Annotated in this window: 104 protein-coding genes, 1 tRNA gene and 2 pseudogenes (2 of these 107 running past the window's edge); 45 read left to right on the top strand and 62 right to left on the bottom strand. The window is 65.2% G+C overall.

The features are described 5' to 3' along the window. From ACVIYL_RS14555 to ACVIYL_RS14530, 6 genes are all read right to left on the bottom strand, one after another. Positions 1-115: the beginning of a Tautomerase enzyme gene (locus tag ACVIYL_RS14555; RefSeq protein WP_456778923.1), read on the bottom strand. 413 nt of this gene lie to the left of the window's left edge; the window shows 115 of its 528 coding nt (coding positions 1-115); its start codon is at positions 113-115; its stop codon lies beyond the left edge, outside the window. A gap of 103 nt (positions 116-218) precedes the next feature. Then, positions 219-1,226, bottom strand: a complete 1,008-nt coding sequence (locus ACVIYL_RS14550) for a GlxA family transcriptional regulator (RefSeq protein ID WP_456778922.1) — start codon at positions 1,224-1,226, stop codon at positions 219-221. 225 nt (positions 1,227-1,451) lie between these two features. Continuing rightward, positions 1,452-2,384, bottom strand: a complete 933-nt coding sequence (locus tag ACVIYL_RS14545) for an IS110 family transposase (protein WP_456778921.1) — start codon at positions 2,382-2,384, stop codon at positions 1,452-1,454. 294 nt (positions 2,385-2,678) lie between these two features. Next, a complete protein-coding gene (locus ACVIYL_RS14540; protein WP_456778920.1) occupies positions 2,679-3,323 on the bottom strand; it encodes a GNAT family N-acetyltransferase in 645 nt (214 codons plus the stop codon). Position 3,324: 1 nt separating this feature from the next. Then, entirely contained in the window at positions 3,325-3,975 is a 651-nt protein-coding gene (locus ACVIYL_RS14535) for a 3-oxoacid CoA-transferase subunit B (RefSeq protein ID WP_018268725.1), read from the bottom strand. Between the two features lie 24 nt (positions 3,976-3,999). Then, a complete protein-coding gene (locus ACVIYL_RS14530) occupies positions 4,000-4,707 on the bottom strand; it encodes a CoA transferase subunit A (protein WP_028336014.1) in 708 nt (235 codons plus the stop codon). A gap of 244 nt (positions 4,708-4,951) precedes the next feature. Between ACVIYL_RS14530 and ACVIYL_RS14525 the strand changes: the two genes are divergently transcribed. The 4 genes from ACVIYL_RS14525 (at position 4,952) to ACVIYL_RS14510 (ending at position 10,383) form a co-directional block, all read left to right on the top strand. Then, positions 4,952-6,919 carry an AsmA family protein gene (locus ACVIYL_RS14525; RefSeq protein WP_076829623.1) on the top strand — a complete coding sequence of 656 codons (1,968 nt, stop codon included), beginning with the start codon at positions 4,952-4,954 and terminating at the stop codon, positions 6,917-6,919. Between the two features lie 156 nt (positions 6,920-7,075). After that, a complete protein-coding gene (locus ACVIYL_RS14520; RefSeq protein WP_092085237.1) occupies positions 7,076-8,461 on the top strand; it encodes an ABC transporter substrate-binding protein in 1,386 nt (461 codons plus the stop codon). Between the two features lie 204 nt (positions 8,462-8,665). After that, positions 8,666-9,535 carry a carbohydrate ABC transporter permease gene (locus tag ACVIYL_RS14515; protein ID WP_026191797.1) on the top strand — a complete coding sequence of 290 codons (870 nt, stop codon included), beginning with the start codon at positions 8,666-8,668 and terminating at the stop codon, positions 9,533-9,535. Then, on the top strand, positions 9,532-10,383 hold the full coding sequence (locus ACVIYL_RS14510) for a carbohydrate ABC transporter permease (protein WP_016843362.1): 852 nt from the start codon (positions 9,532-9,534) through the stop codon (positions 10,381-10,383). Before ACVIYL_RS14515 ends, ACVIYL_RS14510 begins: the two co-directional genes overlap by 4 nt. Positions 10,384-10,533: 150 nt before the next feature. On the opposite strand, the gene ACVIYL_RS14505 is transcribed toward ACVIYL_RS14510, so the two are convergent. The 3 genes from ACVIYL_RS14505 to ACVIYL_RS14495 are packed head-to-tail and all read right to left on the bottom strand — an operon-like array spanning position 10,534 to position 13,360. Further along, on the bottom strand, positions 10,534-11,349 hold the full coding sequence (locus ACVIYL_RS14505) for an ABC transporter permease (protein WP_456778919.1): 816 nt from the start codon (positions 11,347-11,349) through the stop codon (positions 10,534-10,536). Next, the gene (locus tag ACVIYL_RS14500; protein WP_456778918.1) at positions 11,349-12,263 is read right to left on the bottom strand and encodes an ABC transporter permease; all 915 of its coding nucleotides are present in this window, start codon (positions 12,261-12,263) and stop codon (positions 11,349-11,351) included. Before ACVIYL_RS14500 ends, ACVIYL_RS14505 begins: the two co-directional genes overlap by 1 nt. Continuing rightward, positions 12,260-13,360, bottom strand: coding sequence for an ABC transporter ATP-binding protein (locus ACVIYL_RS14495; protein WP_456781825.1), 1,101 nt, complete (start codon positions 13,358-13,360; stop codon positions 12,260-12,262). The genes ACVIYL_RS14500 and ACVIYL_RS14495 overlap by 4 nt, the downstream gene beginning before the upstream one ends. A 213-nt stretch (positions 13,361-13,573) precedes the next feature. On the opposite strand from ACVIYL_RS14495, the gene ACVIYL_RS14490 reads away from it, so the two are divergent. Both ACVIYL_RS14490 and ACVIYL_RS14485 read left to right on the top strand, forming a co-directional pair. Beyond that, positions 13,574-14,140 (top strand): hypothetical protein, encoded by a 567-nt coding sequence (locus ACVIYL_RS14490; protein WP_456778917.1) that lies wholly within the window; start codon positions 13,574-13,576, stop codon positions 14,138-14,140. Beyond that, complete coding sequence (locus ACVIYL_RS14485) at positions 14,101-14,883, top strand: hypothetical protein (protein WP_456778916.1); 783 nt, start codon at positions 14,101-14,103, stop codon at positions 14,881-14,883. The genes ACVIYL_RS14490 and ACVIYL_RS14485 overlap by 40 nt, the downstream gene beginning before the upstream one ends. 10 nt (positions 14,884-14,893) lie before the next feature. Here ACVIYL_RS14485 and ACVIYL_RS14480 read toward each other — a convergent pair whose 3' ends face one another. The 3 genes from ACVIYL_RS14480 to ACVIYL_RS14470 all read right to left on the bottom strand — a co-directional run bounded on the left by ACVIYL_RS14480 (position 14,894) and on the right by ACVIYL_RS14470 (position 21,262). After that, positions 14,894-16,360 carry a glycerol-3-phosphate dehydrogenase gene (locus ACVIYL_RS14480; protein ID WP_456778915.1) on the bottom strand — a complete coding sequence of 489 codons (1,467 nt, stop codon included), beginning with the start codon at positions 16,358-16,360 and terminating at the stop codon, positions 14,894-14,896. 338 nt (positions 16,361-16,698) lie between these two features. After that, the gene (locus tag ACVIYL_RS14475; protein WP_456778914.1) at positions 16,699-18,222 is read right to left on the bottom strand and encodes an ABC-F family ATP-binding cassette domain-containing protein; all 1,524 of its coding nucleotides are present in this window, start codon (positions 18,220-18,222) and stop codon (positions 16,699-16,701) included. A gap of 352 nt (positions 18,223-18,574) precedes the next feature. Continuing rightward, on the bottom strand, positions 18,575-21,262 hold the full coding sequence (locus ACVIYL_RS14470; protein WP_456778913.1) for a sensor domain-containing protein: 2,688 nt from the start codon (positions 21,260-21,262) through the stop codon (positions 18,575-18,577). A gap of 275 nt (positions 21,263-21,537) precedes the next feature. On the opposite strand from ACVIYL_RS14470, the gene ACVIYL_RS14465 reads away from it, so the two are divergent. Then, positions 21,538-22,641, top strand: a complete 1,104-nt coding sequence (locus ACVIYL_RS14465; RefSeq protein WP_253606828.1) for an NAD(P)/FAD-dependent oxidoreductase — start codon at positions 21,538-21,540, stop codon at positions 22,639-22,641. 96 nt (positions 22,642-22,737) lie between these two features. Here ACVIYL_RS14465 and ACVIYL_RS14460 read toward each other — a convergent pair whose 3' ends face one another. Then, positions 22,738-22,923: a YdcH family protein gene (locus tag ACVIYL_RS14460; protein WP_016847370.1), complete on the bottom strand. Its 186-nt coding sequence runs from the start codon at positions 22,921-22,923 to the stop codon at positions 22,738-22,740. Between the two features lie 240 nt (positions 22,924-23,163). Here ACVIYL_RS14460 and ACVIYL_RS14455 point away from each other — a divergent pair, with 240 nt between their 5' ends. The 3 genes from ACVIYL_RS14455 (at position 23,164) to ACVIYL_RS14445 (ending at position 24,146) form a co-directional block, all read left to right on the top strand. Then, complete coding sequence (locus tag ACVIYL_RS14455; protein ID WP_016847372.1) at positions 23,164-23,370, top strand: YdcH family protein; 207 nt, start codon at positions 23,164-23,166, stop codon at positions 23,368-23,370. A gap of 196 nt (positions 23,371-23,566) precedes the next feature. Next, complete coding sequence (locus ACVIYL_RS14450) at positions 23,567-23,776, top strand: hypothetical protein (protein ID WP_028336001.1); 210 nt, start codon at positions 23,567-23,569, stop codon at positions 23,774-23,776. 118 nt (positions 23,777-23,894) lie between these two features. Then, on the top strand, positions 23,895-24,146 hold the full coding sequence (locus ACVIYL_RS14445; RefSeq protein WP_283067990.1) for a hypothetical protein: 252 nt from the start codon (positions 23,895-23,897) through the stop codon (positions 24,144-24,146). On the opposite strand, the gene ACVIYL_RS14440 is transcribed toward ACVIYL_RS14445, so the two are convergent. Further along, on the bottom strand, positions 24,141-24,866 hold the full coding sequence (locus tag ACVIYL_RS14440; protein ID WP_456778912.1) for a GGDEF domain-containing protein: 726 nt from the start codon (positions 24,864-24,866) through the stop codon (positions 24,141-24,143). The two genes, ACVIYL_RS14445 and ACVIYL_RS14440, sit on opposite strands and share 6 nt — an antisense overlap. A gap of 145 nt (positions 24,867-25,011) precedes the next feature. On the opposite strand from ACVIYL_RS14440, the gene purE reads away from it, so the two are divergent. Beyond that, positions 25,012-25,500, top strand: a complete 489-nt coding sequence (purE, locus tag ACVIYL_RS14435; RefSeq protein ID WP_310882568.1) for a 5-(carboxyamino)imidazole ribonucleotide mutase — start codon at positions 25,012-25,014, stop codon at positions 25,498-25,500. Continuing rightward, entirely contained in the window at positions 25,497-26,603 is a 1,107-nt protein-coding gene (locus ACVIYL_RS14430; protein WP_456778911.1) for a 5-(carboxyamino)imidazole ribonucleotide synthase, read from the top strand. Before purE ends, ACVIYL_RS14430 begins: the two co-directional genes overlap by 4 nt. Positions 26,604-26,717: 114 nt before the next feature. On the opposite strand, the gene ACVIYL_RS14425 is transcribed toward ACVIYL_RS14430, so the two are convergent. Together ACVIYL_RS14425 and aqpZ are read right to left on the bottom strand one after the other, a co-directional pair. After that, positions 26,718-28,085: an IS1182 family transposase gene (locus ACVIYL_RS14425; RefSeq protein WP_310883540.1), complete on the bottom strand. Its 1,368-nt coding sequence runs from the start codon at positions 28,083-28,085 to the stop codon at positions 26,718-26,720. Positions 28,086-28,329: 244 nt separating this feature from the next. Then, positions 28,330-29,052 carry an aquaporin Z gene (aqpZ, locus tag ACVIYL_RS14420; protein ID WP_057019013.1) on the bottom strand — a complete coding sequence of 241 codons (723 nt, stop codon included), beginning with the start codon at positions 29,050-29,052 and terminating at the stop codon, positions 28,330-28,332. 264 nt (positions 29,053-29,316) lie between these two features. Here aqpZ and rpsU point away from each other — a divergent pair, with 264 nt between their 5' ends. Together rpsU and ACVIYL_RS14410 are read left to right on the top strand one after the other, a co-directional pair. Further along, positions 29,317-29,613, top strand: a complete 297-nt coding sequence (gene rpsU / locus ACVIYL_RS14415; protein WP_021078544.1) for a 30S ribosomal protein S21 — start codon at positions 29,317-29,319, stop codon at positions 29,611-29,613. Positions 29,614-29,726: 113 nt separating this feature from the next. Beyond that, positions 29,727-30,389: a tetratricopeptide repeat protein gene (locus tag ACVIYL_RS14410; RefSeq protein ID WP_253606822.1), complete on the top strand. Its 663-nt coding sequence runs from the start codon at positions 29,727-29,729 to the stop codon at positions 30,387-30,389. Between the two features lie 48 nt (positions 30,390-30,437). Here the strand turns inward: ACVIYL_RS14410 and ACVIYL_RS14405 are convergent, their stop codons facing one another. The 10 genes and pseudogenes from ACVIYL_RS14405 to ACVIYL_RS14360 form a co-directional block, all read right to left on the bottom strand. Then, positions 30,438-31,331: a hypothetical protein gene (locus ACVIYL_RS14405; protein WP_438074873.1), complete on the bottom strand. Its 894-nt coding sequence runs from the start codon at positions 31,329-31,331 to the stop codon at positions 30,438-30,440. 264 nt (positions 31,332-31,595) lie between these two features. Beyond that, a complete protein-coding gene (locus tag ACVIYL_RS14400) occupies positions 31,596-31,880 on the bottom strand; it encodes a cupin domain-containing protein (protein ID WP_028340624.1) in 285 nt (94 codons plus the stop codon). Positions 31,881-31,916: 36 nt separating this feature from the next. After that, a complete protein-coding gene (locus ACVIYL_RS14395; protein ID WP_456778910.1) occupies positions 31,917-33,014 on the bottom strand; it encodes a calcium:proton antiporter in 1,098 nt (365 codons plus the stop codon). 53 nt (positions 33,015-33,067) lie between these two features. Then, positions 33,068-33,886 (bottom strand): alpha/beta hydrolase, encoded by an 819-nt coding sequence (locus ACVIYL_RS14390; RefSeq protein WP_456778909.1) that lies wholly within the window; start codon positions 33,884-33,886, stop codon positions 33,068-33,070. 15 nt (positions 33,887-33,901) lie between these two features. Continuing rightward, entirely contained in the window at positions 33,902-34,072 is a 171-nt protein-coding gene (locus ACVIYL_RS14385; RefSeq protein ID WP_456778908.1) for a hypothetical protein, read from the bottom strand. Between the two features lie 10 nt (positions 34,073-34,082). Next, positions 34,083-35,480 (bottom strand): NAD(P)(+) transhydrogenase (Re/Si-specific) subunit beta, encoded by a 1,398-nt coding sequence (locus ACVIYL_RS14380; protein WP_076828040.1) that lies wholly within the window; start codon positions 35,478-35,480, stop codon positions 34,083-34,085. Positions 35,481-35,523: 43 nt separating this feature from the next. Then, positions 35,524-35,841 (bottom strand): proton-translocating transhydrogenase family protein, encoded by a 318-nt coding sequence (locus tag ACVIYL_RS14375; protein ID WP_016841609.1) that lies wholly within the window; start codon positions 35,839-35,841, stop codon positions 35,524-35,526. An 11-nt stretch (positions 35,842-35,852) separates the two neighbouring features. After that, a complete protein-coding gene (locus tag ACVIYL_RS14370; RefSeq protein WP_283067964.1) occupies positions 35,853-36,977 on the bottom strand; it encodes a Re/Si-specific NAD(P)(+) transhydrogenase subunit alpha in 1,125 nt (374 codons plus the stop codon). Positions 36,978-37,121: 144 nt separating this feature from the next. Then, positions 37,122-37,275 (bottom strand): annotated as a pseudogene (locus tag ACVIYL_RS14365) (aa3-type cytochrome c oxidase subunit IV). Between the two features lie 268 nt (positions 37,276-37,543). Further along, a complete protein-coding gene (locus ACVIYL_RS14360; protein WP_456778907.1) occupies positions 37,544-39,460 on the bottom strand; it encodes a M3 family oligoendopeptidase in 1,917 nt (638 codons plus the stop codon). Between the two features lie 142 nt (positions 39,461-39,602). Between ACVIYL_RS14360 and ACVIYL_RS14355 the strand changes: the two are divergent. The 3 genes and pseudogenes from ACVIYL_RS14355 to ACVIYL_RS14345 all read left to right on the top strand — a co-directional run bounded on the left by ACVIYL_RS14355 (position 39,603) and on the right by ACVIYL_RS14345 (position 45,561). Further along, positions 39,603-41,094: pseudogene (locus ACVIYL_RS14355) on the top strand (sigma-54-dependent transcriptional regulator). Positions 41,095-41,402: 308 nt separating this feature from the next. Beyond that, entirely contained in the window at positions 41,403-43,700 is a 2,298-nt protein-coding gene (locus tag ACVIYL_RS14350; protein WP_456778906.1) for a L,D-transpeptidase scaffold domain-containing protein, read from the top strand. Between the two features lie 265 nt (positions 43,701-43,965). Beyond that, the gene (locus ACVIYL_RS14345) at positions 43,966-45,561 is read left to right on the top strand and encodes a DUF882 domain-containing protein (RefSeq protein WP_456778905.1); all 1,596 of its coding nucleotides are present in this window, start codon (positions 43,966-43,968) and stop codon (positions 45,559-45,561) included. Positions 45,562-45,597: 36 nt separating this feature from the next. On the opposite strand, the gene ACVIYL_RS14340 is transcribed toward ACVIYL_RS14345, so the two are convergent. The 3 genes from ACVIYL_RS14340 to ACVIYL_RS14330 form a co-directional block, all read right to left on the bottom strand. After that, a complete protein-coding gene (locus ACVIYL_RS14340) occupies positions 45,598-47,361 on the bottom strand; it encodes an adenylate/guanylate cyclase domain-containing protein (RefSeq protein ID WP_076828030.1) in 1,764 nt (587 codons plus the stop codon). Between the two features lie 160 nt (positions 47,362-47,521). After that, positions 47,522-47,794 carry a DUF2312 domain-containing protein gene (locus ACVIYL_RS14335; RefSeq protein WP_016841616.1) on the bottom strand — a complete coding sequence of 91 codons (273 nt, stop codon included), beginning with the start codon at positions 47,792-47,794 and terminating at the stop codon, positions 47,522-47,524. Between the two features lie 248 nt (positions 47,795-48,042). Further along, positions 48,043-48,345 (bottom strand): DUF1244 domain-containing protein, encoded by a 303-nt coding sequence (locus ACVIYL_RS14330; protein ID WP_456778904.1) that lies wholly within the window; start codon positions 48,343-48,345, stop codon positions 48,043-48,045. Positions 48,346-48,541: 196 nt separating this feature from the next. Between ACVIYL_RS14330 and ACVIYL_RS14325 the strand changes: the two genes are divergently transcribed. Together ACVIYL_RS14325 and pyk are read left to right on the top strand one after the other, a co-directional pair. Then, positions 48,542-49,150 (top strand): DUF1036 domain-containing protein, encoded by a 609-nt coding sequence (locus ACVIYL_RS14325; RefSeq protein WP_038377731.1) that lies wholly within the window; start codon positions 48,542-48,544, stop codon positions 49,148-49,150. Beyond that, entirely contained in the window at positions 49,147-50,583 is a 1,437-nt protein-coding gene (gene pyk / locus ACVIYL_RS14320; RefSeq protein ID WP_225162447.1) for a pyruvate kinase, read from the top strand. The genes ACVIYL_RS14325 and pyk overlap by 4 nt, the downstream gene beginning before the upstream one ends. A 77-nt stretch (positions 50,584-50,660) precedes the next feature. Here the strand turns inward: pyk and ACVIYL_RS14315 are convergent, their stop codons facing one another. Further along, positions 50,661-51,089: an OsmC family protein gene (locus ACVIYL_RS14315; protein WP_456778903.1), complete on the bottom strand. Its 429-nt coding sequence runs from the start codon at positions 51,087-51,089 to the stop codon at positions 50,661-50,663. Between the two features lie 94 nt (positions 51,090-51,183). Next, positions 51,184-51,858, bottom strand: a complete 675-nt coding sequence (locus ACVIYL_RS14310; protein WP_026191806.1) for a TetR/AcrR family transcriptional regulator — start codon at positions 51,856-51,858, stop codon at positions 51,184-51,186. 396 nt (positions 51,859-52,254) lie between these two features. Here ACVIYL_RS14310 and ACVIYL_RS14305 point away from each other — a divergent pair, with 396 nt between their 5' ends. Next, positions 52,255-53,757, top strand: coding sequence for a hypothetical protein (locus ACVIYL_RS14305; RefSeq protein WP_456778902.1), 1,503 nt, complete (start codon positions 52,255-52,257; stop codon positions 53,755-53,757). Positions 53,758-53,963: 206 nt separating this feature from the next. Here ACVIYL_RS14305 and ACVIYL_RS14300 read toward each other — a convergent pair whose 3' ends face one another. From ACVIYL_RS14300 to ACVIYL_RS14235, 14 genes are all read right to left on the bottom strand, one after another. After that, entirely contained in the window at positions 53,964-55,163 is a 1,200-nt protein-coding gene (locus ACVIYL_RS14300; protein WP_456778901.1) for an ABC transporter substrate-binding protein, read from the bottom strand. A gap of 120 nt (positions 55,164-55,283) precedes the next feature. Then, a complete protein-coding gene (locus tag ACVIYL_RS14295; RefSeq protein ID WP_456778900.1) occupies positions 55,284-55,670 on the bottom strand; it encodes a DUF3052 domain-containing protein in 387 nt (128 codons plus the stop codon). Between the two features lie 39 nt (positions 55,671-55,709). Then, on the bottom strand, positions 55,710-57,632 hold the full coding sequence (gene ftsH, locus ACVIYL_RS14290) for an ATP-dependent zinc metalloprotease FtsH (protein WP_057018122.1): 1,923 nt from the start codon (positions 57,630-57,632) through the stop codon (positions 55,710-55,712). Between the two features lie 258 nt (positions 57,633-57,890). After that, the gene (gene tilS / locus ACVIYL_RS14285) at positions 57,891-58,925 is read right to left on the bottom strand and encodes a tRNA lysidine(34) synthetase TilS (RefSeq protein ID WP_456778899.1); all 1,035 of its coding nucleotides are present in this window, start codon (positions 58,923-58,925) and stop codon (positions 57,891-57,893) included. Positions 58,926-58,972: 47 nt separating this feature from the next. Beyond that, positions 58,973-60,013 carry a tol-pal system protein YbgF gene (ybgF, locus tag ACVIYL_RS14280; protein ID WP_456778898.1) on the bottom strand — a complete coding sequence of 347 codons (1,041 nt, stop codon included), beginning with the start codon at positions 60,011-60,013 and terminating at the stop codon, positions 58,973-58,975. A gap of 250 nt (positions 60,014-60,263) precedes the next feature. After that, positions 60,264-60,746: a peptidoglycan-associated lipoprotein Pal gene (gene pal, locus ACVIYL_RS14275; RefSeq protein WP_016846948.1), complete on the bottom strand. Its 483-nt coding sequence runs from the start codon at positions 60,744-60,746 to the stop codon at positions 60,264-60,266. 272 nt (positions 60,747-61,018) lie between these two features. Continuing rightward, a complete protein-coding gene (locus tag ACVIYL_RS14270; protein WP_057018120.1) occupies positions 61,019-61,753 on the bottom strand; it encodes an N-acyl amino acid synthase FeeM domain-containing protein in 735 nt (244 codons plus the stop codon). 173 nt (positions 61,754-61,926) lie between these two features. Then, positions 61,927-64,251 carry a putative bifunctional diguanylate cyclase/phosphodiesterase gene (locus tag ACVIYL_RS14265; protein WP_076828017.1) on the bottom strand — a complete coding sequence of 775 codons (2,325 nt, stop codon included), beginning with the start codon at positions 64,249-64,251 and terminating at the stop codon, positions 61,927-61,929. A gap of 184 nt (positions 64,252-64,435) precedes the next feature. Further along, positions 64,436-65,794: a Tol-Pal system beta propeller repeat protein TolB gene (tolB, locus tag ACVIYL_RS14260; RefSeq protein ID WP_092080739.1), complete on the bottom strand. Its 1,359-nt coding sequence runs from the start codon at positions 65,792-65,794 to the stop codon at positions 64,436-64,438. 37 nt (positions 65,795-65,831) lie between these two features. Beyond that, positions 65,832-66,764, bottom strand: coding sequence for a cell envelope integrity protein TolA (locus ACVIYL_RS14255; protein ID WP_092080736.1), 933 nt, complete (start codon positions 66,762-66,764; stop codon positions 65,832-65,834). 30 nt (positions 66,765-66,794) lie between these two features. Beyond that, complete coding sequence (locus ACVIYL_RS14250; protein WP_016846953.1) at positions 66,795-67,262, bottom strand: biopolymer transporter ExbD; 468 nt, start codon at positions 67,260-67,262, stop codon at positions 66,795-66,797. A 34-nt stretch (positions 67,263-67,296) separates the two neighbouring features. Continuing rightward, positions 67,297-68,010, bottom strand: a complete 714-nt coding sequence (gene tolQ / locus ACVIYL_RS14245; RefSeq protein WP_016846954.1) for a protein TolQ — start codon at positions 68,008-68,010, stop codon at positions 67,297-67,299. A gap of 674 nt (positions 68,011-68,684) precedes the next feature. Beyond that, positions 68,685-69,071: a fluoride efflux transporter CrcB gene (crcB, locus tag ACVIYL_RS14240; RefSeq protein ID WP_456778897.1), complete on the bottom strand. Its 387-nt coding sequence runs from the start codon at positions 69,069-69,071 to the stop codon at positions 68,685-68,687. Positions 69,072-69,316: 245 nt separating this feature from the next. Further along, positions 69,317-69,916, bottom strand: a complete 600-nt coding sequence (locus ACVIYL_RS14235) for a superoxide dismutase (protein ID WP_456778896.1) — start codon at positions 69,914-69,916, stop codon at positions 69,317-69,319. Positions 69,917-70,055: 139 nt separating this feature from the next. Between ACVIYL_RS14235 and ACVIYL_RS14230 the strand changes: the two genes are divergently transcribed. The 3 genes from ACVIYL_RS14230 (at position 70,056) to ACVIYL_RS14220 (ending at position 72,813) form a co-directional block, all read left to right on the top strand. Then, a complete protein-coding gene (locus ACVIYL_RS14230) occupies positions 70,056-70,586 on the top strand; it encodes a GNAT family N-acetyltransferase (RefSeq protein ID WP_456778895.1) in 531 nt (176 codons plus the stop codon). A 136-nt stretch (positions 70,587-70,722) separates the two neighbouring features. Further along, positions 70,723-72,108 carry an MATE family efflux transporter gene (locus ACVIYL_RS14225; RefSeq protein WP_456778894.1) on the top strand — a complete coding sequence of 462 codons (1,386 nt, stop codon included), beginning with the start codon at positions 70,723-70,725 and terminating at the stop codon, positions 72,106-72,108. Positions 72,109-72,369: 261 nt separating this feature from the next. After that, entirely contained in the window at positions 72,370-72,813 is a 444-nt protein-coding gene (locus ACVIYL_RS14220) for a DUF2147 domain-containing protein (RefSeq protein WP_456778893.1), read from the top strand. A gap of 244 nt (positions 72,814-73,057) precedes the next feature. Here ACVIYL_RS14220 and ACVIYL_RS14215 read toward each other — a convergent pair whose 3' ends face one another. From ACVIYL_RS14215 to ACVIYL_RS14195, 5 genes are all read right to left on the bottom strand, one after another. Then, positions 73,058-74,206 (bottom strand): DUF3095 domain-containing protein, encoded by a 1,149-nt coding sequence (locus ACVIYL_RS14215; RefSeq protein WP_456778892.1) that lies wholly within the window; start codon positions 74,204-74,206, stop codon positions 73,058-73,060. A 171-nt stretch (positions 74,207-74,377) separates the two neighbouring features. Continuing rightward, entirely contained in the window at positions 74,378-75,583 is a 1,206-nt protein-coding gene (gene zigA / locus ACVIYL_RS14210) for a zinc metallochaperone GTPase ZigA (RefSeq protein WP_456778891.1), read from the bottom strand. Positions 75,584-75,844: 261 nt separating this feature from the next. Continuing rightward, positions 75,845-77,707 carry a molecular chaperone HtpG gene (gene htpG, locus ACVIYL_RS14205; protein ID WP_456778890.1) on the bottom strand — a complete coding sequence of 621 codons (1,863 nt, stop codon included), beginning with the start codon at positions 77,705-77,707 and terminating at the stop codon, positions 75,845-75,847. 91 nt (positions 77,708-77,798) lie between these two features. Beyond that, positions 77,799-78,605: an MBL fold metallo-hydrolase gene (locus ACVIYL_RS14200; protein ID WP_456778889.1), complete on the bottom strand. Its 807-nt coding sequence runs from the start codon at positions 78,603-78,605 to the stop codon at positions 77,799-77,801. A 60-nt stretch (positions 78,606-78,665) separates the two neighbouring features. Beyond that, positions 78,666-79,646: an AraC family transcriptional regulator gene (locus ACVIYL_RS14195; protein WP_456778888.1), complete on the bottom strand. Its 981-nt coding sequence runs from the start codon at positions 79,644-79,646 to the stop codon at positions 78,666-78,668. Between the two features lie 184 nt (positions 79,647-79,830). Here ACVIYL_RS14195 and ACVIYL_RS14190 point away from each other — a divergent pair, with 184 nt between their 5' ends. Beyond that, on the top strand, positions 79,831-80,364 hold the full coding sequence (locus tag ACVIYL_RS14190) for a sigma factor-like helix-turn-helix DNA-binding protein (protein ID WP_456778887.1): 534 nt from the start codon (positions 79,831-79,833) through the stop codon (positions 80,362-80,364). Here ACVIYL_RS14190 and ACVIYL_RS14185 read toward each other — a convergent pair. Together ACVIYL_RS14185 and ACVIYL_RS14180 are read right to left on the bottom strand one after the other, a co-directional pair. Further along, positions 80,343-81,437 carry an asparaginase gene (locus ACVIYL_RS14185; protein WP_456778886.1) on the bottom strand — a complete coding sequence of 365 codons (1,095 nt, stop codon included), beginning with the start codon at positions 81,435-81,437 and terminating at the stop codon, positions 80,343-80,345. The genes ACVIYL_RS14190 and ACVIYL_RS14185 overlap by 22 nt on opposite strands. A gap of 112 nt (positions 81,438-81,549) precedes the next feature. Beyond that, positions 81,550-81,966, bottom strand: a complete 417-nt coding sequence (locus tag ACVIYL_RS14180) for an AMP-binding protein (protein WP_456778885.1) — start codon at positions 81,964-81,966, stop codon at positions 81,550-81,552. 89 nt (positions 81,967-82,055) lie between these two features. On the opposite strand from ACVIYL_RS14180, the gene ACVIYL_RS14175 reads away from it, so the two are divergent. From ACVIYL_RS14175 to ACVIYL_RS14165, 3 genes are all read left to right on the top strand, one after another. Beyond that, positions 82,056-83,228, top strand: coding sequence for an acyl-CoA dehydrogenase family protein (locus ACVIYL_RS14175; RefSeq protein ID WP_456778884.1), 1,173 nt, complete (start codon positions 82,056-82,058; stop codon positions 83,226-83,228). A 152-nt stretch (positions 83,229-83,380) separates the two neighbouring features. After that, positions 83,381-83,995 carry a TetR/AcrR family transcriptional regulator gene (locus tag ACVIYL_RS14170; RefSeq protein WP_456778883.1) on the top strand — a complete coding sequence of 205 codons (615 nt, stop codon included), beginning with the start codon at positions 83,381-83,383 and terminating at the stop codon, positions 83,993-83,995. A gap of 283 nt (positions 83,996-84,278) precedes the next feature. After that, positions 84,279-85,451, top strand: a complete 1,173-nt coding sequence (locus tag ACVIYL_RS14165) for an OpgC domain-containing protein (RefSeq protein ID WP_456778882.1) — start codon at positions 84,279-84,281, stop codon at positions 85,449-85,451. Positions 85,452-85,510: 59 nt separating this feature from the next. Here the strand turns inward: ACVIYL_RS14165 and ACVIYL_RS14160 are convergent, their stop codons facing one another. After that, the gene (locus ACVIYL_RS14160; protein ID WP_456778881.1) at positions 85,511-86,800 is read right to left on the bottom strand and encodes an MFS transporter; all 1,290 of its coding nucleotides are present in this window, start codon (positions 86,798-86,800) and stop codon (positions 85,511-85,513) included. Positions 86,801-86,907: 107 nt separating this feature from the next. Then, entirely contained in the window at positions 86,908-87,126 is a 219-nt protein-coding gene (locus ACVIYL_RS14155; protein WP_456778880.1) for a hypothetical protein, read from the bottom strand. Between the two features lie 437 nt (positions 87,127-87,563). Here ACVIYL_RS14155 and ACVIYL_RS14150 point away from each other — a divergent pair, with 437 nt between their 5' ends. After that, positions 87,564-89,078, top strand: coding sequence for a helicase HerA domain-containing protein (locus ACVIYL_RS14150; protein WP_456778879.1), 1,515 nt, complete (start codon positions 87,564-87,566; stop codon positions 89,076-89,078). Between the two features lie 164 nt (positions 89,079-89,242). On the opposite strand, the gene ACVIYL_RS14145 is transcribed toward ACVIYL_RS14150, so the two are convergent. Beyond that, positions 89,243-89,824 (bottom strand): hypothetical protein, encoded by a 582-nt coding sequence (locus tag ACVIYL_RS14145; protein WP_456778878.1) that lies wholly within the window; start codon positions 89,822-89,824, stop codon positions 89,243-89,245. A 48-nt stretch (positions 89,825-89,872) separates the two neighbouring features. Between ACVIYL_RS14145 and ACVIYL_RS14140 the strand changes: the two genes are divergently transcribed. After that, positions 89,873-90,400, top strand: a complete 528-nt coding sequence (locus tag ACVIYL_RS14140) for a hypothetical protein (protein WP_456778877.1) — start codon at positions 89,873-89,875, stop codon at positions 90,398-90,400. A 133-nt stretch (positions 90,401-90,533) separates the two neighbouring features. Here ACVIYL_RS14140 and ACVIYL_RS14135 read toward each other — a convergent pair. After that, positions 90,534-90,610, bottom strand: a tRNA-Met gene (locus ACVIYL_RS14135). A gap of 317 nt (positions 90,611-90,927) precedes the next feature. Between ACVIYL_RS14135 and ACVIYL_RS14130 the strand changes: the two genes are divergently transcribed. Together ACVIYL_RS14130 and ACVIYL_RS14125 are read left to right on the top strand one after the other, a co-directional pair. Next, positions 90,928-92,361 carry a coniferyl aldehyde dehydrogenase gene (locus tag ACVIYL_RS14130; protein ID WP_456778876.1) on the top strand — a complete coding sequence of 478 codons (1,434 nt, stop codon included), beginning with the start codon at positions 90,928-90,930 and terminating at the stop codon, positions 92,359-92,361. A 124-nt stretch (positions 92,362-92,485) separates the two neighbouring features. Next, positions 92,486-94,093, top strand: a complete 1,608-nt coding sequence (locus tag ACVIYL_RS14125; RefSeq protein WP_456778875.1) for a GMC family oxidoreductase — start codon at positions 92,486-92,488, stop codon at positions 94,091-94,093. A gap of 360 nt (positions 94,094-94,453) precedes the next feature. On the opposite strand, the gene ACVIYL_RS14120 is transcribed toward ACVIYL_RS14125, so the two are convergent. Continuing rightward, the gene (locus ACVIYL_RS14120; RefSeq protein ID WP_456778874.1) at positions 94,454-95,215 is read right to left on the bottom strand and encodes an SDR family NAD(P)-dependent oxidoreductase; all 762 of its coding nucleotides are present in this window, start codon (positions 95,213-95,215) and stop codon (positions 94,454-94,456) included. Positions 95,216-95,326: 111 nt separating this feature from the next. Between ACVIYL_RS14120 and ACVIYL_RS14115 the strand changes: the two genes are divergently transcribed. The 3 genes from ACVIYL_RS14115 to ACVIYL_RS14105 all read left to right on the top strand — a co-directional run bounded on the left by ACVIYL_RS14115 (position 95,327) and on the right by ACVIYL_RS14105 (position 97,744). Next, complete coding sequence (locus ACVIYL_RS14115) at positions 95,327-95,842, top strand: CvpA family protein (RefSeq protein WP_456778873.1); 516 nt, start codon at positions 95,327-95,329, stop codon at positions 95,840-95,842. 133 nt (positions 95,843-95,975) lie between these two features. Beyond that, the gene (locus ACVIYL_RS14110) at positions 95,976-96,758 is read left to right on the top strand and encodes an SDR family oxidoreductase (protein ID WP_057017840.1); all 783 of its coding nucleotides are present in this window, start codon (positions 95,976-95,978) and stop codon (positions 96,756-96,758) included. Between the two features lie 38 nt (positions 96,759-96,796). Beyond that, positions 96,797-97,744 (top strand): NADPH:quinone reductase, encoded by a 948-nt coding sequence (locus ACVIYL_RS14105; RefSeq protein WP_229162370.1) that lies wholly within the window; start codon positions 96,797-96,799, stop codon positions 97,742-97,744. 239 nt (positions 97,745-97,983) lie between these two features. On the opposite strand, the gene ACVIYL_RS14100 is transcribed toward ACVIYL_RS14105, so the two are convergent. Next, positions 97,984-98,397, bottom strand: coding sequence for a DUF3775 domain-containing protein (locus tag ACVIYL_RS14100; protein WP_225645345.1), 414 nt, complete (start codon positions 98,395-98,397; stop codon positions 97,984-97,986). Between the two features lie 119 nt (positions 98,398-98,516). Here ACVIYL_RS14100 and ACVIYL_RS14095 point away from each other — a divergent pair, with 119 nt between their 5' ends. The 3 genes from ACVIYL_RS14095 (at position 98,517) to ACVIYL_RS14085 (ending at position 101,105) form a co-directional block, all read left to right on the top strand. Beyond that, a complete protein-coding gene (locus tag ACVIYL_RS14095) occupies positions 98,517-99,365 on the top strand; it encodes an MBL fold metallo-hydrolase (protein ID WP_456778872.1) in 849 nt (282 codons plus the stop codon). Positions 99,366-99,505: 140 nt separating this feature from the next. Next, positions 99,506-100,348 carry a fumarylacetoacetate hydrolase family protein gene (locus tag ACVIYL_RS14090; RefSeq protein WP_050385678.1) on the top strand — a complete coding sequence of 281 codons (843 nt, stop codon included), beginning with the start codon at positions 99,506-99,508 and terminating at the stop codon, positions 100,346-100,348. 142 nt (positions 100,349-100,490) lie between these two features. Further along, positions 100,491-101,105 (top strand): glutathione S-transferase family protein, encoded by a 615-nt coding sequence (locus tag ACVIYL_RS14085; RefSeq protein ID WP_038385276.1) that lies wholly within the window; start codon positions 100,491-100,493, stop codon positions 101,103-101,105. Positions 101,106-101,206: 101 nt separating this feature from the next. On the opposite strand, the gene ACVIYL_RS14080 is transcribed toward ACVIYL_RS14085, so the two are convergent. Further along, a complete protein-coding gene (locus ACVIYL_RS14080; RefSeq protein ID WP_310881290.1) occupies positions 101,207-101,458 on the bottom strand; it encodes a hypothetical protein in 252 nt (83 codons plus the stop codon). Here ACVIYL_RS14080 and ACVIYL_RS14075 point away from each other — a divergent pair. Further along, positions 101,420-102,289: an MBL fold metallo-hydrolase gene (locus ACVIYL_RS14075; RefSeq protein ID WP_310881289.1), complete on the top strand. Its 870-nt coding sequence runs from the start codon at positions 101,420-101,422 to the stop codon at positions 102,287-102,289. The genes ACVIYL_RS14080 and ACVIYL_RS14075 overlap by 39 nt on opposite strands. A 182-nt stretch (positions 102,290-102,471) precedes the next feature. Here the strand turns inward: ACVIYL_RS14075 and ACVIYL_RS14070 are convergent, their stop codons facing one another. Then, positions 102,472-103,014: a methylated-DNA--[protein]-cysteine S-methyltransferase gene (locus ACVIYL_RS14070; protein WP_456778871.1), complete on the bottom strand. Its 543-nt coding sequence runs from the start codon at positions 103,012-103,014 to the stop codon at positions 102,472-102,474. 144 nt (positions 103,015-103,158) lie between these two features. Between ACVIYL_RS14070 and ACVIYL_RS14065 the strand changes: the two genes are divergently transcribed. After that, a complete protein-coding gene (locus ACVIYL_RS14065) occupies positions 103,159-103,968 on the top strand; it encodes an alpha/beta fold hydrolase (RefSeq protein WP_456778870.1) in 810 nt (269 codons plus the stop codon). A gap of 169 nt (positions 103,969-104,137) precedes the next feature. Here the strand turns inward: ACVIYL_RS14065 and ACVIYL_RS14060 are convergent, their stop codons facing one another. Then, a complete protein-coding gene (locus ACVIYL_RS14060; RefSeq protein ID WP_456781824.1) occupies positions 104,138-104,593 on the bottom strand; it encodes a carboxymuconolactone decarboxylase family protein in 456 nt (151 codons plus the stop codon). 110 nt (positions 104,594-104,703) lie between these two features. On the opposite strand from ACVIYL_RS14060, the gene ACVIYL_RS14055 reads away from it, so the two are divergent. From ACVIYL_RS14055 to ACVIYL_RS14035, 5 genes are all read left to right on the top strand, one after another. Next, positions 104,704-105,570 (top strand): sigma-70 family RNA polymerase sigma factor, encoded by an 867-nt coding sequence (locus ACVIYL_RS14055; RefSeq protein WP_456778869.1) that lies wholly within the window; start codon positions 104,704-104,706, stop codon positions 105,568-105,570. A 64-nt stretch (positions 105,571-105,634) separates the two neighbouring features. Continuing rightward, complete coding sequence (locus ACVIYL_RS14050; protein WP_456778868.1) at positions 105,635-106,885, top strand: M20/M25/M40 family metallo-hydrolase; 1,251 nt, start codon at positions 105,635-105,637, stop codon at positions 106,883-106,885. A gap of 258 nt (positions 106,886-107,143) precedes the next feature. Then, entirely contained in the window at positions 107,144-107,818 is a 675-nt protein-coding gene (locus ACVIYL_RS14045) for a GntR family transcriptional regulator (protein WP_092080653.1), read from the top strand. Positions 107,819-107,954: 136 nt separating this feature from the next. Next, positions 107,955-108,755, top strand: coding sequence for a phytanoyl-CoA dioxygenase family protein (locus tag ACVIYL_RS14040; RefSeq protein WP_456778867.1), 801 nt, complete (start codon positions 107,955-107,957; stop codon positions 108,753-108,755). Positions 108,756-108,888: 133 nt separating this feature from the next. Further along, positions 108,889-110,196: an NAD(P)H-dependent oxidoreductase gene (locus tag ACVIYL_RS14035; RefSeq protein ID WP_456778866.1), complete on the top strand. Its 1,308-nt coding sequence runs from the start codon at positions 108,889-108,891 to the stop codon at positions 110,194-110,196. Between the two features lie 234 nt (positions 110,197-110,430). Here the strand turns inward: ACVIYL_RS14035 and ACVIYL_RS14030 are convergent, their stop codons facing one another. Next, positions 110,431-111,516 carry an NAD-dependent epimerase/dehydratase family protein gene (locus ACVIYL_RS14030; RefSeq protein WP_456778865.1) on the bottom strand — a complete coding sequence of 362 codons (1,086 nt, stop codon included), beginning with the start codon at positions 111,514-111,516 and terminating at the stop codon, positions 110,431-110,433. Between the two features lie 308 nt (positions 111,517-111,824). Here ACVIYL_RS14030 and ACVIYL_RS14025 point away from each other — a divergent pair, with 308 nt between their 5' ends. Beyond that, on the top strand, positions 111,825-112,544 hold the 5' portion of the coding sequence (locus ACVIYL_RS14025; RefSeq protein WP_456778864.1) for a TRAP transporter substrate-binding protein. It continues 369 nt past the right edge of the window; only the first 720 of its 1,089 coding nucleotides appear in the window; the start codon lies at positions 111,825-111,827; its stop codon lies beyond the right edge, outside the window.

The following is a 112,544-nucleotide window of genomic DNA, read 5'->3' as shown; positions in this document are numbered from 1 at the left end:
TCGCCGGATCGAACCCCTCGTGGCCGATCAGGATATCGCCGAGCTCCTTGATGAGCCGCGCTTCCGCTTCCACCTTCAGGGCTCCTTCGGGAATTGTCACGTCGATCATCGGCATTGAGGCGACCTCCTGTTGTTGACAGCAGGAGGTCTATGCGCGGCGCACTCCCGGCAGCAGTGGCAGTATCGCCATTTTCAGGGCAAATTCGGACACGGCCTTCTCAGGCGGCGGGAGCCCTGCGCACGAACCGGCGCTGGTATTCGCGGGGCGAGAGCCCGGTTTCACGCTTGAACAGCCGACGGAAGGTCGACAGATCGTCGTAGCCGACGCGCGCGCTGACCGCGTCGAGCTTCAGCCGCGTGGTTTCGATCAGGCGCTTGGCGACGTCCACCCGCAGCGCTTGCAGATATTGCAAGGGCGCCTCGCCGACCGCCAGCTTGAAGCGGCGGTTCAACGTCCGCTCGCTGACCGAAAGGTCGCGGGCCAGCCTGGCCAGACTGAAGCCCTGTTGCAGCGACTTCTCCATCATGCTCTGCGCCCGCGCCACCAGCGCGTCGGAGTGCTGCGTGTCGCGCGCGCGGCTGGCATAGGGTGCCTGCGAGACGCGATTGCTGTCGATCAGCATCAGCTTGCCGGTCTCGGCGGCTACGTCGGCACCGGCGAATTTCTCGACCAGCCGAAGCGCGAGATTGAGCGAGGTGGTCACCGCGCCCGAGCAGACAATGCGGTTCTGCTCGGTGAGGATCTCGGCGACGCGCAGATCCACTGCCGGGTAGCGCATCGCGAATGTCCGTCCCTTCGCCCAATGGGTGGTCGCAACCCTGCCGTCGAGCAGGCCGGCCTCGGCGAGGATGAAGCTGCCGGTGCAATAGGACGCGAGCAGGGTACCGCGCTCATGCTGCCGACGCAGCGCCGCGAGTAGCGGCTCGACGGTATCGAGCCGCGCGAAGAAGCGTTCGATATCGCCGACGAACGGTCCCGGGATCACCACCGCGTCTGCCGAAGACCGCGCACCGATCGGCCCATCGACGCCGATGACCTGGCCGGACGCAGTCTGGACCGGCCGGCCATTCAATGATTCGACGCGCCACCGCAGTTGTGACGGCTTGCCGCTGTGACGTCGCGGCCGCCGCGCCGTCACCGAATTGGCGGCGGTGAACACGTCGACAATCCCCGCCACGCCCGAAGCGAGGATGCCGTCATAGACCCAGATCCGGATGAGTGGCATGGCCGTGTCCGATTTTGCACAATATGGCGCAATTCTGCCATTGCGCGGACGACCGGACAAGCCGGCGAGGGCGACGGGCGCCGAATGCGCCGCGCCGTGTGGCTGCCCGACGGGAAACTCAGCAAAAAACTGTCAACTCGGACAAACCATGTCGCGAAAATGCGGGCGTATGACTCACAAGCCGTGCCGCACACTCACCGTCGTCCCGGCGAAGGCCGGCAACTGTTATGTTGGATTGGTCTGCAGGTACGGCTTTCGGTCTCGCATCATGGCATTGAGGACCGTCAACAGCTTCCTTGCGAGGGCGAGTTTGGCTGGTTTTCCGGCCTGTCGCAGTCGTGCATAGAAGGCCTTGAACGGATCGGCCCTGCGAACTGCGTTGAGGGCCGCCATATAAAGGGCGTCACGAACGCGCTTTCGGCCGCCCGCAATCTTGCGCTTGCCGCGGAAGGCGCCGCTGTCGACGTTGAAGGGAGCAAGGCCTGCGAGCGCTGCGAGTTGTTTCGGTCCGACCCGCCCGAGTTCCGGCATCTGGGCGATGAGCTGCATGCAGGCCACCGGACCCACGCCGGGCAGCGAACGCATTAACTTCGCATCGTCCGCGATCTCCGCTTCGGCTTTAATCAAGGCGCCGATGTCGGCCTCGATCTCGGCGAGCTCGCTGTCGAGGACCTCGATGAGGCGGCCAATGCGTTCGGCCATTGCACGATCGTCGGCCTCGCTGCGCCGGTTCTTCTCCTGGGCGCGCATGAGGACCAGCTGATCCCGCCGTTTTGCAAGCCTCGCCAAGGCGCCCCGTGCAAGATCGGCGACCTGCTCGGGGGCGGGCTGCATGGCCCGCGCAAAGGCCGCCAGCATCCGCGCATCGATTGGATCGATCTTGGCCAGCAGGCCGCTAGCCCGTGCAAAGTCGCGGGCACGGGCCGGGTTGATCCGTGCGAACTGGATCCCGGCCTGACGCAGCGCCTCGCGCAGCGCGAGGTCATAGATACCCGTCGCCTCGAAGACCACCAGCGCATCGCATTGCCAACGCGCCACCTGCTGTGTGATGGCCTGTGTCGCGTTGGCAATGCGCCTCGGCACGCCGTCAGCCTCATCAAGGATATCGAGGTGCTTCTTGGAGATGTCGATTCCGACGTAACAAAGAGCTATGGTCACGGTGCCTGTCCCTGTGATGCGAGGTCTGTTGGCGCAGCCTCGTGCAACTGTTCAGGTTGATAGATGGAACGGGCGGGAGACCGAGCCGGCTCACGGCGTCAAGCGCCAAGGACCCAACGGCTTCCCGCCCACCCACATCGTGACAGACTTCCAAGACACAGGGACCCATAACCACCGATGGTGATCATTGCGCGACGCTGAAACGACGAGTCCCGTTCACAACACAAGCTGCGGCGTATGGGTCCCTGCTTTCGCAGGGACGACAGCGGAGTATGTGGCCGCGTACCGCCCTATTCACATCGCCCGCGCAAATCTGCGAAAGCCGGGCGCGCCGGTCATCGCTTCGAAGGCGGCGTCGCGCTTCTCTTCGGCGAAGGTGAAGCCGGCCCTGGCGTAGCAGCGTTCGGCGGCATCGTTGCCGATCAGGAACGAGATCGATGCCTGCGTGTAACCGGCCGCCTTGCCGTCGGCGAGTGCGCGGCGGATCAAGTCCTGCACCAGGCCGCCGCTGCGATGGGACGCTTGTCGGGCGACATGCTCGATCAGCCAGTCGCCCTCGCCGCCTTGTACCCAGCAGTTACGGGCATAGCCGCCGCGCGCGACGATGGCATCGGCGTCCATGCCGGTCTCTGCTGCGACTTCCTCGATCGCCGCACGTGCGGCGACGACGGTTCCGGATGCCGGCATCGCGCACAGCGCGGCGGCCGGCACGCCATCGACTTCAGCAATCAGGAAATGGGCGACGTGATACCATGACCGCACCCGCGCCACGGCGAGCCGTGTCATGAACGCCAGGCATTCCGCCTCGCCCCGGTCGAGCGCGATGTCGAACCAGCCGCGCGGCAACGGGCCGCGCTGCGCGGCCAGAACGGTGCGGGCGATGAAGCCGGCGTCGTCGGATCGTGCGGGACGGATCGAGGATCGTCCCGCACCGATCATCTCAGGTGTTCTTCAGCGCGACGCGGAATTCGGCCTCGGTCTTGGCCTTGACCTCGTCTAGCGTGACGCCGTCGGCGAGCTCGATCAGCGCCATGCCGTCCTTGCCGTGCTTGTCGATGGTGAACACCGCCAAATCCGTGACGACCATGTCGACCACGCGCTCGCCGGTCAGCGGCAGGTTGCACTGCTTGAGCAGCTTCGGGCCGTCCTTGGCGGAATGCTCCATCACGACCACGACGCGCTTGACGCCGGCGACGAGGTCCATGGCGCCGCCCATGCCCTTCACCATCTTGCCGGGGATCATCCAGTTGGCGAGGTCGCCGTTCTGCGCCACCTGCATGGCGCCGAGGATCGACAGATCGATATGGCCGCCGCGCACCATGCCGAAGGAATCGGCCGAGGAGAAATAGCTGGTCGAGGGCAGCTCGCTCACGGTCTGCTTGCCGGCGTTGATCAGGTCGGCGTCGACCTCGTCCTCATAGGGGAACGGGCCCATGCCGAGCATGCCGTTCTCGCTCTGCAGGCTGACGTCGATACCGTCGGGAATGTAGTTCGAAACCAGCGTCGGAATGCCGATGCCGAGATTGACGTAATAGCCGTCGCGCAACTCCTTGGCGGCGCGGGCGGCCATCTGTTCACGGGTCCAGGCCATGAGGCTCTCCTGAAGAAATGGGTTTTAGGCAGCGGGGCGCGGACGGGTGTTGCGGAACTCGATCCGCTTCTTGCCGGTCCCGACCTCGATGATGCGCTTGACGAAGATGCCGGGGGTGTGGATGTGGTCCGGATCGATCTCGCCGGCCGGCACCAGGTGCTCGACCTCGGCGACGGTGACCTTCGCGGCGGTGGCCATCATCGGATTAAAGTTGCGCGCGGTCTTGCGGTAGACCAGGTTGCCGGCGGTATCGCCCTTCCAGGCATGGACGATGGCGACGTCGGCGAACAGGCCGCGCTCCATGATGTACTTCTCGCCGTCGAATTCCTTCACTTCCTTGCCCTCGGCGATCAGCGTGCCGACGCCGGTCTTGGTGTAGAAGGCCGGGATTCCGGCGCCGCCGGCGCGGATGCGCTCGGCCAGCGTGCCCTGCGGGTTGAACTCGAGCTCGAGCTCGCCGGCGAGATACTGTTGGGCGAACAGCTTGTTCTCGCCGACATAGGACGAAATCATCTTCTTGATCTGGCGGGTCTCCAGCAGCCGGCTGAGGCCGATGCCGTCGACGCCGGCATTGTTGGAGACGACGGTGAGGCCCTTGACGCCGGACTCGCGGATCGCGTCCGACAGGGTCTCGGCGATGCCGCAGAGGCCGAAGCCGCCCGACATGATCATCATGCCGTCCTTGAGGAGACCATCGAGTGCCGATTTGGCGTCGGGATAAACTTTGTTCATGCAGCGAATACCTGATGGAGGGCGCGGAACGGCTGTGGCAAAGCGGATTATTAGGCGAAATCTTCGCAATGCGTCAATCACGGCCCGGTGCGGCGACGGGCGGCGGCCCGCGGCAGCAACATGGCCTTGAAAGCGACAAGAAAACCCTTCAAGTTGCGTGGGTTGGCAGGGGCCTCCGGCGAGAGCCCGCTGTGTTCGACGACGACCCGACAAAATTCAACCCGACCCGGATATGTCATTGACGATGGCCCAAGGAATTAAGCGCCTGGGGATGCCGATCGCGGCGCTTTTCGGCCTGGCGCTGGTCGGGCTGGTCGGAACGTCGTGGTTCCTCAACCGGGACGCGCTGCAGCGCGCGGTGGAAGCGCAGATCCGCGCCGTGACCGGGCTCGAACTCGTCGTCAACGGCCCGATCGACGTCTCGGTTTTTCCGGGCAGCTACGTCTCCTTTCATAATGTCGGGCTGAAGGGCGCCGATACCATCGGTCCCGCCCTCCAAGTCGACGTGCTGACCGCCAATCTGCGCCTGCTGCCGCTGTTGCTGCGGCGGTTCGAGATTGCCGACGTCATGATGCTCCGTCCGCATATCCATGTGGTCCGCGACGGCGCTGGCGAGAGCAATTGGACGCCGTTCGTCGAGACCATCGCCAAGGCGATGACGCCCGGCGCCGAGAACCAGGTGTCGTTCTCCGAAATCCGGATCCAGGACGGCGAGCTGAACTACCAGGACGGCACCAACAACATCTCCGAGCAGCTCGGCGATATCGACCTCTCGCTGGCCTGGCCCTCGATCTCGCGCTCCTTCGCCGCAACCGGCCAGTTCGACTGGCGCGGCGAACGCGTCGACGGCTCGATCAGCGCCAGCGACTTCGTCGCGCTGTTATCGGGCGACCGCTCCGGCCTGAAGGCACGGCTCGCCAGCGCGCCGCTGAAGGTTGCTTTCGACGGAACCGTCGCCAACCGCACCAGCCTGATGATGGAAGGCGTCGCCACCATGGACTCACCGTCGCTGCGCAACGCGTTGCGCTGGATGGGCCAGGCCCCGCCCGGCGGCGGTGGCGGCTTCGGCCGCTTCGCGCTGAAGGCCCGCGCCAACGTGGTCGGCGGCTCGGTTGCGCTCACCAATGTCAATGTCGAGCTCGACGGCAACGTCGCCGAGGGCGTGATGACCTACGCCAATAACGGCCGGCAGACGCTGCAGGCGACACTTGCCGCCGGCAATCTCGATTTCACACCTTACATCTCGACGTTCCGCCTGCTGGCCAGCGGCCAGCGCGACTGGAACAGGCAGCTGTTCGACCTGTCCTCGCTGTCGTCGACCGATCTCGACATGCGCCTGTCGGCGGCCAAGGTGACGGTCGGCCCGTCCAAGCTCGGCCGCACCGCATTCGGCGCCAATCTGCGCGGCGGCGCGCTGGCGCTCAGCGTCGGCGAGGCGCAGATGTATGGCGGCATCGCCAAAGGCTCGTTCGCGATCGCGCGCTCGGATGCGGTCGCCGACGTCAGGGCGCAATTCCAGTTCACCGATGTCGATCTGCAGGCCTGCGCCAGCGAATTGTTCGGCATCAACAAGCTGTCCGGCCGCGGCAACCTGAACGTCTCGCTGACCGCCTCGGGCTCGAGCCCGTTCGGGCTCGCGTCGTCGCTCGACGGCACCGCGACGCTGAATGGACATGACGGCGCGATCGCGGGCTTCAATGTCGAGCAGCTGTTGAAGCGGCTGGAGAAGCGGCCGCTGTCCGGCGGCGGCAATTTCCGCTCCGGCTCGACGCCCTACGACAATCTCAGCATCTCGGTGAAATTCGCCGACGGCGTCGCGACCGCTGACGACATTCATGTCGAAAGCCCCACCGCGAAGATCACGCTGACCGGCACGGCCTCGGTGCCGTCGCGCGAATACGATCTCAAGGGCGTCGCCAGCCTGACCTCGGCATCGGCCGGCGGCAACGGTTTCGATCTGCCCTTCGTGATCCAGGGGCCGTGGGACGATCCGCTGATCTTCCCCGATCCGGAAAGCCTGATCCGCCGCTCGCCGGCCTCCGCTCCGCTGCTCGATGCGGTGAAGGATCGCAAGACCCGCGACGCGGTGCGCTCGGTGATCGAGCGCTTCACCGGCGGAGGAGCCGCACGGCCCGCGGCGGCGCCCGATGCTGCGGCAGGCGCGCCCGGCGGCGCACCGGCGGCGTCGGCCGAGAATGCGAAGTCGAACTGAATCCATTCACTTTGCGCATCGATGCACCGGGACCGATCCACGCGCTCGCCGCAAACCCCTACACAAGTCGGCGGCGCGACATCTTTATCGGGTCACGGGCATGCGCTAGTGTTTTCTCCAACCGGTTAAAAAGCCGGCCTCATGAGGGAGAACAACGTGAGATCCAAGGTTATCGGTGCGCTATCAATTGCGGTCGCCGCGGTCGGCCTGTTCGCCGCAACTGCACCCGCTCTCGCCCAGGGCAAGACGATCACTGTCTGGTGGGGCAAGGGATTTTACAAATCCGAAGACGACGCGCTGCTCGAGACGATCAAGAAATTCGAAGCCAAGACCGGCATCAAGGTCGAACTGTCGCAATACGCGATCCAGGACATGATTCCGAAGACGGTCGCCGCGCTCGATTCCGGCACCGTGCCCGACGTCGCCTATTCCGACTCCTACGACGTGCAGGCGCAGGGCAAATGGGCCTATGAGGGCAAGCTCGAGGATCTCTCCGACATCCTGCTGCCGATGAAGGACGCGTTCGCGCCGAACACGCTGGAGACGGCGCTGCTCTACAACGACGTCGCCAAGAAGAAGGCCTATTACGGCTTCCCTCTGAAGCAGCAGAGCATGCACGTCCAGATCTGGGGCGACATGCTGGAGAAGGCGGGCTTCAAGGCCGCCGACATCCCGACCAAGTGGGAGGATTACTGGTCGTTCTGGTGCGACAAGGTGCAGCCGGCGATCCGCAAGGCGACCGGCCAGCGCATCTACGGCGTCGGCCAGCCGATGGGCGTGGAATCCACCGACTCGTTCCAGTCGTTCTACACCTTCATGGACGCCTATCACGTCAAGCTGGTCGACGACGACGGCAAGCTCCTGGTCGACGATCCCAAAGTGCGCGACGGCCTGATCCACGCGCTGAAGGACTACACCGACACCTACATCAAGGCCTGCTCGCCGCCCTCCTCCACGACCTGGAAGGACCCGGACAACAACGTCGCGTTCCACAACAAGACAATCGTGATGACCCACAACTTCACGATCTCGATCGCAGCGAAGTGGTTCGAGGATTCCACCAACCCGGCACTGACCGACGCGCAGCGCGCCGCCGGCAAGCAGGCCTATGAGCAGGACATCATCACCGCGTCCTTCCCGAAGGCGCCGGACGGATCGACGATCCGCTACCGCTCCGACGTCAAGACCGGGCTGATCTTCGCCAACGCCAAGAACAAGGCGGAAGGCAAGCAGTTCATTGCCTTCCTGATGCAGGAAGACAATTTGCGGCCCTATGTCGAGGGCGCGCTCGGCCGCTGGTTCCCGGTGACCAAGGCCAGCCAGGCGAGCCCGTTCTGGCAGGCTGACCGGCATCGCAAGGCGGTCTACAATCAGTTCACCGGCGGCACTGCGCCGTTCGACTTTACCAAGAACTGGAAGTTCACCATCCTGAACAACGAGAACGTCTGGGCCAAGGCCATGAACCGCGTCGTCAGCGAGAAGGTGCCGGTGGACAAGGCCGTCGACGAACTGATCGCCCGCATCAAGCAGGTCGCGGGGTAACATCAACGATGACCGGCACTGCCGACACTTGCTCCGCGTCGTCCCGGCGAAAGCCGGGACCCATACGCCGAGGCAATAATTTGGGAGCAGGCTGGTCGACGGCTTTCGGGCAACGGCCGGGTCCTGTGGTTATGGGTCCCGGCCTTCGCCGGGACGACGACGTAGGCGACATCGACGACGTAAGCGACATCTTAGAGTAACCGAATGGCGATCACACTCTCCGCATCCGATGTCCCCTCGCCGCCGTTGTCGGCGCGGCTGTCGCCGCCGCAGGTCTGGGGCATCGTGCTGCTCGCGCCCTATCTGCTCGTCTTCCTCGCCTTCGTGGTCTATCCGGTCGGCTACGGCCTGTGGCTGGCGCGCCATCCGGCGAGCTATGTCGCGCTCTATCACGACCCGATTTTCGCGCGCGCGGCGATCAACACGCTGATCTTCCTGGTCATCGGCATCAACATCAAGATGCTGATCGCATTGTTCCTGTCCGGCTTCTTCGCCCAGCAGCGGCCCTGGATCAGGTGGCTGTCTGTCATCTTCATCCTGCCCTGGGCGGTACCCTCGATCCCGACCATCCTGTCGGTGCGCTTCATGCTCAATCCGGAATGGGGCGTGGTCAACCAGCTGATCTTCAAGTTCACTGGCGACGACGGCCCGAACTGGCTGAACGATCCCTCGGTCGCATTGGCGATGGCGATCGGCGTGCACATCTGGAAGTCGCTACCGTTCTGGACGCTGATCCTGCTGACCGGGCGGCTCGCGATCTCGCACGATCTGTACGAGGCCTCCGACGTCGACGGCGCCAATTGGTGGCAGAAATTCCGCTACATCACCTGGCCGTCGATGCAGACGCTCTACGTCACCTGCACGCTGCTCTCGATGATCTGGACGCTCGGCGACTTCAACAGCGTCTACTTGCTCACCGGCGGCGGGCCCGCCGACCTCACCCACGTGCTGTCGACCCTCGGCATCCGCTATCTGCGCCTCGACCAGCTCTCGCTGGCGATGGCCTCGATCGTCTGCGCGATGCCGTTCGTGCTGCCGCTGGTCTATTTCATGATGAAACGGTTGTCGCGATGAAGCTGCCCACCCTCCGCGAAGTCGGCACCGAAGCCAAGCTGCTGCTGATCGGCATCCCGGTCTTCATCTGGACCATGATCCCGATCTACCACATGTTCGTGTTCGCGATCTCGCCGAAGGAGGACGCGTTCTCCGGCAAGCTGTGGCCGACGCATCCGACGCTGCACAATTTCGAGATCGTGTTCAACCAGCAGCACTACTTCCTGCGCGACTTCTGGATCCAGTTCTGGAATTCGACCGTGATTGCGCTCGCGGTCGGCGCGCTGACGCTGTTCGTCGCTACCGCCGCCGCGTTCTCGATCTCGCGGCTGCGCGTGCCGGGCGGCCGCGCCGTCATGAACATGGCGCTGTTCACCTATTTCATCCCGGCCGCGTTCCTCGCCGTGCCGATGTACCGCACCATGGGCAATTACGGCCTGCTCAACAATCACTGGTCGCTGATCCTCGCAATGGTGACGATCGCCGCGCCCTACGCGATCTGGGTCCTGAAGCAGGCCTCCGACAAGCTCCCGGTCGAGCTCGACGAGGCCGCGACGATGGACGGCGCCACCACGCTGCAGCTGTTCCGCCTGGTCTACGTGCCCTTGATGATGCCGTCGCTGGTCGCGGTCGGCACCTATGCGATCCTGCTCGCGTGGAACGAATATCTCTACGCCTTCCTGCTGCTGTCGAAGGACACCGACATCACGCTGCCGGTCGCGCTCGGCAACTTCCTCGCCGCGGACGATTCGCCGTGGGAGCTCCTGATGACCACCGGCTTCATCTACGCGCTGCCGCCGGCTGCGGTCTATTACGCCTTCAAGCGCTACATGGTGGGCGGATTGACCGCCGGCGCCGTCAAGTCGTGAGAACAGGAACCGATCTAGCCTCGTCGTCATTGCGAGGAGCTCGCGACAAAATTGCAAAGCAATTTTGCGCTGAAGCGACGAAGCAATCCACCTCTCCGCTTGCGGCGCGATGGATTGCGTCGCTTCGCTCGCAATGACGGGGCCGCTGGTCTAGAGCGGCGCGGCGCTCTCGCCGCGCGCGCTCGACAGTTTCGAGGCGAACGAGGCGATCACGATGATCACGGCGATCAGCGCGATCACCAGCGTGCAGATCGCGTTGATCTCGGGTTTCACGCCGAGCCGGACCTCGGAATAGATCCGGATCGGCAGCGTCGCCGAGCCCGGGCCGGTGGTGAAGCTCGCGATCACGACGTCGTCGAGCGACAGCGTGAAGGCCAGCATCCAGCCGGCGACGATCGCCGGCACGATCAGCGGCAGCGTCACCAGGAGGAACGCCCGCACCGGATCGCAGCCGAGGTCCATCGCGGCCTCCTCCAGGCTGCGATCGAGCGTGCCGAGGCGCGACTGCACCACGACGGTGACGAAGCACATCGTCAGCGTGGTGTGGGCGATCGTCACCGTCCAGAAGCCGCGCTCGGCATTGAGCGCCACGAACAGGAGCAGCAGCGACAGGCCGGAGATCACCTCCGGCATGACCAGCGGCGAATACAGCATGCCGGAGAACAGCGCCCGCCCCCGGAACCGCTCGCCGCGCGCCAGCCCGACCGCCGCCAGCGTGCCCAGCAGTGTCGCCAGCGTCGCCGACACCGCGGCGACCGACAGGCTCATCCACGCCGCCTCCAGCATGGCGCGGTCGCCAAAGAACTCGCGGTACCAGCGCAACGACCATCCGCCCCACACCGTCACCAGCCGCGAGGCGTTGAACGAGTAGATCACGAGGATGACGATCGGCAGATAGAGGAACGCCAGCCCGAGCGCCAGCGACGTCATGTTGAAGCGGGTGAGCCTGGTGACGGTGCGCGCCATCAGCGGCCCGCCTCGAGCTGACGCCGCTGCAGGCGATCGTAGAGCACGAGCGGCGGCACCAGCAGGAGCAACAAGGCGACCGCGGCGGCCGATGCGACCGGCCAGTCCTTGTTGGTGAAGAACTCGAGCCACAGCGTCTGTCCGATCATCAGCGAGTTGGAACCCGCGAGCAGGTCGGGGATCACGAACTCGCCGACAATCGGAATGAAGCAGAGCAGCGCGCCGGCGCCGACGCCGGGCAGCGACAGCGGGAACGTCACCAGCCAGAACGCCTGCAACGGCGAGGCGCCGAGATCGCCCGCGGCCTCCAGCAGCGACGCGTCCATCCTGGAGAGCGTCGCATAGAGCGGCAGGATCATGAACGGCAGATAGGAATAGACGATGCCGAGATACATCGCGCTGTCGGTCGACAGCCAGACCACCGGCGCGGACACGATGTGCAGCGCCAGCAGAACCTGGTTGAGCAGGCCGTCATGCTGCAGGATATTGATCCAGGCATAGATGCGGATCAGGAACGAGGTCCAGAACGGCACGATGACCAGCATCATCGCCACGCCCTGCCAACGCTGCGGCAATCGCGCCATGCCGTAGGCTATGGGATAGCCGATCAGGAGCAGGATCAGCGTCGCGGTCACCGCGACGACGAGGCTGCGCAGATAGGATAGGATGTAGAGATTGTCCGATATCAGCAGGCGGAAATTGTCGAACGACAATTGCGCGAACGCCGCGGCCAGCGCGGCGCGGCCCTCGGTGAAATCGAACACCGGCGTATAGGGCGGCTGCGCGATCGCGGTCTGCGACAGGCTGATCTTCAGCACGAAGCCGAACGGCACCAGGAAGAACAGCACCATCCACAGATAGGGCGCGATCGCGGCGAGCCGCGCCGGCCGGGCGAAGATGCGGCGCGCGCTCATTGCTCGAGCACCAGGCAATCGTCGGCGGTGAACCATGCCACCACGCGCTGGCCGGCGAGATAGGCATCGACGTCGAGCCGCGCGGTATTGGCCATCGACGCGCGCACCACCGCGCCCGTCTCCAGCTTCACCCGATAGCTGGTCACGCCGCCGAGATAGTTGACGTCGGTGACGACGCCCTCCAGCCGGTTGATCGCCTGCGACGCGCCGCCGTCCGTTGCCGGCGCGCGGCGCGACAGCTTCACCTTCTCGGGGCGGATCGCGACGGCGACGACCTGCCTGGTCACCGGCGGCCACAGCTCGCTGACCGCCAGCCTGCCCGCATCAGCCGTCGCGACCGTCAGGCGCCCGTTCTCGCGGGACGTGACCTCGCCGTTGAACAGGTTGATGTCGCCGACGAACTCGGCGATCCAGCGCGAGGCCGGCGCCTCGTAGAGATTGCGCGGGGTTGCGACCTGAACCAGACGGCCGGCATCCATCACCCCGATGCGGCCGGCCATCGTCATCGCCTCCTCCTGATCGTGGGTGACGATGATGAAGGTCATGCCGAGCCGGCGCTGCAGCTCCATCAATTCGGCCTGCGTGCTCTCGCGCAGCTTCTTGTCGAGCGCGGCGAGCGGCTCGTCGAGCAGCAGCACCTGCGGGCGCCGCGCCAGCGAGCGCGCCAGCGCGACGCGCTGCCGCTGTCCGCCGGAGAGCTGGTCGGGCTTGCGCTTCTCCATCCCCTCAAGCTTGACGAGCGCCACCATCTCGGCGACGCGGGCCGCGATATCGCCGCGCGCCATGCCGGCACGCCTCAGACCGAAGGCGATGTTGTCGCGCACCGACAGATGCGGGAACAGCGCGTAGTTCTGGAACATCATGTTGACGGGCCGCTCATGCGGCAGCACCTGGGCAATGTCGCTGCCGCCAAGCAGGATGCGGCCCTCGTCCGGCGTCTCGAAGCCGGCGAGCATGCGCAGCAGCGTGGTCTTGCCGCAGCCGCTCGGGCCGAGCAGCGCGAAGAACTCGCCGGCGCGGATATCGAGCGAGAGCTTGTCGACCGCGCGGAAATTGCCGAACGACTTGGCGACACCCTCGATCCGCAGCAGCGGCATGTCCGAGACGGCCGGTTCAGGCAACGGCCTTGCCGCATCCGCACTCGCTTCGCCCGATGTCACGTCCGTCAGCCCCGATTCCCCGTAAGGTCCGATTCTGGCGGCAAGCTAGCGGCGGATCGCCACCGGCTCAACCGCCTCACGGACATCTCCCGCAATATTGTCGGCGTCCACGCCTCTGCTAGACTTCGCAGCCAATTCGAGGGGCAACCGATGATTCACGACCGCTACGGCCTGCCGCTGACGACGAGCTCGGACCGCGCCGCCGCCTACTATGTCGACGGCGTCGATCGCATGCTGGCGGCGCTGCACGGCGCCGATGCGGCGTTCGAGGCGGCGATCGCCGAGGACCCCGATTTCGCATTGGCCCATATCGGCCGTGCCCGCGTGCACCAGCTCAACATGGAAGGCGCCAAGGCCCGCGCCAAGGCGGCCGATGCACGGCAGCTGGCCGCGGCCGCAAGCCCGCGCGAGCGCCAGCACATCGAGATCTTGGCGTCCGTGATCGAGAGCCAGCCCAGGAAGGCGGTGACGGAAGCCGAACGGCATCTCACCGAATATCCGCGTGATGCGCAGGTGCTGTCGCTGTTGCTCGGCGCCTTCGGCCTCTATGCGTTCTCCGGCCGGCCCGATCATGACCCGCACGGCTTGCCGTCTGCGAACGTTACGCCGGCGTCTATGGCGACGATTGGTGGTTCCTCACCTATCTCGGCTGGTCGAAGACCGAGGCCGGCGATGTCGTGTCCGGCCGCGCCATCACCGAGCGCGGCTATGCGCTGAAGCCGGAGAACGCCGGCGCCGCGCACGCCATCGCGCATGCGTTGTTCGAGCAGGGCGACGCGGCGGAAGGCCGCAGCTTCCTCTCCGCCTGGCTGCCGGCGAATGATCGCACCAGCTTCCTGCAGGGCCATCTCGCCTGGCACCTCGCCTTGATCGCGATCGAGGAAGGCGACGCCGACAGCGCGCTCGACATTTACGAGCAGCACATCAAGCCGGCGGGCCGCCCCTATCCGCCGCTCAATATCTTCACCGACACGGCCTCGCTGCTCTGGCGGCTGACGGTCGCCGGCAAGACCGGTCTCGAGCAGCACTGGAAGGATGTCGCCGCCTATGGCGACGGCTACTTCCCGAAGGCCGGCGCACATTTCGCCGACGTGCACCACGCGCTGGTCGCAGCGACGACGAACAACGACGCGCTCGAGGCGCGGCTGGTCGAGATGGCCACGCGCGACGCCGACGGCAGATTGGCGCCCGGCCCCGCGGCGATCGGGCTCGGCCGCGGGATCGCGGCCTTCGCCGCCGGCGATCACCACGACGCCGTGCAGATCCTTGCGCCGCTGATGCCCGAACTGGTGCGGATCGGCGGCAGCCATGCGCAACGCGAATTGTGGGAGGATACTTTCATCGTCGCGTGCCTGCGCGCCGGCCAGGGCCGGCAGGCAACGAGCCTGATCTCGGAGCGGCTGCATCGCCGTCCGTCCCGGCGCGACCTCGCCTGGTCACAGGAGGCGGCCCGGCAGTAAATAGCGGGGCTTAATCCACCTTCGCCATGAACGCCGCAAGCGCGTCGCGAGCGGCTTGCGGCATGGTCAGCCCGAGCTTGGAGCGGCGCCACAGGATATCGTCAGCAAAGCGCGCCCATTCCTTGCGCATGAGGTAACCCACCTCGGCGCCGGTCAGTTCGGGACCGAAGGCCGGGCCGAGATCGGCCTTCTCTTTGGCGTCTCCCAAAATGTCCTTCACATTCAGCCCATAGGCAGCCACCAGCCGCCGCGCCGGCGCCTCGCCGAGGAAGCGCCAGCGGTCGCGGGCGATGTCGACCTCGGTCTCGAAGCGCTGCCAGGCGAACTCGCCGCCCGGCAGCGGCGCCGTTGCGGTCCAGCGCGGCGTCATCGGATAGAACCGCGTGAACTCCGACACTGCCCGCTCGGCGCGGCGCCGCGCGGTGGTGACGTCGCCGCCGAAGATCGTGAGCAGCGGCGCCTTGCCGCGCCTGACATCGAGCAGCGCTGCGCCATCGCTCATGTGCCGGCGCGCGGGCACGAGCACGGAATTGGCACCGGAGACGGTCCGCAGCACATCGACCGGAGCGATCTGCTCGCGAAAGTAGCGATTGGCGGCGTCGCAGAGATAGGCCTCCTCGCGCACACCAATTGCGACAACCGCCGGATCACCCTTGAAGGGATGACTGACGCTGCCGATCAGGGTGAAGTCGCGCTCGTAGGAACTGGCGAAGATCAACCGGCCGTCAGGGTTCTGAAACACATAGACGTTGTCGCAGTCGAACAGGCGGCGCACCACGATCTGGCTGATCTGCACGGTCGCAAGCTGCGGCGCGGGCACCCGCAGCACGATGTCGGCGACCGAGGCGGTCCACGCGCCGGTCGCGCTGACCAGCGCCCGCGCCGTGATCACCCGCCGGTAGCCGCGGTCGATCGCGACCAGCCGCCAGGTCTCGCCGCGCTCGGCCCGGGTCACGCGCGCGCCGGTGCGGATATCGGCGCCGCGCGCCGCGGCATCGACGGCGGTGAGCGCGACGAGCCGGGAATCGTCGACGACGCAGTCGGAATATTCGAACGCGGTTCCGAACGGCCGCTTCAGCGCATTGCCGACCGAATGATGGGTGACATCGAGCGTCGCCGAGCGCGGCAGACCGCTGCGCGAAGTCAGCCGTTCGTAGAGCAGCAGCAACGACCGCAGCTGCCACGGCGGCCGCTCCTCGGCATGCGCCGGGATCACGAAGCGCACCGGCCGCACCAGATGCGGCGCAATGCGCAGCAACACGTCGCGTTCCCTCAGCGCCCGGCGGACGCGGAAGAACTCCCGCCGTTCCAGCCCGGCCAGATCGCCATGGACCAGCCGCGGCGAAGCCTGCGATGCGCCGGAACCGAGATCGCCCTGCTCCAGCAGGATCACGCGCAGGCCGCGGCCGGCGGCATCACGGGCAATGCTCGTGCCGTTCAGGCCACCGCCGATGATCGCGACGTCATAGTCCGCCATGCGCAACGCCTATCGCATTTTCATGCGAACAAAAGACGGGTTCGCACGAAAAATGCATCAAGGCGCGGCGCTGAACTACATGATGTCCGGGTGAATCACGGCACACTCACCTTCCCGCTTGCCGGGGGGCGAGCGTACGCTTGCATGATTTCGGAATATTGGAATAATGCCCCTGAGTTGCCCGACGTGTCAAGTAGCCTGCTCGAACGCCGGCCGCCGCCGACTACTTTGCATGGGGTTGTTTTCGATATTTTGGCAGCGCTCCTCCTGCGACGGACCCGCAAGCGGGAGAGGCACACCGTCTTCGCGACGGCTATCCAATCTGACTCCATCACGTGCTAGTCCGCACCGGCCGCGGCAAAGAACTGTTCCGGTCCATCGACCTCGATCAGCTTCCTGCCTTCGATCACCCAGAACCGGTTGGCCACCGTGCGCACGAACTGGCGGTCGTGCGACACCAGGAGGCAGCTGGCCTGCTGTTCCATCAACTCGTCCTCCAGCGCCTCCTGGCCCTCGATGTCGAGGTGGTTGGTCGGCTCGTCGAGCAGATAGAAGTTCGGCTGGGTGAGCCGCAGCACCAGCATGCCGAGGCGGGCCTTCTGCCCGCCCGACAGCCGCCCGATCGGACGGCCCTGCATCTCGATCGAGAGCCCGGCACCGGCGAGCAGGCCGCGCGCCCGCTGATCGCCGACCTCGAAGCGCCGCGTCAGCATGCGCATCGGCGTGTCGCCATCGGCGAGATCGGCCAGTGCCTGGTCGCAATAGCCAAGCACCAATGACTCGGTGGCCCGGATCTCGGCCGGTGTCGCTCCCGCATTCTCGACCGCCAGCCGCAGCGCCGCGACGAAGCGGGACTTGCCGGCGCCATTCGGCCCGAGCAGCGCAATCCGGTCGCCCTTGCAGATGAACTGCTGGCCGGTCCTGAACAACAGCCGGCCGTCAGGTGTGGCGATCCCGGCATTGTCCAGCATGATCAGGACCTTGGCATGGGTGTCGCGGTTGGCGAGCCGGATCGTTCCGGCCGAGCGTTCCAGATGCGCGGGCTTCGCCGTCTCCTCGAGCTTCTCGGCGCGCTGCTTCAACTGCCTGGTCTTCGACAGCAGAAGGTCGCTGCCGGAATTGATGCCGAGGTTGTTGAGCTTCGCGGCCTGCTGCCGGAGCTGCCGCACGGCCTTCATGTCGCGCTGATAGCGTCGCTCGTCCGAGGCATCGAATTCGTCGAGCGCCGCGCGCGCCGCGGTATAGGGCAGCGAGAACAGCTGCGACCGCTCCGGGCGCAGGAACAGCGTCCGGTTGGTCGTCGCATCGAGAAAGGCGCGATCGTGGCTTGCGATCACCACCGGCATCTCGCGCGGCAGCGCGTTCAGCCAGGCCTCAAGCCGGCCGATCTTGGCGAGGTCGAGATGGTTGGTCGGCTCGTCGAGCAGCAGCACGTCGGGCTCGGTCACCAGCACGCGGGCGAGCACCGCAAGCCGCAGCCAGCCGCCGCTCAGCTGCTTCAGCGGTCTCGTCCACAGCTCCTCCGGCACCTCGAGCGATTGCAAGGCGACGTCGACCCGCCAGCCCTCGCTGGCGCGCTGTTCGCCGGGAAGCGCCTCGAGCACGGCGGCATGGAACGGCGTATCCAGCAGTTTCGGCGGCGCATCCTGCTCGACATGGCCGACGGTCAGTCCGCGCGCGCGGGTGATATCGCCTTCGTTAGGCTCCATCGCATCTGCGATACAGCGCAGCAGCGTGGACTTGCCGCGGCCATTGGCGGCCACCAGCCCGATGTGGTCGCCGGCATTGACGACGAAATTCAGTTCGGAAAACAGCGGCGCGTTCAGCGTCACGCCGAGATTGCGGACATTGATGAGGGTCACGATCGTTCTCTGGTCTTGCCGGCAATCGCAACATCCCGAGGCGTCCAGCCATCATCGGATGTGCGTGTCGAAGCGCGGCGAGGGATTGATGTGCAGGCGCGAACGCTCAAGCGTTCGACGCCGCACGGCCACGAAGGGCAGACCAGGAAGGATTTAGCGCGAGTTTCCGGTCAGCCCTGCAAACGCATCTGCAGGGCGTTGACGGGGCCACGCTTGAGGTGGGGATCGGTGTATCTCGCCACGACGCGGCCCTCCTTTCTCGGCTGAAATGAAGTGGTGGGCCGAGATGTAGCCGGGCATGCAGCGGATGGCAAGCACAGCCGGCCGTGCCAGCCCGACCATTCAGGCCAAATTACCCGGCTCTGCGCACGGTTTCGGCAAGCTGGTCGCCACCGACCAGCGCGGCGAATTGACCGATCGGAGCCGGCCTGCCGATCAGATAGCCCTGCACCGCGTCGCAGCCCTCTTCGGCGAGGAAGTCGAGCTGCGCCTCGGTCTCGACGCCTTCGGCGACGATCGACATTTCAAGGCCGTGGCCGAGATCGATCACCGCGCGCACGATCGCGGCCGATTGCGGGTTGCGGCCGAGATTGATGACGAAGGCACGGTCGATCTTGATCTTGTCGAACGGAAACGCCTGCAGGTAGCTCAGCGAGGAATAGCCGCTGCCGAAATCGTCCATCGAGATGCGGACACCGAGCGCCTTCAGCCGCCGCAGCAGCGACAGGCCGCGGTCGAAATCCTCGATCAGCACGCCCTCGGTGATTTCGAGCTCGAGCCGGTCCGGCGTGAGCCCGGTCTCGAGCAGGATCGAATGCACGAGGCCGACGAGGTCGCCATGGGTGAATTGCGCCGGCGACAGGTTCACCGCGACCTGCAGCGGGATCGCCCAGGAGGCCGCCTCCCGGCAGGCTTCGCGCAGAATCCATTCGCCCATCTCGACGATCAGGCCGCTTTCTTCCGCGAGCGGAATGAAGTCGCCGGGCGGCACGAAGCCGCGCACCGGATGGTGCCAGCGCGCCAGCGCCTCGAAGCCGATGATCTGGCTGGCCGCCACGTTGCCGCCGGCGGCGGCCTGCGGCTGGTAGTAGAGCGACAATTCGCCATTCTTGATCGCGACCGACAGCTCCTGGTGCAGCACGCGGCGATCGCGGATCTGCTGGTCCATCTCCGGTTCGAAGATCGAGATCGTGCCGCGCGACTTCGCCTTGGCGCGAAACAGCGCCGCGCCGGAATTGGCCAGCAGCGAGGCCGCGTCGGATCCGTTGTCCGGGAACACCGCGATCCCTGTGGTGAGGCCGGTTCGCACCGACTTGCCGTCGATCAGGAAATCCTGCCCGAGCGCCTCGGCGGCCTGCTCGGCCAGCGCGATGCCGGCGACCGGCTGCTTGCCGTCGATGATGAGGCCGAATTCGTCGCCAGAGAGCCGCGCGACCACGCCGCCGCGCGCCACGGCCTGCAGACGCTGCGCGACCTCGACCAGCACCTTGTCGCCCATCGCATGGCCGTAGACGTCGTTGATCTCCTTCAACCCGTCGAGGTCGACGCAGAGCACGGCGAACTCCTCGTCGGTGCCGTCGCAGGCCTCGATCATCTGGGTCAGCGCCTGCAGGAAGGCGGCGCGGTTCGGCAGATCGGTCAGGCCGTCATGATAGGCCATGTGCGCCATGCGCGACTCGGTCTGGCGCCGGTCGGTGACGTCCTCGTGGGTCTTGATCAGATATTGCGGCTCGCCGACATCGTCGAGCACGGTCATGCGGCGGGTCAGGAACAGCCGCAGGCCGTCCTTGGTCGAGATCGGATGCTCCTCGGCGATCATACTGCGCTTCCTGATCGCGGCCTCGTCGCGGGCGATAATCAGCTTGGCTTCACGCGCATTGAAGATGTCGGACGCGGTCAGGCCGGCGGCGTCCTCGCGGCGGCGATTGAGGATCGTCTCGGCGCTGCGGTTGGCCAGGAGGTAGCGGCCGTCGCTGACCCGCTGCACGATCAGCGAGACCGGGATGTTGTCGACCACGAGCTCGAGGAATTTCTTGTTGTTCTCGAGCTCACGCGACAGCGAGCGGCGATCGGTGACGTCCTCAAACAGCGCGATCAGGAATTCCGGCTCGCCGGCCTCGTTGCGGGCGATCACGCGGTTGGAGGCGAGGATCCGCTTGTCCGAACCACGTTCGACGAAGAATTCGCTGCGGTGATAGCCTTCCGCCGCGTTCAGCGCCGCGCGGTCGGCGGTGTCGATGCTGGCGGCGGTCTCGGGGCGGAAGATCTCGTCGGCGCGCTTGCCCACGATGTGATCGCGCGAGAAGCGCGAGAAGCGCTCGAATGCGCGGTTGGCGAAGATGTAGCGGCCGTCCTCGATGTTCTTGGCCGCGACGCAGACCGGAACGTTGTCGAGCACCGATTCCAGGAATTGTGTGGTCGAGGCGAGCTTGCGCGACAGCTTGCGCTGGTCGGTGCAATCGAGATGGGTCGCGACCGAGCCGCCGTTCGGCAGCGGAAAATACTTCACCAGCACCGACCTGCCCCCGGGCAGCTCGGTAACCAGTCCCTCGGGCGCCGCGGCCCTGGCGAAGAAATCCTCGGCGCTGAGGTCGAGCACGCCGCGGTCGCGGCGCAGTTCCAGCAGCTCGACGCCGGTCATGTTGCGCCTGATGTCGGCGCGCGACAGGCCGTAGATGTCGAGATAGCGGTCGTTGCAGAACACGATGCGCTCCTGCGCATCGGTCATCACCACGCCCTGGTTCAAATGGTTGAGTGCCGACGAGACGAAGGCGTTGCGCCGCAATTGCGCGCGCTTGGCCTTGCGCAGCGCCGAGAGGATCCACAGCCCGACCGCGCCGAAAAAGGACGCGACCACCACGCTGCCGATCAGGAGCTCCCAGACCAGGCCGGGATCGAGGCTGCCCAGATAGCTCGACGGCGCGAACGCACCGGTGCCGGCCCGGGCTGCAGCGCACGGCGCGACGGCGGCGATCAGGCAGAGCACAGCCCTTGCCGGAATCGAATTCTTCCCGCCCGCCTGCACCTTCCTGCCAGCCATCGATCACCCGCGGATTTCCGGGGGCGAGTGTCCGGCTCCGGCGGTTTGGATCGGGTAAACGCGTACTGATGCAACCGGAAAATGCTGACTTAATTTATGGCAATTGCCCTGACATGATTAATGCTCCACTAACAGGGCATGGCTTCCCAACTTTTTGAGATGGCCCAAGCACTTGCCTAATAAGCACTTGCTCAAAGCGACCGGATCGGCTGAACGATGTTGGCGGCAACGGTCATGGCGTGGCCGGGCGGAAATTTTCGGACCTGAAGGACGAGATGGACAGGGTTGATTGCGTGATCGTCGGTGCGGGGGTGATCGGCCTCGCCGTGGCGCGGCGGCTGGCACAGGCCGGCCGCGAAGTGATTGTGCTCGAGGAGGCCGAGGGGATCGGCACGGTGACGTCGTCGCGAAACAGCGAGGTGATCCACGCCGGCATCTACTACCGCGCCGGCAGCCTGATGGCGCGGATGTGCGTCAGCGGCAAGCGGGCGCTCTACCGCTACTGCGCCGAGCACGGCATCCCGCACAAGAATTGCGGCAAGCTGATCGTGGCCACCACGCCTGCGGAGACCGAGAAGCTGCAGTCGATCCGCGCGCATGCCGAGGCCAACGGCGTCGACGACATGCAGCTGTTGTCCGGCGAGGCGGCGCGCGCGCTGGAGCCGGCGCTGAATTGCGACGCAGCGCTGCTGTCGCCCTCGACCGGGATCATCGACAGCCATGCTTACATGCTGGCGCTGCGCGGTGACGCCGAGGCGGCCGGGGCGGCGTTCGCCTTCCATACGCCGCTGCTCCACGCCAGGGCCACCGCCGACGGCTTCGAGATCGAGGCCGGCGGCGCGGCGCCGATGACACTGGCCTGCGATATCCTGGTCAATGCCGCCGGACTCGGCGCGACGGCAGTCGCGCGCAACGTCGAGGGCATGCCGATCGAATTGATTCCAACGGCCTATTTGGCCAAGGGCAATTATTTCAGTTGCAGCGCCAAGGCGCCGTTCTCGCGGCTGATCTATCCGGTGCCAGAACCCGGCGGGCTCGGCGTGCACCTGACGCTCGACATGGCCGGTCAGGCGAGGTTCGGGCCCGACGTCCAATGGATCGATCACATCGATTACGCCGTCGACCCCGATCGGGCCGAGCGGTTCTATCCGGCGATCCGGAAATACTGGCCGGCCCTGCCGGACGGCGCGCTGATGCCGAGCTATTCGGGAATCCGCCCCAAGATCGTGCCGCCGGCGGTGGCGACCCAGGACTTCCTGATCCAGGGGCCGGCCGATCACGGCGTCGCGGGCCTGATCAACCTGTTCGGCATCGAATCGCCCGGACTGACGTCATCGCTCGCGGTCGCCGACCATGTCGGCGAGCTGGCGGAACTCTGAGCAAATACAGTAAGGCCTCCCGGGGGATGCGCGCGCGCTTGGGCGTTCATCCCTCGGTGAAAGGCCAGGCTATTTGCTAATTTGCAGGGGGGCGGTCTAGTGGACCGTGTCGTCGGCGGACAGTCTCAACCGCTCGATTTGATCCTTGACCATCAACTTGCGGCGCTTCAGCTCGCAAATATGCAGGTCGTCTACAGAGGGGTGAACGAGCGCTTCGTGCAGTTCGTTCTCGAGTATTTTGTGTTTACGCTCCAGCTCAATGAGATGGGCCTGTATTGCCATTGCGAACACTCCTCGGTGCGTTAAACCTCAGGTTCGATCCGGACCGCCGAGTGTACACGAGTGGACGGCGCTGTCGATGGGGGACGCGAAATGCCGCACGCACTCATTTCGGTTTATCTGTAACCAATCGTGACTATGGAACCGGTCCGGCTTGCGCGGCGCGCGTTCAAGGAGGATATTCCGGCGAGCGGCGACTTCCGCCGTAACAACCTCATCGTGCTTATCAGTTAATACACAACCATGAACGATCAGGATGAGCGCGAACTAATCGCCGAGCTCGCGCGGCTGCAACAAGAGCACCGCGACCTCGATGCCGCGATCGACGCGCTGCATCAGTCGCCGGCGCCGGATCTCTTGATGCTGCAACGCTTGAAGAAGCGGAAGCTGCAACTGCGCGATCGCATCGCCTTTATCGAAGACCAGATCACGCCCGACATCATTGCCTGACGCGTGCCGCGGCGCGGGCCTTCGCGCTTCGGCGCTTCCGGTTCAGACCGGGCGGCGGTTTTCCCCGTCATCCACAGCGCCTCGCCGGCTTCACGTTCGCGGCAACGGACGCAAGGCGGTTTCCCGGCGCTTGACTCCACATGAACAAAAAGAGAACATGCCGGCCCAGCCGCCAGCCATCAGAGGGAGTTTCGCCATGTCCGCACCGCCTTCCCTGCCCGACAACAGCCGCTACGAGAAGGCCTGCGATCAGGCGATCGCGATGTGCGACGGCAACCTGCGCAGCACCATCAAGGCGCTGATCATGGCCAACGAATATCTGGAAGCCGAGCTTGAGGAATTGCAGGCCGCGATCACCGCCGGCTGCGTGCCGGCGCAGACCCGGGCGGCGAGCGACGCCGCCTAGAGCTTCCGTTTCGATTGAAACGAAACGGAGGCTCTGGATTTTTGTTTTGGCGCGTTTTCTTCACGCGAACCGGTACCCACTTCGCTCGAAAACGCTCTAACCCTTCGGGAGCACAGCGATGGCCGATGTGACCTACTACGTGGCACTGCCCTTCATGCAGGACGACGACGGCACGCCGGTCGCCGGCAATGCCGAGGAATGCCAGAGCTCGGCGGTCGCGCTGCGCCGCGCGGAGACCATGTCGCGGATGCCCGGCAGCATCGGCGCCGTCGCGTTCAGCCGCACCGGCGATCCCGCGATCGGCGAATTCGGCGATGCCAAGCTGTTGCGGGCCTACGGCAATGTGCCGGAGGATCTCAGCACGCTATAATTCTCGGGATTCGTGGCGCCGCTGCGCCTTGCGCACATACATCGCACGGTCGGCCTCATCGAGCACGCGATCGATATCCGAATGTGCTGTGAGGATCGCAACGCCCGCGGAGGCGCCTGCGGTGACCTGGCTGTCACGGAACATGAAGGTCAACCGATCGATCGCCTCTTCCAGCGCAGCCGCCTTGGCCCGGGCATCGATCTCGCTGAGATTCCACAGCAGCACGGCGAACTCGTCACCGCCGAGACGGCCGATCACATCGGAAGCGCGCACCTGATCCGATATCGCGGCAACGATCGCCTTCAGCACCTCGTCGCCCGCCGCGTGGCCGAAGGCATCGTTGATCGGCTTGAGGCGATCGACGTCGAGCACGATCAGCGCACCGGAGGCCTGATAGCGCTTGATGAAGGAGAGCGAACGGGCGAGCTCGCGCTCGAATCCGCGCCGGTTGAAGATGTCGAGCAGGAAGTCGGTCTCGGCGGAGGCCTGCAGCTCCTCGATCCGGGCCTGCGCCCGCGCCAGCTGCGCCCGCAAGCTGCGGATGGTCGATTTGTCGCCGGATGCGACCGCGCCTCGCGTGGAAGCTCCGGTTCCAGCCCGTTTGGTGCCAGCCCGCTTGGCTGCAGTCTTGCCCGGCCTGGATTTGCGCGCGGCGGGCGCGCCTTTCCGTCGTTTCGCGGCCCCGGAGGCGGCCGACGTCGTCTTCTTCTTCATGCGCATCCTTGTTGAGGCCTGCTTATGAAGGCTTGCCGGGATTCACCAAGACAGGATAGTCCATTCTAACTCCCTTGCCACGCCTTGGATGACGCCCGGGCCGTCCCTATAATCGGCCTATGCTTTTGGATTCCTGCACAGAATTGAAGAGATGACCGCTCCGATCGCCATCATCATGGGAAGTCAGTCCGACTGGGAAACCATGCGCCATGCCGCCGAGACGCTGGCTGCGCTCGGTGTGGCCTGCGAAACGCGCATCGTTTCGGCCCACCGCACCCCGGATCGGCTCTATGCCTTTGCCAAGGGCGCCAAGGCAGCCGGCCACAAGGTGATCATTGCCGGCGCCGGCGGCGCCGCCCATTTGCCGGGCATGACGGCCGCGCTGACCGAGCTTCCGGTGTTCGGGGTTCCCGTCGAGTCGAAGGCGCTGTCAGGCGTCGATTCGCTCTATTCGATCGTGCAGATGCCGGCCGGCGTCCCGGTCGGGACGCTGGCGATCGGCAAGGCCGGCGCGATCAATGCCGCATTGCTCGCGGCGAGCGTGCTCGCACTCAACGATCCGGCTCTGTCGGCCCGCCTTGCGTCCTGGCGCAAGCAGCAGACCGACGCGGTCAACGAGCATCCGGAGGGCGCGGCGTGACGGCTTCGAACGCAGTGAAGCTGAAGCCGGGCGACACCATTGGAATCCTCGGCGGCGGACAATTGGGCCGGATGCTGGCGATGGCCGCGGCGCGCCTCGGGCTCCGCTGCCAGGTGTTTTCGCCGGATCCGGACTCCCCGGCGTTCGACGTGGTGCAGAACGCGACCTGCGCGGAATATGCCGACGTCGAGGCGCTCGAACTGTTCGCCAACGACGTCGACGTCGTCACCTATGAATTCGAGAATGTCCCGGCCGCGACCGCGATGGTGCTCGCCGCGCGGCGCCCGGTGCTGCCGGCCTACAAAATCCTGGAGACCACGCAGGACCGGCTGATCGAGAAGGATTTCATCAGCAAGCTCGGCATCGGCACCGCCAACTACGCCGACGTGTCCTCGGTCGACACGCTGCGCACGGCAATCGAACGCATCGGCCTGCCAGCGGTGATCAAGACCCGCCGCTTCGGCTATGACGGCAAGGGCCAGGCCATCATCCGCGACGGCGACGATCTCGAGCAGGTCTGGGAGGACCTCGGCACCAAGTCGGCCATCCTCGAGGCCTTCGTGCCGTTCGAGCGCGAGATCTCGGTGATCGCGGCCCGCTCCGCTTCAGGCGAAGTCGAATGCTTCGACGTCACCGAGAACGAGCATCGTGACCACATCCTGAAAATTTCCCGCGCGCCGGCCGCAATCCCCGATGAGCTTGCCGTGCAGGCGCGCGCGATCGCCGAAAAGATCGCCTCGGCGCTCGATTATGTCGGCGTGCTCGCGGTGGAGATGTTCGCGGTGCCCGGCAACGGCAGCAAGGCGACGGTGCTGGTCAATGAGATCGCGCCGCGCGTGCACAATTCCGGTCACTGGACGCTCGACGGCGCCTCGATCTCACAGTTCGAGCAGCACATCCGCGCGATCGCCGGCTGGCCGCTGGGCAAGCCGGTGCGCCACGGCGAGGTCGTCATGACCAACCTGATCGGCGACGACATCCTGAGCTACGAGCAGTGGCTCACCGTTCCCGGCGCCACGGTGCATCTGTACGGCAAGGGCACGCCGCGCCCCGGCCGCAAGATGGGGCACGTCACCGAAGTGACGCCGGCCCGCAAGGGATAATTCCACACGCGGCCGATTTTGTTGCAAAAGTCGGCTGCTCGCGATGGATTGTTCGGCCATCTCGCCAAGGACGACCGGCTTTGGTTTGCCGGCCCTGACGCTCTCTACGCAACTCTACGCGGTGTACACCGTGTGTGCCGGTGGCGGCCGCGCGACCAGGCTCGCGAGCCGCCGTAGGTTCTGAGCGATGGCGGCCAGAACAAACTCATCCTGGGCGCCTCGTGGGCCACGCAGTCGCAGTCGGCCGAGCCTCAGGATGCGCTTCAGGTGTGCGAACCGCATCTCAATCTTCTTTCGCTCACGTCGCGACTGTTCAAAGGCCTCGGTGCCAGCGAAGGAGCGTGCAACGTCTCGGGCGCGCTCATGGACGTCGCGCGGGATCTTGCGTGAGGGCTCCTTTGGGCAGCACTGCGGTTTGAGCGGGCAAACATCGCAGTCGAGCTTGCTTGCGCGGTACAAGAGCGTCTTGCCCTCGTGTGCTGTGCCGCTTGTCCCGAGCCGCTTTCCGCCTGGGCAGTGGTAGACGTCGCCGGCCGGATCATATCGAAAGTCGTTGCGCGAGAAGGTGCCATCCTCGCGCTTTGACTTGTCGATGACCGGAATGTGTGGCGCGATGTCCTTCTCTACCAGCCAGTTCAGCATCGGCGCCGATCCATAAGCGGTATCGGCCGCGAGCCGCTCCGGCTTGAGGCCAAAACGTTCCTCTGTTCGTTCGATCATTGTCTTTGCGGTACCGACTTCGGCTTGCCGAATGGCACGAGACGCCTCGACGTCCAAGATGACGCCGAACTTCATGTCGATGAGATAGTTGTCAGAGTAGGCGAAGAATGCCGCCCCTTTGTGTGCGCCGGTCCACTGCGCCGCGGGATCGGATGGCGAGACGAACTTCGGCACAACCTCCGTAGCGGCACCCCATGCCGTGTCTTCGAGAGTCGCCAGATACTCCTTCACGGCGCGGCTGGACCTCGCCGGATCGCGATCCCTGCGCCAATCCTGACCCGCGATCGAGCGCCGCTTGTTGGCGTCGGCCGCAATCAGGCTCGCATCAACTGCAAAGCCTTCACCACCAACCAGACCGGCCGCAATACACGCCTCGACGACCCGCTCAAACACATGGCGAAAAACATCTCCCTCGCGGAAACGCTCGTTGCGGGCACGCGAGAACGCTGAATGGTCGGGAATAGCATCTTCGATGCCAAGCCTGCAGAACCAGCGATAGGCGAGGTTCACCTGTACTTCGCGGCAGATCAATCGCTCCGAGCGGATCGCAAAGACATACCCCACCACCAGCATCCGGATCATCAGTTCAGGGTCGATCGACGGACGACCCATGGACGCATAATGGGACGCAAGCTCGCCGCGAAGCCACGACAGATCGAGAGCAGCATCGATCGTCCGCACCAAATGATCTTCGGGGACCGCATCGCCAAGACGAAACTCGTAGAACAGTTGACCTTGGTCACTCTTCAGACGGCCCATCATGGATCGACCTCGCCGAGAATCGCGTCAACACAACGGAATCATCGTTCGAGGCCTCACTCAACCGACTTTTGCAACAAAATCGGCCCATAGCCGCCTTCGTCGCATCGATGGAAATGGGATCGTGGCAACCACGATCCATTAGAGCATCGGTTCTGATTCAATCAGAACCGATATTCTGGATTTTTGCTTACGCGTTTTCTTCACGCGAACCGGCGTCCACTTCGCTCGAAAACGCTCTCGCCGATCACGCCGTCTTCGCGCCGGCGACGATGCCGGTCGGTTCGTCGCTGAGCCAGCGATAGATTACGCCGCCGAGCGCGCCGCCGATCAGCGGTGCGACCCAGAACAGCCAGAGCTGTCCCAGCGCCCAGCCGCCGACGAACAGCGCCGGCCCGGTGCTGCGCGCCGGATTCACCGAAGTGTTGGTGACGGGAATGCTGACGAGATGGATCATCACCAGCGCGAGGCCGATGGCGAGCGGTGCGAAGCCGGCGGGCGCCTTGCCATGGGTCGATCCCATGATGATGAACAGGAACATCATGGTCATCACCACCTCGGTGATGAAGCACACCACCATGTTGTACTGGCCGGGTGAATGCGCGTCATAGCCGTTGGAGGCAAAGCCCTTGCTGACATCGAAGCCGGGCGCGCCGCTCGCGATCACATAGAGCAGCCAGGCCGCGATGATCGCGCCCACAACCTGCGCGATGATGTAGGGCAGCACCTGGCCGCCCGGGAAACGCCCACCCGCGGCGAGCCCGACGGTCACCGCCGGGTTGAGGTGGCAACCCGAGATATGGCCGATCGCATAGGCCATGGTCACCACGCTCAGCCCGAAGGCCAGTGACACGCCGACCAGGCCGATCCCGACCTGCGGAAAGCCGGCCGCGATCACCGCGCTGCCGCAACCAGCGAATGTGAGCCAGAACGTACCGATGGCCTCGGCAGCGTATTTCTTCATCTCCATCTCGCATCTCCCCTATTTCCAATGTCCGGGTTATCCAAAACGCCGGGAGCGGCCCTCATCTGGGCGCCAAACCACCCAAATCGGGGCCGCACAATGGCATTTTCGCCCTATTTCGTGGCTTTACTAGGCCCGAAAGTCACTCGACCGGTGGACATCTGCGCGTTTGTCTGATACATGCGCGCGCCTAGGGTTAAGAGGCAGGCCTTTTGCCGCCCCTTCACCTCGCCAGAATTCCGAACCGATCAATTCAAAAGAGGATGCCGCGTGCAGGTTCTCGTCCGCGATAACAATGTCGACCAAGCCCTGAAGGCGCTGAAGAAGAAGATGCAGCGCGAGGGCATTTTCCGCGAGATGAAGCTCCGCGGTCATTACGAAAAGCCGTCTGAGAAGAAGGCCCGCGAAAAGGCCGAAGCCGTGCGCCGCGCACGCAAGCTGGCGCGCAAGAAGCTGCAGCGCGAAGGCCTGCTGCCGATGAAGCCGAAGCCAGTGTTCGGCGCTGGCCCCGGTGGCGACCGCGGCGGCCGTCCGGGCGGTGCAGGCGCCGGTCGCGGCCCTCGCTGAACCGTTTTGCCTGTATGGAAGTCTAACAGCGCGGGCCACGGGCCCGCGTTGTCGTTTTGAAGCACGCCGCGTTCCGGGGTACCCATGCAAAGCGACCGGCAAGAGCATTTTGCATGACGGCTGATCCGGTATCCCGCCCGCTCTTTCCAGGACCCGCGCACCGCCGTTGCGCGCCGCATCTCGTCATCATTGCAGTGGTTCTCGGCCTGCCGCTCGGCGGCTGCTCCTTCGACCTCGGTTCATGGGGCTCCTCGGACGACAAGCCGAAGCCCGCTGCCACCGCCGACAAGCCCGCCGCCGACACCATCACCCCGCAAGACGTCAACAGCGCCAAGGATCACACCACGCGTGCTCAGGTGCTGGCGCGCTCCGGCAAGCTCGACGAGGCGATGGCGGAGTTTGAACAGGCGCTGGCGGCCGACCCTTACAACATCCAGGCGCTCTACGGCCGCGCCCTGATCTATCAGGTCCGCGGACAGCATCAGCAGGCGATCGACGATTTCACGGCAGCCAGCGGGCTGTCGCCGCAGAAGGCCGAGCCCCTGGTCGGCCGTGCCACCAGCTACCTCGCGCTCGACAAGGCCAAGCAGGCCGCCAGCGATCTCGACGAGGCGGTGCAGGCCGATCCCGGCAATGTTGCGGCGTGGAGCACGCGCGGCCAGGCCTATGAGCGGCTCGGCGACAAGGCCAAGGCGGCGGCGTCCTACAATCGCGCGCTCGCGCTGCGGCCAGGCGACGGCAATGCGCGCAGCGGACTGGCGCGCACCGGCGGCTAGCGCTTGGCGTGAAGACAACCCGTCAGGAACGATCGAGCGGCGCTGCGGCTACTTCGGCAGGACGGCGTGGAACATCGACTTCATGCCGGAGAACATGTCGTCGGTCACCGACGTGCGCTCGTTCTTCTGCGCCGGCATGATCGCCTCGGCGCGCAGGTCGAGCGGGGCCTGCACCACCGGGACCGGAATGTCGGCCGGCGGCGTCAGCCGGTTGGAATCCTGGCCGCCGCCGGCATAGGGCGGACGCGGCTGCGAGGATTGATCGACATTGTCAGTGGACGGGCTCGACACCATGATCGGCGGCGGCAACGGCCGGATCGCCGATGTGGCTGCCGGACGCTGCGCCTCAGGCAGGCGAGCGAGATCGGTGCGCGTGGCATCCTGGGACCGCGCTGCCTCCTGCGGACGCTCCTTGCGCAGCCGCTCGATGGCGGCGCGCGCGAGGTCGTTGGCGTCGCGGCTTTCCTCAGGCGTCACAGCAGCCTCGACCGGTGCGGCTGACGTCGCGGGCGCGGCCGGCTGCGGCGCGGCGGGCGCGACCTTCGCGACGGCCTTCGGCGCCGCCGGATGATGGCGGGTGTCGGCCGGGATGCTGGCGGTATCGGCCGGCACGTCAGGCTTTGCGTCGGCCGATTTGGGTTCGGCCGATTTCTCGGCAGGCTTCTCGGTGACGGTGGCCTTCTCGGACGCCGACCGCTCGATCAGCGTGCGCTCGGACATGCCCTTGGCCTTCACACCGGCTTCGGGGAGGCTGCTGACGACGGTGGCGGGCTTGGCGGCGGCTTTCGGATCTGCCTTGGGATTGACTGCGGCGGTCACGGCTGCGGCTGACGGTGCTTCCGGCTTGGCCACGATGTAGTGATTAACGATGTACGCCCCGATGATGGTCGCTGCCACCGAGGGTAAGATGTCCATCACAAATTTCTTCAGGTAACTCAGCATGACCTGCCACTCCCCACCCCGGTATTACATGCTGGAACTTTGAGGCACATTCAGGGATCAACTGCGTCGGATCGGTGGCAAACCCCCGTTCCGACGTCACCTTTGGTGTCGCTTTGGTTTCAGCCGGAGGCGTCCCCTGCGCAGGCCGCATCCGCCTGCTAGATCATCGCGCAGCCGTTAACGGGTTATGAATTTCCACAGCCGCGCCGGCTCGGACCTGCCATTCGGCGGGTGCAGGGTTCCTTGCTTGGTTCTCGCGCCGCGTCAGGGCTTGAGTTCGACCTCGAGGAACACGATCTCGCTGGCCGTCTCGTTGAGCACGTCGTGCTGGACCCCGGCCTTGCGGAAATAGGATTTGCCGGCTCCGAGCTGCGCCTTCGAGCGCTCGCCGTTCGGCGCCACGATCGTCATCTCGCCCGCCGTGATCGGAACGATGACATAGTCCATCTCATGGGTGTGGTGGCCGGTGGCGCTGCCCGGCGCGAGGCGCCATTCGGTCACCCGGACTTCCGCCGTATCCACCTGCACATCCGATTTGGCACTGAGCATCGTCATTTTCTCCAATTTTTTTAAGCGGATCATGCTCTACGGCACGAAAACCATGAACACGAACACGGCGAACACCACCATGTGAACCAGCCCGAACAGGATGTTGGTGCGGCCGGTTCCGAAGGTGAGCATGCTGACCATGAAGGTGAGCAGCAGGATCAGCATATGCTGGTTGCTGAGCCCGAGCACCAATTGCTTGTCGAGCGCATAGGCGGCTACCGCCACCGCGGGAACCGTGAGCCCGATGGTGGCGATCGACGAGCCGAGCGCGAGGTTGATGCTCTTCTGCAGGTCGTTCTTGCGCGCCGCCGACACAGCGGCAACGCTCTCCGGCAACAGGATCAGGGCCGCCACCACCAGGCCGGCAAAGGCCGGCGGCGCGCCGATCTTGACGGTGACGACATCGACCACCAGCGAGAATTTCTTCGCCAGCAGCACCACCGCCAGCAGCGAAACCAGCAACAGCGCAACGCTGATCGCCGTCATGCGGTCCGACATCACCTCGCCATGCGCCGCCGCCTCGTTGGCGTCGCTGACGAAATAATCGCGGTGACGGATGGTCTGGGTATAAAGGAACACCGCATAAAGCAGCAGGGTCACGACGCTGATCACCGCGAGCTGGGCCGTGGAATAGATCGGGCCCGGCGCGGTGAGCGTGAAATTCGGCATATCGAGCGTGATGGTCGCGAGCACGAACAGCACGCTGAGGTAGAGGTTGGCGCCGGTGATCTGAAAATCCTGCTCGCGGTAGCGGATGCCGCCGATGAAGATGCAGAGCCCGACCAGGCCGTTGCAGACGATCATCACCACCGCGAACACGGTGTCGCGCGCCAGGGTCGGCGCCGGCGTGTCGCCCAGCATGATGGTCGAGATCAGCGCCACCTCGATGATCGTCACCGCGAGCGTCAGGAGCAGCGTGCCGAACGGCTCGCCGATCCGCTCGGCGATCATCTCGGCATGGTGGACGGCCGCGAACACGGTGCCGAACAGAATCACCAGCAGCACCGCCGCGAACACCCAGCCCCCGGCCGATGGCGCGAAGCCGTAGCCGGTGGCCGTGACCGCGGCAAACAGCAGCACCGCCAGAACGGGATACAGCCAGGCCGACCGCGGCATCGGTCCGTGTGCGCTCATCGTGGGGTCCCCTTACTTCGCTGGCGCGATTATGCGACAGACAATCGCAGCCGTCAGCCTCTTGCGGCGTCGATAAACCGCCGCGCCGTCGCCATCGCACCGAAATCGTCGAGATTGTCGTGCCCGCCACCGGGCAGTCGCACGAATTGCTTGGGCTCATGGGCGAGGCCGAACAGGCGCTCGCCGAAGCGAATCGGGATCACCGGATCGTCGGTGCCATGCATGATCAGGAGCGGCGCCTGGACCTGCGCGATGAGACGGTCGGAGTGGAATTGATCGCGCATCAGGAGGCTGACCGGCACATACCAGAAATGCGCGCCGGCGACGTCAGCGGTCGACGTATACGGCGCCTCGAGGATCAGCTTGCCGAGGGGATGTTGGGCGGCGAGCGCGACCGCAACGCCGCTGCCGAGCGAGAATCCCCAGGCCACGATCTGCTCGGCGCGGTAGCGCGCGGTGGTGAAGGCGTAGGCCGCCGCGGCGTCCTGCAGCAGTCCTTGCTCGCTCGGAGACCCGCTCGACCCTGCGTAACCCCGAAAGGACAGCGCCACCAGCCCGGTGCCGTCGGCCGTGATGGCCTTGAAGCGCGCCACGCGCCCGGCAAGGAAATCGCCATTGCCATGAAAGAACAGCACGACGGGCCGGCCCGGCTTCGCCGGCACGTGCCAGACGATGACCTTCTCGCCGTCGCCGGTGGCCAGGACATGCTCTTCCGCTTCGGGAAGGCCCGCGGCTGCCGGCGCAGTCCGTCCGACCGGCGGGATCGGAAACAGCAACTCGCGCTGCTTGACGTACAGCACCGCGAGCCCGCCGAGATAGACGACGACCGCGGCGATCAGGAACCATTTCAGGATTGCGAGTGCCAGCGCCATCAGCGGTGGCCGCGGCTATGCTTTGCCGCGGAGCTTGAGCAGCTTCTCGACGTCTGCCTTGATGCTGTCGGGGACCGGCCGGCACGCGCATGCCGCCGCATGCGCGACGTGCCACTTGATGCGCTGCTCGCGCGTCGCCCGGGGCGGCATGCGATGCGCTCGATGCCACTCCCGGTTCAGCGCCATCGATACCGCCTTACATCGCCTTGACGATGTTCTCGGTGACCTTCTTGGCGTCGCCGAGCAACATCATGGTGTTGTCGCGGTAGAATAGCGGGTTGTCGATGCCGGCATAGCCCGAGGCGAGCGAGCGCTTGATGAACATCACGGTGCCGGCCTTCCAGACCTGCAGCACCGGCATGCCGTAGATCGGCGAGGTCTTGTCCTCTTCCGCCGCCGGGTTGGTGACGTCGTTGGCGCCGATCACGAAGGCGATGTCGGCCTGGGCGAACTCCGAGTTGATGTCCTCGAGCTCGAACACCTCGTCATAGGGCACGTTGGCCTCGGCCAGCAGCACGTTCATGTGGCCGGGCATGCGGCCCGCGACCGGGTGAATGGCGTATTTCACCTCGACGCCTTCCTTCTTCAGGATGTCGGCCATCTCGCGCAGCGCGTGCTGGGCCTGCGCCACCGCCATGCCGTAGCCGGGCACGATGATGACCTTGGAGGCGTTCTTCATGATGAAGGCGGCGTCATCCGCCGAGCCGAGCTTGGCGGGCTTCTGCTCGCCCGAGCCGCCGCCGGCCGCGGCGGTCTCGCCGCCGAAGCCGCCGAGGATCACCGAGATGAACGAGCGGTTCATCGCGTGGCACATGATGTAGGACAGGATCGCGCCGGAGGAGCCGACCAGCGCGCCGGTGATGATCAGCGCCGAATTGCCGAGCGTGAAGCCGATGCCGGCCGCGGCCCAGCCGGAGTACGAGTTCAGCATCGAGATCACGACCGGCATGTCGGCGCCGCCGATCGGGATGATCATCAGCACGCCGAGCGCCAGCGCGATGATGGTGATCAGCCAGAAGTCGAGCGCGCTGCCGCTCATCACGAGGCCGACGATGAAGAACACCAGAGCCAGCGCCAGCACGATGTTGATGACGTGGCGGAACGGCAGTATGATCGGCGCGCCGCTCATCCGCGCCGACAGCTTCAGGAACGCGATCACCGAGCCGGTGAAGGTCAGCGCGCCGATCGCGACGCCGAGCGACATCTCGACCAGGCTCTGCGGATGGATATTGCCGGGCGTGCCGATGTCGAACGCCTCGGGCGCATAGAACGCGCCGGCGGCGACCAGCACCGCGGCCATGCCGACCAGCGAGTGGAACGCGGCGACGAGCTCGGGCATCGAGGTCATCGGCACCCGGCGCGCAATGACGGCGCCGATGCCGCCGCCGATCGCGACCGCGAGGATCACCAGCAGCCAGGCCACGCCGTCGGCCGGCGGATGGCTCGCCAGCGTGGTGCCGACGGCGATCGCCATGCCGATCATGCCGAACATGTTGCCCTGGCGCGACGACGCCGGGCTCGACAGGCCGCGCAGCGACAGGATGAACAGCACCCCCGCCACGAGGTACAACAGTGCAGAGAGATTGGCGCTCATCTCAGGTCCCCCAAAATCCTCATCACCCCGAGGTGATTGCCGCTCACTTGGCTTTCTTCTTGTACATCGCGAGCATGCGCTGGGTGACCAGGAAGCCGCCGAAGATGTTCACGCAGGCGAAGATCAGCGCGACGAAGCCGAAGCCGCGGGCCCAGCCCGAACCGCTCGAGACCATGCCGACGCCGACCGCAAGCAGCGCGCCGACCACGATCACCGACGAGATCGCGTTGGTCACGCTCATCAGCGGCGTATGCAGCGCCGGCGTCACCGACCACACCACGAAATAGCCGACAAACACGGCGAGGACGAAAATCGACAGCCGGAACACGAACGGATCGACGGCCTGCGCGAGATGCTCCATGGCTTCTCTCCTTACTTCGGCTGGAAGTTGGGATGGATGACGGCGCCGTCCTTGGTCAGCGCGGTGGCCTTCACCAGTTCGTCGTCCCAATTGACCGCGAGCGCCTTGTTGGCCTTGTCGACCATCGTCTCGATGAACGAGAACAGGTTGCGCGCGTAGAGCCCCGAGGCCGACGCCGCAACACGGCCTGCGACATTGGTGTAGCCGACGATCTTGATGCCATCGGTCTCGACCACTTCGCCGGGCCTCGCGCCCTCGACATTGCCGCCGCGCTCGACCGCGAGATCGACCAGCACCGAGCCGGGCTTCATCGATTTCACCATCTCGCCGGTGACGAGCATTGGTGCCGGACGGCCCGGGATCAGCGCGGTCGTGATCACGATGTCCTGCTTCTTGATGTGCTCGGCGGTCAGCGCGGCCTGCTTGGCCTGGTACTCCTTGGACATTTCCTTGGCGTAGCCGCCGGCGGTCTGCGCGTTCTTGAATTCCTCATCCTCGACGGCGAGGAATTTCGCGCCGAGCGATTCGACCTGTTCCTTGGTGGCCGGGCGCACGTCGGTCGCGGTGACGACGGCGCCGAGCCGCCGCGCGGTCGCGATCGCCTGCAGGCCGGCGACGCCGACGCCCATCACGAACACCTTGGCGGCCGGAACGGTGCCGGCGGCGGTCATCATCATCGGGAAGGCGCGGCCAAACGCCTCGGCGCCCTCGATCACGGCGCGGTAGCCGGCCAGATTGGCCTGCGAGGACAAGACGTCCATCACCTGCGCGCGGGTGATGCGCGGCATCAATTCCATCGCGAAGGCGGACACGCCGGCATCGGCAATCGCCTTCAGCGCGGCCTCGTTGCCGTAGGGATCCATGATCGCGATGACCAGCGCGCCGCGCTTGTATTTGGAAAGTTCGGAGGCTTCCGGCCGCTTCACCTTGATGATGATGTCGGCGTCCTTGAGCGCGTCGGCACTGACGGTGGCGCCAACCGCGGTGAACTCCGAATCGGGAAGGCCCGACTTGATGCCCGCGCCGGGCTCGACCGCGACCTCGGCGCCGAGTGCCTTGAACTTCTTCACGGTATCGGGCGAGGCCGCAACCCGCGGCTCGGACGGATCAATTTCCTTGGCAACGGCAATCTTCATGGGCCCTCCGGCGGCGCGAGCGGCGCACACGTCTTCAAACTAGCGTTATTTTCGCCAGATTTGGATACCCGGTTTTTAGATCCGGGTTCGACAGGAATTCCGGCACCGCCGCGGGACGGCGGCGCCGCTAGCCGATCTTAAGGATCAGACCAGGAAATAGGCCATCAGGGCGAGAATAATGGCGACGCTGATGGTGCCCCATTTGACCAGCATGAGAAACCCTTCATAGGTCTGCTCATGCGCCCACGTAATCGTTGCCGTCGGCGGTCGTGTAGGCCACTTCGCTATGGTCTGCCATCGCTGTCCCCAGTCAGAAATTCGCGTTCCTCCGCGAGCCATTACCGCAAACGGATAGGCAGGGCAACGGCGCGGTCCCGATCGGGCGATTTGAAGCGCAAATCGTCCCCGATCCACGTTCGAGCGACGACGCCGCGCCAGCCCCTCGGCAGGATTGCCGTCCCAAACGCAGGCGTCATGGAACGATCATGCCGTCAGGCGCAAAAAACGCCCAACGAAACTGGCACGGGACCGGCTGCCGCCCGGCCCGGCCGGAACGCCGATGGGCCTCAGCCCATCGCCTCCAGTTCGTCGATCATGCCGGCGATGACGGACAGGCCGCCGTCCCAGAATTTGGGGTCCTTGGCGTCGAGCCCGAACGGCCGCAGCAGCTCGGAGTAGTGCTTGGTGCCGCCGGCGGCGAGCATGTCGAGATAGCGCTCGGCAAAGCCTTCGGACGCGTGCTCGTAGACCGCATAGAGCGAGTTCACGAGGCAATCGCCGAACGCATAGGCATAGACGTAGAACGGCGAGTGGATGAAGTGCGGAATGTACATCCAGAACGTCTCGTAGCCCGGCTTGATCTCGATCGCCGGCCCCAGGCTCTCGCCCTGCACGCTGAGCCAGATCTGGCCGATCCGCTCGGCGGTGAGTTCGCCGTTCTTGCGCTCGGTATGAACCGCGCGCTCGAATGAATAGAACGCGATCTGCCGCACCACGGTATTGATCATGTCCTCGACCTTGCCCGCGAGCAGCGCCTGACGCTGCTTGGCGTTCCTGGTCTGGGACAATAGCCGCTTGAAGGTCAGCATCTCGCCGAACACGCTTGCGGTTTCCGCGAGCGTCAGCGGCGTCGGCGCCATCAGCGCGCCGTTCTTCGCCGCCAGCACCTGATGGACGCCATGACCGAGCTCGTGCGCCAGCGTCATCACGTCGCGCGGCTTGCCCTGATAGTTCATCAGCACATAGGGATGCGCCGACGGCGTGGTCGGATGCGAGAACGCGCCCGGCGCCTTGCCGGGACGGACCGGCGCATCGATCCAGCGATCGTCGAAGAAGCGCTCGGCAATCGCGGCCATCCTGGGCGAGAAGCCGCTATAGGCCGACAGCACCATGTTGCGCGCCTCGGGCCAGGCGATGGTGCCGGTCGCCGCGAACGGCAGCGGGGCGTTACGGTCCCAGTGCGGCAGCTTCTTCTTTTTGAACCAGCCGGCCTTCAGCGCGTAATAGCGGTGCGACAGCTTCGGATAGGCCGCGCGCACCGAGGCGACTAGCGCATCGACCACCTCGCGCTCGACGCGGTTGTTGAGATGGCGGGAATCCGCGACATCCTGGAAGCCGCGCCAGCGGTCGGAGATTTCCTTGTCCTTGGCGAGCGTATTGGTGATCAACGCGAAGCTACGCTCATTGTCCTTGAAGGTCTTGGCCAGCGCCTGCGCGGCAGCCTTGCGCTTGTCCCCCGCCTTGTCCTGCAGCAGGTTCAGCGTCGGCTCGATCGCGAGCTCCTTGCCGCCGACCTTGAAACGCAGACCGGAGATGGTCTGGTCGAACAGCCGGTTCCAGGCCGCATAGCCGCTTTGCGCCTTTTCGTGGAACAGCTGCTCGACCCGATCCTCGAGCTGGTATGGCTTGTCCTTGCGCAGATCCTCGATCCACGGCCGGTAATGGCCGAGCTCGGGTTCGGCCATCGCGCGCTCGATCATATCGTCGTCGACGCGATTGAGCTCGAGCGAGAAGAACAACAGATGCACCGACGCGGCGGTCAGCCGCTCGGAGACATCACCGTAGAATTTCGAGATCGCGGGATCGACGCTGTCGCCGGCATGGACCAGGCCGGCGTAAGAGCCGAGACGGCCAGCCAAATCGTCGATCGCCTCATAGCGCCTGATCGCCTCGGCCAGCCACTTTCCGCCGCCCTCCTTGGCGGTATTTTCGGCAAGCTTGCCCTTGTAGTCGGTCTCAAACGCGACGCAATCTGCGTCCATTTTCTGCAAGTCGCGTGCGACCTCAGGCGCATCGATACCGGAGTAGAGATCTGCCAGATTCCATTCCGGAAGCTTGCCGGTCTTGCTGGCTGCCTTTCTCGCCGCCGGGCCGCCTGCGGACGACTTGCGTTGCGCGGCCGTCTTGCGCAACGCGGCTTCCTTGCGGAGAGCGGCCTTGCTGAGGGCAGACTTGCTGGATGCAGTTTTGGAGCGCGAGGTCATCTTGTTCGTAACCTTGGTTCAGTCGGAAAGATGTCGGCGGCGGCGGAATAAATGCGGGTTTGCAACATTTAAGAGTGCGTTAATCGGCATCGGCGACATTGCCCCGATTCGAGACAAATAAACGTAGCGTGCGGGGAAAACCATGGCTGCCACCATTTTGATCGCCGATGACGACGCAGTACAGCGCCGTTTGGTTGAAAACATGGTGCAGAAGTGCGGCTATGAGCCCCTCGTCGTGGACAGTGGCGACGCGGCGATCGCGGCCCTGACCGCATCCGAGACGCAGGCGATTGACGCCGTCGTGCTCGACCTCGTGATGCCGGGCCTCGACGGTCTTGGAGTCCTCGCAAAAATTCGTGAAGCTGGTTTGACCGTCCCGGTCATCGTGCAGACCGCGCATGGCGGCATCGACAATGTCGTGTCGGCGATGCGCGCCGGTGCCCAGGATTTCGTCGTCAAGCCGGTCGGGTTCGAGCGGCTGCAGGTTTCCCTGCGCAACGCCCTCAACGCCTCGGCGCTGAAGGGCGAATTGCAGCGGATTCGCCACAGCCGCGAGGGCCGGCTGACCTTCTCCGATATCATCACCCGCAGCGAGGCGATGGCCGGGGTGTTGCGCACCGCGCAAAAGGCCGCGTCCTCGACGATCCCGGTGCTGATCGAGGGCGAATCCGGCGTCGGCAAGGAACTGTTCGCGCGCGCCATTCACGGCAGCAGCGAGCGCAAGGCCAAGCCGTTCGTTGCGGTGAATTGCGGCGCGATCCCCGGACAATCTCGTCGAATCGATCCTGTTCGGCCATGAGAAGGGCGCCTTCACCGGCGCCACCGAGCGCCATCAGGGCAAGTTCGTCGAAGCGCATGGCGGCACGCTGTTCCTCGACGAGGTTGGTGAATTGCCGCTGGCCACGCAGGTGAAATTGCTGCGCGCCCTGCAGGAAGGCACCGTGGAGGCGGTCGGCGGCCGCAAGCCGGTCAAGGTCGATGTTCGCATCATCTCGGCGACCAACCGCAAGCTGCTTGATCTCGTGAAAGGCGGCCAGTTCCGCGAGGACCTGTTCTATCGCCTGCACGTGCTGCCACTGACCATTCCGGCGCTGCGACAGCGGCGCGAAGACATCCCGCATCTGCTGCGGCATTTCCTGGCGCGGTTCTGCGCCGAGGAGAACCGCAACATCACCGGCATCAGCGGCGAGGCGATGGCTCACCTCTCGCAGCTCGACTGGCCGGGCAACATCCGCCAGCTCGAGAACACCGTGTATCGCGCCGTGGTGATGAGCGACGGCGACCAGCTCGGGCTCGCCGATTTCCCGCAAGGAACGGCGCATCCGGCGCCGGATGGCAAATCGCTGCAGGGCGAGCCGCTGGTGGTGTCGCCTTCCACGGCCCCCGCTATGATTTCCGGTAATGAAATACCGGTTGCCACCTCCCTGCCCACCGCCGGCGGCCTTTCCATGCTCAGTGCCGCGGGCGAGGTGCGCCCCCTGGAAGATCTCGAGAACGAGATCATCCGCTTCGCGATTTCGCATTATCGCGGACAGATGTCGGAGGTCGCGCGCCGCCTCAAGATCGGCCGCTCGACACTCTACCGCAAGCTCGACGAAGCCGCGGCCGGCGCGCGCGCAAGCGACGCTACTTAGCCCTCGAGGCCGACAGGGCCACACCAGGGAACCTTTTGAACCGTGTCGTGGCGGTGACAGACAAAGGCTGTGCCGCGTGGCAAAAACGCACAGCCCGGAGCGAAATCAGCTGCTTCGAGGTCAGTTTGTCGTGAGTTGCCCCGCATGGCGCTGGCTGCATGAGAGGGGCAAAGGTATCGTCTGCGTTCGTTGTGTGCAGGCGTGCGAGTCGATCGAGAGGCCGGCGCTTTCGCGCAAGCTATGAAACCAAATTCTGATTTGAACTGTTCCAGCTTGATGAGGGGCAGTTTCACCCAGGGGGTGTGACGATGCGTGACTGTTCGAACAACCGTCGAGGATTTGACCGCGTATTGATGGCCGTCGCGGCAACCTTCCTCACGGTGTCCGCGACCTCGGCCCTCGCGCAGGACACGCCGCACTCCAGCGCTTCGGAACTCGCGATCGACGCGGCGATCCCGCGCCCCGAACCGGCCAACGTGCCGCCCCCCACCGCAAGCGATTTCAAGGCCGACACCACCGCCGCGCTGCCCGATGCAGCCAAGCCGGCCGACGTGAAGCCAGCGGATGTGCACGCCACCGAGGCCAAACCCGCTGAGACAAAACCGGTCGACGCCAAGCCGGCAGAGCCGAGCGCGACTGCAAAGGCCGTCGAGCCGAAGCCCGCCGATGTCGCGACCGCGCCGGCGACGAAGCCCGCCGATGCACCGAAGACCGATACCGCCGTCGCGCCGGCGGCGGCCACCCCCGCCCCCGCAACGGCCACCGCGCCTGCCGCAAGCCCCGCGCCTGCAACGGCAGCGGCGCCGGCCACAGCTCCTGCTCCCGCGACCGCCGCAGCGCCGGCGGGCGAACCGGCGAAGGCGGCAAGCAACGTTGCCGCCGAGGACCAGCCGGTTGCCGACAAGCTGCGCGAACTGCTCGCCAGCAAGTCGCTGCGTAGCTTCGACCGCAAGAACGAGCGCGCGGCGGCCGAGAAATTCTATTCCGCTCGCGAATACGCGCCGGTGTTCACCAAGGCTGGCAAGCTGACCGACGCCGGCAAGGGCGTCATCGCCCGCCTGAAGGACGCGGCCGCCGACGGCCTCGATGCATCAGACTATCCGGTGCCGGATTTCGCCGCGGCGACGTCGCCGGACGCGCTGGCCGACGCCGAGCTGAAGCTCGCCGCCAGCATGCTGGACTACGCCCGCCAGGCCCAGAGCGGCCGCATGCACTGGTCGCAGGTGTCGGCGGACATTCTCTATCCGGAGCACCCGATCGATCCGGCGGAAGTGTTCGCCAATGTGACCTCCGCCAAGGACGCCTCCGCCGCGCTCGACGGCTACAACCCGCCGCAGAAGCTCTACAAGGAGCTGAAGAAGAAGCTCGCCGAGCTGCGCGGCCAGGGCGACGGTCCGGTCATCACGATCGCGGACGGTCCGACGCTGAAATATTTGCCGGCGCGCAAGAAGCAGGCTGCGGTCGAGATGGACGATCCGCGCGTGCCGGACCTGCGCAACAAGCTCGGCATCACCGAGGATGCCGACAGCACCAAGTATGACGCGACGGTCGCGCGGGCGGTGGAGAAATTCCAGAGCAGCGTCGACCTCAAGCCGACCGGCGTTCTCGACGAGCGCACGGTCAAGGCGCTGAACAATCCGAAGCGCGACCGGCAGATCGACACCGTGATCGTCAACATGGAGCGCTGGCGCTGGCTGCCGCGCCAGCTCGGCGCCGCCAGTGTCGGCAATGCCTATGTGATCCTCAACATCCCGGACTACACGCTGAAGGTGATGCAGAACGGCGCGCCGGTCTGGACCACCCGCGTCGTCACCGGGAAGCCCGGCCAGCATGCCACGCCGCTTCTGACCGAGACGATGAAGTACATCACGGTCAATCCGACCTGGAACGTGCCGCCGTCGATCATCTACAACGAATATCTGCCGGCCCTGCAGCAGGATCCGACGGTGCTGCAGCGCATGGGCCTCAGGCTCGAGCGCAACCGCGACGGCTCGATCCACATTTCGCAGCCGCCGGGTGAAGCCAACGCGCTCGGCCGCATCCGCTTCAACTTCCCGAACAAGTTCCTGGTCTATCAGCACGACACGCCGGACAAGTACCTGTTCGCGAAGGACGAGCGCGCTTTCAGCCACGGCTGCATGCGCGTGCAGAATCCCGATCAGTACGCCGCCGTCCTGCTCAACATTACCGAGCCGAACCAGCACTACACGCCGGAGCGGATCCGCAGCATGTACGGTTCGAGCGAGGTCGACCTGAAATTCCCGACGCCGATCCCGGTAAACATCACCTACCAGACCGCGTTCGTGGACGATGCCGGCAAGCTGCAATTGCGCAGGGACGTTTACGGCCGCGACGCCGCCATGCTGTCGCTGCTCAGGAACGGCCGCGGCAAGGATCTCGAGACGGTAGTGGCGCACTCCCAGCCGAGCTACTCGCGTCCGCCGAGCAGCAGCCTGCCCGCCGGCGTCAATGTCGCCGGCGACAACGGCTTTGGCTCCTCTGGACCAAACTTCTTCGAGCGCCTGTTCGGGGGATTCGGACAGCCGGAGCCGCAGCCGATCCGTCGTGGGCAGGCCCAGCAGCAGCGCCGGGTGATCACCCGCTAATCTGCATTTCGGCCCGATTGGGATAAATTTTGAAGCAAAATCAACGATCTCGCTCAAAAGGCGAGATCGTTTACGTTAACCATTTCGGGTCTCGGCCGGGGAGCAGGGCTATCTTTTGCCACAGTCGCCCAGTTAGTTAAGCCTAACTTGGGGGCGGGTCGGTAAACCTCGGTTAACCCTCCCGCTTTAAGAAAGCGTTCACCGTCTTCCGCAGGGGGTCTGCGAAAGATGCCGACCGAACGCTCGTCGACTGGGTGGGCTCATAGTGCTGGCTGTCTTCGCACGCCGCTGCAATCCGCTGTCGTTGCCTAAGGCCGGATACCAAGTCGGCCTGACTGCGCTATTGCTGTTGGCGGGCGCAGGATCGGTGCACGATGCCACCGCGCTGAACCAGACCCGCACCCTCTCCTTCCACCACACCCATTCCGGCGAAGACCTCACCGTCACCTTCAAGCGCGAGGGCCGCTACGACGAAGGCGCGCTGAAGCAGCTCAACCACTTCCTGCGCGACTGGCGTTCCCAGGATGAAACGGTGATGGACCGTCACCTCTTCGACATCCTGTGGGACGTCTATAACGACGTCGGCGGCAAGCAGCCGATCCAGATCATCTCCGCCTATCGCGCCCCTGCGACCAACGCCATGCTCCGCCGCCGCTCCTCGGGCGTTGCGCGCCACAGCCAGCACATGCTGGGGCATGCGATGGACTTCTTCATCCCGGGCGTGCCGCTGGAGCAGATCCGCTACGCCGGCCTCCGCCTGCAGCGCGGCGGCGTCGGCTTCTATCCGACCTCGGGCTCGCCGTTCGTCCATCTCGACACCGGTAGCATCCGCCACTGGCCGCGCATGACCCGCGATCAGCTGGTCAGGGTGTTCCCCGACGGCCGCACAGTCCATGTCCCGACCGACGGCACGCCGCTCAAGGGCTATGAGCTTGCCAAGGCCGATATCGAGCGCCGCGGCAATGGTGACGATGCCGCGACCATCGGCAAGCCGAGCCTGTTCGCGAAGCTGTTCGGTGGCGGCAAGTCGAGTGACGATGAAGACGAAGGCGCGGCCAGCGTGAACGACAAGCCCGCCGCCAACACCGTGGTGGCCGCCGCCGCGCCCGCCAAAGCCGCCGATCCGGTTCCGCTGCCGCGCGCCAAGCCGCAGTTCGCCGCCGCCATCCAGCTCGCCGCCGCCGACGCCCAGCTCGTTCCGATGCCGAAGGCGAAGCCCGCGGTGCAAATGGTGCAGGTGGCCGAGAACACCGCGCCGCAATCGCCTGCCGACATCATCAATGCCCGCGGCTTCTGGGGTGACGAGGGTGAGGCGCCGAAGCAGGCGTCGGCGGCGCAGATAGCCGCGCTGAAGGCCCGCGAGGCGGTCGGCGGTACCGATCCGCAGACCACTGCCAGCACGACAACCGAAAACTTCAACAAGGCGCTGGCCTATGCGCCTGCGGCGTCACCGGTCGATCGCGCAAACATCGTCGCAGCGACCGCGCCGATCCCGCGCAACGTGCGCCCGACGCGCAATGCCGCGGTTCCTAGCACCGAAATCAACACCGTCGTTGCCAAGGGCGCACCGAGCCAGGGCGTGATCACCACCTCCGCGCGGATCTCGGCTGCCAAGGGCAACGATATCTGGATGCGCGTGGTGATGCTGGCGCCGAGCGCGAGCAATGCCATGCTGACCACGGTGCTTGGCGACACCGACATGACCATGATGCGGACTCATTTCGTGAAGCCGCAGGCCGCCGTCGTCATGACCTTCTCGGAAGATCCGATGATGGGTATGACCTGCGACCGTTTCTCGGGCTCGGCGACCGCCCTCCTGACGACCCAGTCCTTCGTGCTCCGCACCGCCTCGCTGCGCTGAGCCACGCTTCTGCCGACAAGATAGCTTTCCGCCCCTTCAGGCCGGCAGCCCTGCCTTGAGCAGGCCGGCCTCGTAGCGTGCCCGATCGGGCTCATACTTGTAGCGCTGGGTTGTCAGATGCGCGGCAACCGAGAAGGTCGGCTCGCGCTTCAGCACCTCGGCGGCGTGGGCAGAGGCCGCCACCGTGTTGCCCATCTGCGCGAAGGTCGCCGCGAGGAAGGCATGATGGGTGTGGTCGGGGCGCGTGATGCGCGAGAACGCCTCGACGGCGTCGGCGTATTTCTCGGCGCAATAGCAGGCCCGGCCGAGATGGCTCCAGAAGCGCTCCGGATGGAACGGATTGAGGCGCATCGCCCGCTTGATCCAGTCGATGCCCTCCTCGGGCCGCCCGAGCCAGGTCAGGAGCTCGCCCTGCTGCACGACCACGAGGTCGTAGTTCGGGTTCAGCGCGAGCGCGCGCTCCTGGTGGAAGGCCGCCTTGTCGTGGTCGTCGCGGTTAAGGTTCAGCGCGGCGAGGATCCGGTGCACGTCACTGTCATTGTCGTCGAGCTTGAGCGCGATCTCGAGCTCTGCGGCGACCTGCGCCATGGTCGCGTCGCGGTCGGTGCACCAGTTGTAGACCCAGGTCTGGCCGAGCACGCAGGCCCGCCAGGCGTGGGCATGGGCATAGTTTGGGTCAAGCACGATGGCCCGCTCGAGCAGGCGCTGCGCCTCCGCGTTGTCGTCCCGTGCCGAGCGATGATGCAGCACCTTGGCGGCAAGCACGCACTCGTAGGCCGCCATGTTGTCGGTCGGCTTGCGCTTGACGCGGTCATGCGCGGCAGCCTCGACGCGCCCCGGCAAGGTCGCCACGATCGCGCGCGTCATCTCGTCCTGGATCGCGAAGATGTCGGCAAGCTCGCGGTCGTAGCGTTCGGCCCAAACGTGCCGGTCGGCCACGGCGTCGATCAGCTGCACGGTGACGCGGATCCGGCCGCCCGCCTTCCGCACGCTGCCTTCCAGCACATAGTCGACGGCGAATTCCTTCGCGACGTCCTGCACCTTCACGGCCTTGCCCTTGTACACGAAGCTCGAGTTGCGCGAGATCACCAGCAGATCGTGGAAGCGCGACAGCTCGGTGATGATGTCCTCGGTGAGCCCGTCGGCGAAGAATTCCTGCTCGGGATCGCCGCTCATGTTGACGAGCGGCAGCACGGCGATGGAAGGCTTCTTGGCGACGACAGGGGCGGCCACCGCACTCGGGTGCTCCGGAACGGGCCTGGCACCGGATTCGAGATGAACGCGAAAAACCCGGATCGGGCGCGCGATGTTCTTGACGGTCTGGTCGCCGAGATCCTCGAAGCTCAGATCTTCCAGGCGATCGCCGACCTGATCGCGCACCGCGCCGGAAATGCAAATGCCGCCGGGCTCGGCCAGCGTCTCCAGACGGGACGCGACGTTGACGCCGTCGCCGAAGATATCGGCGCCGTCAACGATCACGTCGCCAAGATTGATGCCGATGCGAAACTGCATCCAGCGCGCCGGCGCGACGTCGGCGTTGCGCTTCGCCATCCGGCTCTGGACCTCAGCCGCGCACAGCACCGCATCGACGACGCTGTGGAATTCGACCAGCAGGCCGTCGCCGGTGGTCTTGATGATGCGGCCGCGATTCTTGGCGATGGCCGGATCGATCAGTTCGATGCGATGGGTTTTGAGGCGCGCAAGGGTGCCCGTCTCGTCAGCCTCCATCAGGCGGCTATAGCCGACCATGTCGGCGGCGAGGACCGCAGCGAGCCGGCGCTCTGGTCCTGGCACGTCCATCTGAACGATCTGCCCGGTTACCTCGCCAGCAGTGTAGCAAATCCCGGGATTTCACCCAAGCCTCGACAGGAGGTCTTCCAGCAGCTTTGACCTGAGCCTCGAGGAGAGCCTTTGGGGGGGCGCCTTGCAGAACGGCCCGGCAGGGTGGCCGCTGGCCGCCTCAGAGCATCCCCAAAGCCTGCATGTAGGTCTCCAGGATGGTCTCCTGCTCCTGGCGCTCGTTCGGATCCTGCTTGCGCAGACGGATGATGGCGCGCAGCGCCTTGACGTCGAAGCCGTTGCCCTTGCTCTCGGCATAGACGTCGCGGATGTCGTCCGAGATCGTCTTCTTCTCTTCTTCCAGCCGCTCGATGCGCTCGATGATGGACTTGAGCTGGTCCTTGGCAAATCGCGTTGCGGGCTCTTCCTTGACGGCGGCAGACGTGGTGGCCATCGCGCACTCCTGAACAGGCATTGAAATGTTACGCGAATACGCGCCTTGCGCACCGCTTGCTGCGGGCGACCCTCGATTTTGGCGCGCGTTCCGTCAAGGAAACATCGCGCTCATCCACAGCGCGCCCACAGGAGATGCGGACGTTCCACGCATAAACGTCATTCCGGGGCGATGCGACAGCATCGAACCCGGAATCTCGAGATTCCGGGTCTGGTGCTGGCGCACCAGCCCGGAATGACACCGTCGGTTTAATGCCCGCTTTGGGCTTTCTTCATCGCCGCGAGTTGCTCCGGCGTCGCGCCGCCCTGATACTTCGCCTTCCATTCCTCATACGGCATGCCGTAGACCGCCTCACGGCTCTCGTCCTTGCTCACGGCAAGGCCCTTGGCGTCGGCCTCTTCCTTCATCCAGTTGGACAGGCAGTTGCGGCAGAAGCCGGCGAGGTTCATCAGGTCGATGTTTTGCACATCGGTGCGGTTGCGCAGGTGACTGACGAGACGCCGGAAGACCGCGGCCTCGAGTTCCGTTCTGGTTTTGTCGTCAATGCTCATGATCGTGATCCCGTGTGTCGCGCTCACCATATTGATATCAGGTGGGAATTGTCACAGATTTTGCCATATCGGCGCGCAAAACGGACCGGTCCGGCCACCCCGGCCATGGTCCGACAGCGTCGCAGACGGGCGCCCGCCCGTTGACAGTGCCGGCCGGGCACGCGAAATCGTCCATGATTTGATATAGCTTCGCTGCATGAGCCCAACAGATTCCCTCGCCTCAGCTCCCCGCAATATCCGTCTGACGTTGGCCGGCCTCCTGCCGGTGCTGGCGCTGGTCGCGGCCTGCCTGTGGACGAGCCCGGCGGCGGCCGATTTCCGGCTCTGCAACAACACCTCGAGCCGCGTCGGCATCGCGCTCGGCTACAAGGACGCCGAGGGCTGGACCACCGAGGGCTGGTGGAACGTGTCGTCGCGCACCTGCGAGACCTTGCTGCGCGGCAACCTTGTGGCGCGCTACTACTACATCTACGCTCTCGACTATGATCGCGGCGGCGAATGGTCCGGCCAGGCCTTCATGTGCTCGCGCGACAAGGAATTCACCATCAAGGGCACCGAAAATTGCCTGGCGCGCGGGTTCGACCGCACCGGCTTCTTCGAGGTCGACACCGGCGAGCAGCGTGCATGGACCGTCCAGCTGACCGAAGCCAACGAACAACAGCCGCAGAAAGTACCGGGAATGCCGGGCGGCGTGGGTCCAGGAAGTCCCGGGGCGATGCCGGGCCTGCCCAACCCGCCGCCGGGCGCAGCGCCGCCGGGCGCGTCTGGTCTGCCGCCAGCCGCACCACCCGGAAACAAACCATGAGACGACTGCGTCGAATCAAGATCCTCGCAACGCTCGGCCCGGCCTCCTCAGACAGCGCGATGATCCGCAAGCTGTTCGAGGCGGGCGCCGACGTCTTCCGCATCAACATGAGCCATACCCCGCATGACAAGATGCGGGAGCTGGTCAAGACCATCCGCAATGTCGAATCGAGCTACGGCCGGCCGATCGGCATCCTGGTCGACCTGCAAGGGCCGAAGCTGCGGCTTGGCTCGTTCGCGGAAGGCTCGACCCAGCTCAAGAACGGCCAGAGCTTCATTCTGGATTCCGACAAGACGCCGGGCGACAACAGCCGCGTCCAGCTTCCGCATCCGGAGATCCTCGCGGCGCTCCGCCCGGGCCATGCGCTGTTGCTCGACGACGGCAAGGTGCGGCTGATCGCCGAGGAAACCTCGCCCGAGCGCGCGGTCACGCGCGTCGTGATCGGCGGCAAGATGTCGGACCGCAAGGGCGTCAGCCTGCCCGATACCGATCTGCCGGTGTCGGCGATGACCGCAAAGGACCGCGCCGACCTGGAAGCCGCGCTGCCGGAGGGGATCGACTGGGTCGCGCTGTCCTTCGTGCAGCGCGCCGAGGACGTGATCGAGGCCAAGAAGATGATCCGCGGCCGCGCCGCCGTGATGGCCAAGATCGAGAAGCCGCAGGCGATCGACCGCCTTGCCGACATCATCGAAGCGTCGGACGCGCTGATGGTGGCGCGCGGCGATCTCGGCGTCGAACTGCCGCTGGAACGGGTACCGAGCCTGCAGAAGCAGATGATCCGGATGGCGCGCCGCGCCGGCAGGCCGGTGGTGGTCGCAACCCAGATGCTGGAATCGATGATCCAGGCGCCGGTGCCGACGCGCGCCGAAGTCTCCGACGTCGCCACCGCCGTCTACGAAGGCGCCGACGCCATCATGCTGTCGGCGGAATCCGCCGCCGGCAAATTCCCGGTGGAGGCAGTCTCCACCATGAACCGCATCGGCGAGGAGGTCGAGCGCGACCCGACCTATCGCAACGTGATCAACGCGCAGCGCGTCGATCCCGAAGCGACGGTGGGTGACGCCATTGCCGACGCCGCGCGGCAGATCGCCGAGACGCTCGACCTGTCGGCGATCATCTGCTGGACGTCATCAGGCTCGACCGCGATCCGGGTGGCGCGCGAGCGGCCTAAGGTGCCGGTGGTCGCGATCACGCCGAACCTCGTCACCGGCCGCAAGCTGTCGGTGGTGTGGGGCGTCCATTGCGTGGTCGCCGAGGACGCCCACGATCTCGACGACATGGTCGACCGCGCCGGCTCGATTGCGTTCCGCGACGGTTTTGCCAAGGCCGGCCAGCGCGTCATCATCGTCGCCGGCGTGCCGCTCCGCGCCCCCGGCACCACCAACATGCTGCGTATCGCCTCGGTCGGCCCGAAGGGCGACGCGCAGCTCTAGATTCCTGTTTGGCGCGTTTTCTTCACGCGTACCGGTGCCTATTTCGCTCGAAAACGCTCTAACCCGCCGCGCCGCGATCAGCCCTGCAATGACGCGTCGAGCGTGATCTTGGTGTTGAGCAGCTTCGACACCGGACATCCGGCCTTCGCCTTGCGGGCCAGTTCCTGGAACGTCGCGTTGTCGGCGCCCGGGATCTTCGCCGACAGCGTCAGATGCACCGCGGTGATGGCGAAGCCGTCGGCAACCTTCTCCAGGGTCACATCGGCCTTGGTCTCCATATGCTCCGCCGTGAGCTTGGCTTCTCCCAGGATCAACGACAGCGCCATCGTGAAGCAGGCGGCATGCGCCGCGCCGATCAGCTCCTCCGGGTTCGAACCCGGTTTGCCCTCGAAACGGCTGGCGAAGCCGTAGGGGTAATCCGAGAGCGCGCCGCTCTTGGTCGAGATCGCGCCCTTGCCGTCCTTGATGCCGCCCTGCCATTTGGCCGAGCCATGGGTTGTCGTCATGGGTTGCTCCGTGAGGTTGGTTGAACCCAGCCCGCAAAACTACAACGCCAATGCGACAGAAGTGTTCTTCGCGCGCGTTGGCCTCATCCTGGACTCAGGCGCCGACCAGCGCCTTCGCCGGAGTCGTCGCCTGCACCACGAGGCCACGCGCGCGTGCGTCCATCACGCCGACCGCGCGCAGCGCAAGCAGCGTCACGGTCTGCACCGCGTCACGCAGCTTGATCGGATCGTCGAGATTGGCCGGCGCCAGCGGGCCGACCAGCGCTTCGTGCAGCGCGCCGAGCAAGGCGGTGGCGGCCAGCGCCGTGTCCTGCGCCGGCAGGTGTCCGGCGCGCACCGCGGCATCGATGCGCATGGCCAGCTCGCCGGAAATATCGCGGCGGCTGGCGAGGCGCGAGGCGGTGACGTCGACGTCGACCGGCTCGGCCAAAATGCCCCAGGCGAGCTTGCGCTGCGACAGCACGTGGACCGCGATCGTCGTCACCGCGGCGGCAAGCGCCGATGACGGCCCTGGCGCGGCATCGGCGGCACGCCGGATCGCCGTGAGCTCGTCGCGCGAGACTTCAGTGATCAATTCCGAGATCAGCTCGGCCTTCGACGGGAAATAGCGGTAGACTGTTCCGGCCGCGACATTGGCCCGCACCGCGACGGGTGCGATCTGGACCGCCGCCATGCCGCCCGCCGCCGCCGCGTCCCGCGCAGCCGACAGAATGGCGCTGCGCCGCGCGGCCAGCCGTTTCACGACCTGATGAGTTCGCCGGTAAACCATGGCGTTCCGTCCCCCCGCCGTGCGCCCCGGCCGGCGCCCACCGGCAGAACACACGAGTCTTCAACGTTTTGAGCGATTGATCCCGCAATCGCCTGAAGAAGTGAACAACTATTCAGACTGGTTGACAAGCTGGAATTGTAAGGATTTTTTGCAACCTCTGGTACCACCTCTGATTGAGCCGGCGGTGCTTCGGGCCTCTCCCCGACCGGTTCAGGGCCGCGATGGTAAATCGCCGGCTAAGGTGATCGCTCGAAATCGAGACATCTGATCTTGCGCACACTCGCGATATCGCCGCGGCATTTACCCGAATTTATCGGAAGCCGTGGTCGAGTGCGCGCCAGCATCACGCGTGGCGTTGGCTCTGGATGCCCCCGGCCGAAACAAGCAAGAAAGCGCATGTCACTCTCCATCACCAGCAGCGTGAGCAGCCGTAGCGCGGCGCGAGGACTGGTGCCGCTGTGCGCCGCCGTGGGCGCCTATCTGTTTTATCTCTCGGCCGGCGAAATCCTGCTGCGCGATTCCGACACGATGTGGCAGATCCGGGTCGGACAGTGGATCCTCGAACACGGCGCGATGCCGACATCGGACGTGTTCTCGTTCACCCGTTTCGGCGAGCCCTGGATCTCGAGCTCGTGGCTGTCGCAGGTGGTGTACGCGCTCGTATACGGCGGCGATTGGGCCGGGCCGGTGATCCTGTCGTCGATGGCGATCGGCGCGACGGTCGCAATCTTCCTGCATCTGTTGAGCCCGTATTTCGATCCGGCGCGCGCGCTTCTGATCGCGGCGCTGGCGCTGCTGTTGTCGACGATCCACTTCTTGGCGCGGCCGCATGTGTTGGCGCTGCCGGTGCTGCTGGCGTTCATCGGCGGCCTGCTCGTGGCCGCGGATCGCCGCGCCTCACCGTCATGGTGGCTGCTGCCGCTGATGACGCTGTGGGCCAATCTGCATGGCGGCTTCGTTCTCGGCCTGGCGCTGATCGGACCGATCGGACTGGAGGCGGTGTGGAACGCGGAGCCCGGCCGCCGCCGTCGGCTTGTCGTGCGATGGGGCCTGTTCGGCCTCGCCGCGCTGGCCGCGAGCTGCCTGACGCCCTATGGCTGGAACAGCCTGCTCGGCGCGACCAAGATCCTCAGCCTCGGCAAATTGCTGACGCTGATCGGGGAATGGAAGCCGGCGGATTTCAGCAAGCCGAGCTTCTTCGAAGCCACGCTGCTCGGCCTGATCGGCCTGATCTGCTATCGCAGGCTGACGCTGTCGGTGCCGCGGATCCTGCTGCTGCTCGGGCTGATCTGGATGGCGCTGAGCCATGTCCGCAACATCGAGGTGTTCGCATTCATCGCTCCGCTGGTGCTCGCCAAACCGATCGCCGAGCAATGGGGAACGGCGGGCGCCACCGCCGCCCGCTTCGGAGAAACGCGCTCATTCCCCGTCGTCACGATCCTGGCTGTGATCGCGATGGTGATCGGCGCGTGGGTGACGACGGCGATGTTCGTCGCGCAGCATCAGTTCAAATTCCTCCCGATGTTCTCGCCCGTTGCCGCGGTCGACGTGCTGCAGCAGCACAAGGCGCAACGCGTGTTCAGCACCGCGCCGTTCGGCGGCTACATGGTCAGCCGCGACATGAAGGTGTTCATCGACGGCCGCGCCGAGCTCTATGGCGAGCAATTCGTGCTCAACTATTACGATGCGCTCGATGCCCGCGACGTCGGCCGGCTGCTGGGCCTGCTCGACAAATACCGGATCGATGCCACGCTGCTGAGCTCGGACTCTCCCGCCGGCAACGCGCTGGATCATCTGAAGGGCTGGAAGCGGCTGTACAAGGACGACATCGCCGTGATCCATGTGCGTTCGGACGAGACGAAGACCGGCGCGGCGGCGGCGGGTCAGAGCACGAACTAACCGACGCCGCACAGGTCCAAAATCGCATCGTCGTCCCGTCATCCTGAGGTGCGAGCCTTGCGGCGCAATTGCGCAGCTGGGCGAGCCTCGAAGGATGAATCGGCCACCAGTCGGGCCGTCGATCCTTCGAGACGCCGCTGCGCGGCTCCTCAGGATGACGGGTTTGATCCCCGGCGCTCACAGTTCAAGCGCGATCAGCCCCACCCTCAATTCCCTGTCTGAAGCTCGCCGAAGCGATCCCAGGTCTTGCCGTTGAAGCGCATCAGTTGCATCTGATCGACCGGCACGTGGTCGGCCGGCGAGGTGTTGACCTTGATGCCCGGCAGCAGCATCGGCAATTCCAGGCCCTTGATCGCGAATGCCTGACGCAGGATGTTCTCGGTCGAGAGATCGTCGCCGCAGGCCTTGAGCACCGCCTCCAGCGCCATCGCGCTGTTGTAGGCGTTGACGTAATTGGTGTCGTACTGGTCGCCTTCCGGCACGTATCTGGTCATGAACTCGCGCCAGCCCTTCATGCCGGGATCGTCGCTCCATGCCGGGTCGTCCGGATCCTTCACATAGGCCGTGGAGATGATGCCGGTGCCGGCCTCGACGCCGGCAGGCTGCATCACGGTCGAGATCCACACCGCGGTGTTGGACAGGAAGGTCATCGGCCGCCAGCCGATCTCAAAGGCCTTGCGGATCGACTGCGCCGCGAATTTCGGCGTCGCCGCGATCACGAAGACGTCGGCATTGGTCGCCTTCAGCTTGACGATCTGGGAGTCGATCGTCGGGTCCGTGATCTCATAGGTCGCAACCGTGACCAGAGACTCATACTTCTCGCCGAGCACGTCCTTGAGGCCGGCGAGATAGTCGCGGCCGTAGTCGTCGTTCTGCGAGATGACGGCGAACCTTGCATTCGGATTCTTCGCCAGCGCATAGCGCGCATATAGCCGTGCCTCGTAGCGGAACGGCGCCTGCACGCCCATCGTCGCCTGCGGGAATTGCGTGACGTCGCCGAATTTCGAGGCGCCGGAGGCCAGGAACAGCTGCGGGATGTTCTTGCCCTGCAGGTACTTTGCGATCGCGGTGTTGTGCGCGGTGCCGATCGAGGAGAAGATCAGCGCGACCTCGTCGCTCTCGACGAGGCGGCGCGTCTGCTCCACCGTCTTCGGCGGCGCGTAGGAATCGTCCAGCGAGATGAAGTTGATCTTGCGGCCATTGATGCCGCCGCGATCGTTCAGCATCCTGAAATAGCCGGCTTCGCCCTTGCCGAGCGCGCCGAACGCCGACACCGGCCCGCTATAGGGCATGGTCTGGCCGATCCTGATTTCGGTTGATGTGACGCCGCGCATCTCGGCGGCGATGGAAGACGTGGGCAGCAGCAGGAACGAAATGGCGCCAAGCGCGCCGAATGCCTTGCGCATCGGCCTCCCCTCCCCTTTTTCTTGCCGCGCCATCAGACAACGCGGCCGTGCCGTTTACGGCTTGGCGGGAGGATGCCACGGCGCCGCAGCGGAGGCCACGGATATTCGAAAGGTGCGATTTCAGCGCTTGCCGCGGTCCCTGACCGGGATCACGAATTTCAGTCCCGACCAGACGTCATCGACCGCACAGACCTTGACGTCGACCAGGCCGTTCGCGAGCCCGGTCGCGCGGACCTGTCTCTCCGTAAGATCAGTCGCGACGCGCGAACTCTTCTTCGGCCACGACACCCAGATCATGCCGTCAGGGGCGATCGCCTGACGATAATGCCGCAGCTTGGCCGCAAGCCCCTCGGCCTTGGCGGCGAACAGGTGCACGACATCGAGCGGTGCCCGTGCGGTCTTCGCCACCAGCACATCGGCGGGCAATTCGCCGACAACGTCGCCGTAGGGAACGGACAACCCGTCGACAAAAATACAAAAGCCCGGCTTGAGGCCGAGCTTTTGCACAACTGGTCTGCCGGAAGTGCCGGCCATCGCGGGCGAGGCTTACGCCTGCGGCTGCGGCTCCATGCCGGTGTCCGGATCGGGACGCGGGCGCGGCTTGCCGGCTGGCGGCACGGCGGATGCGCGCGGCGTCGACGGCTCCAGCACCGACTCCCGGTTGGGCTTCTTGCCCTTCAAGAGGTCGATGATCTCGTCGCCGGTCAGCGTCTCGAACTCGAGCAGGCCCTTGGCGAGCGCCTCGAGATCCTCGCGCTTCTCGGTGAGGATCTTGGTCGCCTCGTTGTAGCCTTCCTCGACCAGACGCCTGATCTCGGAGTCGATTTTCTGGACGGTCGCCTCGGACGCATTCTGAGTGCGCGAGACCGACATGCCGAGGAACACCTCGTCCTGGTTCTCGCCGTAGGAGACGGTGCCGAGCTCTTCCGAGAGGCCCCAGCGCGTCACCATCATGCGGGCAAGGCGGGTCGCCTGCTCGATGTCGGAGGCGGCGCCCGAGGTCACCTTCTCGCGGCCGAAGATCAACTCTTCGGCGACGCGGCCACCCATCATGATGGCAAGGCGCGAAGTCATCTGCTCGAGCGACATCGACAGCTTGTCGCGCTCCGGCAGCTGCATCACCATGCCCAGCGCACGGCCGCGCGGAATGATGGTCGCCTTGTGGATCGGATCGGTCGCGACGACGTTGAGGCCGACGATGGCATGGCCGCCCTCGTGATAGGCCGTCAGCAACTTCTCTTCCTCGGTCATCACGAGCGACTTGCGCTCGGCGCCCATCATCACCTTGTCCTTGGCCTCTTCGAACTCGGCCTGCGTCACCATCCGCTTGTTGCGGCGGGCGGCGGTCAGCGCAGCCTCGTTGACGAGGTTCATCAGGTCGGCGCCCGAGAAGCCCGGGGTGCCGCGCGCGATGGTCTTGAGGTTGATATCCGGCGCCAGCGGCACCTTGCGAACGTGAACCTTGAGGATCTGCTCGCGGCCGACGACGTCCGGGTTCGGCACCACGACCTGGCGGTCGAAGCGGCCGGGACGCAGCAGCGCGGGATCGAGCACGTCGGGACGGTTGGTCGCCGCGATCAGGATCACGCCCTCATTGGCCTCGAAGCCGTCCATCTCGACCAGCAACTGGTTCAGCGTCTGCTCGCGCTCGTCATTGCCGCCGCCGAGGCCGGCGCCGCGATGACGGCCGACCGCGTCGATTTCGTCGATGAAGATGATGCAGGGCGCGTTCTTCTTGGCCTGCTCGAACATGTCGCGGACGCGGCTCGCGCCGACGCCGACGAACATCTCGACGAAGTCAGAACCGGAGATGGTGAAGAACGGCACGTTGGCTTCGCCCGCGACCGCGCGCGCGATCAGCGTCTTGCCGGTACCGGGAGGGCCGACCAGCAACACGCCGCGCGGAATCCGTCCGCCGAGCCGCTGGAATTTGCCGGGGTCGCGGAGGAATTCGACGATCTCCTGCAGGTCCTGCTTGGCCTCGTCGACACCAGCGACGTCCTCGAAGGTGACGCGGCCATGGGCCTCGGTCAGCATCTTGGCGCGCGACTTACCAAAGCCCATCGCCTTGCCGGCGCCGCCCTGCATCTGCCGCGACAGGAAGATCCACACGCCGATCAGCGCGATGAACGGCAACCAGGAGACGAGCAGCGAGACGAACCACGGCACGTTGTCGCCGGGCGCCTTCGCGGTGATCTGCACCTTGGCGTCAAAGAGGCGCTTCACGAGCGTCGGATCGCTCGGCGCGTAGGTCTGGAAGCTCGTGCCGTTGTTGAAGGTGCCGTGAATCTCCGGCCCCTGGATCACGACGTCGCGGACATGGCCCTGATCGACCTCAGTGAGAAGCTGCGAGAACGAGATGTCCGAGGACGACGAGCGCTGGCCAGGATTCTGGAAAAGCGTGAACAACGCCAGCAACAGCAGGACAATGATGACCCAGAGGGCGAAATTCCGCAGATTGGCGTTCATGGTCTTCCTTCGTGGTCGCGCGGATCGCGGCCTCTCTCTATCCTTGGGCAGGCTCTGTGGGAATCCCCAGGGAATCCATCCCGTCGATGGCATACAATTTAGGTGCCGCTGGGGTAGATGCCAAGGGAACCACGCACGACTATTTACCGCATCCTAGCGCGATTCCCGGTCAAAAAATGGCGCTGAATCCGGTGTTTTTCCGGGGTGGTTAAGCCTCTTTGCCCGATTATGACAGCGATTGAAACAATCGAACCCGGCTCAGCGGGAGCGCCCCCGGCGGGGCGGCGCCGGCCCGATCCTGATCCGGCCGGCGGCGATGCTGATGACCGCTCCGGCAAGGGTCTGTTTCAGCCTGGATTCGCGTTTTCCCAAAGTCCCATCCAAGGCCTCGTCCATCGCGGCGAGCAGGGTTTCGACCTTGCCGAGCTCGGCCGGGCCCTCATGTCCGACGCGGTCGATGGCGCGCTTGAGCAGACGGACGCGGATTTCCTCGGGCATTACTGCGAACAGCGCAGCATCGAAGCCCGCGCCGGAGTTATCCTCGCTCTTCAACGCAAGATAGTGCTCGGCGCCGTCGACCAGCACCTCCAGCGCGGCGTTGGCGCGCGCGATCCGCGCGGCAAGCCGCGCCAGGTTCCGCGCGTCGCCGCCCTCCTCCGCGAGCATCGGCATCAGCGCGCGCAGCCGCGGACGCGTGAAGGATCGATCGCGGTTGGTCGGATCGTCGGCAAAGCTGATGCGCGCCTTCTGCAGCGTTGCGATCAGCTGGGCCTTGGAGATGTCGAGCAGCGGCCGTGTCAGCAAGACGCCATCGCGCTCGGTCTCGCGCGCCATTGCCGAGAGGCCCGCAACGCCGCTGCCGCGCAGCATCCGCATCAACAGCGTCTCGGCCTGATCGTCACGGGTGTGCGCGGTCAAAATATGCGTGGCGCCATGCTTGCGTGCGGCCTGCGCGAGCAGTCGATAGCGGGCCGCGCGCGCCGCTGCCGGCACGCCGGTTCCAGGCTTTGGTCCAGTCCAACGCAACGTGTGATGCGGCAGCTCGAGACTTCGCGCCAGCCGCTTGACGTCGCGCGCCTCGCGAGCCGCTTCAGGACGCAGGCCGTGATCGACCGTGACCGCCACCAGCCGCGGTCCCTGCGCGAGCGCGCGGCGCCAGCGCGCGGCGAGCCACATCAGCGCGACTGAATCGGGACCGCCGGACACCGCAAGCAGGAGCGCCGGCGCGCCCGCAAGGCCTGCGAACAGGCGCTTGGCGTCCCTTGCCGGGATGGCGGATTGATCGTCGGGCATCGCAAAACCAGCTGCTGGCGGAGAGGCCGGGCCTTCCCGCATCTGGTTTAGCACTTCACGCGCTTCTGCTCGCGATCAACCGCAGCCTTGACCCCGCCGGACGCGCGCGGGTACTTCCGCGTGATCTCGCCGAACGCGGCGCAGGCCGCTTCCTTTTCCTTCAGCGCCGCCAGCGACTGGCCGAGCCGCAGCAGGGCGTCGGGCGCCTTCGCGGACTTGTCGAACTTGGTGGTCACGCCGAGGAAGGTCTCCGCAGCATCGCGATATTGCTGGCGCTGGAAATAGCTTTCGCCGAGCCAGTATTGCGAGTCCGCCACCAGGGGATCGTTCGGATACTTCTGGCCGAAGTTCTTCATCGTCTCTTCGGCGAGCGCATAGTCCTTGCGCTGCATATAGCCGATGCCGAGGTCGAACTCGTCCTTCGACGTCGCCGACGGCGGCAGCGTGGTCAGGGCTGCGCTCGCGCCGGGCGCACGCTGCGGGCTGGTGTTGCCGAGATTGAGCGGCTCGCCTGCCCCACGGCCGCCGGGCGCACCAACCGCCGCCTCACTGGGCATCGGCATCCCGCCGCCGCCAAGTACGCGCGGCGCCCCTGGGGCATTCGGGTTCTGGTTCGGATCGAAGGCATCGCCGCGGCCGCGGCGGCCGGAAGCCGCCGGCGCCGGCTCCTGCGCGATCGGCGCGGGCGCCGCGATCTGCTGCTGCTGGTCATAGCCGCCCTGCGGCTGCCGGCCATATCCTTGCTGCGGCTGGCCGTAGCCTTGCTGGGGCTGGGCGTAGCCCGGCTGCGCTTGCGGGTAGGCCTGCGGCGGCTGCGCCGGTGGCGCCGCCGCAACGGGTTGGCCCGCCGGAGCCTGTCCAGCTGGGCCGGGCGGTTGCCCGCCAAGCTGCCGCAGCCGCTCCTCGAGCTGGCGGTTACGGTATTGCAGTTCCTCGTTCTGACCGGTCAGCTGCCGCAGCTGGTTCTCGAGCCGCTCGATCCGCATTTCAGCATCGGAATCGTCGGATTGGGCAAACACTGGCGCGGAAACGGCGAGCAACGCCGCGATCGCCGCGGCGGAGGAAAGAAAATGAATCCTGGATGACATTTTGCCCTGACGACGAGATCGACGTGAAAAGCGAGCGACATTGAAAGACGGAGTACGCCGGAATTGTGACTGGCACTTCAAATCCGGGACAGCGTCGCGGGATACCGGTTTAGTACGGACGCTGGAACAAGCAAGCGGCCAATTGCGCGCAGCTTCGTTCATCTTGATGACGGCGGGCCGGGCCTTCACGCGGCCAAAACAAAACCGGCGCCCGAAGGCGCCGGCTTGAAAACACTCATTCAGGTTCGCGTCAGGAGCTGGCGTTCAGCACGGTGACGGCACGACGATTCTGCGACCAGCAGGAGATGTCGTTACAGACCGCGACCGGACGCTCCTTGCCGTAGGAAATGGTGCGCATGCGGCTCGGATCGATGCCGCGCGAGGCGAGATAGGCGCGGACCGACTGGGCACGCCGGGCACCGAGCGCGATGTTGTATTCGCGGGTGCCGCGCTCGTCGGCATGACCTTCGATGGTGAAGGAGTAACGGTTATAGGTCTGCAGCCACTGCGCCTGCTTGTCGAGGGTCGCCGTCGCCTGCGGGCTGAGATCGGTCTGATCGCTCTCAAAGAACACGCGGTCGCCGACATTGACCACGAAATCCTGCTGGCTGCCCGGGGTCGCGGCGCCCCCAATCGCGCCATTGGCGTCCAACGGGTTCTTGTTGGCACAGGCACCCATCGACAGCGCCACCGCCAGAACCGCAACCAGCTTCATACCCTGGAGATAATTCATTCCCGGAGCCTCCACGCTCGCGCTCTTCGTACTACCCAATCGGTCTACAGGGCGATGGTTAAGCGAACGTTCCGTCAACCTTGACGAGACCTTGCTGAACCCCATCAAATGCCAGGCAATGGCGAAAAGCGCCCCCGATGGTTAATGGGTGGCAAATGTGGCGCGATGGTGAAGGGAAGGCAAGGTTCGCGGGAACCGGCCGCTTTTGCAGGACAATTTGGCCTGCGCGCAACAGTCGATCGACACTGGCTCGATGAGAATGGCCGATTCCCTCAGGGATTCGGCACGATCGAAGCGCGCTCGAACGGCTGCACGAAGCCGTCGGGCTGCAACTGGCCTTCACGGTCGAACAGCATGCGCCGCTCGAAGGCGCTGGAGCGCAGGAAGGGATAGCGGGCCAGCACGCGTTCCCGCACCGTCGGCAAATGCGACGCCATCAAGCCGACCGGCTTCACCAGCCCGGGATAGAGCCGCGGCTCCGACCAGGTCTCGTGCAGGAACACACGCCGGTAGAACGCCATGTGCTCGGGCCGGACCGGCGCCAGGCCGTAATCAGCGTTGAAGTGCACGCCCGCGGTCGAGCCGAGGCGCACCGTGACATAAGGCAATTCCGGAACGTTCCGGGCCTTTTCGGGATCCGCGACGAAGCGCGTCGAGTCGATGAAGACCAGGCCCTGATCAAGCTTCGGCAGCAGCACGTCGCCAAACACCTCGAGCGTCGGCGAGGTTCGCCACTCCGGCGTCACCACGGTGATGCGGATCGAGCTGCAGAGTTCGCCCTGCAGATAGACACCGAACACCCAGGCATTCGGCGCATCATCGAACTGATCGACGACCCGCTCGTCCGCCGAGGGCCGGATCGCGCCTTCGCGCAGATAGGCGCGATAGCGAAGCCGGTAGATCTCGTCTTTCTGTTCCGGGGTCTGAGCGAGGCGGTAATCGACTTGATCCAGAGGGTCCGCAAGCCTTCCTGTCGCGGGCTTGATGGCTTCGGCCGCGGACCTCATTTGGTACTCCCTGAACAACGCAACAACTTCAACGCGCGGCCAAAAGATTAACAGCTTCTTAATTTCCGTCAAAGCAATCGAGGCAATACAGTTAACCTCTCGCCGCAAGGGTACACTACGAATGGTGCAGCCGAAGGCTCTCACAACTATCGATTGAGGGTATTGCGCCGGGCTCAAGCGATCGAGCGCGAGGGAACCACGTGCAGTTGCTCGTCGGTCCGCCGGCCGTGCGAGGCATTGAGCAGCTGGCGGATGCGGACGGAGGGAACCGGCCGGCTGAACAGGTATCCCTGTGCTTCGGTCACCGCGCCATCGGCGCTGATCAGTTCGAGCTGCTCATTGGTCTCGATGCCCTCGACCACGACCGACATACCGAGATCCGCCGACAGCCGCGCCACCCCGCGCAGCAGGGTCAGCGGACGGTCGCTGTCGATGCCTTCGAGGAAGGACCGGTCGATCTTGACCTTCTGCAGCGGGAAATTGTGCAGGTAGCTGAGCGACGAGTAGCCGGTGCCGAAATCGTCCAGCGAGATCCGCACGCCGAGCGAGCGCAACTGGGACAGCAAGTCGTGGGTCAGCTCGGTGTTGTGCAGCAGCGAGGATTCGGTGATCTCGATCTCGAGCCGGTGCGCCGGCAGGCCGGAGACCTCGAGCGCGTAGCGAACCTCGCTCAGCACGTCGCGCTGATGGAACTGCTGCGGCGAGAAGTTGACCGCGACGCTGACCGCCTCGGGCCACTTCATGCATTCCATGCAGGCCTTGCGAAGGATCCAGCGGCCGAGATCGACGATCAGGCCCATGTCCTCGGCAACGGGGATGATGTCGACCGGAGAGACCGTACCGCGCGCCGGATGGTTCCAGCGTAGCAGCGCCTCGCAGGTGCTCACCTTGCCGGACTTCAGGTTGATCAGCGGCTGATAGAACAGCTCGAATTCCTCGTTGGCGAGCGCCTTGCGCAGGTCGAGCTCGAGGATGCGGCGGGCCTCGACGGTTTGCGCCATCTCGTCGCGGAAGAAGCAGAAGGTGCCGCGGCCGTCGGCCTTGGCGCGGTAGAGCGCCATGTCGGCGTTCTTCAGCAGCGTGTCGGCGCCGACGCCGGGCGCGGTCATCGCGATGCCGACGCTGGCGCCGATCTCGACCAGATGGTTGTCGATCTTGTAGCGCTCGCTGAGGCGGTCGACGATGCGCCGAGCCAGCGCCGCAGCGTCCTCGTGCGAGTGGATGTTCTGCTGGAACACCACGAACTCGTCGCCGCCGAACCGCGCCACGAAATCCTCCGGCCGCAGCATCTCGCGCAGCCGCTCGGCGACCGCGCAGAGCAGCTGGTCGCCGCAGGGATGGCCGAGCGTATCGTTGACCTGCTTGAACTGGTCGAGGTCGACGAACAGCAATGCGGAGCGATGATCGCCGTGCTGCATGGCGAGCAGCCGGCCGATTTCGTCGCGGAAATTGACGCGGTTGGGCAACGCGGTCAGTTCGTCGTAGCGCGCGAGGTGGCTGATCCGGGCCTCGGCGTCCTTGCGCTCGGTGATGTCCTCGACCAGCACCACCGTGCCACCGCCGGCCATCGGCTGGAAGGTCCAGTCGAGCGAGCGGTTCTTGGTTGGGTCGGGGTCGCTGGTGACGATATCGCCGCGCTGCGAGCTCTCGATCTCATAGAGGATCTGCTGTGCGGCCGCGGCCGAGATCGAGCCGGACAGGACGCAGGCGTTGCAGATATCGGTCGCGCTGGCGCCGCGCTGCACGAAATCGTCCGACAGCTGCATCATCTCGATGAAGCGGTGGTTCATCACCGCAACGCGGCCGTCGGCGCTGAACATGCACAGGCCGTGCGGCATGTTGTTCAGCGCGGTATCGAACTGGCCCGCCAGCGCGGCCTCGCGCTCCTTGGCGATCCAGGCGTTGACGTAGATGCGTTGCAGGCTGGAGGTCAGGTGCCGGATGGCGCTGAAGAACACCAGGCTGAGCAGCGCAAGGGCGATGTGATACGGGCCGCCGACATACATCAGCGCCAGGATCAGGGGACCGATCGACATCAACAGATGCAGGTGGAAGATCTGCGGCCGGCCGAAGGTCCGCCCTACCCCCGCCGAGGTGTAGGCGACCACCGTGGTCACGCACAGCATGTGCGCGGCGGCATCATTGGTCGTGAGGAGCACGGTGACGCCCCAGATGCCGAGCGAGATGCCGTAGGCGATGGTGCCGATCCGGTAGCGCTTCTCCCAGGTCACGGACTCTTCGACGGTGAGCCGGGAATTGCGCTGCTGGTAGCGGTACATCTGCAGCGCGCGCGCCAGCCCCACCACGATGAACAGCGGCACGCACAGCCAGCACAACAGATTGCTCGTCACAGCCGCAATCACGGCGCCCGCAATGGCGGGGCCGAAGGCGCCGAAGATCATGGGCGCTGGGTTCATGAACAGGGAATCGACCAGCGCCGCGGAAATCGTCGGCGACATCGACCGGTCCGGTTCACCCGTCTGACTTGCAAACTGCATTGTGAGAGCGCGCGTCCTTTTCAGCTCGCACTCTTACTGATCGCAGGTGAAGTCTTTCTGAGCGAACATCGTTAGCAAGTCCTTGCCGCGCTAGGACGACGGCCGGAATTCACCATGAAATTCAGTGCGCTAGGTGAGAAGCCGCGACTGCCGCCGAGGTTCCCGGAGCAGCTCTGCACCCAGCTCACGACAACAGCGGTGACCAGGCCGGGTCGGAGGCAAAGCCCGGGGTCGGTACCCGCAGCTCGTTGCGGCCGGAGACGTCGATGGTGAACAGCGACGGGCCGCTGTTGCCGCCCGGATCGCGGAAGAACATCACGACGCGCCCGTTCGGCGCAAACGTCGGGCCTTCATTGTGGAAGCCCGAGGTCAGGATGCGCTCGCCCGAGCCGTCGGGTTTCATGATGCCGATCGCGAACTGCCCGCCGCCCTGCTTGGTGAAGGCGATGTAGTCGCCGCGCGGCGACCAAACCGGCGTCGAATAGGTGCCGTCGCCGAACGAGATGCGCTGTGCACCGCCGCCGGTTGCCGGCATCACGTAGATCTGCGGCTTGCCGCCGCGATCGGATTCGAAGCACAGCCGCGTACCGTCGGGCGCGTAGGACGGCGAGGTGTCGATTGCCGGCGTGTCGGTCAGCCGTGTCATCGACTTCGAGCGCAGATCCATCACGAACAGGTTGGAGTTGCCGCCCTGCTGCAGGCTCATGATGACGCGCTGGCCGTCGGGCGAGAAGCGCGGCGAGAACGACATGCCCGGGAAGTTGCCGACGATCTCGCGCTGGCCGGTCTCGATGTTGAGCAGATAGACGCGCGGGTCGCCCTGCCCGAATTCCATGTAGGTGATTTCCTGGGTCGACGGCGAGAAGCGCGGCGTCAGCACGAGGTCCGAACCGCGGGTCAGGTAGCGCACATTGGCGCCGTCCTGGTCCATCAGCGCGAGGCGCTTGACGCGGCGATCCGCCGAGCCACTCTCGTCGACGAACACGACGCGGGTATCGAAATAACCCTTCTCGCCGGTCATGCGCTCATAGATCTGGTCGGAGATGATGTGCGCGATCCGCCGCCAGTATTCGGCCGAGGTGTCGTACTGCTGACCGGCGAGCTGCTGGCCGGTGTTGACGTCCCAGAGCCGGAATTCCGCCTTCACTCGCCCGTTGCCCTGGCGCGTCATGCGGCCGGTCACCAGCGCCTGCGCGTTGATGCTCTTCCAGTTGTTGAAGTTCGGCGCCGCGTCGATATTGATCTGCTTCTCGAGATAGGCGGCCTGATCGATCGGCGCGAACAATCCGCTGCGCTTCAGGTTGTTGGTGATCACCTGCGTGACGCCGACGCCGACTTCGGCATCGCCAGGCGTGCCGGCGGCGAAGTTCGGGATCGCGATCGGCACCGGCGCGAACTCGCCCTCGGTGATGGTGATCCGCTTCTGGGCGGATGCGGGGCCGGTGAGACCGCCCAGCATCGCGCCGGCGGACGCCATTCCGGCCAGGATCTGCCGGCGGCTCGGACGGAATAGCGTGTGAGGCAAGCGGGTCTTGTCAATCATCGTTCGAACTCATGCTCGTAAACGGTAGCGTGCAATTTCAGCTCTGCCTCTCGGTGAAGGCCGGCTCGAAGAACTGCCACTCCTCAAAGAATGCTGGAGGCAATCGATAGGGCTGGCACTCGATGATCGCGCGCAAGCCGCTCTCCTGATACACCCGAAGATAAGGCGTCTTCGCGTTTCCTACCACGACCGGCATGCCTTCCAGCGTGCCGTCGCGCTTCAAATGGATGGAGAACACGGCTTCTGCCATCTGTGCCTCTATTCCACCGTAAGGCTTCTTCCAGCAGCGCTCGACCTGCTGCCGGAACATCGCGCCCCAGGTCGCGGAATTGTCGGCAGCCTTGCCCTTCGCGGTGCCGAGCGCCGCATTGGCATTGAGCGTATCGCCGGTCGCCGCGGCGCGCGTCGGGTCACGCTTGTCGAGCAGGGCTGCGATCTTGCTCTGGTCGAACACGCGATCCTTCGGCTTCTGCTCCGGCGGCGGCTTGGCGGCCTGCTGCACCGGCTTCGGCGGCGGCTTCTTCTCTTCCTTCTTGATCGCTTCCGCGATCGGGTCGGGTTTCACCGGATCGGGTTTCTTCTCGACCGGCTTCGGCTCTTCCTTCGGCTTGTTCTCGACCTTCTTCGGCGGATCCGGCTTCTTGTCTTCCGGTTTCTCCACCTTCGGCGCCGGCTGCGGCGCGGTGTCGGTCACGACCGGGGGCTTTTTCTCCTCGACCTTACCGACGGTGTCGTCGACCGGCTTGGCTTCGGCGACCTTGTCGACCAGTGGCTTGGGATTCTCCTTCTTGCCGTCCTTCTGACCGGCCATGACATGCGAGAGTTGGTCGGGCGAGATCACGTCGACGGCAACCGATTCCTCTTCGGGCATCACGTACGCCTTGGTCGACCACGACACGAGGCCCCACCCGATCACGAGGACGTGCAGGACAATCGATGCCGCCAGAGTCTTGTCGACCTTGACCTTCAAATCAGGCTTCCCCGTGCCTTGGCATGGTGGTTATCCGCCTTCCGGGATGATGACGATATTCGCCTTGAATCCCGCGGCCCGGACCTCCCCGAGCAGTTTCATCATATCCGTGTAACAGACGTCCTTGTCGCCACGCAGATAGACCACTTTTTCGGCATCCGACCGGGCGTCACCGATCGCCTTGATCTTGGCCGGAAAATCGGCGGCCGTGACCGGCGCGTCGCCCAGATAGAGCTCGACATTCGAGTTGCAGCCGCCGCCGGTGCGCTTGACCGACAGTGTCAGCGGCGGCTGGTTCGACGAGATCGACTTGCCGCCGCTCGCCACCGGCAGGTCGATGTCGATGTTCGACGTCATCAGCGGCGCCGCGACCATGAAGATGATCAGCAGCACCAGCATCACGTCGACCATCGGCGTGACGTTGATCTCGGCCATGACCGGCTTGCGCCCGCCGCGGCGGCGTCTGCCACCGCCGGACCCTGCCATGCTCATCGCCATGATCGCACACCCGCAAAAGTGACCATCATCTAACTCAACCCCGCTCGTCGATCTGACGGGACAGGATGGCGGAGAACTCGTCGGCGAACCCCTCCAGGCGCGCGGCCTGCCGGTTCACCTCCGAAGTGAACTTATTGTAGAAAATAGTCGCCGGAATTGCGGCAATCAGGCCGATCGCGGTGGCAAACAGCGCTTCCGCGATACCGGGCGCCACCACCGCCAAAGAGGTGTTTTTGGAGGCCGCGATCGACTGGAAGCTCGACATGATGCCCCAGACGGTGCCGAACAGGCCGACAAAGGGGCCTGCCGAGCCCACGGTGGCGAGCACCAGCAGCCGGCGTTCCAGCCGCTCCACCTCCCGGGCGATCGAGACGTTCATGACCTTCTCGATCCGCGCCTGCAGGCCGGCAAAGGACCGCGACTGGCTCTCGAAGGAGCGCTTCCACTCCCGCATCGCCGCGACGAAACAGGCCGCCATCGACTGGGTCGGCTTGGCAGAGAGGGCGCGGTAGAGTTCCTCGATCGACTGGCCGGACCAGAAGGCCTGCTCGAACTTGTCCATGGCCCGCTTGGTGCGGGCGTAGAGCAGGATCTTGTCGATTGCGATCGCCCAGACCCACACCGAGCAGGACAGAAGTCCCAACATCACGCATTTGACGACCCAATGGGCCTGCCAGAACAGCGCGATCAGCGACACGTCGCTCGATGCCAGTGGCAGAGTTGACTGAGCCACGTCGGCGGGATTCATCGGCAATATCCTCTCAACGCAAGTGTCCCAATTCGGCGGGCCGCCAATCGGCACCCCTTCCACGGCCGCGCGCCCGGCGCGGCAAAACTGCGCGAGAGCCTCTTACATCTGTCGCATGGGGGCCCGTCCAAAGCCGGGCCCTGCTTCCCCTGCCAACATGTCAAAACGAGGGCTTTTCACGCGTCATTCCGACCCTAACCAAACGCTAATCATGGTTAAGGCGAGGTTACCAAAGGGAAATTTGGAGGCGGGAAATGCCGCCGGCCGGGGAGGTTGGCGGGTTCCGGAGATGAATGGGGTGCCGCCGGATGGCGGGGTAGCGGACGACTCCTCCCGCGCGTCGTCCTGGCGAAAGCCAGGACCCATAACCACCGCATTCAGTGATGAATCGGATCGTGGCCCCGGCGTCGCGCAACAATTGAGATTTGGGGTAATGGATCCTGGCTTTCGCCAGGACGACATTGCGTGTGTGGCGCGGTCTATGAGTTACACATCCACATTCTCGCGACATGATTTGTCCGAGCTTTGCATCTCATTCCGCCCTCCCTTGATCAAAGGGCGCAGGGAAAGCCGGGTGCCGATCGCACCCATGGGGCCCCGTGCAAAAGGTAAAAAGCCTTGCCTGCGGCACGCGCGCGCGAGAGCGCCCGCGAGGCATGACGACCGAGCGCATCTCACGTCAAATGCCGCACGATCGCGAGCCCGACGAACAGGCCGGCGATCGAGAGAGCCACCGAGCCCGCGACATACAGCACCGCAAGGCCGAGCTCGCCGCGCTCATAGAGCAGTGCGGTGTCGAGCGAGAAGGCGGAGAAGGTGGTGTAGCCGCCGAGGATGCCGGTCATCAAAAATAGCCGCCAGGGCTGCGAGGCGTCGCCCTTGAAGGCGAGATAGCCGGCGATCAGGCCCATCACGGTCGAGCCCGTGATGTTGATGATGAAGGTGCCGTAAGGAAACGCGGTGCCGATGCAGCGCGCGCAGGTGACGTTGATCAGCTGGCGCAACGTCGCGCCGAGACCGCCGCCGAAGAAGACGAGGAGATAGCTTGCCGCGTTACCCACCAATGCCCCCGCTGGTGTGTGTCGAGTGAGGGCGCATCTTGCCGCACACTCAAATCACCCACCCCTGAAAGGGGAGGGTCGACGCGAATGAAATGAGCGGCGGGGCGGGGTCACAGTCTCTCCATTGAGAGACTGCTCGTGTTGAGAGATGACCCCTCCCCGTTTCGCATTTCGCTTCGCTGCATGCGAAACGACCCTCCCCTTTCAGGGGAGGGTGAAGAAATATGCGACGGTCGAAGCAGCGCTCAGCCGGCCTTGCCGAACAGCTCGTCGACATAATCCCAGTTGACGAGGTTTTCGACGAACGCCTTCAGATAGTCCGGACGACGGTTGCGGTAGTCGATGTAGTAGGAGTGCTCCCAGACGTCGACGCCGAGGATCGGCACCGCGCCGTGGACCAGCGGGTTCTCGCCGTTCGGGGTCTTGGCGACCTCGAACTTGCCGCCCTTGACCTGCAGCCAGGCCCAGCCGGAGCCGAACTGGCCGGCGCCGGCAGCGGCGAAGTCGGCCTTGAACTTGTCGAAGCCGCCGAGGTCTTCATTGATCTTCTTCTCGAGCCGGCCGGGCAGCTTGCTGCCGCCACCATTCGGCTTCATCCACTTCCAGAAATGGATGTGGTTGTAGTGCTGACCGGCATTGTTGAAGACGGCCGCGTTCTTGCCGAACGAACCCTTCACGATCTCCTCGAGGGACTTGCCTTCGAATTCGGTCCCCTTGATCGCGTTGTTGCCGTTGGTGACGTAGGCTTGGTGATGCTTGTCGTGGTGAAACTCCAGCGTTTCCTTGGACATGTAGGGAGCAAGGGCGTCGTGGGCGTAGGGCAGATCGGGTAGCGTGAAGGTCATGGGGTAATGTCCAACAGAGGGTGGGAGACTACACTTAACGGGCCCCCCTTATAGAAGGTTCCATGGCGGAGAAACACCGCATTTTCGGATCGCCCATGACAGATCGGCACAGCCCGAACCAAGACCAAGGACCCAGACGATGAGCATCGAAATCGACATTCTCAACGGAGATGCGTCGTGGCGGCGCGCCGAGCCGCTGCTCCAGGCGGTCTGGAGCCCGGATGCCGCCGAGAAGCCGGTCTGGGCGGACATCAAATGGGCCCACGCGGATTTGCGCGTACTGCTGGATGCGCCCGACGACAGCGGGCTGGCCTGCCATGTCGGTATCTATTTCCGGACCATCACCTGGAATGGCCACAAGGTGCATGTCGGCGGCATCGGCGGAGTCTCGACCCGTGCGGACTGCCGGCGGCGCGGCTATGCGTCACTGGCGTTAGATGCCGCCGTGCACACCATTCGTGCCAACGACGCGGTGAAATTTGCAATCTTATTCTGCGAGCCGCACAATTTCGCGTTCTACCAAGCGCGCGGCTGGCATCCCTTCAGCGGCGAAGTCTATTGCGAACAGCCTTCCGGGCAGATCCGCTTTGAGGCGATGGCGCCGTTCGTCAACGACATCGTCCGCGCGCCGCGCCAGGGCAAGATCGACCTATGCGGCCTGCCGTGGTGACCCCTGCATCGGCGGCGGTGGCGATGATCGGTGCAACATCGTAACATGTCGATCATCATTTATTGATTGCGAGCCCGGTTCACTGGCGTTGGATCGCAGTGCGCCCCTTTCCCGCTTGCGAAGTGAGCCGTGACGCATGACCATTGATGCCTCGATCGACGACGTGCAGCCGGCCACGGCCGCGCCCGCCACGCCGGTCAATGACCTCTTGACCGCGCCGATCCTGCCGACGCTGCTTCGCCTCGCGATCCCGAACACCATCGCCATGTTCGGCTCGACGCTGGTCGCGGTGGCCGAGACCTCTTACATCGGCCGGCTCGGCACCGAGCCGCTGGCCGGCATTGCGCTGGTGTTTCCGTTCGCGATGCTGACGCAGATGATGTCGGCCGGCGCGATGGGCGGCGGCGTCTCGTCGGCGATCAGCCGCGCGCTCGGCGCCGGCGACCGCGACCGCGCCGCCGATCTGGCGCTGCATGCGGCGATCATCGGCGGATGCGCCGGACTGTTCTTCACCGTGATGATGCTGGGCTTCGGCCGAAACTTCTATGCGCTGCTCGGCGGACATGGCGGCGTGCTCGAGCAGTCGATGCATTACTCGCAGGTGCTGTTCTCCGGCGCGATCTCGATCTGGCTGGTCAACACGCTCGCCTCCGTGGTGCGCGGCACCGGCGACATGCGGATTCCCTCGATGACTCTGATCACGGTCTCGATGATCCAGATCGCGGTCGGCGGCGTGCTGGGTCTCGGGTTGTTCGGCATGCCCGGTCTCGGCATGCGCGGCGTCGCCGCCGGACAGCTCACGGCCTTCACGTGTGGTGCGATCTTCCTCGCCTGGTATCTCGCCTCCGGCCGCAGCCGGTTGAAGCTCGACTTCGCCGCCTTCAGCTTCCAGCGCGCGATGTTCCTCGACATTCTCAAGGTCGGCGCGATCTCCTGCCTGTCGCCGCTGCAGAGCGTGCTGACCATCCTGATCTTCACCAAGATCCTGGCCAGCTTCGGCACCGAGACGCTGGCCGGTTACGGCATGGGCTCGAGGTTGGAGTTTTTGCTGATCCCGATCGCGTTCGCGGTCGGCGTCGCCTCGGTGCCGATGGTCGGCATGGCGATCGGCGCGGGACTCGTGACGCGCGCCCGCAAGGTGGCGTGGACCGCCGGCACCGTCGCCGGACTTGTCGTTGGCTTCGTCGGACTTGTGGTCGCGCTCAAACCGACGCTGTGGATTGCGCTGTTCACCACCGATCCCGGCGTGACCGCCGCGGCTTCGTCCTATTTCGCGCTGGCCGGCCCGGGCTTCGGCTTCTTCGGCGTCGGCGTCTGTCTCTATTTCTCCTCGCAGGGCGCGGCCAAGGTCGGCGGACCGGTGCTGGCCGGCACCATCCGCCTGCTGCTGGTCGGTATCGGCGGCTGGTGGCTCGCTACCGTGAGCGCCCCGGCGTGGACGCTGTTTGCGCTGGTCGGCGGTGCAATGGTGGCGTTCGGCCTGGCCACCATCATTTCGATCCGGCTGACCCGCTGGAAATAAATACGACGCAGCGCCCTCGCACCGGAGCGTTGCCTGAGCATGACTGCTCCTGAAACAGGCACCAGATTTTTTTTGGGAGCGCGCTCACCTGATCGCGCGAATATGACATTGCAGAAATTCTTCGACTTGTTATGCAGGCCGACCACTAAAGCGCGATGAGATTGGGTCGAATCGTCATCGCGCTTTAGCTTGTTGTTTGATCATGATCTTTTCGGAAAGCCGCTTCGCACTTTTCCGGATCATGCTCTGGGGGAATAAGCCATGGCCTGCAGATTCGAATTCATGATCGCAATCATTGCGACGGTGCTTGCCGTGCCCGTCGCGCATGGGCAAGGCGCGCCTGAGCCGGTCGGCGTTTGGCAGACCCAGGCCGGCGATGCCCGCGTCAAGATCAGCAAATGCGGCGGCGGCATCTGCGGCGTGGTGGTGAGCCTGCGCGACCCGATCGATCCGATGACCGGCAAGCCCCAGCTCGACAACAAGAATCCGAATCCGTCGCTGTCCAGCCGGCCGATCATCGGGCTGCCGCTGTTTTCCGGCATGCATCCGGTTGCCGCGGGCAAATGGTCGGGCCAGATCTACAACGCCGACGACGGCGGCACCTATGCGAGCAGCATCTCGGTGACCGGCGAGAGTACGCTGCGCGTCGAAGGCTGCGTCGGCGCGCTGTGCGGCGGCGAGACCTGGACGCGGGTGGGGCGGTAATTCTGAGCCGAGCGGCAACCGCGACGGGACCGTGCTCCCTCGCCCCGCTCTTGCGGGGAGAGGGTTGGGGTGAGGGGCTCTATCCGCGTAGCCATATCTGAATTGTAGTCAGCTCACCGTCGATCTCGCGAGTCGGATGAATATCTCCTTGCGGCCACTCATTGCCTGCCCTCACCCGGAAGCCACGCGAGGCGTGGCGTCCGACCTCTCCCCGCAAACGAGCGGGGAGAGGTGAGAAAAATTGCTACACCGCGCGCGCCTTCAGCACCGTCGCGGCCGAGGCGTAGCCGCCGCGGGCGCCGTCGATGAAGTGGACGTGGTCGGCGCGCATCACCGACGGGGTGAAGCAGGTCATCATCGCGGCATCCTGCTCGTGCAGGCCATAACGCACGATGCCCTGCGCCGCGGCGGCGGCGAGGCGCTGCTCGATGTCGGAAGCGAGCTCCGGCGTGCAATCCAGGATCATGCGCAGGCCGTCGTCGAACTTGCGGAAGTCTGAATTCTCGACGACCTGCTGCAGATAACGTTTCGGCGCGAACTTGCCGACTGGGATGTTGAACCGCATCAGCGTATAGGCCCACAGCGCGAATGTGAGCACCGCGGCGCGCCGCAGCGCGAGCGGGCCGCGGCGCCGTGCGCGCGCCTCGTACTCCATTCCCTGCGGCGGCCAGTGCAGCGGCGGTCCGCTGGCGGGCACCGGCCGTCCGGCATCGGGACTCTTCTCGACGCGGACGACGATATCCTCGATCACCTTGCGGAAGGACGCGGGATCGGCGTTCTTCGCCGGCAGCACCAGCACCGACAGAATGACGCCGCGCGCGGACGGCATCACCTCGAAGCGGCAGGACAGGCCGGACAAATCGGGTTGCGTGCCCTGAGGCGCCGGATCGACCGCGAACTCGGCGCGCTTCATCGCGGCATCGGCGTAAGCAAGACCGCCGCCTGAGAACATCGCATAGGACAGATTGGCCGACGGCCCGAAGCGCGCTACGCGGACATCGGCGCCCGCGGCGCGGATCGCCGCCATCGGCACCAGCGCCACCCGCAGCACCAGATCGAGGTCGTCGTGCACCCAGCGCGCGGTCGCCGCCAGCGCCTCGCGTGCCTTGTCGAGATCGGCGGGCGCGACCGCAAAACTCGCACCGTCGCCGCCGAACACGAAGGGGAATTCGCGGCCCTCCAGCGCATTGGTGACGGCGGCGACCACCGCGGCGCCGGCCATGTTGACCGCCTTGTAGCGCTGTGCCGCGATCGCCTTGGTTGATTCCACGATATCGGCGACGCCGACCGTCCAGTCATCCGGCAACGGCGCATACAGCGCGGGGTCCATCAGCCGCGCGAAGCCGCGAAACACCGGAATGCCGCCGTAGAAGATATCGCTGCCGCCAGCCATCGCAACGCCGCGCCGTTTCCGCCCTGATGCGGGATTCTCTAGCAGATACGGCCCGGGTTGGGACCGGTTTTAGAAGCGTAGCCCGGATGGAGCGCAGCGAAATCCGGGAACCTCTCAAGCGGCGGGAGACCCCGGATTGCGCTCCGCTCCATCCGGGCTACGGTGACTGTCTCACGCCGCCTCGCCTGCCCTGCTCCACGGCGGAAACGGATCGCGCAGCCCGGCCCAGGCCTGCGGGTCCATGCCCGGTCTGCCGGTGACGAGGCAGGCATCGAGCCTGCGGCGGATGTCGTCCTCGTTCATGCCGGAGCCGATGAAGACCAGCTCCTGCCGGCGATCGCCGTAGAGATCGTTCCAGCTCCGCTGCATCATCAGCCGCCAGTCCGGATGATCCGGCCAGCGCTCGCGCGGGATCGCGGCCCACCACGAACCGAGCCCTTCGGTGCGGACGATGGCGCCGGCCTGGCTCAGCTCGCCGCACCAATCCGGGCGCGTCGCGATCCAGAAATGGCCCTTTGCGCGGATCACGCCTTGCCAGCTCTCGCGCAGTAAGGCGTGGAAGCGCAGCGGATCGAACGGGCGCCGCGCCCGGTAGACGAAGCTCGTGATGCCGTATTCCTCGGTCTCCGGCACGTGCCCGGCAAAGCCATAGAGCTCTTTGTGCCAGAGCGGATGCTGCTGCGCGCGCTCGTGGTCGAAGCGGCCGGTGTCGAGCACGCGGTCGAACGGGACCTTTGCGAAATTCGCCTCGACCAGGTCGGCGTCGGGATTGAGCGCACGCACGATGGTGCGGGCGGCCTCGCGCTCTGCCTGCGTCGCGGCATCGATCTTGTTCAGCACCACGACATCGGCGAACTCGATCTGCTCGACCAGCAGATCGACCAGCGTGCGCTTGTCGCCGTCGAGCGCTTCGCCGCGCTGGCTGAGGAAATCGGTCGAGGCGTAGTCTTTCAGGAGATTGGCGGCGTCGACCACCGTGACCATGGTGTCGAGCCGCGCGATGTCGGAGAGGCTCTGGCCATCTTCATCGCGAAACTCGAAAGTCGCGGCGACCGGCAGCGGCTCGGAAATGCCGGTCGATTCGATCAGGAGATAATCGAAACGGCCGCTCTCGGCGAGCGCGCGCACCTCCTTCAGCAGATCGTCGCGCAGGGTGCAGCAGATGCAGCCATTGCTCATCTCGACCAGTTTTTCGTCAGTCCGGGACAGGTTCGCACCGCCATCGCGAACGAGGTCGGCGTCGATGTTCACCTCGCTCATGTCGTTCACAATCACCGCAACCTTCAGACCGCGGCGGTTGTTCAGGACGTGGTTCAGCAAAGTGGTCTTTCCAGCCCCGAGGAAGCCGGACAAGATGGTGACGGGGAGTTTTTGCATCGAGATCAAACAGTTGCTGGAGGGATCGGCGGCGGCGGGACATGGGGCATTCGCTTGATGTTATGTTATAACATAACATCAATGAGGCGCGGCCTGTCAAGCGCCGGGGCGGCGCAGTCAGCCTGCCAGTTTTAGGAATGCGTAGCCCGGATGGAGCGCAGCGAAATCCGGGGCCGCGCTATCCACGGATGCACCTGTCCCGGATTGCGCTTCGCTCCATCCGGGCTACGGGCTCAGGATGACGGGTTCAGAGTTCGCGCTCTACTTCCCCAATCCGCGCAGCACAAGCTGGTTCATGCGGCCAGCGAACGCGGCGGGGTCGTCGGGCATCTCGCCGTCGAGGATCTGCGCCTGTTCGAACAGCAGCAGCGACAGGTCCTTCGCCTGCGCGGTATCGGTCGCGAGCGCTGCGACCAGCGGGTGGCGCAGATTGATCTCGAGCACCGGCTTTGTGATCGCGCCGCGGTTCTGCTGGGCGAGCAGCCGCTCCAGCGCGCGGTCGCGCGCATCGCCGCCGGCGACGAGGCACGACGCGCTCGCGGTCAGCCGCTGCGAGGCGCGGACGTCGGAGACGCGCTCGCCGAGCGCATCCTTGATCACGGCGATCGTGGTCGCCGCGTCGGCTGCGGGCTCGTCCTTCTTGTCGTCCTTGTCGTCGGCAAGCGGGATCAGGCCGAAATCGACATCGCCCTGGCTCAGCGACTTCAGCGGCTTGCCGCCGAAATCGAGCGGCGCCGAGGTCCAGAACGCATCGACCGGATCGGTCAAGAGCAGCACCTCGATGCCGCGGGCGCGCGCCGATTCCAGCTTCGGATTCGACTTCAGCCGCTCGACGCTATCGCCGACCAGATAATAGATCTCGGTCTGGTTCGGCTTGAAGTCGTCGACAACCTGCTTCAGCGAGCGGTTCTCGCCCGACGTCGTGGTGAAGCGCGCCAGCGCCAGCAGCTTGTCGCGGCGCTCGAAATCCTCCCACAGGCCTTCCTTGATCACCGGGCCGAACGCGTCCCAGATATTTGCAAAGGTCTCCGGCTCCTTCTCGCCGAGCGTCTCCAATTCGCCGATCACGCGGCCGGTGACGGCCTTGCGGATCTGAGCGAGCTGCGGATTGTTCTGCAGCATCTCGCGCGAGATGTTGAGCGGCAGATCCTCACTGTCGATCACGCCGCGAATGAAGCGCAAGTAAGCCGGCAGCAGCTCGGCATCGTCGGCGATGAAGACGCGGCGGACATAGAGCTTGACCTTGCCCTTGCGCTCGACCTGGAACAGGTCGAACGGCTTTTGCGACGGCGCGAACAGCAGCACGGCGTAGGACTGCCGGCCCTCGGCGCGGTAATGCAGCGTCATCGCCGGCTCGTCGAACGCACCGGCGATCTGCTTGTAGGCCTGGGCGTAATCCTCCGGCTTGAGCTCGGATTTCGAGCGCTGCCACAGCGCGCTTGCCGAGTTGATCTGGCGCGGCTCGCCCTCTTCCGGCACCAGCAGGATCGGAAACTGGATGTTGTCGGAATATTCGCGGACGATGCGCTCGATCTCGTAGGCCTCGAGATACTTGGCGGCGTCCTTCTTCAGATGCAGCACAATCTCGGTGCCGCGCGCGACACGCTGGGCGGCCTCTTCGCCCGCCGGTGCGATCTCGAAGCCGCTGCCGCCTTCCGACGACCACACCCACACCTCGTCCGAGCCGGCGCGGCGGCTGGTGACGACGATCTTCTCGGCGACCATGAAGGCGGCATAGAAGCCGACGCCGAACTGGCCGATCAGGTTGGCGCCGTCCTTGGCCTCGGTGAGCTTCGACAGGAACGATCTGGTGCCGGAGCGCGCGATGGTGCCGAGATTGTCGATCAGCTCCTGGCGCTCCATGCCGATGCCGGTATCGACCACGGCGAGCGTGTCGGCCGCCTTGTTCGGGACGATCCTGATCTCCGGCGGCGTGCCGTCCGTGATCAGGGACGGATTGGCGATCGCCTCGTAGCGCAGCTTGTCGCAGGCATCCGACGCGTTCGAGATCAACTCGCGCAGGAAGATATCGGTCTCGGAATAGACCGAATGCACCATCAGGTGCAGCAATTCGGCAACCTCGGCCTGGAACGGCTGGGATTCGGCAGCGGCAGTTGTGGTCATGCGGAAACTCGGACAATCGGTAAGGGGCGGGAAAGCCCTGATATAGCGCGATCGCGCCGCGTGGCAAGGTTGCCAAAAGCGGCCGGAACCGTCAGTCCGAGATCGCCGCGAGATAGCGCTGCACCGAGCGGTCGAACGCCGCCCTGGCGTCGGAGGCGATGTTCTTGCCCCACCAGGCGCCATAGATCCGATCATAGGCCAGCGGCTCGACCGCGCGCGCGAGGCGGCGGACCGCTGATGCATTGAGCGGGATATAGTTCGGGTAGGAATACATGAAGCTGACCGAGCGGCGGTCCATCGCCACCATCGCGATATCCCCGGTCAGAAGCGCGCCGCGCCCGTCGGCGCCGTTGCGCCAATGCAGCATGGTGGCGCCGGCAAAATGCCCGCCGCCGCGCACCAGCAGGATGTCGTCGGAGATGCGATGGCTGTCCCCCTGCCACGGCACGATCGACGGATAAGGCCGCGTCACCCATTGTGCATCGTCGCCGTGCAGATAGACCGGGGCATTGTCGAACGCCGCGCTCCAGTCGGCGACCGCGCCATAATAATGCGGATGCGAGATCGCGATTGCCTTCAGCCCGCCGAGCGATCTGACATGCGCGATCGCCTCGGCGGTTGCCAGCGGCACGCAGTCCCACATCACGCAGCCGCCGCGGTCCGGCACCAGCAGCGCGCGCTGCCCGATCGCAAAGGACGGCTCGAGCGCAAGTCCAACGAGACCGAGATCGTCGCGCCAGACCAGTCTGTGCCGCTCTGCGAGCTCCTCGCGCGTCAGCCACGCCTGCCCCTTCCAGTTCACGTATTGCCGCTCGTCCTCGCAGATCGGGCAAGCCGGCGGTGGCGTCGCGGTTTCAGGAAATTGCGCGCCGCATTGTTTGCAGGTCCACAGAGGCATTGGCAGCGCCCTCGTTGCGATGAAGCTGGTCTGCTGATCTAGCGCCGCGGCAGCAGGTGTTCAATGCTTGCGACCCAGTTCCATCTGCATCTCCGCCGGCGCTATGCCGAACTTCTGGCGGAACGCGCGATGGAAATAAGAGAGGTCGTTGAAGCCGACCGTATAGGCGATGTCGCTGACCTTGCGGCCGGCGCCCTCTTCGTGCAGCAGCAGCCGGCGCGCCAGCAGCAGGCGCTGCTCGAGGACGAACTCCGAGAACGTCGTCCCTGCGGACGCGAACAGGCGCTGCGCCTGGCGGGTGCTCAGCGCATTCGCCTTTGCTATGGCTTCGATCGTGAGCTTACCGTTGTCGAGATTTTTGAGAACATCGGCCTTCATCAGATCGAGCCGCGCCTTCGCCACGCCGTCGCGTGCCGACAGCTGCTTTGTCTCGGCGCTGCTGCCGAGAACGAGACCCACCAGGTCGGCGAGATGGTGCGCCGCTGCCCGCTGGCCGGGCACGTCCAGATCGCCGGCAAGCTCGGTGCAGAGCACGGAATAGCGCTCGATCATCGCGCCCAGGGCCGGCTCGCGCCCGAGTGCCCGCGCCAGCTGCGTCTCCGCCGAGGGCGCGATCTGGAGCAGCAGGCGCCGCGGAAACCGCGTCGTCGTAAAGCTGCCCGACCGGGTGAGATCGGCGGTGCCGACGATATTCATTTCGGTGAGGCACATCTGGCCGCGCTGAAGCTCGATCGCCTTGCCTGCCTGCGTGACCTGCACCGTGCCGCGCGTCGCAAAGATCAGGACAAGATCGTCGCAGCCGTCATTCAAAAGCGCGCGGGTGCGGGCGAAGCGGGCCGAGCCGCCGCGCGGCGTCGCGATGGCGACCGTATGCAGCAGCGTGAACTCGTTGTGGCAATCGATGCGGTTGTCGTCGGTCGGTCCGACGTCGAGCCGGCAGAAGCCGCGGCAAATCCCTTCGCGCCATGCCTCATAGGCCGGCCCTTTCGCCAGCCCATGATGGAAGATCGAGAACCGGTTGGGCACTTGTGTCTCGGACATGATCCGCGCTCCGACGCTCGATCGATCAGGGCTGACACGATCGATCGCTTGCTGCCCGCCGCGCGCATGTCGTGTGCGCACGTCGTTCCTGTCCCTACGCTTGGCGCGACGGTCCACGACTCCGGCGCGGAGCCTGATACCACTCCGCCGATTGCCGGTAAAGCTATTCACGAGATGCAACCCTATGATGCGAAGTGCGAAAGCCGGGAATAAAACGGCGCAGCAGTTTCGCGACGCGGCATTGCCGTGTCTCGACGATGCCTATGCGTTCGCCCAGGTGCTGATGCGAAGCGAGGCGGACGCCGAACTGGCCGTGCAGGAATGCTATCTGCGCGCACTGCGCCGGTTCGACGGCGTTCGCGGCCCGGCCATCAGGCCGTGGCTGCTCGCGATCCTCAAAGCCGTTTGCCAGGAGAAACTCGGCCAAGAACTAGGCGGCGAGAATGTAGCGCCAGAACGGCGCGACAGCGCAACAATCCGGCAACTGATCGACGATCTGCCCGCCCTGCTCCGCGAAGTCATCGCGCTGCGCGACTTGATCGATCTCTCCTACAAGGAGATCGCCGAAGTCACCGGCATTCCCGTCACTACCGTGATGTCGCGCATCGCGGAAGCGCGCGCCCTGCTGCTCGCGGCGCGGCGCGCGGCGAAAAAGGCCGCGCAGGCGAAGCCGGCAGGCGCCTCAAAACCGGTGGTCTACCGCGCGAACGCCTGTTGAACCGCCGATGGCTCGGTGATGCCGTTCGCGATCAGGAGCTCGAGCAATACCCGCGCCTTCTGCGGGTTGAGATCGAGCGAGACCGCGAAGCCGAGCTTGTCGTCCTCGACCTCGACGTTGCGGTTGACGAAGCCTGAGCCGACCCGGGTCGAGCGCACCACCACGACGCCCTGTTTCGCCGCGGCGGCCAGCGCATCGATCGCGCCCTTCGACGAATTGCCGTCGCCGACGCCGGCCAGCACGATGCCCTTGGCGCCGCGCCTGACCGCATCCTCGACTTCAGCGGCGTCCATGTTGGCGTGCGAATAGATGATGTCGACCCGCGGCAAGGGCGGCGCATCCGGCAATTTCAGCTTGGCACCCCTGGCTGGAGCGGCCGGCTGCAGAAAGCGCAGCGAGCCGGTGTCGACATAGCCGACCGGCCCGGCATCGGGCGAGCGGAAAGTCTCGACGCTGGTGGTGTTGGTTTTCTGCACCCAGCGCGCGGCATGGATGGTGTCGTTGAGCACCACGAGCACACCGCGGCCGCGGGATTCCGGGGCCGAGGCGACCCGCATCGCCTCGTAGAGATTGGCCGGACCGTCGGCGCCGATCGCGGTCGAGGGCCGCATCGATCCGACCAGCACGATCGGCACGTCGGTGTCGAGCACGTTTTGCAGGAAGAACGCGGTCTCCTCCATCGTGTCGGTGCCATGGGTGATGACGACGCCGTCGACCTCCTTGTTGTCGATGGCCGCGCGGATGCGCTTGACGAGGTCGAACCACACCTTGTCGTTCATGTCCTGCGAGCCGATCGACGAGATTTGCTCGGCCGACATCTGGGCGAGCTTATCGATGCCCGGGATCGCCGCGACCAGGTTCGCTGCACTGACCTTGCCTGAGTCATAGGCGTTGCCGGCGCGTGCGCTGGCCTGCCCCGCGATGGTGCCGCCGGTACCGAGCACGAGCACGCGGGCCAGCGCGGTGCCGGAGGCCTGTTGCGCTGATACCGGCGAGGCAAGCCCGATCGTGAGGGCGGCGGCGAGGCCGAGGAAGAGCCGAACGGAATAATTGGATTGAAACGAACGTGGCATGATCTTCTCCCCAAAGCGACAGGTCGCCAGTCCACAACTCGTGGTTTTGTCCCGTAACAAGTGGACAAAGTTGCGGCGGAAGATGCGATGGTCGGAAGCTGGGTTGAAGCGCTTAGTGAGCTTCAAACGTGTTGCGCAGCTCGATCTCCGTCCCGACGGTTCGCCAGATCGAACGATCGACGAACAGCACCCGATCCTCGGCGTGGGCGAGCAGTCTTGCGATGTCCGGCGCGTGCAGGCGCGCATTGGTGGTGTGCAGCACCGCGCCCATGCAGGGCACGGCGACATAAAGCTCGAGGTGACGGCGCGAGTTCCAGGCCAGCGTGGCAACGCGCATGCCGCGCTCGACGCCGATCTCGGCGAGGAAGTTGGCGAGCTGGCCCGCGCGGCCGAGCAGCTCCGCATAGCTGATGACATGGATGCGGTCGCAATACCGCGTCATCACCGTCTTGTCCGGATAGAGATCCGCGACCCGTTCTCTCACCAGATTGAGGGTGAGCGGGACCTGCTGCATCAAGCCTGCGAGCATCCCGTGTTCTCCGGAACTTCCGCAAAACCTTGACATCTGCCGGGAAGCGGCGCAACATTTTTCGAAGATTATTCGACTTTTGGTGCGCCATGCATTTTGAGCTTCCCGACGACCTCCGCGTTCTGCAAGGCCGGGTGCGTGAATTCGTGCGCAGCGAGCTGCAGCCGCACGATGTCGCCATCGAGGCAACCGGCAAGGTGCCGGACAGCGCCATGGCCGGCCTGCGCAGGATGGGATTGTTCGGCACCAACACGCCGAAGCAATTCGGCGGCCTCGGGCTCTCGATGCTGGGCAGCTGCATCGCGATCGAGGAGCTCGCGAAGGCCCACACCGCCTTCTACTATCTGAGCGGGGTCAACGTTCACATCGGCTCAAAGGCAATCGAGCTCTACGCGCAGCCGGCGGTTCGCGACCGATGGCTGCCGGAACTCGCCAGCGGACGGGTGATCGGCGCGTTCGCGCTGACCGAACCGAATGCCGGATCCGATGCCGCCCGGATCCAGACCCGGGCGCGGCGGGACGGCGATCATTACGTGCTCGACGGCCGCAAGACCTATATCACCAATGCGCCCGCGGCCGGCGTCTTCACGGTGTTCGCCACGCTCGATCCCTCCGCCGGCGCCAGGGGCATCGCGGCCTTTGTCGTCGACGCAAAGACGCCGGGCCTCGCCATCGGCCGCCTGGTCGAGATGGCTGCCGGACGCGGCTCGGAGCACGCCGAAGTGATCTTCGAGGATTGCCGTGTTCCGCGCGAGAATCTGCTGGGACAGGAGGGCGAAGGATTCGCCATCGCGATGCGGTGCCTGGATGCCGGGCGCACCCATTGGGGCGCCTATTGCGTCGGCGCGGCGAGCCAGCTGCTGGACTACGCTCTCGACCATGTCTCGGAGCGCGAGACGTTCGGACGCAAGCTGCGCGACCATCAGGGCATCGAGTGGCAGATCGCCGACATGGCGAGTTCGCTGCATGCCGCGCGGCTTGTCGCCTATGAGGCAGCCTGGCGTTACGACCAGGGCGATGCCGCCGCCCGCACCGCCGCGGCAGCGCTCTCCAAATATACCGGCGCCGACATGGTGCAGCGCGTCGCCGACACGACCATGCAGCTGTTCGGTGGTGCCGGTTATTCCAGGGACCTGCCGATCGAGCGCATCTGGCGGGAAACGCGGGTGGTCCGCATTCTGGACGGCACCTCAGAGATCATGCGCCAGATCATTGCCCGCAACGCGTTCCGCACACATGAGCGGCGGAACACGCCGGTGTGACCCATGGGCTTTACCGCTGTATGCCGTCGCAATGGCGCTTGTGTTCCGATCCCGCTGCCTTACTGTTTTTACGAGACGAGATTCTTGCTTTGACGCGTTTTCCTTGCGCGAACCGGTATCCACTTCGCGCGAAAACGCTCTTGGAGACCACCGTGGCTTCGGGGACGACACTCAAGCTCAAGCAGCAACGCAGCCGCGACCGCCGCGAGCAGATCCTCACGGCGGCCACCAAGCTGTTCGGCCAAAAAGGCATCGACGGAACCTCGCTCACCGAGGTCGCCGCCGCGGCGAAAGTACCGCTCTCCAGCATCTATGATTATTTCGAGGACAAGCGCGCGCTGGTGCTCGATGTGCCCGAGGGCAATTTCGAGGCGCTTTATCAGAAGACCGAGCCGCTGCTGGTCAAGGGTGGCGATCCCGTCGAGCAGCTCCGCATCATCTTCCTCACCAACTTCCAGTACATCAAGGACAACCCGAGCTGGGGCCGGGTGTTCTTCCTCGAGATCTGGCCGAGCGTGCTTGCCGCCGAGCCGCGGATCAAGAAGGCGGTCGACAGATACGCGCTGCGCTATGTGCAGCTGATCAAGCAGGCGAGCCGCGCCGGCAGCTATCGCCGCAATCTCGATCCCTACACCGCGATGTCGCTGATGATGGGCGGAATGTGCCACCTCACCGCGGTCTGGCTGCTTTACGGCCGCAAATACGATCTGGTGAAGAAGGGCAAGGCGCTGTTCACCACGCTACATAACGGGTTTGTGCAGCGTTAGCCGCGCTGGTGCGCGGTCGGCTCTCGTAGAATGGGTAGAGCGAAGCGAAACCCATCATTCGTCAGGTCGACACGGAGCGATGGATTTCGCTTCGCTCTACCCATCCTACGCACCGCGCGGTTCGCGGCGCGAACGATTTGATCCAAATTCATCGCTGTTTGGCCGGCTGTGGCGGCGATCCGTTTCCGGAAAACCAATACACAACCGTCGAAATCCTGTTCTAGTATGACGTCGTGGGCGACCCGCGACCGGACACGCGGGCGCTCGGGATGGGAGCGTACCGATGGACGTCAAGGCTGTTCTGCCGCCGCGTGGCCGCGACTATCGCCTCGATCTGCTGCGCGGCTTTGCCAACTGGGCGATCTATCTCGATCACATCCCGAACAACGCGGTGAACTGGATCACGCAGAAGAATTTCGGCTTCAGCGACGCGGCCGATCTGTTCGTGTTCATCTCCGGCTACACCGCATCCTTCGTCTATGCGCGCATGATGCTCGAGCGCGGCACCGCGATCGGCGCCACCCGCCTGATCAAGCGGGCCTGGCAGATCTATGTCGCGCACGTCCTGCTGTTCGTGATCTATATCGCCGAGATCGGCTATCTCTCCCAGCGCTACCATGACCCCAACCTGCAGAACGAGTTCAACGTCGCGGGCTTCATGCACAACCCGGCCGAGACGCTCTATCAGGGCCTGATCCTGGCGTTCAAACCGGTCAACATGGATGTGCTGCCGCTCTATATCGCGCTGATGCTGTGCTATCCGCTGGTGCTGTGGGCGATGCTGCGCAAGCTCAATCTGACGCTGCTGGCCTCGTTCCTGCTCTATCTCGCGGCGCGGCAATTCGGCTGGAACCTGCCGGCCTATCCGTCCGGCTCATGGTATTTCAATCCGTTCTGCTGGCAGTTCCTGTTCGTGTTCGGCGGCTGGTTCGCGCTTGGCGGCGCGAGCGAATCGATCACGTTCATCCGGTCGCGCGCCTTCCTTTGGCTCGGCGGCGCCTATCTGCTGTTCGCGTTGGTCATGACCTTGGCGGGCCGCTTCCCGGAGCTCGGGCAGGCGATGCCGGCCTGGCTCTATGACGCCTTCAATCCGAACGACAAGACCAACCTCGCGCCCTATCGCGTCCTGCACTTCATCGTCCTGGCCTTCTTCGTCACGCGCTTCCTGCCGCGAGAGTGGCCCGGGTATGAATGGCCGATCTTCCAGCCGATCATCAAATGCGGCCAGCAGTCGCTCGAAGTATTCTGCACCGGCGTCTTCCTCGCGGTCATCGCGCATGTGCTGCTGGTCGAGGTCTCCGGCAGCATCTGGATGCAGATCGCGGTCAGCATCGTCGGCATCGTGCTGATGACCGCGCTCGCCTATTACCGCTCCTGGTCGAAGAAGGTCGACAAGGCACCCGCGAAGGTACCTGCGGCTGCGCAGGCGCCGGTGACCGCGAAGCCGGCGGAGTAAGCCACCGCTTGACGCGACGGCGCGCGGCCGAAGCCGCGCGCAACGCGCAAAGTAGCCTGCTATCTCGCCAGCGGCTTGCCGGCCGTCTCCGGCGCCAGGGCGATCAGCGGCAGGCCGACCACATAGATCAGCGACAGCATCGAAATCGCCAGCGGGAAGCTGCCGGTGCGGGCGGCGAGCGCGCCGATCAGGGTCGGGCCGGCGGCGCCGAGCACGCGGCCCATGCTGAAGGCGAAGCCGGAGCCCGAGCCGCGCAGTGCCGATGGAAACATTTCCGGCAGCCAGATCGTGAACAGGCCGAACACGCCGTTGGTGAAGAAGCCGAGCACCGGCAGCAGCACCATGAACAGCGTCAGGCTGTCGAGCCATTCGATCGCGACCTCATAGGAGACCACGACGGAGATCAGCCCGCCGACGAAGAACAGCACCGCGGTGCGGCGCCGGCTGCCGAGCCAGGTCGTTAGCCATGGTACAAGGAGGCAGCCGATCAGCGTGCCGACATTGGTGATCAGGCCGGCCACCGCGCCCATCTCTTGCGCATGCGCCGGCGTCGCGCCCGCGGCGACCAGCTTGGTCGAGATCACGGTGGGGGCCCAGAAGTTCGACGACCACAGGCCGAAGATGATGCAGGCCATCATCAGCGCCGCGGCCCAGGTGGTGCGCGCCTGATCGCCGGCAAACAAGGCGGCGACCGACGGCTGCTCGCGCGCAGCGCTGCGCTCGGGTTCGGGAATGTTGCTGCGCAGATACGCGATCAGGAGAGCGGGCAGAATGCCGAGCAGGAACATGCCGCGCCAGCCGAGCGTGCTGCCGATCGCAAGCGTGACGGCGGCGGCGAGGAACAGCCCGGTCGGCGTCGCCGTGTGCAGCCATCCGGCGAGCCGCACCCGCGTATTCTCCGGCACGGATTCCTGCAGCAGCGGTGTGCCCGCGGCCCATTCGCCGCCGATGCCGAAGCCGGCAACAAAGCGAAACAATGCGAACATCACGATACCGGTCGCAAGCCCGCACAGCGCCGTGAACAGCGAGTAGACCAGCACCGTCCAGCACATGATCCGGACCCGCCCGTAACGGTCCGCAGCCCAGCCCCAGACCATCGAGCAGGCCCAGCCCAGCATGAAGATCGAGAACAACAGCCCGCCATAGATGCCGATATTGGCCTTGCTCGGCTCGATGCCGCTGGCCGGCAGCAATTCGCTCAACGCGCCGACCAGGATGTAGGCGTACATCGACGAATCGAAGCCATCGAGCATCCAGCCGAACCAGGTCGCCCAAAACACTTTTCGCGGCGACACTGCGCCAGGCGCCGCGACCGACGGCGCAAGTGTATCGACGGTGCTCTCAGTCATGTTTCCTCGCACGTTTCTTTTGTGCGGCGGACTATGCCGAGGTTTGCGCGACGGGACATCTCCGGCAAACGGGACGGAGGTATCCGGCATGAGAATAGCGACGCCGATCACTTCGGCGTCACCGCGAACGCTCGCTCCTTCTGCGAAGGACGCGCGGAACGCCGGAACATGTAGAAAGCGATGACGACAAGCGGCACGGCAAGTGCGATCCAGGACGCCTGGTCCCAGATCCCGTCGCCGAGCAGCGCCAGGACCAGCCCGAATGCGATAACGGCGAAGTTCAGCACCGGCACCAGGAAGATGATCGACCATCTCGCTGCCGACATCAGGATCACTCCGCCGCGTGCGCGCGTGAGCGGGGATAAGATCCGTGAAACCTTCGATTTTTGGCGGATGCCTTCGACAACGCGAGCCTTGCAAGCAGGGATCACTCCCGTTTGGATCGGGAAGAATGTAGGAAATGAATGCGTCGTAGTTGAACTCAGACATTGAGTTCGTCGGGCTGAGAGTTCGACGGGCTGACTGAATAAGAGCGGGTCCGAACCGGGCCGGATCGCGCAGCTGAACTGGAACTGGTTCGAAAAAATCTACATCAGAGACGCAAGCTAAACACGTTGTAGTGGCTTGATCAAACTTCATCTCGCTTGGCGAGCATCCGCATTGTCCGCCTCCCGGCCGTGCCTGGGGATGATGGTGCGGTTCGCTCGACGCGGCGCGATCAGCTTGTTAAGCCGCCTCTCCGCAAGGCAATTTGAGTCGGGACATGACCGTAGCGATCGAGATGGGACAAACGACGGCCGGCACTTCGGCGGCCATCGACCTCGAGGAGCTATTGGCGACACGCCTGCTGGTGCAGGGCAACTCGGGTTCCGGCAAATCCCATCTGCTGCGCCGGCTGCTGGAACAGAGCGCACCCTGGGTGCAGCAGACCATCATCGATCCCGAAGGTGATTTCGTCACCCTGGCGGAACGATTCGGCCACCTCGTCATCGACGCCGAGGACCACACCGAGCGCAGCCTGCAGGTCGCCGGCGAGCGCGTGCGCATCCATCGCGTCTCCACGGTGCTCAATCTCGAAGGACTCGACGCCGAGAACCAGATGCGGCGCGCCGCGGCCTTCCTCGGCGGGCTGTTCGACGTCGCCCGCGACCACTGGTATCCGATGCTGGTGGTGGTGGACGAGGCGCAGCTGTTCGCGCCGGCGGTCGCGGGCGAGGTGTCCGACGAGGCGCGCAAGCTTTCGCTCGGCGCGATGACCAATTTGATGTGCCGCGGCCGCAAGCGCGGGCTTGCCGGGATCATCGCAACCCAGCGGCTGGCGAAGCTCGCCAAGAATGTCGCGGCCGAGGCGTCGAACTTCCTGATGGGCCGCACCTTCCTCGATATCGACATGGCGCGCGCCGCCGACCTGCTCGGCATGGAACGGCGGCAGGCGGAAGCCTTCCGCGACCTCGAGCGCGGACAATTCATGGCGCTGGGACCTGCACTGTCCCGGCGTCCGCTGGGCTTGCGCATCGGTCCGACCGACACCCAGCCGCGCAACGCGGCGCCGCGGTTGATGCCGCTGCCTGAAGCGGCACTGGAGGACGCACGCGCGATCATCCTCGCCGCTCCGCCGCCGGAAGCGGTGCGGCCGCAGCGCCGGACGCCGTCGCCGGACCTGCTCAGCCAGTTGATGGCCGCCAAGCAGCCGGCAGCGGAGCGAGATCCCGAAGCTGCGGAGCCGCCGCCGAGCGCCGAGCAAATGGCCGAGCGGCGGGAACGGCTGGACCGTATCCTGCGCGCCATCCTCGCCGAGCCCGACGCCGGCTTCCGCGCCATCGGCGTGCTCTATCAGGAGTTCGTGGTCCGCTGCCGGATCGAGGGCCTCGGTGCCGTGGTGCCGGAGCTGACGGACTTCCGCCGGATGCTGACGCGCGCCCGCGCCGGGCTCGGCGCCGATGTCGCGGACGACGACGCCTGGCAGGACGTCTCGCTGCGCGCCGCGTTGCTGCCCGAGGACATGCAGGGCGTCTTCATGATGATCGCCCGCGCCGCGAAAGAGGGCTGGCCGTGCCCGAGCGATGCTGCGATCGCCCGCGCCTACGGCACGCATTCGCTGCGCCGCGCCCGGCATCTTCTGACCTACATCGAGGAACAAGGCCTGATCGTCTGCCAGCTCGACGGTGCCGGCCGGCGGATCGTGACCCTCGTCGAGCTCGCCTGGGCCACGGCCGCGGCCGACCCGAATGTGGACGACCAGGCGGCGGAAGCAGCCTGTAACGGCTCGTCGCTGTGATCAGGTACTGAGCAGGCGTTAGGTGTTGAGCGGCATCGCGAAAGCGCTGCAAGACAAGAAAAAGGCCCGCCAGGAGGCGGGCCCTTTCATCTTTGCCGGTTGAGCGATCTTGGTTGCCGAGGGCCCCGCAACAGGCCCTCCACCAGCCGCCCTATCTCAAGCCCTTACGCATGCTGCGGCTGCGCAAGCTGACTGACCTGCATCGCCGGCGGATCGACGACCGAGGTACCACCATGGCCGTCGCTCGAGGCCGTGAACGTGGAAGCCATGTAGTTGCCCAGCAGCGCAATGCTGGCGGTGACAGTGCCGTCCGTCACCGTGAGCGTTCCGTGCGTGCTGTCACCGCTGAAGGTCGGCGTCTGAACGGTCGCGAAATTGATATTCGCGAAATCGATCGTGTCCGAACCGGACATCCCGGCGACAGTTCCGGTGAAGCTCGCGGAATTGTCGAGCTTCAGCGTCCCCGTGCTGCCGAGGAACGTTACGGCCGCGTTCGAAGCACCCGTCAATTCCAGCGTCGCGCCTGCTGCGATGGTGGCGCTGCTGGGGCTCTCTCCCGTTACGTTGAAAGGCTGCCAGGCACCCCACGCACTGCCATCATAGGCCCGGATCGAGAGCTGGTCGGTGCCAGAGCCGGCCTGATAGGTCGTCAGGGCAAGTTGTGCCGGAGTGACGTCGATCTCCGTATTCGCAGACTGGTTCACTCCGTTGACGTTCCAACGCCCGTTCGTGTTGGAATCCCACAACGCATATTTCGTTATGGTATCGCCACCGACACCATCACGAATTATCAGGTGTGGGATTCCACGGCGGATGCGAGCAGCGGGCAATGGGTGGTCGGGGGAGTCGCCCAAGGCTCCAATGCCGCCATCAATGTCACGGCAGCTCAGCTTTCGAGCACAAGCTTTCAAAGCGGCTCGGGTTCGGACGATCTCTGGGTGAGGGCTTACGACGGCTTTGCCTGGGGCGCGTGGAAGGAGTTTCACGTCACCGCGCCGGTTGACAGCGCTCCGTTCGTGACCGCGTCCGACTTCCATGCGACGGCCAATCAGAGCGTGGCCGCCTTGAGCCTGTTTTCAGTCACGGATGCCGACGGCGACAGTATCGCACAATATCAACTCTGGGATTCGACGCCATCGGCAAGCAGCGGCCACTGGAGCATTGGCGGGAATGCGCAGCCCACCGGCACCGCCATCAACGTCAGCGCGGCCCAAATTGCGAGCACGACATTCCAGGGCGGTACCGTGCCTGACGACCTCTGGGTTCGCGCCAGCGATGGCATCAGCTGGAGTGCGTGGCACGAATTCCATTTCATCGTCTAGGGAGCGGCCCGCGTTGCGGAAACGCCGTGATCTGCGCCCAATCGGTCGACGACACGAGGCCCGATTGTCCTCCCAAAGCAAAAATGGCCCGCGAAACGCGGGCCATTTTATCGGAACCGGTTGGTCCGGACTTTGGTTGCGGGGATAGGATTTGAACCTATGACCTTCAGGTTATGAGCCTGACGAGCTACCGGGCTGCTCCACCCCGCGTTAAACCGTTGCGTGCCTTGCAGAAAGGGTGCCTGAGCCGGCCGGCCAACGCTTTTCAACGGCGCCGATCGATCCGTCCGGGGGCTTCCTGAGAAGGCGACCCGGGCCGAGGCCATCGGGTGCGGGGCGTATGTATCAACGTGAGCCCGGTTTGGAAAGCCCCGGATGCGGGTTTTTGAGGATTTTGTGACGTCGAAATCGCCGGCTGTCCCGGCAGGATTTACCGCCGGGAACCGGACCTTGCCAGACCGCGCGCAAAAGCGGAGCTTGGCGCGCAACAAATACGTCAAGAAAACGTCATCCGAGGGGGAAATGCCATGGACCGGCCATTGAAGAGCCCGGGGCTGCATGGGCTTGAGGAGGCCTTTCATCGCCAGTTCGAGCTGTCGCGCAGCGAGCCGGCGCCGACATTGCAGGCACGGCTCGACCGGCTGCGTCGCCTGCGCGCTGCGCTGACCGAGAATGAGGCGCGATTCGAGGCGGCGATCTCGGCCGATTTCGGCCACCGCTCCACCGTCGAGACCGCGATCGCCGAGACCATGCTGGTGCTCGGCGAGATCAAGCACGCGGCCAAGCACCTCAAGGGCTGGATGGCGCCGCGGAAGGTCCCGACCACGGTCCAGTTCGCGCCGGCCAGAAACCGGCTGATGCCGCAGCCGCTCGGCGTGGTCGGCATCATCGCGCCGTGGAATTATCCGCTGCAGCTGACCCTGGCGCCCGCGGTCGCCGCGATCGCGGCCGGCAACCGCGCCATCATCAAGCCGAGCGAGCTGGTGCCGCGCTTCGCCGAGCTGCTGGTGGAGACGATCGCCAAGAAATTCGACGTCACCGAGCTCGTGGTCACCGACATCGACGACGAAATCGCAAGGGCGTTTGCCGCACTGCCGTTCGATCATCTGATCTTCACCGGCTCGACCCGCGTCGGCCGGCTGGTGGCCGAAGCCTGTGGCCGCAATTTGACGCCGGTGACGCTCGAGCTCGGCGGCAAGTCGCCCGTGATCGTCGACGGCTCCGCCGACATCGACGAAGCCGCGCAGCGCATCGCCTATGGCAAGCTGCTCAATGCCGGCCAGACCTGCATCGCGCCCGATTACGTGCTGGTGCCGCAGGCCGCGATGCAACCCTTCGCGATGCGGCTGCAGGGTCACATGCAGCACATGTTCGGTACCGATCCCGGTAACGTCGATTACACGTCGATCGTCTCGGATCGGCACTATGCACGGCTCGAGGGGCTGGTCGCCGACGCCGCCGCGAAAGGCGCGACCATCATGCAGCCCGCAGCGCCGAACGACTGCGAGTGGAAGGCGGGGCGCAAATTTCCGCCGACCGTGATCGTCGACGCGAGGCCGGACATGACGGTGATGCAGGAGGAGGTCTTCGGGCCGCTGTTGCCGGTCATCGGCGTGCGCGATGCGGCGGAGGCGATCGCCTTCGTCAATGGGCGCGATCGCCCACTGGCGCTGTACTGGTTCGGCACCGACAGCGCCGCCCGCGATGCGGTGCTGGCGCGCACGGTGTCCGGCGGCGTCACCGTCAATGACTGCCTGTTCCACTTCGCGCAGGCCTATCAACCGATGGGCGGCGTCGGCGCCTCCGGCACGGGCGCCTATCACGGCGAGTGGGGATTCAAGACGCTGACCAAATTCAAGCCGGTGTTCTACCGCTCGCGCTTCAACCGGCTTGCCGATCTCTATCCGCCCTATGGCGCGAAGGTCGCGCGGCTGGAGAAGCTGATGCGGATGTTGTCATAGAAGTGCTGTCGTTCCGGGGCGCGAAGCGAACCACAGATGCGCAATTGCGCATCAGGGAACCTCGAGATTCCGGGTTCGATGCTGACGCATCGCCCCGGAATGACAAATAGGAAATGGGGGAAACGTGACTGACACATTCGATTTCGTCGTGATAGGCGCAGGCTCCGGCGGCTGCGCGGTGGCTGGGCGGCTGTCGGAGGATCCGGCGACGTCGGTGGCGCTGCTCGATGCCGGCGGCACCAACGACAATTGGGTCGTCACCACGCCCGGCGCGCTGGTGCTGATGGTCGCGGGCACCGTCAACAACTGGGCCTTCAACACGGTGCCGCAGAAGGGGCTCAATGGCCGCATCGGCTACCAGCCGCGCGGCAAGGGGCTCGGCGGCTCCTCGGCGATCAACGCGATGGTCTACATCCGCGGCCATCGCGCCGACTACGACCACTGGGCCGCGCTCGGCAATGCCGGCTGGGCGTTCGCCGACGTGCTGCCCTATTTCAAGCGCTCGGAAGACAATTCCGATTTCGACGACGAGTATCACGGCAAGGGCGGCCCGCTCGCCGTCAACAAGCTGCGCTCCGGCAATCCGATCCAGCAGACCTTCCTGCAGGCGGCGCAGGAGGCGCAATTCCGCATCCGCGAGGATTTCAATGCCGAGGACCATGAGGGCCTCGGCATCTACCAGGTGACGCAACGCAACGGCGAGCGCTGGAGCGCGGCACGCGCCTATGTGCATCCGCATATCGGCAGGCGTCCCAACCTTCGCGTCGAGACCAATGCGCACGCGACGCGCATCCTGTTCGAGGGCAAGCGCGCGGTCGGCGTCGAATACCGGCAGGGCAAGGAGCTGAAGCAAATCCGCGCGCGGCGCGAAGTCCTGCTTGCCGCCGGCGCGTTCCAGTCGCCGCAGCTGTTGATGCTGTCGGGCATCGGCGATGCCGCGGCGCTCGGCAAGCACGGCCTCGCCAGCGTGCATCATCTGCCCGGCGTCGGCCAAAACCTGCAGGACCATCCCGATTTCATCTTCGGCTACATGTCCGACAATCCGAACTTCGCCGGCATCTCGCTGAAGGGCATGCCGCGGCTCGTCCGCGCCATCATGCAATATCGGCGCGAGCGCCGCGGCCCCCTCACCTCGAACTTCGCCGAATGCGGCGGCTTCCTGAAGACGCGGCCCGATCTCGACATCCCCGACATCCAGCTGCATTTCGGCATGGCGATGGTCGACGACCACGGCCGCAAGCGCCACGGCGGCACCGGCTTCTCCTGCCATGTCTGCCTGCTCCGGCCGAAGAGCCGTGGCAGCGTCGCGCTGGCCGGCAGCGACCCGATGCAGGCGCCGCTGATCGACCCGAACTTCCTCGGCGAGGAGGCCGATCTGGAATCGATGGTCGCGGGCTACAAGACCACACGACGGCTGATGGAGGCGCCGGCGCTGCGCGCCCTGCAGCAGAAGGATGTATTCACATCCGACGTCCGCACCGACGACGACATCCGCAGCATCCTGCGCGAGCGCGTCGACACCGTCTATCACCCGGTCGGCACCTGCAAGATGGGCACCGCCGACCCGCTCGCGGTGGTCGATCCGAAGCTGCGCGTGCACGGGCTCGAAGGCCTGCGCGTGGTCGACGCCTCCATCATGCCGACCCTGATCGGCGGCAACACCAATGCACCGACCATCATGATCGGCGAGAAGGCCGCCGACATGATCAGGGCGGAGATGCGGGCGGGGTGACCAATGCGTAGGGTGGGCGCGGCGCAAGAGCGCCTTTGCCCACCCTATGAGACTGCCGTCGCAGGGCCGCGCGGCCAAAATATCGAAAACAACCCCATGCAAAGGACCGGGGGCTGCCGGCTTCGACACGACGACTTGACTCGTCGGCCAAATCAGCGGCATTATTCTATTATCCAGAAACCGCGCCGGCTGCCCCGGGCCGTGCTCGTGACTTGATGCGTTGGAATCGTAGCCCGGATGAAGCGAAGCGTAATCCGGGACCTTCACGCATGCTTCCCGGATTTCGCTGCGCTTCATCCGGGCTACGCACTGATGTGAAACGAGATGGATTGCCGGGTCAAGCCCGGCAATGACGGTCCCTCAATTCAACAGAAACCCGCCATCCACCGTCACCACCGTCCCGGTCATGTAGCGCGAGGCGTTGGAGGCGAGCAGCATGATCGCACCGTCGAGATCGGACTCGGCGCCGACCCGGCGCTGCGGGATGCGCTTGGCGAGCCGCTCGCCTGCCGGCGTCGACCAGAAATCGTGGTTCATCTCGGTATCGATATAGCCCGGCGCCAGCGCGTTGACGCGGATGTTGTTGCCGGCGAGCTCCAGCGCCATCGCCTTGGTGCCCTGGATCATGCCGGCCTTGGAGATCGCATAGGGCGACACCGCCTTGAGCACGCCCTGTCCGAGCACGGACGCGACGTTGATGATATTGCCCGGCTGCTTGCGCGCCATCATGCGCCGCGCAAGTTCGGTGGCGAGGAAGTAGGCGCCCTTCAGATTAGCGCCAATCACGGCGTCCCAATCCGCCTCGGTCTGCTCGGTCGCGAGCTTCTCGATCGCGATGCCGGCATTGTTGATCAGGACCGTGACCGGACCGAGCGCGGCTTCCGCGACGTCGAGCGCTTTCGCGATGCCGGAAGTATCCGCGACGTCCATCTGCACCGCGGCAGCGCGGCCGCCCTTGGCCTTGATCTCCTCCTCGAGGCTTTTCAGCTTCGCGGTCTGGCGCGCGGCCAGCACCACCGCGGCGCCATGTGCCGCCAGCACGCGGGCGAATTGCCGCCCGAGCCCCTGCGAGGCGCCGGTGATGAGGATGATTTCTTTACTGACATCGAATAGGTCGGACATCGACAGGGTTCCCGGATTGAAGCGGACGAGTGATAGCGACAATTGTCCTTGATGTAAGCAGGTTTGATCAACCAGGGGACAGTAGGAGATTGGGGCAGGAATTCCTCATCCATGAATCTCTTCGACTTGGCCGTCATCCTCGGATTGATGTTCGCAGTGGTGACCGGCTTCACGACCGGCCTGCTGCGCAGCGCGGTCACCATCCTGGCCTATCTCGTCGCCATGCCGCTTGCAGTCGCCGCGTTGGCGATGATCGGGCCCCACATCGCGACGCTGCCGTCGTCGCCGTTTCCGCCCAATGGCGTGCTGCTGTTCGGCCTCTTTCTCCTGATTGGCGTCATCCTCGGAAAGATGGCGCGGACGATGCTCGACGACACCATCGGCTCGGAGATCGGGATCGGCGACCGCCTCGGCGGCGCGCTGCTCGGCGCCATCAGGGTCGGCCTCGTCGTGACCACGCTGGTGCTGGTGTTCGATCAGCTGGTGCCGCTCGCCAGACAGCCGCAATTCCTCAACGGATCGCAATTGCGGCCGTTGTTCTCCGCGGCCGGACAGGCCGGATTCCGGTCGCTGCCGCCCGAAGCCACCATGGCGATCGAGCGGCTGCGGCGCGAGCAACGCATCTAGCCCGCCGGCCCACCGCACTGTTCCTGTCCGGCATGCACTTATGCATTGCACGTCCCTTATCGGCGCCGCCGAGCTTGGCTAGACTGGTGCCATCAAACCTTTACAAACCGACCGATATCACAGGGAGTGAACCGTGGATCTTGGAATCAAAGGCCGCCGCGCCATCGTATGCGCATCGAGCAAGGGACTGGGCCGCGCCTGCGCGATCGCGCTCGCCAATGAGGGCGTGCACGTTACCCTGACGGCGCGCGGCGCCGAGGCGCTGAAGCAGACCGCCGACGAAATCCGCAAGGCGCACCCCGGCGTCACCGTCACCGAGATCGTCGGCGACATCACGACGGCGGCGGGACGCGAAGCCGTGCTCAAGGCCTGCCCCGAGCCCGACATCCTGATCAACAATGCCGGCGGCCCGCCGCCGGGCGATTTCCGCAACTGGACCCGCGACGACTGGATCAAGGCGATCGACGCCAACATGCTGACGCCGATCGAGCTGATCAAGGCGACCGTCGACGGCATGATGGCGCGCAAGTTCGGCCGCATCGTCAACATCACCTCGGCCGCGGTGAAGGCGCCGATCGAGATCCTCGGCCTGTCCAACGGCGCCCGCGCCGGCCTCACCGGCTTCGTCGCCGGCCTGTCGCGCAAGACCGTGATCAACAACGTCACCATCAACGGCCTGCTGCCGGGCCCGTTCGAGACCGACCGCCTGCGCGGCACCGCAAAGCCCGAGGCCGAGAAGCGCGGCATCTCGGCCGAGCAAGTCCTGGCCGAGCGCGCCAAGCTGAACCCCGCCGGCCGCTTCGGCGATCCCGACGAATTCGGCTATGCCTGCGCATTCCTGTGCGGCGCCAAGGCCGGCTTCATCACCGGGCAGAACCTGTTGCTCGACGGCGGTGCCTTCCCAGGTACGTTGTGAGAGCTGTTTGGTACGAACGGACCGGCGCGGCGCCGACGGTGCTTACCATCGGCGAGATGTCGACGCCTGACGCGGGCCCCGGTGAAGTCCGGGTTCGCCTCGAGGCGTCCGGCGTCAACCCGGCCGATGTCGGCCGCCGCAGCGGCAACTATCGCGCGATGGAATTCCCGCGCGTGATCCCGAACAGCGACGGCGCCGGAATCATCGACCAGGTCGGCGAAGGCGTCACGCGCTTTGCGGTCGGTGATCGCGTCTGGCTGTTCAACGGCCAGCGCAACGGCCGCGCCTTCGGCACCGCGGCCGAATACATCACGCTGGCCGACTATCTGGTGACGCCGCTGCCGCAGGACGTGTCGTTCGCAGCCGGAGCTACGCTCGGCATCCCCTGCATGACCGCGTGGTGCGCGCTGTTCGCCGACGGTCCGATCTCCGGACAAACGGTGCTGGTCACCGGCGGCGCCGGCGCAGTCGGCCACTATGCCGTGCAATTGGCAAAGTGGGGCGGCGCGCGCGTAATCGCGACGGTGAGCTCGCAAGTCAAGGACGTCGAGGCGCGGCTCGCCGGCGCCGACACCGTCGTCAACTACCGGACCGAGGATGTCGTCTCGAAGGTGATGGCCTTCACCGAGAACCGCGGTGTCGACCGCGTGATCGACGTCGATTTCGGCGGCAATCTCGCGACCACGCTGAAGATCATGGCGATGAACTCGACGATCGCGGTCTACGCCACCAACGGCAACCGCACGCCGACACTGCCGGTGCGCGAATTGATGGAGAAATGCATCACCGTGCGCTCGCTGGTGCTGTTCGCGCTGCCGCCGCCGCTGCTCGCGGCCGCGCAGGCCGACATCACCCAATGGCTGGCGTCGGGCACCCGCGTGCACAATATCGCCGGGCAATTCGCACTCGCCGAGACCGCCGACGCCCATCTCGCCGTCGAGAAGGGCGACAAGATCGGCACCGTGATCGTCGACTGCGCGCGTTAATCTTCGCCCTCCCCCCGTACGCGGTAGGGCAATCGCATATGGCCGTTTGAGGCGATCGGAGTTCCCACAAACTCGTCATGCCCGGGCTTGTCCCGGGCATCCACGTCTTCGTTTCCACGCGAAGAAAAGACGTGGATGGCCGGGACAAGCCCGGCCATGACGGCGCGGAAGAATCGGTTCATTCCATATGCGATTGCCCTGCCGCGTGCGGGGCGCGGTCAGGTGAACAATGCGGCTGCTTAGTGGATCGGCGTGATGCGTTCGTCGCTCGGCCCCAAGCCAAACTCGTCGAGTCCTTCAGCCAGGAGATCGCCGAGCATCGGCTCGCCCAACAGATAGTTGGCGACATGGCCGGTGCGTCCGCGCGCCGCCTCGCGGCGGAGATCGGCCCATTCCTCGATCGTGCCGTCGCCGCGGCCAAGCCGCATCAGGGCGACGAGGTCGACCTGCTCGTCCTCGCTGAGCGCGTTGATGAAGCCGGTGATCTCGCGCGCCACCGGATCCCTGCCGTCATCCTCCAGCACATCGATCATGTCGTCGTCGGCGCCGTTCGAGCCGGAGTCGGGATCGACGAGCCCCTCCTTGACGTCGAATTCGCGCGCCTTCTCGATCAAGAAGCCGACCTTTTCAGGGGAGATTGCGAGTTCCGGCATTGCACACTCCTTCGTCCAACGAGGCGGTAACGCAGGAGGCGCCGACTTGATCCATTGCGTCGGCGTGCGGAAACCCGCATGGTCCGGCAAGGGCAACAAAAAAATAGAGGACACGCCGCATGCACTGGACCGTTGGCAAGGTCAGGATCACCAAAGTCGTCGAGTTCGAGACCGTCGGCAGCACCCGCTTCATCCTGCCGCTGGCCGGCCGGGAGGAGATCCAGAGCCTGCCCTGGCTGATCCCGCATTTCGCCAACGAGGAGGGCCGGCTGAAAATGTCGATCCATTCGCTGCTAGTGGAAACGCCGGAGCACCGCATCATCGTCGACACCGGGCTCGGCAACGACAAGCAGGGCCGCAACGTGCCGACCTGGAACAACCGCAGCGATCCGTTCCTGGAGAAGCTGACCGCCGCCGGATTTGCGCCAGACAGCATCGACACCGTGCTGTGCACGCATCTGCATGTCGACCATGTCGGCTGGAACACCAAACTCGTCGGCGGCAAATGGGTGCCGACCTTCGCCAATGCGCGCTACGTCTTCGGCAAGACCGAATACGAGCACTGGCGTGACCATAGCGACGATCCCGCGCATGCCGCCGTGTTCGCCGATTCCGTGAAGCCGATCGCGGATGCCGGCAAGGCCGAACTGGTGCCGAGCGACCACCGGCTGACCGAGGAGATCACGCTGATCCCGACGCCGGGACACAGCCCCGGCCATATGAGCATCCACATCAGGTCCGGCGGCGAGGAAGGCCTCTTGACCGGCGACGTCGCGCATCATCCCTGCCAGATGTACCACCTCGACTGGTCGTCGACCGCGGACTCCGATCAGAAGCAATCGGCCGCCACGCGGCACGAATTGTTCTCGCGCTTTGCCGATACGCCCACGCTGGTGATCGGCGGGCATTTCAATGCCGGCCACATCAGGCGCGACGGCGACGCCTTCAGGTTTATCGCGCTGGGCTGATTGGACCGAAATGGCCTTGAAATAAGGCTTGGCAGCAATGCAGCGCGCTCAGGGCGGTTGAATTTCCCGGCGCGCTGTTCCATGAAGCGTTTCGAGGTATACCAGTAACAATCCTCAGGACATCGTAGGGAGTGATCAACATGAAGCTTGTTCGTTATGGCGAAAAGGGTGCGGAAAAGCCCGGTCTGATCGACAAATCCGGCCAGCTCCGCGACCTCTCGGCCCATCTGAAGGACCTGACCGGCGACGCCTACACGCCGGAATCGCTGAAGAAGCTTGCTGCCCTCGATCCCGCCTCCCTCCCCGCCGTCGCCGGCAAGCCGCGCTTCGGTGCACCCGTCACCGGCATCTCGAAATTCGTCGCGATCGGCCTGAACTATTCCGACCACGCCAAGGAAACCGGCAACCCGATCCCGTCCGAGCCGATCTTCTTCCTGAAGGCCAACACCGCACTGTCGGGCCCGAACGACGCGGTCGAGAAGCCGCGCGGTTCGACCAAGCTCGACTGGGAAGTCGAGATCGCCGCCATCATCGGCACCCGCGCCAAATATGTCTCGGAGGCCGACGCGCTGAACCACGTCGCCGGCTACTGCATCTGCAACGACGTCTCCGAGCGCAACTTCCAGATCGAGCGCCTCGGACAGTGGACCAAGGGCAAGTCGCACGACACGTTCGGCCCGGTCGGCCCGTGGCTCGCCACCAAGGATGAAATCGCCGACGTGCAGAAACTGTCGATGTGGCTCGACGTCAACGGCCAGCGCCGCCAGACCGGCACGACCTCGACCATGATCTTCACGATGGCGAAGTGCATCTCCTACGTCTCGCAGTTCATGACGCTGCTGCCCGGTGACATCGTCACGACCGGCACCCCGCCCGGCGTCGGCACCGGCATGAAGCCGCCGCAATATCTCAATGTCGGCGACGTCGTGACGCTCGGCATCGAAGGCCTCGGCGAGCAGCGCCAGGAAATCGTTGGGGCGTAAGCGCCCACGCTGTTCCTGAATTCGTCATGCCCGGGCTTGACCCGGGCATCCACGTCTTAGGTCTTCCACGGAGGCAAAGACATGGATGGCCGGGTCAAGCCCGGCCATGACAGAGGAAAGAGCCTTCGCAAGGAATTCCCCAATGAAACTCACCTTCTCTCCCGCCTCTCCGTTCGCCCGCAAGGTGCGCATCGCGGCGATCGAGCTCGGCCTGATCGACAAGATCGAGCTGGTGCCGGCGACCGTCGCACCGGGCACGGCCAATGACGAATATTCCAAGATCTCGCCGCTGAAGAAACTGCCGGTGCTGATCCTCGACCATGGCGACGTGATTCTGGATTCCTACGTCATCGTCGAATATCTCAACGAGCTCGGCGGCGGCCGGCTGATCCCGGGCTACGGCCCGCGGCGCTGGAAGCTGAAGACCGATCACTCGCTGCTCAATGGCATGCTCGATTCCATGCTGCTGTGCCGCTACGAGAAAATGGTGCGGCCGCAGGGCTCGCTGTGGCAGGCCTGGCACGACGATCACTGGAACAGGGCCTGGGCCGGCATGGCGCGGTTCGAGAACCGGCCGGACGTGCTGAACGGCTCGTCGTTCGATATCGCGCAGATCGGCCTCGTGTGCGTGCTCGGCTATGCCGATTTCCGCTTCGCCGATTGCGGCTGGCGCAAGGCCTATCCCAAGCTCGACGCCTTCTACCAGAAAATGCTGGAGCGGCCGTCGGTGAAGATCTCGGCGCCGCCGGCGGCGTAACCAAGGCAACAGCGGGGAGCATGTGACGCGCGAATGCCTCCCCGCCTCTCACCTCCCGGCGCAGGTCTTGTGCATCGCCGGCCGGGCTCAACCACGACCGGTCAATATCTCGCCGTCATTGTCGCGATCTCGACCTTGTGATGATGGCGGCGGCAGCCCGGTACGGCCAGCCCAAGGAAGGCCTTGCGGCGATGGATATCCTTGCCAACATCATCATTCCCGCCGTGCGCGACGCGAACTAGATTTTTTTGCGCGTTTTCCTCACGCGAACCGGACTCCACCTCGCTCGAAAGCGCTAACGCCAAGGAATCACCATGAGCCTGAAGTTTGCCGCCGGCGATCTCACCATTCATCGCATCGTCGAGCAGGAGACCACGTTCCTGCCCGCGCACGACATGCTGCCCGGACTGACGCCGGACGTGCTCGCCGAGAACCGCGGTTGGATGCAGGCCACCGGTGCACTCGACGACAGCGACACCTTGATCCTGGCGTTCCAGTCCTATGTCGTGAAGACGCCGCACCACACCATCCTGATCGACAGCTGTATCGGCAACGACAAGCCGCGGCCGGCGCGGCCGAAATGGAACATGAAGACCGACGACAACTATCTGCGCAGTCTGGCGTCAGCCGGCTTTTCGGTCGGTGACATCGACTATGTGATGTGCACGCATCTGCATGTCGATCATGTCGGCTGGAACACGCGGCTGGAGAACGGCCGCTGGGTGCCGACCTTTCCAAATGCGCGCTACGTGTTCGACAAGGCCGAGTTCGACTACTGGACCGAGAGCAACGCGAAGGCGGAAGTCCCGCCTTTCGTGGACAGCGTGCTGCCGGTGGTCGAGGCCAAGCGGGCCGAGATCGTCGGCCATGACTTTGCGATCGGCGACCACGCCCGCATCCTGCCGACGCCCGGCCACACGCCGGGCCACGTCGCCTTCGCCTTCGGCCGCGGCAAGGACGCTGCGGTCTTTTCGGGCGATCTGATGCACTCGCCGATCCAGACGCATTATCCGGAGCTGTCGGCGAAGTTCGATGTCGACCAGGCGCAAGCCGCAAAAGCGCGGCGCGGCTTCCTGGAGCGCTATTGCGACACCGACACGCTGTGCTGCCCCGCGCATTTCCCCTCGCCGTCGATTGGCAAGATCAGGCGGAAGGGCAGCGGGTTTGTGTGCGAAACGGTGTAGGCGACGCGGCTTGCGGCGCGGGGAGAGGTCGGATTGCATCGCAGATGCAATCCGGGTGAGGGGGTACAGGCCTAGCCAGCGACGTTACTCGCGGTGAAAGCCCCTCACCCCAGCCCTCTAAGAGCGAGCTTCGCTCGTCTCGACCCCGTAAGAACGGGGAGAGGGAGCAGATCGAGCCCGCCCTAATCGAACAGGCTCGGCGTGTGGTTCACGATCGCGCCTTCGATCTGCAGCATCTTCAGCTTGGTGACGACGCCGCCATTGGCCGAGAAGCCGCCCGGCTTGTTGCCCGCCGCCAGCACGCGATGGCAAGGCACCACGATCGGGCACGGGTTGCGGCCGAGCGCCTGGCCGACATCGCGTGACAGCTCGACCCCGCCGAGCTGCTTGGCGATGTCGCCATAGGTCATGGTCTTGCCCGGCGGAATTTTCCGCGCGATGTCGTAGACGCCGCGGTTGAACTCCGGCACGCCGTCGAGATCGAGCGCGATGTCGGCAAGGTCGTTCGGCTTGCCGGCGAGCAGCTCGATCATACCGTCGATCGCGTGCTGCACCTCGGCCGGCGGCGCCGCCTCGGTGACCTCGCCGCCGCGCTGGAATATCCGTTTGCGGGTCTTCTCCTCAGTGCCCATCGGCAGCTGCACCCCGGTGACGCCGTGCTCGCCCCAGACGACGCCGCAGGCGCCGATCATGGTCTCGAAGATTGCAAAATGCTGGCCGGTCATGGCTCGCTCCAGATGTTCCCTTCAGCTCTCGCGTGAGCTTGCTGTTGATCCGGAATCTAGGCTTGGAGAATGTTGCTATCCACCCGAATTCCGTGGGAACTTCGGCCAAATCAACAACATCTCCTGCCCCTCCGCGAGCCCAAAATGCACAGCCTCCACGTCAACGGTTTCGACATGCCCTATCTCGATGTCGGAGAGGGCCTGCCGCTGGTCTGCGTGCACGGCTCGCTGTGCGACTTCCGGATCTGGTCGGCGGTGCTCGGCCCGCTGACGCGGCGGCACCGCGTGATCGCGGTCAGCCTGCGGCATTTCTTCCCGGCGCAGTGGGACGGCATCGGCGACACCTATTCGATCGCGCAGCACGTCGACGACGTGATCGCCTTTATCGAAAAATTCGACACCAGACCGGTCGACCTGATGGGGCATTCCCGCGGTGGCCATATCTGCTTCCGCGCCGCACAGCGCCGGCCGGACCTGTTACGCAAGCTGATCCTTGCCGAGCCTGGCGGCGAGCTCGACGAGACCCTCGACCCCGATTTCAAGCCGGGCCCCTCGCCGCTGGCGGCACGCTTCGCGGCATGCGCGGCGGAAATCGCCAAGGGCGATATCGACGGCGGCTTGCAGATCTTCATGGACGCGCTCGAAGGCCCCGGCGCGTGGAAACGGATTCCGGCAACCTCCAAGCAGCTGCTGCGCGACAATGCGACCACGCTGATCGGCCAGACCCGCGACCAGCGCCCGCCATTCTCGAAGGCGGACGCGGAGGCGATCAAGACGCCGACGCTGTTCATCGGCGGCGCCAACACCAAGGGCGTGCTGCCGAAGGTGCTGCACGCGCTCGCCGCCAATGTGAAGGGTTCGCGCATCGAGATGATCCCGGGCACCACGCATCCGATGTTCGAGCAGGCGCCGCAGCGCTATTGCGAGATCGTGCTGGAGTTTCTCTCCGCGTAAGCGATGCACCCTCTCCCCTTGTGGGAGAGGGTGGCGCGATGGCGCGCAGCGGCATCGTGCCGGGTGAGGGGTTCTCTCCGCGGAGGCGGACCCCTCACCCGCCACCGATGCGACGCATCGGTGGCGGCCTCTCCCACAAGGGGAGAGGCGAAGTAAGAAAGCTACTCTCTCACACCTTCCAGGCGCCGACCGGCTGGCGCACCGCGACGTTCAACCGGTTCCAGACGTTGATCGCCGCGATACCCAGCACCAGCGACGCAAGCTGCTGCTCGTCAAAATGCTTCGCGGCCTCGTCCCACACCGCGTCCGTCACCGGATCCTCGCGGTCGCTGAGCCGGGTCACCGCTTCGGTCAGCGCCAGCGCGGCGCGCTCTGCCTCGGTGAAATACGGCGCGTCGCGCCAGGCACCGACCGCGAACAGCCGCTCGTCGGTCTCGCCGGCACGCCGGGCGAGCTTTGGGTGCATATCGACGCAGACGCTGCAGCCATTGATCTGGCTGGCGCGCAGATGCACCAGTTCCAGCAGCTTTTCCGGCAATGCCGGCTTGGTGCTCTCGCTCAGCGCCTGCAAAGCCTTCATGGCCCCGGGAACAACCATCACCGGGTGGTTCATGCGGGCTTTCATCATGTCATTCTCCTGATTTGTCCTTTGACGCCGCTGCGCCGATCTGTTGTCACATCGGCGCAGTTTCGTTCGTCATGGCCATGACGGAGCGGACAAAGGGAATGTGACCGATGGACGAGAAAAATTCTCTCAGCGAACAGTTCGAGGCCAACCGGCCGCGCTTGCGGGCTGTGGCCTACCGCATGCTGGGCTCGACCGCCGAGGTCGACGATGCCGTGCAGGAAACCTGGCTGCGGCTCGGCCGCACCGACGCTGCTGCGGTCGACAATCTCGGGGGATGGCTGACCACGGTGATCGCGCGCATCTGCCTCGACATGCTGCGCTCGCGCAAATCGCGCCGCGAGGAGCCGATCGGCCCACATGTGCCGGAGCTGATCGCGGACAATCCGTCCGAGCGCGAGACCGAGATGGCCGATTCCGTCGGCGCCGCGCTGCTCGTGGTACTGGAAACGCTGGCGCCGGCCGAGCGGCTGGCTTTCGTGCTGCACGATATGTTCGCGGTGCCGTTCGAGGAGATCGCGCCGATCGTCGGCCGCACGCCGGCCGCCGCGCGGCAGCTCGCCAGCCGTGCCAGGCGTCGCGTGCAGGGTGCGCCGCCCGCACCGGATGCCGATCTCATCCGGCAGCGCGGCATCGTCGAGGCCTTTCTTGCCGCGTCCCGCAACGGCGATTTCGAAGGGCTGCTGGCCGTGCTGGCGCCCGACGTCGTGGTGCGCGCCGATCAGGCCGCACAGCGGCTCGGCTCGCTGCCGGTGATCCGCGGCGCCGCAGCGGTGGCCGAAAGCTTCAAGGGACGCGCACAGGCGGCGAAAGCCGCTCTGGTCGACGGCGGGATCGGCGTTGCCGTCATCTTCGGCGGCGCGCTGCGCATCGTGCTGCGGGTCACGGTCTCAGGCGACCGGATCGCGGCGATCGATGCGACCGCCGACGCCTCGGAGATCGAGACCTTCGATGTCGAGGTGCTTGAGCGCAGCTGACGCAGCTGGAGGCGGCAAAGTCGCAATGCTAGTGTCTCTCTGCATCTGCGCAGGGAGGACAATCATGAAACTGTCCATCAAATTGCTCGCGTCGGCCGGCCTGCTCGCCCTTGCCTCCTCCTCCGCCTTTGCCGCCGCAGACGAGAAGCTGCGTGCGGCCGCCGAGCAGGCCCAGCCGGCGGTGATCGAGAGCCTGCACGACATGGTGCTGATCGAGTCGGGCTCCGGCGATGTCGAAGGCCTGAAGAAGATGGCCGACTACACCGAGGCACGGCTGAAGGCGCTCGGCGCCAAGACCGAACGCCGCAAGACCACGAAGGGCGCCGGCGCCGACATGGTGATCGGCACCTTTGAGGGCACTGGCACGAAGAAGCTGATGCTGATCGCGCATATGGATACGGTGTATGAGCACGGCATTCTCGACACCCAGCCCTACAAGGTCGACGGCAACAGGATCTATGGACCCGGCATTGCCGACGACAAGGGCGGCATCGCCGTCATCCTGCATTCACTGAAGATCCTGAACGATGCAGGCTGGCGCGACTACGCCAAGCTCACGGTGTCGTTCAATCCGGATGAGGAGGTCGGCTCGATCGGCTCCGGCGAGATCATCGCCGAGCTCGCCGACCAGCACGACGTGGTGCTGTCCTTCGAGCCGACGGTGGCGCCGCCGGTCGCGAAAAATGAAAGCCTGCTGCTCGGCGCCAGCGGCACCGCCACCGGCACGATCGATGTGAAGGGCAAGGCCTCGCATGCCGGCGCCGCGCCGCAGCTCGGCCGCAACGCGCTGATCGAGCTCGCGCATCAATTGCTGCAGACCCAGGACGTTGCGAAATCGATTCCGGGCACGCAGCTGAACTGGACCACCGCGAAGGCCGGCACCGTGCGCAACCAGATCCCCGATCACGCCACCGCCGGCGCCGACATCCGCCTCACCATTCCCGACGGCGTGCAAAAGCTGCAGGCCGCGCTCGACGAGAAGGCGAAGAACAGACTGATCGCGGACACCGAGGTGACCGTGAAGGTCGTCGCGGGCCGTCCGCCCTTCGTCGCCGATGATCGCGGCCGCGCGCTCGCCAGACAGGGACAGGCGATCTACACCGAGCTCGGGCGCACGCTCGACATCGCGGAAATGACCGGCGGCGCGACCGACGCCGGCTACGCCGCGCGCAGCGGCAAGGCCGTCGTGGTCGAAAGCTTCGGCCTCGCCGGCTGGGGCTATCACGCCCGCGACGAATACATCGACACCAACTCGATCGTGCCGCGGCTCTATCTGATGATGCGGACGCTGATGGAGCTGGGCAAGGCGAAGTAGCGTTTCCGAAAAACTCGTCATGCCCGGGCTTGTCCCGGGCATCCGCGTCTCTGGTCCCGGCATCAAGAAAGACGCGGACGGCCGGCCCAAGCCCGGCCATCACGACGTTGGGACGGCTGCCGCAGCGCGGCCCAGTCAAAAACCGACCCATTCTCAATCGCTTAGCGTGGTCGCAAACCGGGGCCTTGACCGCTCCTGCAACCCGCAGTAGCCTCCTTTTCGAACACGGAATTCCGTATTCCAAGCTGGACGGTCGGTATGATCCCGTTGGACCCGCTTCCAAACCTCATCGACCAGGTTTACGGGCGATTGCTCGAAGCGATCATCGACCGCACGCTGCTGCCTGGCCAGCGCATCACCCAGAACGAACTTGCCGATCGGCTCGGCGTCTCGCGCCAGCCGATTTCGCACGCCCTGCATCTGTTGCATCGCCAGGGCCTCGTCGCGGAGAGCGGCAGACGCGGCTTCGAGGTGACGCAGCTCGATCCGCAGCGCATCCGCGAACTCTATGAAGTCCGCGGCGCCATCGATGCGCTGGCGGCACGGCTTGCCGCTACGCGTGTCAAGGAGGATGCCGCGGCACGTACGCAGCTCGAAGCCGCGCTCGAAGCCGGACGCGCGATTGACGACGGCACGCCGCTGGCGCGCCTGATCGCACTCGACGTCGATTTCCACAGCGCGATCTATCGCCTCGCCGGCAATTCCGCGATCGAGGAGATGATCGCGCCGCAATGGCCGCATATGCGCCGCTCGATGGCGACCGTGCTCGCCGAGCTCGATTACCGCGGCAGCGCCTGGACCGAGCACGAGACCATCGCCGCGCATGTTTTTTCCGGCAATGCCGCAGCGGCAGAAGCCGCGGCGCTGGCGCATGCGCAGACGGCAGGGCGGATGACCGAGGAGAAGCTGAGGGCAATCGACGTGGCGGCGTGACGTTCACGCCGTCGTTCCGGGGCGGTGCGGAGCACCGAACCACAGATGCGCAATTGCGCATCGGGGAACCTCGAGATTCCGGGTTCGATGCTCACGCATCGCCCCGGAATGACAATAACAACAGGAGGAAAGCACCATGAAACTGACCCAAGAGCAGGTCGAATTTTTCCATCGCGAAGGCTGGCTGTTTCTGCCCGAGCTGTTCAGCCAGGAAGAGGTCGATTTCCTCGCGCGCGAAGCAGTCTCGATCTATGACGCCAACCGCCCCGAGGTGTGGCGCGAGAAGAGCGGCGCGCCGCGCACGGCCTTCGCCGCGCATCTCTACAATGAGGCGTTCGGCACCCTCGGCGCGCATCCGCGCATGATCGACCCCATCGAGCAGCTGTTCGGCGAGAAGGTCTACATGCATCAGTTCAAGATCAACGCGAAGGCGGCCTTCACCGGCGACGTCTGGCAGTGGCACCAGGACTACGGCACCTGGAAGCGCGATGACGGCATGCCGGAGCCGCGCGCGATGAACATCGCGATCTTCCTCGACGAGGTGATGCCGATCAACGGCCCCTTGATGCTGGTGCCGCAGAGCCAGACCGCGGGCGATCTGAAAGCCTCGCACGATCTCGAAACCACATCCTATCCGCTGTGGACGCTGGACGAGGAAACCGTGACCCGCCTCGTGAAGCAGGGCGGCATCGTCGCGCCGACCGGCAAGCCCGGCGGCATGCTGATGTTCCACGGCAATCTGGTGCACGGATCGAGCGGCAACATCACGCCCTACCCGCGCAAGATCGTCTACCTGACGCTGAACGCGGTCTCGAATTACATCCGCACCCCGACGCGGCCCGACTACATTGCGCACCGCGACTTCACGCCGATCAAGACCGTCGCCGACGACGCGCTGCTGCGGCTCGCTCGTGCACCGCGGCAGGCGGCGGAGTAAAGTCTTCGACCGTCATTCCGGGGCGGTGCGTTAGCGTCGAACCGCAGATGCGCAATTGCGCATCGGGGAATCTCGAGGTTCCGGGTTCGCGTTTCACGCGCCCCGGAACGACCCTTTTTGTTTGGAAAGCATCATGAACCTGCATCACCTCCTCAAAAACCGCGCCGCCGCCGGCAAGCCGGTGCGCGTTGTCCTGATCGGCGCCGGAAAATTCGGCTCGATGTTCCTGTCGCAGGTGCCGCACACGCCGGGGCTTGAAGTGCCCGTGATCGTCGATCTCGACCGTGACCGCGCGCGCGAGGCGTGCCGCACCGTCGGCTGGGACGACGCGCGGATCAGCGCCACCACCTTCACCGACGACGGCGCGCGTGCGATCGCCGGCGGCGCATTCGATGTCGTGGTGGAAGCGACCGGCAATCCCGCCGTCGGCATCCGCCATGCCCGCGCGGCGATTGCCGCCGGCAAACATGTCGTGATGGTCAATGTCGAGGCCGATGTGCTGGCGGGGCCGCTGCTCGCCGAGGAGGCACGCAAGGCCGGCGTGGTCTATTCGCTGGCCTATGGCGACCAGCCGGCGCTGACGGCCGAGCTGGTCGACTGGGCCCGAGCGACAGGCTTCCGCGTCGTCGCCGCCGGCAAGGGCACGAAATACTTGCCGGCCTATCACGACGTCACGCCGGACGGTGTGTGGCAGCATTACGGGCTCACCGCCGGCGAGGCGCAATCCGCCGGCATGAATCCGCAGATGTTCAACTCCTTCCTCGACGGCACCAAATCCGCGATCGAGATGGCGGCGATCGCCAACGCCTGCACCCTCGAGGTGCCGTCGGAGGGATTGCTGTTTCCGCCCTGCGGCGTCGACGACCTGCCGCATGTGATGCGGCCGCGCGACAAGGGCGGCGTGCTGGAGAAATCCGGCATCGTCGAAGTGGTGTCCTCGCTGGAGCGCGACGGCCGTCCGGTGTTCCGCGATCTGCGCTGGGGCGTCTATGTGGTGCTGGAGGCGCCCAACGATTATGCCGCCGATTGCTTCAAGCAGTACGGCCTCAAGACCGACGCCTCCGGCCGCTATGCGGCGATGTACAAGCCGTATCATCTGATCGGGCTCGAGCTGAACATTTCCGTGCTGTCGGCGGCGCTGCGCAACGAGCCGACCGGGCAACCGCGCGGCTTCCGCGGCGACGTCGCAGCGGTGGCCAAGCGCAATCTGCGCGCCGGCGAGATGCTCGACGGCGAAGGCGGCTACACCGTGTGGGGCAAGCTGATGCCGGCCGCCGCCAGCCTCGCCGCCGGCGCATTGCCGATCGGGCTTGCCCATCGGGTGAAGCTGAAGAACGACGTCGCCCATGGCGCTGTCGTGCGCTGGAGCGATGTCGAGGTCGACGAGAGCAACGATACGATCAAGACGCGCAAGGCGATGGAAGTAGCATTCTCGCGGTAACGTCTTCGGTCGCTCCGCTCGCCGAAAGAGAGGGTGTGCCCTTCACCTCTCCCCGCCCTTTGCGGGGAGAGGTCGGATCGCCCCGGAGATGCGAAGCATCGTCCGGTGTGATCCGGGTGAGGGGCGAAGCACGGTGCTTAACAAACGGCGAAGTGCTCGCCGGATGGAGGCCCCTCACCCCAACCCTCTCCCCGTAAGAACGGGGAGAGGGAGAAGACAGAGCGGGGCTCAATACTACGGCAGCAGCCGGCTCGCCTTGGCCAGCCTGAACCATTTGCGGAACATCGCTTCCGTATCCATCATCTCGGTGAAGCCGGCCTGGTTGATCTTCACCGTCGAGACGATCGACGGCGGACCAGCTTCAGTCTGTCCGTAGCGCATGCTGTAATCGGCATATTGGAAGGACAGGCCGACGAATTCCTCCAGGCCGGGCGCGATCAGGTCGTGCGTCCTGCGCAATTCGTCCCACGGCGCGATCCATTTCGGATACTCCTGCGCCAGCGACAGCGGCACGTGCCGGCCCGGCGTCATCTCGAGCGCGTCCGAGACCGCCGGCCAGATATTTTCCCAGGTGAAGACGTCGCCATTGGTGACGTTGAACGCTTCATTGCGCGCGGCCTCGGCGCCGCCCGACCAGGCGATCGCGCGTGCCAGCAGATCGACATCGACCGCCTGCGCGACGCGCGGCGCGCCGCCGGGATAATCCAGCGGCCTGCCCTGCGCGCGCAGCACCGCCGCATAGACGCCGAGCGGCGGGATCAGGTCCATCGCGCCGCCCATCGCTTCGCCGATGATCAGGACCGGGCGCAGGATGCTCCAGTGCCAGTTCTTGCCCCGCTGCAGCTCGCGCAAGAAATTCTCCTGTGCCCAATAGAAATTCGGCTGCTCGTACATCTCGGAACGGCCCTCGCGCGCCGGCACCGTGAGCGGCCGGACATGCACGCCATAGGCCTTGGTGCCCTGCAGCAGCGCGACATGCTTGAGATCGGGCGCGACGGGTTCGAGCACGCCCATCAAATTCCGCAGCATCCGGTCGTTGGTTTCGATCTGCCCGGCATCGCGCCAGCCATCGACCAGGCTGGGCGCCTCATAGAGCGCGGCGTAGATCAGGTGCGTTGCGCCGGCGAGCTCGGCCGCGGCGCGACGGCAATCCTCCGCGCTGGTGAGATCGATTCGCACATGCCGTGCGCCGTAGAGATCGCGTGGCTTGCGGCGCGACAGCGCAATGCGCTCGCAATCGTCGGATGCGCCGAAGTGTCGCAAGGCGGCGTTGCCCACGAGGCCGGTTGCGCCGGCAACCACGATTTTCTTGTTGGCCATGTCCTTGAACTCCCATCAACCCACCCGCCCTGCGTAGCAGATCGCAGCAGGGCCGGCAGCCATCGCGGCGGGTATCGGATAAGACCGACAGCGCCGATTGTCCTTCGCACCTGCAACGAAGGCAGGCGCTTGATTTCCTCCGGCAAACGATCATCCTGACCGGCGGAACCGGAAACTCGGATTTCCACAACAAGAGCCCGTCGAGGGCCACCGGACACATTCATCACAGAACGTCGATCGATCGGCGAAGAAAGACGACACCAAGATCGTTCCCCTTGTCGAGGTATCGGCACACAGGAGGGATACGCATGAAACGTCGTGAATTCTTGAAGGCAGGCGGCGTCGGCCTGGCTGCGACGGCGGTCGCCGCGCCCGCGGTCGCGCAATCGATGCCGGAGGTCAGGTGGCGGCTCGCGGCGAGCTGGCCGAAGGCACTCGATACGCTCTATGGCGGGTGTGAATTCTTCTGCAAGCGCGTCGCCGAGATCACCGACAACCGCTTCCAGATCCAGCCGTTCGCCGCCGGCGAGATCGTGCCCGGCCTGCAGGTGCTGGATGCCGTCTCCAACGGCACGGTCGAGATGGGCAATACCGCGCTGTATTACTACTGGGGCAAGAATCCCGCCTTCACCTTCGGCACGTCGCTGCCGTTCGGCCTCAACACGCGCCAGCACATTTCCTGGCTGCAATGGGGCGGTGGCACCGACCTGCTCAACAATTTGCTCGCAGAATTCAACTGCATCGGCATTCCGACCGGCTCGACCGGCGCCCAGATGGGCGGCTGGTTCCGGAAGGAGATCAAGTCGATGGCGGATTTCCAGGGCTTGAAATTCCGGGTCGGCGGCTTCGCCGGCACCATCATCGCCAAGGTCGGCGGGGTGCCGCAGCAGATCGCGGGCGGCGACATCTATCCGGCGCTGGAAAAAGGCACCATCGACGCCGCCGAATGGGTCGGGCCGTATGACGACGAGAAGCTCGGCTTCGTCAAGGTCGCGAAGTTCTACTACTACCCCGGCTGGTGGGAAGGC

This window comes from Bradyrhizobium sp. USDA 3315, assembly GCF_054056795.1.
Note: the sequence above shows the minus strand (reverse complement) of the source record. Positions and strands in the feature narration are given on the sequence as shown.

Excerpts from the sequence above, each read along its gene's own strand:
- ACVIYL_RS14115 (WP_456778873.1), top strand. The coding sequence starts at position 95,327 with ATGAATCTCTTCGACTTGGCCGTCATCCTCGGATTGATGTTCGCAGTG.
- ACVIYL_RS14060 (WP_456781824.1), bottom strand. The coding sequence starts at position 104,593 with ATGAAAGCCCGCATGAACCACCCGGTGATGGTTGTTCCCGGGGCCATG.
- ACVIYL_RS14080 (WP_310881290.1), bottom strand. The coding sequence starts at position 101,458 with ATGAATGGTGAGATCGCCGGCGGCAAACTTCAGGCTCATGGTGATTCC.
- ACVIYL_RS14335 (WP_016841616.1), bottom strand. The coding sequence starts at position 47,794 with ATGGCCACCACGTCTGCCGCCGTCAAGGAAGAGCCCGCAACGCGATTT.
- ACVIYL_RS14035 (WP_456778866.1), top strand. The coding sequence starts at position 108,889 with ATGAACCTGCATCACCTCCTCAAAAACCGCGCCGCCGCCGGCAAGCCG.
- ACVIYL_RS14380 (WP_076828040.1), bottom strand. The coding sequence starts at position 35,480 with ATGAGCGCCAATCTCTCTGCACTGTTGTACCTCGTGGCGGGGGTGCTG.
- ACVIYL_RS14190 (WP_456778887.1), top strand. The coding sequence starts at position 79,831 with ATGATGCGAAGTGCGAAAGCCGGGAATAAAACGGCGCAGCAGTTTCGC.
- ACVIYL_RS14180 (WP_456778885.1), bottom strand. The coding sequence starts at position 81,966 with ATGCTCGCAGGCTTGATGCAGCAGGTCCCGCTCACCCTCAATCTGGTG.
- ACVIYL_RS14400 (WP_028340624.1), bottom strand. The coding sequence starts at position 31,880 with ATGCTCAGTGCCAAATCGGATGTGCAGGTGGATACGGCGGAAGTCCGG.
- ACVIYL_RS14470 (WP_456778913.1), bottom strand. The coding sequence starts at position 21,262 with ATGGCTGGCAGGAAGGTGCAGGCGGGCGGGAAGAATTCGATTCCGGCA.
- ACVIYL_RS14450 (WP_028336001.1), top strand. The coding sequence starts at position 23,567 with ATGTCCGCACCGCCTTCCCTGCCCGACAACAGCCGCTACGAGAAGGCC.
- ACVIYL_RS14300 (WP_456778901.1), bottom strand. The coding sequence starts at position 55,163 with ATGCGCAAGGCATTCGGCGCGCTTGGCGCCATTTCGTTCCTGCTGCTG.
- ACVIYL_RS14325 (WP_038377731.1), top strand. The coding sequence starts at position 48,542 with ATGAGCCCAACAGATTCCCTCGCCTCAGCTCCCCGCAATATCCGTCTG.
- ACVIYL_RS14090 (WP_050385678.1), top strand. The coding sequence starts at position 99,506 with ATGAAGCTTGTTCGTTATGGCGAAAAGGGTGCGGAAAAGCCCGGTCTG.
- ACVIYL_RS14405 (WP_438074873.1), bottom strand. The coding sequence starts at position 31,331 with ATGCTGAGTTACCTGAAGAAATTTGTGATGGACATCTTACCCTCGGTG.
- ACVIYL_RS14230 (WP_456778895.1), top strand. The coding sequence starts at position 70,056 with ATGAGCATCGAAATCGACATTCTCAACGGAGATGCGTCGTGGCGGCGC.
- ACVIYL_RS14270 (WP_057018120.1), bottom strand. The coding sequence starts at position 61,753 with ATGAGGTCCGCGGCCGAAGCCATCAAGCCCGCGACAGGAAGGCTTGCG.
- ACVIYL_RS14195 (WP_456778888.1), bottom strand. The coding sequence starts at position 79,646 with ATGTCCGAGACACAAGTGCCCAACCGGTTCTCGATCTTCCATCATGGG.
- ACVIYL_RS14165 (WP_456778882.1), top strand. The coding sequence starts at position 84,279 with ATGGACGTCAAGGCTGTTCTGCCGCCGCGTGGCCGCGACTATCGCCTC.
- ACVIYL_RS14185 (WP_456778886.1), bottom strand. The coding sequence starts at position 81,437 with ATGCCACGTTCGTTTCAATCCAATTATTCCGTTCGGCTCTTCCTCGGC.
- ACVIYL_RS14310 (WP_026191806.1), bottom strand. The coding sequence starts at position 51,858 with ATGGTTTACCGGCGAACTCATCAGGTCGTGAAACGGCTGGCCGCGCGG.
- ACVIYL_RS14120 (WP_456778874.1), bottom strand. The coding sequence starts at position 95,215 with ATGTCCGACCTATTCGATGTCAGTAAAGAAATCATCCTCATCACCGGC.
- ACVIYL_RS14495 (WP_456781825.1), bottom strand. The coding sequence starts at position 13,360 with ATGCCGCTGCTGCGGATCGAGGGTGTCGCCAAGTCGTTCGGCAATTTC.
- ACVIYL_RS14065 (WP_456778870.1), top strand. The coding sequence starts at position 103,159 with ATGCACAGCCTCCACGTCAACGGTTTCGACATGCCCTATCTCGATGTC.
- pyk (WP_225162447.1), top strand. The coding sequence starts at position 49,147 with ATGAGACGACTGCGTCGAATCAAGATCCTCGCAACGCTCGGCCCGGCC.
- ACVIYL_RS14490 (WP_456778917.1), top strand. The coding sequence starts at position 13,574 with ATGATTCACGACCGCTACGGCCTGCCGCTGACGACGAGCTCGGACCGC.
- ACVIYL_RS14480 (WP_456778915.1), bottom strand. The coding sequence starts at position 16,360 with ATGGCGGACTATGACGTCGCGATCATCGGCGGTGGCCTGAACGGCACG.
- ACVIYL_RS14265 (WP_076828017.1), bottom strand. The coding sequence starts at position 64,251 with ATGCAGTTTGCAAGTCAGACGGGTGAACCGGACCGGTCGATGTCGCCG.
- ACVIYL_RS14030 (WP_456778865.1), bottom strand. The coding sequence starts at position 111,516 with ATGGCCAACAAGAAAATCGTGGTTGCCGGCGCAACCGGCCTCGTGGGC.
- ACVIYL_RS14200 (WP_456778889.1), bottom strand. The coding sequence starts at position 78,605 with ATGCCTCTGTGGACCTGCAAACAATGCGGCGCGCAATTTCCTGAAACC.
- ACVIYL_RS14340 (WP_076828030.1), bottom strand. The coding sequence starts at position 47,361 with ATGGACGTGCCAGGACCAGAGCGCCGGCTCGCTGCGGTCCTCGCCGCC.
- ACVIYL_RS14525 (WP_076829623.1), top strand. The coding sequence starts at position 4,952 with ATGGCCCAAGGAATTAAGCGCCTGGGGATGCCGATCGCGGCGCTTTTC.
- ACVIYL_RS14375 (WP_016841609.1), bottom strand. The coding sequence starts at position 35,841 with ATGGAGCATCTCGCGCAGGCCGTCGATCCGTTCGTGTTCCGGCTGTCG.
- ACVIYL_RS14350 (WP_456778906.1), top strand. The coding sequence starts at position 41,403 with ATGCGTGACTGTTCGAACAACCGTCGAGGATTTGACCGCGTATTGATG.
- tilS (WP_456778899.1), bottom strand. The coding sequence starts at position 58,925 with ATGCCCGACGATCAATCCGCCATCCCGGCAAGGGACGCCAAGCGCCTG.
- zigA (WP_456778891.1), bottom strand. The coding sequence starts at position 75,583 with ATGCAAAAACTCCCCGTCACCATCTTGTCCGGCTTCCTCGGGGCTGGA.
- ACVIYL_RS14155 (WP_456778880.1), bottom strand. The coding sequence starts at position 87,126 with ATGTCGGCAGCGAGATGGTCGATCATCTTCCTGGTGCCGGTGCTGAAC.
- tolB (WP_092080739.1), bottom strand. The coding sequence starts at position 65,794 with ATGATTGACAAGACCCGCTTGCCTCACACGCTATTCCGTCCGAGCCGC.
- ACVIYL_RS14150 (WP_456778879.1), top strand. The coding sequence starts at position 87,564 with ATGACCGTAGCGATCGAGATGGGACAAACGACGGCCGGCACTTCGGCG.
- ACVIYL_RS14220 (WP_456778893.1), top strand. The coding sequence starts at position 72,370 with ATGGCCTGCAGATTCGAATTCATGATCGCAATCATTGCGACGGTGCTT.
- ybgF (WP_456778898.1), bottom strand. The coding sequence starts at position 60,013 with ATGTCATCCAGGATTCATTTTCTTTCCTCCGCCGCGGCGATCGCGGCG.
- ACVIYL_RS14505 (WP_456778919.1), bottom strand. The coding sequence starts at position 11,349 with ATGGCGCGCACCGTCACCAGGCTCACCCGCTTCAACATGACGTCGCTG.
- ACVIYL_RS14410 (WP_253606822.1), top strand. The coding sequence starts at position 29,727 with ATGACGGCTGATCCGGTATCCCGCCCGCTCTTTCCAGGACCCGCGCAC.
- ACVIYL_RS14550 (WP_456778922.1), bottom strand. The coding sequence starts at position 1,226 with ATGCCACTCATCCGGATCTGGGTCTATGACGGCATCCTCGCTTCGGGC.
- ACVIYL_RS14540 (WP_456778920.1), bottom strand. The coding sequence starts at position 3,323 with ATGATCGGTGCGGGACGATCCTCGATCCGTCCCGCACGATCCGACGAC.
- ACVIYL_RS14175 (WP_456778884.1), top strand. The coding sequence starts at position 82,056 with ATGCATTTTGAGCTTCCCGACGACCTCCGCGTTCTGCAAGGCCGGGTG.
- ACVIYL_RS14095 (WP_456778872.1), top strand. The coding sequence starts at position 98,517 with ATGCACTGGACCGTTGGCAAGGTCAGGATCACCAAAGTCGTCGAGTTC.
- ACVIYL_RS14040 (WP_456778867.1), top strand. The coding sequence starts at position 107,955 with ATGAAACTGACCCAAGAGCAGGTCGAATTTTTCCATCGCGAAGGCTGG.
- ACVIYL_RS14075 (WP_310881289.1), top strand. The coding sequence starts at position 101,420 with ATGAGCCTGAAGTTTGCCGCCGGCGATCTCACCATTCATCGCATCGTC.
- ACVIYL_RS14085 (WP_038385276.1), top strand. The coding sequence starts at position 100,491 with ATGAAACTCACCTTCTCTCCCGCCTCTCCGTTCGCCCGCAAGGTGCGC.
- ACVIYL_RS14215 (WP_456778892.1), bottom strand. The coding sequence starts at position 74,206 with ATGGCTGGCGGCAGCGATATCTTCTACGGCGGCATTCCGGTGTTTCGC.
- ACVIYL_RS14370 (WP_283067964.1), bottom strand. The coding sequence starts at position 36,977 with ATGAAGATTGCCGTTGCCAAGGAAATTGATCCGTCCGAGCCGCGGGTT.
- ACVIYL_RS14045 (WP_092080653.1), top strand. The coding sequence starts at position 107,144 with ATGATCCCGTTGGACCCGCTTCCAAACCTCATCGACCAGGTTTACGGG.
- ACVIYL_RS14050 (WP_456778868.1), top strand. The coding sequence starts at position 105,635 with ATGAAACTGTCCATCAAATTGCTCGCGTCGGCCGGCCTGCTCGCCCTT.
- ACVIYL_RS14440 (WP_456778912.1), bottom strand. The coding sequence starts at position 24,866 with ATGCGCATGAAGAAGAAGACGACGTCGGCCGCCTCCGGGGCCGCGAAA.
- ACVIYL_RS14360 (WP_456778907.1), bottom strand. The coding sequence starts at position 39,460 with ATGACCTCGCGCTCCAAAACTGCATCCAGCAAGTCTGCCCTCAGCAAG.
- ACVIYL_RS14425 (WP_310883540.1), bottom strand. The coding sequence starts at position 28,085 with ATGATGGGCCGTCTGAAGAGTGACCAAGGTCAACTGTTCTACGAGTTT.
- ACVIYL_RS14250 (WP_016846953.1), bottom strand. The coding sequence starts at position 67,262 with ATGGCGATGAGCATGGCAGGGTCCGGCGGTGGCAGACGCCGCCGCGGC.
- ACVIYL_RS14130 (WP_456778876.1), top strand. The coding sequence starts at position 90,928 with ATGGACCGGCCATTGAAGAGCCCGGGGCTGCATGGGCTTGAGGAGGCC.
- ACVIYL_RS14100 (WP_225645345.1), bottom strand. The coding sequence starts at position 98,397 with ATGCCGGAACTCGCAATCTCCCCTGAAAAGGTCGGCTTCTTGATCGAG.
- ACVIYL_RS14455 (WP_016847372.1), top strand. The coding sequence starts at position 23,164 with ATGAACGATCAGGATGAGCGCGAACTAATCGCCGAGCTCGCGCGGCTG.
- ACVIYL_RS14390 (WP_456778909.1), bottom strand. The coding sequence starts at position 33,886 with ATGGCGCTGGCACTCGCAATCCTGAAATGGTTCCTGATCGCCGCGGTC.
- pal (WP_016846948.1), bottom strand. The coding sequence starts at position 60,746 with ATGAATTATCTCCAGGGTATGAAGCTGGTTGCGGTTCTGGCGGTGGCG.
- htpG (WP_456778890.1), bottom strand. The coding sequence starts at position 77,707 with ATGACCACAACTGCCGCTGCCGAATCCCAGCCGTTCCAGGCCGAGGTT.
- ACVIYL_RS14500 (WP_456778918.1), bottom strand. The coding sequence starts at position 12,263 with ATGAGCGCGCGCCGCATCTTCGCCCGGCCGGCGCGGCTCGCCGCGATC.
- ACVIYL_RS14530 (WP_028336014.1), bottom strand. The coding sequence starts at position 4,707 with ATGAACAAAGTTTATCCCGACGCCAAATCGGCACTCGATGGTCTCCTC.
- ACVIYL_RS14160 (WP_456778881.1), bottom strand. The coding sequence starts at position 86,800 with ATGACTGAGAGCACCGTCGATACACTTGCGCCGTCGGTCGCGGCGCCT.
- aqpZ (WP_057019013.1), bottom strand. The coding sequence starts at position 29,052 with ATGGAGATGAAGAAATACGCTGCCGAGGCCATCGGTACGTTCTGGCTC.
- ACVIYL_RS14235 (WP_456778896.1), bottom strand. The coding sequence starts at position 69,916 with ATGACCTTCACGCTACCCGATCTGCCCTACGCCCACGACGCCCTTGCT.
- ftsH (WP_057018122.1), bottom strand. The coding sequence starts at position 57,632 with ATGAACGCCAATCTGCGGAATTTCGCCCTCTGGGTCATCATTGTCCTG.
- ACVIYL_RS14535 (WP_018268725.1), bottom strand. The coding sequence starts at position 3,975 with ATGGCCTGGACCCGTGAACAGATGGCCGCCCGCGCCGCCAAGGAGTTG.
- ACVIYL_RS14465 (WP_253606828.1), top strand. The coding sequence starts at position 21,538 with ATGGACAGGGTTGATTGCGTGATCGTCGGTGCGGGGGTGATCGGCCTC.
- ACVIYL_RS14305 (WP_456778902.1), top strand. The coding sequence starts at position 52,255 with ATGTCACTCTCCATCACCAGCAGCGTGAGCAGCCGTAGCGCGGCGCGA.
- ACVIYL_RS14460 (WP_016847370.1), bottom strand. The coding sequence starts at position 22,923 with ATGGCAATACAGGCCCATCTCATTGAGCTGGAGCGTAAACACAAAATA.
- ACVIYL_RS14515 (WP_026191797.1), top strand. The coding sequence starts at position 8,666 with ATGGCGATCACACTCTCCGCATCCGATGTCCCCTCGCCGCCGTTGTCG.
- ACVIYL_RS14385 (WP_456778908.1), bottom strand. The coding sequence starts at position 34,072 with ATGGCGCTGAACCGGGAGTGGCATCGAGCGCATCGCATGCCGCCCCGG.
- ACVIYL_RS14510 (WP_016843362.1), top strand. The coding sequence starts at position 9,532 with ATGAAGCTGCCCACCCTCCGCGAAGTCGGCACCGAAGCCAAGCTGCTG.
- ACVIYL_RS14225 (WP_456778894.1), top strand. The coding sequence starts at position 70,723 with ATGACCATTGATGCCTCGATCGACGACGTGCAGCCGGCCACGGCCGCG.
- ACVIYL_RS14445 (WP_283067990.1), top strand. The coding sequence starts at position 23,895 with ATGGCCGATGTGACCTACTACGTGGCACTGCCCTTCATGCAGGACGAC.
- ACVIYL_RS14395 (WP_456778910.1), bottom strand. The coding sequence starts at position 33,014 with ATGAGCGCACACGGACCGATGCCGCGGTCGGCCTGGCTGTATCCCGTT.
- tolQ (WP_016846954.1), bottom strand. The coding sequence starts at position 68,010 with ATGAATCCCGCCGACGTGGCTCAGTCAACTCTGCCACTGGCATCGAGC.
- ACVIYL_RS14315 (WP_456778903.1), bottom strand. The coding sequence starts at position 51,089 with ATGACGACAACCCATGGCTCGGCCAAATGGCAGGGCGGCATCAAGGAC.
- purE (WP_310882568.1), top strand. The coding sequence starts at position 25,012 with ATGACCGCTCCGATCGCCATCATCATGGGAAGTCAGTCCGACTGGGAA.
- ACVIYL_RS14070 (WP_456778871.1), bottom strand. The coding sequence starts at position 103,014 with ATGACCGGCCAGCATTTTGCAATCTTCGAGACCATGATCGGCGCCTGC.
- ACVIYL_RS14330 (WP_456778904.1), bottom strand. The coding sequence starts at position 48,345 with ATGAGCATTGACGACAAAACCAGAACGGAACTCGAGGCCGCGGTCTTC.
- ACVIYL_RS14055 (WP_456778869.1), top strand. The coding sequence starts at position 104,704 with ATGGACGAGAAAAATTCTCTCAGCGAACAGTTCGAGGCCAACCGGCCG.